Genomic DNA, 109981 nt, shown 5'->3' with positions numbered 1-109981 from the left:
TCGGTGCCGTAGGTCGAAGGCTGCACGATCACATGGCGCTGCAGGCCCAGGCGGCGCTGCAGCAGGCGGTAATCGGCCAGGCTGGCGTCGGCCGGCAGCAAGGTGGCGCTGGGGTGGGCCGGGTAGCGTCGGTCGTAGATGTGGTGGTGGCAGTCGCAAGCCCCGGCCGGCACCTCGAAGTTCGGGGTGTCCTGACCCGCCGAATGCGGCACGCTCAGGGCCTCGGGCCGGGGCGCGCCCGGGCGGGCCGCTGTCTGAGCGCAGGCACTCAGCAGGGCCCCGGCGCCCAGGGTCAGCCATTGGCGGCGGGAGGTTGGGGCCGGTGTAGTGGTGGTCATGGTGGCGGTGGGCTCAGTCATCGTTGATCTTCAGCAGGCGGGCCAACTGGCTCCAGTGGTTGGTCTCGGCGGCGATCTGGCGGTCGAACTCATCGCCGCAGGCCAGCATCGGGTCCATGCCCAACTGCTGCAGCCGGTCGGCCCCGGCGCTCGAGGTGGCAAAGCGGCTGACCTCGGTCTGCAGCTTGTGCAGTACCGGCTCGGGGGTCTGGGCCGGGGCCAGCACGCCGTACCAGGCGTCGGCCCGATAGCCCCTGATGCCGGACTCCTCGAAGGTGGGCACCTGGGGCAGGGCGCCCACGCGTTGGGGGGCGGCCACCGCCAGGGCCAGCAGCTTGCCCGACTTGATCGAGGGCAGCACCGAACCCAGCGAGGCGAAGGAGGCCATCACCTGGCCCGCCATCACATCGGCGATGGCCGGTGCTGCGCCCTTGTAGGGCACGTGAGTGAGCTTCACGCCTGCCCGCTGGGCAAAGTCTTCGCCGGCAAAGTGAACCGAACTGCCCAGGCCGGGCGAGGCGTAGGTGATCGCGCCGGGCTGGCTTCTGGCCTTGGCCAGAAAGTCGGCCAGTCGGCTCAGACCGGCTTGAGGGCCCACCACCAGCACGGTGGGCGAGGCCCCGATGCGGCACACGGCTTTGAAGGATTTCACCGGGTCGAACTGGATCTGGCGGCTGTACAGCGCGCTGATCATGGTGTGGTTGGTCGCCGCCATCAGCAGGGTATGGCCGTCCTTGGCCTGGGCCACCGCCTGGGCGGCGATGATGGTGTTGGCGCCGGGCCGGTTGTCCACGATCACGGGCTGGCCCAGGGCCTTGCCCAGGGGGTCGGCCAGGGCTCGTGCCACGATGTCGGTGGGCCCGCCGGCGGTGAAGCCGACCAGCAGCCTGACCGGCTGGGTGGGCCAGGGGGCGGGGCTCTGGGCCTGGGCCGAGGCGGCGGCCAGCAGGCCGATGCCCAGCACGGTGGCGGTGCACAGGGCCTTCATTGCTTTTCAAAAGCGGTGTTGGCCACCACCTTGCCCCACGAATCGGTGCTTTCCTTCAGCATCCTGGCCATGTCGGCACTCCCGATCTGGCGCGGTTCGGCGCCCATGTTGGCGGCAAAGGCCTGCAGGTCGGCGCTGGCCATGGCCCGGGCGATTTCGGCCTGCAGCTTTTGCAACACCGGGGCCGGGGTGCCCTTGGGGGCCCACAGGCCGGTCCAGTTGACCACGCCGCTCCAGCGGACGCCGGCCTCGGCAAACGTGGGGGCGTCGGGCAGGGCGGGCAGGCGCTTGTCACCGCTCACAGCCAGCACGCGCATCTTGCCCCCCTTGACATTGCCCATCACCCCGGCTGGTGAGGCGATCTGGAAGTCCACGGTGTTGGACAGCACCGCCTGGGTGGCTTCGCCCGCGCCCTTGAAGGGCACGTGCATGAAATTGACGCCCGCGGCAATGCCCAGGGCCTCGCTGGCAAAGTGGGGCGTGGTGCCGGGGCCACCGGTGCCATAGGTGATCTGGTTGGGCTCTTTGCGGGCCACTGCCAACAGCTCTTGCAGGCTGTGGAAGCGCGAACCGGCGTTGACGGCCAGGGCCATGGGCGCAAACACAAAGGCACTGACGGGCTGCAGGTCCTGCGCCGGATCGAAGGGCAGCTTCTTGAAGATGTGGGGCAGCAGCGAGAAGGTGGTGTCGTTGGCCATCAGGGTGTAGCCGTCGCCCTCGGCCTTGGCCACCTGGGTGGCGCCGATGGTGCCGGTGCCGCCGGCCTTGTTCTCGATGTAGAAGCTCTGGCCGGTCTGCTCGGTGAGCTTCTGGGCGATTTTGCGCGTGACCACGTCCACGGCGCCGCCTGGGCCGTAGGGCACCACGATCTTCACGGGCTTGGCGGGCCAGGGGGTTTGGGCCCAGGCCTGGCAGGCGGTGCCGGCCAGCAAGGCGGCGCCGAGAGCCAGCGCGCTGCGACGGGCGATCGGGGAGGGCCGTTCAAAGTGTTCTTGCATGGTGTGTCTCTTTTGAAATCGGAAGGGGGAGCTCAGTTCAGGGTGATGCCCGCGGTGCGGATCACCTGGGCCCATTGCCGCGATTCGGCTTGCAGAAAGCGGTTGAAATCAGCGTGGCTGCTGCCCACGGCCTGCGCCCCCTGGGCGGCGAGGCGTTGTTGCAGTTCGGGGCTGGCCATGGCGGCGCGCACTTCGGTCTCCAGGCGGGCCAGGATGTCGGGTGGGGTTTTGGCGGGTACCCACAGGCCATTCCATTCCTGGGCTACAAAGCCGGGGCTGCCGGATTCGGCCACCGTGGGCAGGGCCGGCAGGCTGGGCACGCGGGTACCGGCGGTCACGGCCAGGGCGCGCAGCTTGCCGCCCTTGACCAGGGGCCCGCTGGCGGACATGGCCGAGAACATCATGTCCACCTGGCCCGCCATCAGATCGTTCAGGGCCGGGGCACCGCCCCGGTAGGGGATGTGGGTGATGAACAGCTGCTGGCGCTGCTTGAACAGCTCGCCAGCGAGGTGCTGGGCACTGCCATTGCCGGCCGAGGCAAACGACAGGCTGCCCGGCTTGGCTCGGGCGGCCTGAATCAGCTCGTTCAGATTGCGCCAGGGCGCCTGGGTGGGCACCACCAACAACATGGGCACCTGCATCAGCAGTGAGACCGGCGCCAGGTCTTTCACAGGGTCAAACGGCAGGGTGATCAGGTGCGGGTTGACCGTGAAGCCCGTGGCGTCGAGCAGCAGGGTGTAGCCGTCGGCCGGCGCCTGGGCCACGGCGGCGGCGCCGATCGAGCCCCCGGCGCCAGGTCGGTTGTCGATGATGATGGGTGTCTTGAGGCGTTCGCCCAGCACCGTGGACAGGCCGCGTGCGGTCTGGTCGGCCGCGCCGCCGGCCGGGTAGGGCACGATCAGGCGGATGGGGCGTGTGGGCCAGTCGCTGTTGGCCGCGTGCGCAGGCGCGGCCGGGATCAGGCTGGCGAGGCCGGCGCCCAGCAGGGCGCGGCGGTGGTGATCGATGGGCATGGCTCTTGTCTCATTGTTTTGAATCGGGGCCGCGGGGGGCAGCGGGTTTACACCGGGGTCCGCACAGCGCTACACCGTCGCGATCGGGGTGGCTGGCGAGCCCACCGCCCCCGGCAGGCGCAGCGGCGGGGCCGTCAGCAGAAAGTGCTGCCGCCCGTGCTGGCGCAGCCAGGTGGCCAGCTCGGTGAAGTACCACAGCTCCCCCAGGTGGATGCCGTGCTTGAACAGGCAGTGCTCGTGCAGTGGCAGCCGGGGCTGGCGCAGCGGGCTGGGGCTGGTCAGCTTGGGCACCACCAGCTCCACCGCCGGGTTGTCGGCCAGCAGGCAAGCCAGGCGGCTGTCGGTGATCCAGTTCAGCAGGCGCTTGTCGTGCCCGTCCAGCCCGCTGCCGCTGGCGTGCAGGCGGTCCAGATCGGGCTGGCGGTTCATGGCCAGCAGGGTGTCGGCAAAGCCGGTGTGCAGGCACACCATGTCGCCGGCGTCGATCTCGATGCGGTCGGCCTCCAGCAGGCGCATCAGGGGGTCGTAGCCCACAGCGCGGCGTTCGCGACCCAGGTGGTGCGCGAGGTCGATCATCACACCCCGGCCCTGCACGCCGTGTTCGGCCAGGCGTTCGATGCCCAGCGCGGCGGCCTCGGGCGCCGGGTAGCGCGCCCAGTCGGCCACGGCCTGCGGGTCTTCAACACCTGGGCGGATGTCGGTGCCGGCGCGAAAGCCGTTGTAGAACACGGCCTCGGCTACGCCGTCGCCATCGGCATCGAAGCGGCTGCCCACATGGGCCAGGCTGTCCCACTGGGTGCTGTACTGCAGGCTCATCAGCAGCACGTCATCATTCACCACGTCGGTCAGGTCGGGGTCTTCACCCTGGTAAGACCAGCAAAAGCCCTGCTGCCCTTGGCTTTGGCCATCGCGCAGCACGCTGTAGCGGCGTGGTGGCATGCGGCGCGGGTTCATGCGCTGGCCGCCGGGCACGTCCAGCGGCAGCGACAGGCAGAAGGTGCGGCCTACCTTCACCTCGGCCACACCTTGCAAGACCTTGCGCGCGTCCACCAGGTTCATGCGGCCGCGCTGGTCGTCGGGGCCGAACTCGCCCCAGCTGCTGTCCGGCGGGGCCTGCTTCCATCGGCGGGGGCTTGGGTTCATGGCGGGCCTCCGGGCTCAGGCGGCCTGAGTGCTGGCCTGCAGCACGGCCAAGGTGTTGCGGGCGGCGGCCACCCCCATGTTGATGTAGGCGTCGCTGGTCACCCCGCCGATGTGCGGGCTCAGCGTGAAGCCAGGCTGGCCATGGAAGGGGTGGGGCGCCGTCATCGGCTCGACGGCAAAGCTGTCCAGCCCGGCCGAGGCCACCTGGCCCGACTGCACAGCGGCCAGCAGAGCCGGCTCGTCGATCAGGCCGCCGCGGGCCGTGTTCACCACCAGCACGCCGCGCTTGCAGCGTGCCAGGGTGTCGGCATTGAGCAGGTGGCGGTTCTCGGGTGTCAGAGGGCAGTGCAGAGAGATCACATCCGACTCGGCCCACAGGGTGTCCAGGGTGACCGGGGTGATGTCGTCAGGCAGGTCGCGGGCGAAGGGGTCGAAGCCGATGACACGCATGTCCATCGCCAGGCACATGCGGGCAAAGCGGCGCCCGATGGCCCCCAGGCCCACCAGGCCGACGGTACGGCCACCCAGCTCCAGGCTCTTGTGCGTGGCCTTGTCCCAGTGGCCAGCGTGCATGCGCTGGTTCAGGGTGACCACCGATTTGGCGCCGGCCAGCATCAGGGTCAGGGCCTGTTCGGCCACGGCGGCGGCATTGGCGCCCACGGCGGCGGTCACGGCAATGCCGCGTTCGGCCGCGGCGGCCTTGTCGATGGTGTCGGTGCCGCTGCCATGCTTGGAGATCACTTGGAGGGCCGGGGCCGCGTCCATGACGGCGGCGTTCACCCCGCTGTAGCGCACGATGATGCCCACCGGGTTGTGTTGGCGCGCCAATGCCTCGATGTCAGACAGTTGCGGGGTCTTGCCGGCGTAGACAATGTCGAAGTCGGTCAACAGGGCCAGGGCGGCCGGGGCGAGATCGGCGGCGGTGATGAGGATGACGGGGCGGCTCATCACAGCACCTCGCCTTCCTTGAGCACGCCGGCGGTCACCAGGGCGCTGGTCAGCCACTTGGCGGCGGTGTCGCCGGTCTTGATGGCGGCGATGCGCTTGGCCTCGGCCTGCACCTTGTGGGCGGCCAGCGGCAGCAGGGCTGGCAGTTGTTCGCGCTCGACCACCACCACGCCGTCTGCATCGCCAATGACCAGGTCGCCGGGGCACACGGTCACGCCGCCGCAGGAGATCGGGTGGCCGATGCGGCCCCCGTTGTTCTTGGTGGGGCCGTTGGGGTTGGTGCCCACCGAGAACACCGGGTAGTCCATCTCGTCGATCTCCAGGCTGTCGCGCACCGCGCCGTCCAGGATCACGCCGGCCAGGCCCAGCTGGCGGGCGGCGGTCATCATGATGGTGCCCATCAGGGCTGAGGTCTGGTCGCCCTTGCCATCCACCACCAGCACATCGCCGGGCTTGGCCAGCGACAGGGCGGCGTGGATCATCAGGTTGTCACCGGGGCGCACTTCCACGGTGAAGGCCGGCCCGGCCACCTTCATGCGCGGGCGCAGGGCCTGGATGCGGCCATGCAGGGCGCCGCGGCGGCCCGCGATGTCCGAGAAGATGGCCGGCTGGTACTGGCTGGCCTGGGCCACGTCCTCGGGGCTGACGCGGGGAAAGTCTTTGACGATGTCGGGGGTGCTCATGGTGGTTCCTTGGCGGTGTTGTCGGGGGGGGTGAAAACAGAAACGGAATGGGGTCGGGCTCAGTCGATGCGCGCGTCGGCCTCTTGCACGATGCGGCCCCAGCGCACCAGATCGGCCTTGAGCAAGGCCGCGAAGTCGGCCTGGCTGCCGCTGAGCACTTCGCCGCCTTCGCCCATCAGCCGGTTGCGCACCGTGGGCGATTGCAGGGCCTCGTTGATGGCGCTGTTCAGGGTGTTCAGCACAGGCGCGGGGGTGGCTGCCGGGGCCATGAAGCCGAACCAGGTGTTGGCCTCGAAGCCCTTGACGCCGGATTCGGCCACGGTGGGCACCTGGGGCAGTTGGGGCGAACGCTTGTCCGAGGTCACGGCGAGCGCTCTCATGCGCCCGCCCTTGAGGTGGCTGATGGCCGTGGGGATGGACGACACGTACAGGTCCATCTGCCCGCCCATCAGATCGGTCAGGGCTTGGGCCGAGCCCTTGTAGGGCACGTGCTGCAGGCGCACCCGGGCGGTTTTCTGCAGTTGCTCCATGGCCAGGTGTGCCACCGTGCCATTGCCCGGCGTGCCGAACACCAGGGCCCCCGGGGTCTGGCGGGCGGCCGCCAGCACTTCGGCCAGGCTTTTGTACTTGGACTGGTTGGGCACCACGATGACCAAGGGGGCTGTGGCGGCCAGGGCCACCGGCTTCAGGTCCTTGACCGGGTCGTAGGGCAGCTTGGCGTAGAGCGCCGGGTTGATGGCCAGGTTGCTGGTCTGGCCCAGCACCAGGGTGTAGCCGTCGGGTGCGGCCTTGGCCGCCGCGTCTACGCCCAGGTTGCCGCCGGCGCCGGGCTTGTTGTCGACCACCACGGTCCAGTGGCGGCTTTCGGTCAGTTGCTGGCCGATGGCTCGGGCAATGATGTCGGTGCCGCCGCCGGCCGGAAACGGTACCACCAGCCGGATCGGTTTGCTGGGGTAGGCCTCGGCGGCATGGGCCGGGGCGGTCACCAGGATCACGGCGCCCAACAGGGCGGCGCCCAGCCAGGGGCGGCGGGTGGCCTGATGCAGGCCTTGCAGGTTCACGTTCATGTTGTCTCCAGAGTGGACTTTGGGCAGCGGGGGCTGGTGTTGGCACCGCCCTCTTGTTGGGATCGGACTGTAGAAGAGCGTTTCAACAAGTACAATGGCGTTCCATCCAGTGAACCATGTGCCACCATGCGAAACTCATCAAAACCGGATTCAACCCCGCCAGAAGCCCCGGAAGCGGGCCCTGAAGCAGCCCCTGAAGAGAGTGCAGCCGCCCCTGGCGGCGTGGTGGCCGTGACCCGTGCCCTGCGCCTGCTGGAGGCCTTCGGCATGGACGAGGCCTACCTCAGCCTGGCCGAACTGAGCCGGCGCACCGGCATGCACAAGACCACGGCCCTGCGGCTGGCCCGCACCCTGGCGGCCGACCACTACCTGGTGCAACGCGAAGACGGCGCGTGGCGCCTGGGGCGTGCGGCGGGTTGGCTGGGCGCCTGCTACCAGGCCACCTTCGATGTGCACGACCTGGTCGAGCCCGTGCTGCGCGAGCTGACCGTGCAGACGGGCGAGAGCGCCTCGTTCTATGTGCGCGAAGGCAACCTGCGCACCTGCCTGGCCCGTGTCGATGGGCCGCGCACCATCCGCCACCACGTGCGCGTGGGCCTGGGCCTGCCGCTGGATCTGGGGGCCCCCGGGCGTGTCATCCTGGCGTTCTCGGGCGAGCCGGGCGAGCCCTATGAATCGATCCGCCAGCGCGGCTATCACCTGTCCCTGGGCGAGCGCGAGCCCGAGGTGTCCAGCGTGTCGGCACCGGTGTTCGGCATGCACTGGAAGCTGCTGGGTTCGGTCTGCATCTCGGGGCCCACCTCACGCCTCAGCGAAGCCCGCCTGCTGGAACTGGCCCAGACCATCATCCAGGCCGCCAATCAGCTCTCTTACGCGCTGGCCGGCAGCCGCCGGCCACCCTCGGTGCCCGGCGTGGCCAAGCCCAGTGCGTGGTTTCCGGGTTGAGCTGTGTCCTGATTCAGTGCTGACGCGCCATGCAACTCCCTCGCCGCCGCCGTGCCGACTTCGCCCCCACGACCGAGTTCGTCTACCCCGCCCACCTGAAGGCCGGCATCGCCGACCTGCCCGCCGCGCCCGGGGTGTATGTGTTCCATGGCGATGACCCGGCCATGCCGCTGTACATCGGCAAGAGCGTCAACTTGCGCCAGCGCGTGCTCTCGCACCTGCGCAACCCCGACGAGGACCGCTTGCTGCGCCAGACCCGGCGCATCAGCCACATCTGCACGGCGGGCGACATCGGGGCCCAGTTGCTGGAGGCGCAGATGATCAAGACGCTGCACCCGCTGCTCAACCAGAAGCTGCGGCGCAACCGGCAGTTGTGCGCCTGGCAGTGGCAGGGCGGCCAGTTGCAGCTGGTGTATTCCAAAGACGTGGACTTTGCTCAGGCCCGGGATCTGTTCGGCTTGTTTGGCAGCCGGCATGCCGCCATCGAGCGCCTGCGGCAGGTGGCCGATGAGCACCGACTGTGCTATGCCCACCTGGGCTTGGAGAAGTTGCCGCCAGGCCGGGCTTGCTTCAGGGCCGCGCTCAAGCAGTGCGCCGGCGTGTGCCGGGGTGACGAACCGGCCGAGGCGCACGATGCCCGCCTGCTGGACGCGCTGCGCCAGGTCCAGGTGGTCTGCTGGCCCTATCCGGGGCCGGTGGGCCTGGTTGAGCGCAGCGGGGATTTCACCCAGGTGCATGGGGTGAACAACTGGTGCTACCTGGGCAGTGCCGCCACGGCGGCCGAGGTGGCCCGCTTCACCCGGCAGGCCGCGGGCTTTGATGCCGATGGCTACCAGATCCTGGTGCGACCGCTGATGCAGGGCGGGGTCGAGATCGTGTCGCTGTCGCCTGGGCTTTGAAATTTTTTGGCTTTTTTTCACAGCCGGCTGCATCCAAGCTGCATCCCGCTGCGTACAGGCGTCTGACAAGCCCTGTCTCGGCCTGCGGCCGAGCCGGATCGAACGCCTTTGAAACCTGAAGCCTTGCCCCATGAAACTGCTCCGCTTTTCTCTGGTCGCCCTGTCGGCGGCCGCACTGCCCGCCTTGGTCTGCGCCGCCTCCTTGCAATTCAAAGTGACCGATCGCGACGGCCAGCCGGTGCCCGATGCGGTGGTCGAGGTGCAGACCGCAGCGGGCGCGGTGCCCCGTGTGGCGGCGCCGGGCCAGGTCACGATCCACCAGAGCAAGATGAAGTTTGTGCCCCGTGTCACGGTGGTTCAGCCCGGAACCCGGGTGGTGTTCACCAACCAGGACCGCTGGGACCACCACGTGCGGGGCACGCTGGGGGGCCTCGCCCAGATGCTCGATGCGGTGGGCTTTCAGTTTCGCCTGGCGGGCTGGGTGGACAACAAGCCTGTGGCCAGCAGCGAGGTGGTGTTTGACAAGCCCGGTGTGACCTTGCTTGGGTGCTTTCTGCACTCGTCCATGCGCGGCTACGTGGTGGTGGCCGAAACCCCTTGGGTGGCGGTGACTGGGGCGGATGGCGTGGCCGTGCTCGATGACCTGCCGGCCGGGCCGGCGGTGGTGAAGCTCTGGCAGGCCGACGAGGTGGCCGAACTGGCGCCGGCCTCCGTGGTGCTTGGCGCCCAGCCCTTGATGCTCTCGCGGCAACTCAGCGTGGTGGCCAAACGTCGCTGATGGCGCTGCCAATGGCGTCGGTGCGCGGCCCAGGCAGATCGTGCAATACCCGAGCGCGGATCCGGGACATGCATCCACTGGCTTCAGGGCCTGCGTACCCAGAGCAGAGGCCAACGATGTCTGTTGCCTCAGCCAACTCATTTCAACAGGACACCCCCATGAACCTCATCCGTCAAACCACTGCGCGCCGTCAATTCCTGGGCACGGGCGCCACCTTGTCCGCTGTGGCCGTGGCCCTGCTGGGCGGCCGCGAAGCCCTGGCCCAAGGCGCCATGGGCGATACCTCGAAGGACGTGCAGATCCTCAACGTGGCCCTGGGCCTGGAGCACGAGGCCATCAACGCCTACCAGCTGGGTGCCGGCAGCGGCCTGTTGCAAAAGCCGGTGCTCGATGTGGCCGTGCTGTTCCAGAGCCACCACAAGGCCCACCGCGATGCCCTGGCGGCCACCATCCAGAAGCTGGGTGGCAGCCCGGTGGCTGAAAAGAAGATGGACGACTACGCCATGGCCCTCAAGGCCAACACATTGAAGACCCAGGCCGACGTGCTGGAACTGGCCGCCCGCCTGGAGCTGGGCGCCACCAATGCCTACCTGGGCGTGCTGCCCTCGCTGGGCAACCGCGATCTGGCCAAGGTGGCGGCGCGCCTGGCCGCCGACGAAACCATGCACTACACCGTGCTGGTGCAGGCGCTGGGCAAGGCCTTGCCAACGCAGGCGCTGAGTTTCGGCGCCTGAGGGCATGCGGCTGCAGTCCCTGAACAAGCTGGGTGCCGTCACGCGGTGCGCGCTGGTGCTCGCGTGTGGGGCCGGGTGCGTCAGTTTGGCCTTGGGCCTGGCCACCGCCAGGGCCGACAGCGCTGCGGGCCCGCGGGCTGGCGAATCGCCCAGCGGGCCGCTGGCGGGCTCGGCCCTGCGGGGGCAGGCCCTGTACCAGGAGCGCTGTGCGGCTTGCCACACGGTCGATGCCAATGACGCCGGCCCGCTGCACCGCGGGGTGCTGGGCCGGCGTGCCGGTACGGTGCCCGGCTTTGAATACTCGCCCGCCTTGCGCGCCAGCGGCCTGGTGTGGACCCGCCAAACCCTGGACGCCTGGCTGCGCGACCCCGAAGCCCTGGTGCCGGGGCAGGCCATGGATGAGCAGGTGGCCGATCCGAAGGCCCGGCAAGACCTGATCGCCTACCTGGCCACCCTTCGCTAAGATGCCTGAGCCAGGCCGGCACAGATGGCCGTACCGGCCTTGATCCCAACCCACGACATGACGATCCCAGACGACAACCACCAAGCCTTGCTCACCGACCTGCTCGGCCGTGTGGCCCAGGGCGATGAGGCGGCGCTCAAGCAGCTGTACGACCTGACCTCAGGCCGCTTCTATGGCCTGGCCCTGCGCATCGTGCGGGCTGGCGAACTGGCTGAGGATGTGCTGCAGGAGAGCTACCTCAACATCTGGCGATCGGCCGTCGATTACCGGGCCAGCCTCAGCCCGCCGCTGGCCTGGATGGGGTTGATCGTGCGCAGCAGGGCCTTGGATCTTCTGCGTCGCCGAACCAGCGAGCGCGTGCCACTGACCGACCCGCTCGATGAACTGGCCGAGGACACGCTGGAGGGCGACTCACCCGATCCGGTGCAGTGTGCCGATGCCAGCCAACAGGCACAGGCGCTGCGCCGTTGCCTGGCGCAGCTCAAGGGCCCGCAGCGTGAGGTCTTGAGCCTGGCCTATCTGCGCGAGCTCAGCCACGGTGATCTGGCCGAGCAACTCAAGTTGCCGCTGGGCACCATCAAGAGCTGGATCCGCCGCGGCCTGGAGCAGTTGCGGCTGTGCATGGGGGCCTTCAATTGATGCGGGCCGCACCGACCACTGAAAGGGGCCTGGCATGAACCTTGTCCAGAACAAGATCCTGTTGCAGCGCCTGGCTGCCGACTACGGCCTGGGCACCATGCCCGCCGCGGCCCGGCGCCGCTTTGAGGCCCTGGCCCGCAAACAGGCGCCCGTGCGCCAGGCGATCCGTGACTGGCAGGAGCGCCTGGCGGGCCTCACTGAGTTGCAGCCCCCGGCGGCGGCGCCAGACGTCGTCTGGAAACGCATCGAGATCGCCCTGCACCTGGAGCGTGAGGCCAGCCGCCTGGTGGCGGCGCGCAGCCAGGCCACGGCGGGGCCGCGGCGTGATGGGCCTCAACTGCCTTGGTGGCGCCAGCTTTGGGTTTGGCAAGGCGCCAGCGCAGCGGCGCTGTCGCTGGCCTTGCTGGCCTGGTGGCAACCTTGGCAAGCGCTCACCGACGCCTCCACCCAGGCCCGGGCACCGGCGGGCACGGCAGGCCAGGCCCAAGAGACCCTGGCCCTGTTGCTGGATGCGGACAACCAGCCTGCCTGGCTGGCCTCGTGGCCCGGTGAGCGCTCGCAGGGCACGCTGCAGCTGCGCCTGCAGGATCTGGCGGGCCAGCCGGTGCCGGTCGGGCGCTCACTGCAACTCTGGGCCGTGCCGGCGCAGGGGGCACCGCGCTCGCTGGGCGTGCTGGGTACGGGTGACGCAGGCAAGGTGCTGACCGCGGCCGCCACCCAGGTGCAGGGGGCTGCTTTGCTGGCACTCAGCCTGGAGGTGGCTGGCGGCGTGCCTGAAGCCGGCGGCCCGCAAGGCCCGATCCTCTTCAAGGGGCCTTTGGTGCGCAAGCTGATCTGATCGGATCCGCTGGCCGTTTTTTTTGTTGGGGTTTGAATCCAATCCGCGATGCGGTCCGTACTAGGTGGGCAAGGGCGCATGGGGCATGCGCCGTGTTCAACCTGGATGGAGATCGCATCGATGAAAAAGCAAAGTGGATTGATCTGTTCCCTGACCCTGCTCGCTGTGAGCGCGCTGGGCACCGGGCAGGCCTGGGCCGATACCGGCAAGCTGTTGTTGACCGGCGGGGTGTCGACGGTCGAAGGGCCGGCAGGCGGCGGCATCACACCCTGGGCCGTGATTGGCAGCAATGCCACCGCGGGTGAGGTGGGGGGTACGGTCAGTGTCAGTCGCCTGAAAACCCAGGACTACGGGCTGACCAGCTATGGCGCCGCCCTCGGTTTTCACGAGCGCCTGGAGCTTTCGGTGGGCGAGCAGGACTTCAATGCCTCCCCGGCGGTGGCCCTCAACGGCCTGGGCTTCAGTGTGGCCAACGGCCAGCACATCAAGATGACCGTTGTGGGCGCCAAGGTGCGGGTGGCAGGCGATGCGGTGCTCGACAGCGATTCGCTGATGCCGCAGATCGCCGTGGGCATGGAATACAAAAGCACCAATGCCGGCACCATCCGCCCGGTGCTCGATTTTCTGCATGCCAAGACCACCGGCACCGACCTGTATGCCTCGGCCACCAAGCTGTTCCTGGCGCAAGGCATCTTGCTCAATGCCACGCTGCGTTACACCAATGCCAACCAGGGCGGCCTGCTGGGCTTTGGCTCGGCGGCGCCCGGTCGTGACAGCCGCAGCCTGCAGCCCGAGTTCTCGGCGGCCTACCTGCTGAGCAAGAACGTGGTGGTGGGGGCTGAGTACCGCTTCATGCCCAACAACCTGGAGGCGCTGGGACGGGCCGCAGGCCTGGGCAACGCCCTGCACCAGGACAACTGGAAAGACCTGTTCGTGGCCTGGGCCCCGAGCAAGAACGTCTCGATCACGGCGGCCTATGTCGATCTGGGGCAGGTGGTCCCGGGCGTGACCGCCAACCGCCGTCAAAGCGGCCTGTTCCTGTCCACCCAGATCGCGTTCTGAGGCGGGCTTTGCTGCCTGCCTGAACCCCAGCCAACCCAATCCCTGTGAGTATCACCATGAAAAAATGCATCGCCCTGACGGCCGCTGCCTTGTGCATCGCCGTTGCCGCGCCCCTGATGGCCCAGACAATGGCCTCCACCCCCGCCGCCGCCGGCACCTCGATGGCCAGCGACCCGGCCGCCCTGTACAAGGCCTTTGGCGAGAAAGCCGGGCTGACCCAGTTGATGGACGATTTTGTCAATCGGCTGGCGGCCGACCCGCGCATTGCCGACAAGTTCAAGAACACCAACCTCGACCACCTCAAGCACCAGCTCACCGAGCAGCTGTGCCAGGTGGCCGGGGGCCCCTGCCAGTACCAAGGGGCCGACATGGCTGCGGTTCATGCAGACATGGGCGTGAGCAAGGGCAACTTCAATGCCCTGGTCGAAGACCTGCAAAAGGCCATGGATGCGCGTGCCATCCCCTTCTCGGCGCAGAACCAGATGCTGGCGCGGCTCGCCCCCATGCACCGGGACATCATCACCCAATGAGCCCGGCCCTGAACCGGCTCAGGCGGCTGCATGCCGGCGCCGCCTGGGCCTTGCTGGGCGTGTGTGCGGCCAGCCATGCCGGGCCCGTGCCGGCCAATGAGCTGATCCAGGGGCGCACGTTGTACGAGGCCCGTTGCGGTGGCTGCCACGCTGTCGATGCCAACCGGGTGGGGCCCCTGCACCGCAACCTGATCGGCCGGCAGGCCGGCCAGGTGCCCGACTTCGGGTACTCGCCGGCGCTGCGCGCCAGCAGCGTGGTGTGGTCCGCCAAAACCCTGGACCAGTGGCTGAGCAACCCAGAGGCCTTGATCCCCGGTCAGCGCATGAACTACAGCGTGCGATCGGCCGAGGACCGGCGCCTGATCATCGAGTACCTGGGCTCGGAAGCGGTGAGTGCACGAACCGGCGCCACCCGCTCGCCCTGAGTCGTCTCCTTGTCCGGGGCGCGGTTTCGCCAGACCGTGTCCCATCCCTGGCGGGCCCACCACCGCCAGCCGTATCTCCGAGGATGGGCACAGCCCCCGTTGCCCCCAAGGCTGTTCTGCCTTGGGGGCTTTTTTGCTGCACGGTGGCGCCATCACCATCACGGCATCCCTCCAAGGGCTATCGCGACAAGCCCGGGTCGGGCGTCCTGGCGTGTCGCTGGCGGGCTCGCAGGCAGACGGCCTGCAAAGACCCCACCAGCGTCCCCGGCTTGGTGCATCCGCGTGGGGGTGTGGGGCGTAGGCAGATCAGTTCAACCCTGTTTTCTGATCTCCGGAGCCCTCACATGAAATCTGTCTTCTTTGCCGCCCTGATCCTGTCTGGCCTGGGTGCCGCCCACGCCGAGGAGCACCTGGCCGTGCAGCGTGGCCGGGCTTTTGCACCGACCGAACTCAAGATCCGCGTGGGCGACAGTGTGCGCTTCAGCAACGAAGACGCTTTCAGCCACAGCGTGTTGTCGTCGTCGGAGGCCAAGAGCTTTGACCTGGGCACCCTGCCCAAGGGGGCTCAGCGCAGCGTCTCCTTTGAGCAGGCCGGGGTGGTCGATGTCATCTGCGGCATTCACCCCAACATGAAGATGCGCATCGTGGTGGCTCCATGAACTCTGGGCCAGGCAGCACCGGCTTCTTTGCGCACCATGGCCTCTGGGCCCCTGGCGTGCGGGCTTTTCGGCGCCTGCGTTTCCGTGCCCGGGCGGTCTTGATCAGCCTGGCCTTTTTGCTGCCACTGGGCGTGTTGGCGGTGGCCTATCTCAGCGCGGTGGTTCAGGGCCTGGGGCATGTCCGGTCCGAGCGGCTTGGGCTCGATCAGGCGCGCCTCACGCTGACGCTGGTCCAGGCCGTGCAGGATCTGCGCCTGGGCATACTGCTGCCCGACCCCTCGCGCCAGGTGTCTGTGCAACAGGCCCCTCGCCGTTATGCCGACGCCCGAGCCGCGCTGGCAGGGCAGGCCTTGCCCGCGGTACTGTCGCCCTTGCTGGCGGAATTGCCGACCACCTTGCCTGGTGCAGGGCCTACCGTGGTGCAGGCTGAGGAGGCTGCAGACCGGCGCGCCCCCGCGCCCGAGCAAGCCGACCCGATGGATGCGTTTGAGCGACTGTCCCAGGTGGCGGCGGATGGGCTGCTGCTGTTGCAAGGGGCGCTGGATGCCTCCCGTCTGGCGCAGGATCCCAGCCTGGCGGGTCAGAGTCTGGTGCGTGGCACGCTGCAGGTGTTGCCCCCTTTGCAGGAAAAGGCCCAGCAAGTGCGCACGCTCGGTGGCTGGGTGTTGCGCACGGGGCAACTCCAGGCGCCACAACAACGCATCGTGGCGGATCAATTGCCTGTCATCGAGTACCTGGACCAGGCTCTGCTCAATGCCTTCACCCAGGCCCAGGAGGATGGGGCCCTCGCCCTGCCGGATGCGCCAGCCTGGCCTGCCGCTGCAGAACTGCGCGGAATGGCACGCCGCCAGTTCCTGGGGCCGGCCTTGTCGGGCGATGCAGCGGCGTTTGAGCGGGTGGCTCAGGCGCTGGACCAGGGGCAACAGCGCCTGTTGGTCAAGGGCCTGGATGCCCTGGAGGCCACGCTGGCGGCGCGCGAGCTGTCGCTGGCGATGCGGCGCGACGCCGTCTTGTGGTTGCTGGGCTTGAGCCTGGCCTTGGCGGCCTACCTGTTTGTTTCATTCAGCCGGGTCAGTGCCGGGGGCATGGGCTTGCTGGCTGCGCAGATGCAACGGCTGGCTGATGGCGACCTCACGCAGGCGCCCCAGGCCTGGGGCCGCGACGAGGTGGCCGATCTGGTCAAGCAGCTGGGGCAGATGCAGCAGGCGATCGCGACGATCGTGTGCGAGGTCCGGGGGGCCAGCGCAGAGGTGCTGGGGGCCACGGTGCAACTGAGCGGTGATGCCCAAGCCCTGCGGGCCCTGAATGAGAAGGCAGACCAGCAGATCGGCGAGGCCTCTGAATCCACGCACGCGCTCAGCGTGTCGGTGCAGCAGGCAGGGCGCGGGTTGGCGCAGGCCGCTGAGCTGACCCGCGAGAACGCCCAAGCCGCCCGGGCCGGGCTCGATTCGGTGCAGCAGTGGTTGGCTGTGATGGCCGAGCTGAGGGTGTCCTCCGGCACCATGCGCGACATCACTGACCTCATCAACGACATTGCGTTCCGCACCAACTTGTTGGCCCTCAATGCGGCCGTCGAGGCCGCGCGGGCCGGGACCAGCGGCCGGGGCTTTGCCGTGGTGGCGGGTGAGGTGCGGGAACTGGCGGTGCAATCTGCGGCGGCGGCGCACAACATCCAGCGATTGCTCTCAGGCAATCTGGCCCGGGTGGCCCAGAGTGTGGCCATCGGCGAGCAGACGGCCCTCAAGATGAACGCCCTGGCCGCCAATGCCCAGCGCATGCTGGAGACCTTGCAGGCCCTGACGATCCAGTCGTCCACCCAGGCCCAGGCCACCGCCGATGTGGATGCCAGGTTGCAGCAACTGACCGCGGCCACGGCGCAGGGTTCGGCTCAATCGATGGGGACGGCCACCGCGGCGGGGCGGTTGCAGTCGCTGGCCGAGCATTTGTCCCTGCGGGTGGCGGCGTTCCACCTTCCTTCGCGTTCGGGCACGCGGCGTCTGCTGTCTGAGCGAACAACCCCGGGGGCCAGCGCTGCGCTGGACCCCGTCGCCAAGCCCCTGTTGGTGCATCCTCTGAGCGCTTCCCAATGAGCCAAAAAGACAAAGATCCTGCACCGATGGACGATGGGCCGTTCGTGGCTGCGAGGGCCGATGGGCTGAGCCTGTCTTCGATCCGGTACGAGCGGGTCATGCAACGCCTGATGGGGCGGGTGCAGCGCAGCGTGGCCGCCCACAGCGATTACTTGACCGTGCGCCGCGGTGCCACGGCCTGGCACGCCGGTGACCTGGCGAGCGGGGTCAGTCTGCTTCGCGAAGACAGGCTTTTTCGTGTTGAGTTGTTGCGCCTGCGGCATGGCCAAGCCTTGGCATGGCCAGACGGGGTTCTGGCGCAGGAGGTCTTGCTGCTGCAAGGTGGCTGGGCCAGCGCATCGGGCAGCGGCGCTGGCACCGATTACAGCTATCGGGTCCGCCAGTGGCCTGGGGCAGCGCCAGCCGTGCCCTCCATGGCTGCCATGCCCTTGCTGGCCCAGGGGGACACGCTGGCCTATGTGCGGCATTTGCGTGTGCCGGTCGGGCAATTGCCGGCCCTGGAAGCCCGTTGGTGGCAGCGGGCGCTGGCGCCCCAGACTCAGGTGGAGCCCGGCTTGAGCGCCTGGATCAGCAGCGGCCCAGGGGTGACGGTCTGCCTGCTCAGCGGGGATGCCCAGGTGGTCTCGATGCTGGTTCGCTTTGAACCGGGTGCCGGCGTCCAGGACCATCTGCATGCGTTGGATGAGGACTGCCTGGTGCTGGAGGGCGAGATGTTCCTTGGGGACATCCTGTTGCGTGCGGGTGACTACCAACTGGCTCCGGCCGGCGGCGGTCATTTTGGTGAGCTCAGCGATGTTGGGGCCCTGTTCTTCTTCCATGGCGCGCTGGACCCTGTGTTGCGCCTGCCGCGCCCTTGAGCCCGCCGGCTGAGAAGGGGGGCTTCAGGCCGACAGGGTGCCGTGCACAAAGAAGAGGGCGCCCGTGTCACTGCTGATGCTGCAATGGGGTGCCTCGGTGGGGGCCAGTTGGTAGTCCAGGGCGCGCAGCAGGATGTCGCCCAGGAACAGCTCGCCTTCGATCATCATGCAGTCTTCGGGAATGGGGTGGTCGTGATCGGGGGCCACGCCGCCGGGGGCCAGGCGGATCAGCATCGACGCCACGTCCCCGCTCTGTGCCAGGGGGCGCACCTGCATGCCTTGGGCATGGCCCGTCCAGGCGCCCGCCAGGGCATCGTTGACGCGTTGGCCCATGGCTTGCTGCCACCAGCGCGATTCGGCATGAGCCAGCGCTGTGGGATCAACCCGCAATCGGCGCACATAGGCGTGGGCGCCGTCCGGTCCGGCCACGACTGGCGTGACGGACAGGCCTCGCACACCGTAGGCCATGGGGGCCATGGGCGAGCCTTGCCACAGCAGCTCGCCTTGGAGCAGCAGTATTTCCTGCCCGTGGTCATGGTCGTTCCAGGGCATCTCGGCGCCGCTGGCCAATTGCACGAACTCAACGCAGAACTGGGTGCTTTCATAGAGGGTGCGTGCTTTGGCGCCCGGGCCCCGCGCCTGCCAGCGACCCTCTTCGCGCCGCGTCACCTTGAATGCCTTGTGTGCCTGGGCACTGGCCAGGGCTCGGGCGCTCAGGCGCGCCGCGATGGCCTCCCTCAACGCTGGAGGGGGGGGCTGTTCGCGCAGTTGGGCGGCGAACTCACCGGGCCATGGCAAGGGCTTGGAGGGCATGGTTCTGTCGATGCGATGGTTCTCAGAGGCTGGATTGTCGCGCGGCTTCATCGCAGGGGCCTCCGTTTTGGTGTTGGGTCCAGCGCCACTCTCAGGATGGACAGGGTGCGTCTCATGTGGGATTTGACCGTGCCCAGGGGCATCTGGACATGGGCCGCGATCTGCTCCTGGGTCATGTCACGGAAATACGCGAGCGCGATCAACTGGCGTCGCATGGGGTCGAGTTGCAGCAGGGCTTCATGCAGGCGCGTGCCGTCCTGGGCCAGCTCCAGCAGGTCCAGTGGATCGTCCCGGGCGTCGCTGGCCAGGGCGCGAGACTCGTCCTGCGGGTCCTGATGTCCTTCATGGCCGGCTGTTCTGCGCAGGGCGCGCAAGGCATCCAGGGCGCGTGATCGGGTGATGTTGAGCACCCAGGCCGTCACAGTGCCGCGCGCGGGGTCGAAGCGCGGCGCCTGGCGCCAGACCTGCCAGAAAGCGGTTTCTGTCACCTCCTCGGCCAAGGCCGGGTTGCGCGTCAGGTGAAGCGCAGTGGAGTAGACGCGGCTCACCAGGCGCTTGTAAAGCTCGGCCAAGGCCGCTTCGTCCTGCCGCATGACCCGCGTCACCAGCGCGGCCATCAGGTTTGATTCATGGGCCTCATCGGTGCGGGCTGGGTCTGCCTGCGGTGCCCGCGTGGGGTTCACCGCCTCGTCCAGCACCTCCAGCACCGAATCGTCCTCTTCCGGATCGTTTTCAGGAAATTCCATTGCAGCTAAAGCTTCCCCCGCCCAGGGTCTTCATGGCGCGTTTTCTCTGACCCGTGTGCTGCCCATGCACACGAGGGTGCTTGCCCAGGTGCCTGAAATAGGACCATCCGGTCAAGCTTTATGTTGTCAAGCCGAGTCTTTGGCCTGCAGGCAGCACCAGGCTCCCACGCTGATACGCAAGCCCTTCCTTTTTGGATGCAGGCCAGCAAAAAAACAAGTTTTTGAGGGCACGGGGGCGCGTGCCGGCCTTTTCGGCCCCACTGGCCTGCCGATGGCGAGCCCCTTCGCCTCAGGCGGCCCTCACCACCCGGTCGCGCCCCTGGTGCTTGGCCTGGTACAGCGCCTTGTCGGCACGGTCCAGCCAGTCGCGCAGGTGGCGGTCGCTGGGCAGGCGGGTGGCCACGCCGATGCTGGCGGTCATGCCGCGCCGCGACGGGTCGCCGTCGCTCCAGAGCTGCCGGCGGCGCAATTGCTGAAGAATGCGTTGGGCGATGGCCTCGGCTTCGGCGCCCCGGGTGTCGGGCAGCAACACGGCAAATTCTTCGCCGCCCATGCGTCCGACGACATCGCTGCTGCGCAATTCGGCGCGCACCACCGCGGCAAATTCGATCAGTGCACGGTCGCCCTCCAGGTGGCCATGCCGGTCATTGATGGCCTTGAAGTGATCCAGATCGAGGATCAGCAAAGCGGGTGGCAGGGGGGCGCCTGGGCCGTCCTGCCTGGCGCTGGCCAGGAACAGCGATTCGGCGGCTTCCAGCAGCACCCGGCGGTTGCTCAGGCCGGTCAGCATGTCGGTGCTGGCCAGCCGGTGCAGTTCGCGCTCCAGGTTCTTGCGTTGGGTCACGTCGCGGTAGATGCCCTCGACGCCGGCAAAGGCCCCGTGCTGGTCGTAAAGGGCGTGGCTGCTGATCGAAATGTCGATCACCTGCCCATCACGGCGCACCATCTGGCCTGGAAAATCCGACACCTCGCCATGGGCCTGGATGGCGACCTTGAAGGCGTCCCGGTCCTTGCTCTGGGGGTAGTAGGACTCGGCGGTGCGGCCTTCGATCTCATGCGGTTCATAGCCCAGCACGCGGCGCACCCCCGGGCCCACGTGCTGTACCACCCCCAGGGCATCGGTGCGGTAGTACACGTCTTGCATTTTCTCGAACAACCGCCGGTAGTTGCGTTCGCTCTCCTGCATCTCGTGCTGCAGGCGGTCCAGGTGGGTCATGTCGATGCCGCTGACCAGCAGTGCCGGTTGGCCCTGCCACAGCACCTTGGCGCTGGCCAGCAACACCATGCGGGTGTTGCCGCAGCAGGTTTGCATGCGGTAGTGGGTGCTGAGGTTGCGCTGGCCCAGGGGTTGGCCCTGGCTCAAGGCCTGGACGCGGCGCCTTGCCCGTACCCGATCCACTGGGTGGGTGAAGTCGCTGTAGGTACGCCCCAGCACCTGATCGGCCTGTTCGGCCTCCAGCAAGGCCAGGCAGGCAGGGTTGGCATGAACAATCTGGCCTGATACCGCCACCACGGCGGGGGTGGGCAGGGCGTCCAGAGTGTCGGTGTGCAGTTCCGGGGAATGCGGCATGGAAGCTCTGGATGAGGGGCTTGGGATAGACCGGCAGTCGCTAATTTCGACGACCTTGTCTGCAATTTAGCACCACCTGAGTTCGTTTGGCCTGGGGTTTTCTATTTTCCAAGGGGCTCGACGCGTTCCGACCCACTTTCGGTGCGCCTTTACCCCGGCTGCGTGACGGCTGCGGGCGCGGTAGAGACCGGGGCATCTTCAGGGGCTCCTGCCGCCGCGACCCGGTACACCAGCACTTTCAGCGAGCGGTCTTCATTGCAGTCGGCAAACACGGCCGGGTTCGGCACCCGCTGTTCAAAGACCAGGCTGGGTGCCAGTTCGCGCATCGGGTCCTGCAGAAAACTCAAGCCCAGGGTGGGTGAGTTCAGGCACAGCAGGGCTCGGCCCTCGGGGGCCAGCAGATCGGGCAAGCGGCGCATCAAGCGGGCGTAATCCTTGGTGGCCACGAAGCTGCCCTTCTGGTGGGTGGGCGGGTCGACGATGATCAGGTCATACGGCCCCGCCCGGTTGATCTTGCCCCAGGTGCTGAAGATGTCGTGGGCCAAAAAACTGGCCCCGGTGTCCAGCCCGTTGAGGCGGTGGTTTTGCTGGCCGATGGCGATCGCCCCGGCACTCATGTCCACGTTCACCACCTGGCGCGCGCCTGCCTGCAGGGCCACCACCGAAAACGCGCAGGTGTAGGCAAACAGGTTCAACACCTTGGGCGCACGCAAGCCATTGGGGTGCGGGTGGGCCAGCAGGTGTTCGCGTACCCAGCGCCGACCTTCAGCCATGTCCAGAAACAGCCCGTGGTTTTGGCCCTTGAGCACATGCACCCGGTACTGCGCGCCGCTCTCGGTCACTACATGCGGTTCGGGCACGCTGCCCGCCATCAATCGGGTCTCGGCCCGGCCCTCCAGGCGTTGCTGAAACACCCAGTTCAGCGCTTGGCCAGGGGCAATCTGCTCCCAACGCGCCTGCAACGCGGCCTGCAAGGCGGCCAGCTCATCCTCTGACACCGGCAGAAAGCTGGTCACCACCCACACCGGCGGGTAGGCATCCAGCGTCCATTGCTCGCAGCCTGGGTAGCGGCCGCCCCGGCCATGGAACAGGCGTTGGGCGTCTGAGGGCATGTCCAGGGTGGCGATGGTGTCGAGCAGGGCTTGCATGGGATGGGGGTTGGCCGTGGCCAGGGAAAGACGGGGCCGGGGCATGGCCCGGAAGGGCGCCCATCTTAGCGGGCCAGGCGTCGGGGGCTCGGCACCAGAGGCAGACAGGGCAGAATCAGCGGCCATGAACCCCACGCCGACTTCGACTTCAACAGGTCCGGCAGCGCCGCTGCGGGCGCCCGACCCCTTCGACCTGCTGGCCACCCTGCAGGGGCCACGCATCCGCCTGCGGCCTTTGCAGGCTGACGATGCCCCAGCACTGCTGAAGGCCGCGGCCGATGGCGAGCTGTGGCAATTGCCCTTCACCGTGGTGCCTTCGGCCAGCACAGTGCACACCTACCTGGGCGAGGCCCTGGCCGGACGCGAGGCCGGCACCGTGATGCCGTTTGCCACCGAGTTGGTCGACACCGGCGAGCTGATCGGCACCACGCGCTTCTGGAAGATTCACCGACGCCACCGCAAGCTGGAGATCGGCGCCACCTGGCTGGCGGCACGCTGGCAGCGCAGCTTCGCCAACACCGAGGCCAAGTACCTGCTGCTGCGCCACGCCTTCGAGGTGATGCAATGCGTGCGTGTGCAACTGACCACCGACGAGATCAACCAGCGCTCGCGCGCCGCCATCCTGCGGCTGGGCGCGGTGCAGGAGGGCATCGTGCGGCACGAGCGCATCATGCCCGACGGGCGCAAGCGCAACTCGGTGCGCTTCAGCATCATCGATGACGAGTGGCCGCAGGTGCGGCAGGCCTTGCGCGAGCGCCTGGTGGCCGGTGGCGCTGCGCTTTGAGCTGGCGGACGTCGTTGTCAGCTTTGGGCGCCTGACAAGGTCCGGCACGGTGTTTTTTGACGCGTTTCATCGCTCATCGGACCTTTGGCGGCGTTGGATCCGCTTGACGATCGCTGCGCCATGGGTCAATCACCACCCGCTTGACCAGTGATTCCAATTCTTTGCTGTGGTACAGATCCAGGCATTTCAGCAGGTCGAATCGGACACCCTTGAGTTCCGATTCCGCCAGGGGGTTTTGATAATCCCGTGCCAAATAAGACTTGATAAGAGAACTGACTGCGGTTGGGCTTTTCCCCAAATCGTACGAGGTCCAGCCTCTCAATGCGCTGACAGTGCTACCGGCATCCATTGCCGCATTATTTTCGTTGGTGTAGGCGGTTGTTATGCAGTTTGCCAGCACCATGTCTTTGTAGTTTTGTTCATGGGTCCGTGTGCTGGCTTGAGGTGACATCATGACGCCAGCGTTCACATGACCGACTGAAGTGACAAGAACAAAAGTCATCATCAACAAATGCTTCACAGGCTTGTTTTTCAATTCAGGCTCCAGAAGTTGGGCTGCGCAGTGCGATGTGCTGCACCAGGCTTCATGAAATAAAAATGAACAAGGGCCACCACCGGTGTGGCCATCGAAGAGAATTTTCTGAGACGAACAAAGACGTTTGACTGTCTGCACCAGAACCGGTTTTTGGGGTTGGCGAGCCTGATTAAACCGCCTGATTCAGAATGTCAATCACCTATTGTTTGAATCATGTCCGTGGGGGCTCATTTGAATTCTTCCATGAGGTTTTGTGAAATTCGGCTGGAAAGGGGCCTGTGCCTGTGAAGGCAGGCATGTGAATATTGATGAGTCAATCTGGGTGTTCGGCGGTCATGCATGAACGATTTTCAAGGACGACCAAGCCTTGATTCTGAACACCTCGCTGAGCGGCGATTTTGTCTGCCGAGCGGATTTGCCGTGGCAGTCGGCGCGTGGCGGGGCCGGGGGCAAGCCGCTGTCGAAGGTGCCCCGCCAGCCCAGCCCGTCTCCGACCTGCGCCATCGGCGGGGCCAGGGTGTAGCTCGAAGACCTGCAATGAGTGCTGCAGCCCGACTTTCAGTGCGCCATGCAAGGGCGGTTGGATGCGACGGCGCCATGATCGGCGCAGGTCATTTGGGGCAGGGCGAGCGGTTGCACGACGCTGGGCGTGCTTTGCTGCCTGTTTTTTACTGGGGCGAACCCAGAAACTCAATGCCGGTGCGGCGCACCAGTTCAGCGTAGCTGATGGGGGCCGAAACGCGTTCGCCTGCCTGGTTGCGCTGCCAATGGGCCCAGGCCTTGCCGGTATGGGCGTCATACACCAGCTTGTACAGGTAGGTGGGGACCCGCACGCCATGTGGGCCGATGCGTTCACTGCCACGTTCGAACACGGGGCCGGTGATCACGAACACATCGCCTTGGGCACGCAAGGCGTAGCGGCGGGTGTCTTTCTCGATCTTGGCCCAGGGGCCGCTGTTGTTCTGGCTGTTCTGCGGCACCATGTTGGCCAGAGAAAAACTCTGTGCCATGGCGCTGGGGGTGGGCATGTCACCCGCCGGGGCCATGTGCCCGCGCGAATAGCCCGAGCCTTTGTAGTCTTCCAGTTCCGCACGCTCGCTGCGTGGCAGGCGGGCATCGGCAAAAAACTTGTCGGCCCGCTTTTCATCGGCATCTTCGATGCGCTTGCGGTTCAGGCGCTCGGCCACAAACACCGGGGTGCGGGATTCGCCGCTGTGCAGAACGGCAAACGCCTCGTAACAAAGCTCTCTCAAGCCTGGGGCAGCAGGAACCTGTGGCGGGTGGCCACCGGCAAAAAATTGGGGACACTCGGCAAAGCGAGTGGGCAGCGCCTGACCCGGAATGGCGCTCCAGGCGGGGCTATGAGGGGCAAGGAACGCGGTACTGACGGCGGCGCAAGCGACAAAGTGGCGCAGCCAAGGCGCCATCGGAGACATGAAATGCACGGAAACTACAAAGCCAAAGCGCTCGATTGAAGCATGGCTAAAGTGTCATTAAATGCAAATCAAGTGAATTTTTCCAGGTGCGGGCCGGGCCGCCCAGGGGCGCGGGCCAGCAAGCGGATCATCAGCAGGCCGGGCAGCAGAAAGCCCAGCGCCACCAGCGTGCCATGGCCGATGTGCGCCCAGGGCTCAGGCCACGCGGTCATCCATCGCATCGGGGACAGCCAGGGGTTCAAGCCCAGCCACAGCGCGGCCACCACGGCACAGGGCCAGCGCCAGTCGGCGCCGCGCCGGCGGGCTTGTTGCCAGGCCAGCCCCAGCAGGCCCAGCACCAGTGCGCCCTCAAGCCACCAGGCCCCGGTGCCCAGGCGTGCCCAAAGCGATGCCCCCACGTGCTGGGCCGAGAATGGGTACCAGGCCAGGTCATGGTTGTGCACGGGCCAGTCGGCCACCAGGTGCGACAGCGCCGCCAGCAGGCCCCAGGCGGCCAGGGCCCGGCTTTGGCGCCAACACAGCAAGCCCCAGCCCGCGGACCAGAGCCCGGCGGCCAGCAGCGAATGGTCCCAGTCGATGAAGCGCAGGTCAAAGTACAGGTAAGGGCCAGCGCCCGGGTTGGGGCTGACCCGATCCCAACCCAGCACGATGAACAGGCCGTTGAGCAGGTCCAGCAGGCCCACGCCCAGCACAATGGGCCAGGCGGGCTGGCGCGGGGCTTGGCTTTGCAGGGCCAGGCCGATGGCGAAGTGACCGGCGTACATGTTCTCAGCGGGTTTCAGGCGTGCCGGTTCAGCACCTCGATCAGTTGCGGGTAAACCTCGGTGGCGGCGTTCTTGCCGATGAACAGGTCCATGTGGGCGTAGTCCTTGAAGAGCTGGCGGCTGTAAAGGCCTGGGTCGTTGTGCTGCCTCAGCCAGGCCAGGGTGCGCAGGCTGGTCTCTGGCAGGAACAACTGGTTGCGCGCCCCTGCGATGAAGTGGATGGGCAGGGCGAGGTGGCGGGCCCGCTCGGGGCTCAGGTCGTGCTCGTGGCCCAGCGGGTCCACGACGTGGCCTTTTTGCATGATCAGGCTCAGTTGGTCAAAGGGCCGCAGCGACACCGGCCCCACCATGCGGGCCATGGCGGTGTGGGTGGCGTGGTTGAGCTGATCGTGCCGGTACGAAGGGCCCATGATGGCAAACAGACGGCGGCACACCGGGTTCTTGCAGGCCTCGCCTTCGGGCACGGGCACGCCCCAGAGCACGGCGTCCAGCTGCCGATCAAAGTCGCTGTCGCCCGGCACGAAGTCCACATGGCCGTTGAACTCGGGCATTTGCTGCAGCAGACGTGACACGCCGAGCTCGCTTTTCAGGTCGTTGAGCCAGTTGGTGATCGGGTGCAGCGTGAGCTGCGAGGCGATCACCGACCGAACCCCGGGCATGCCCTGCAGCAAGGCCATCAGCAAGGTCATCGAGCCCACGCAGTGCGCGATCACCTGCAGGTCGGGCTGCCCTGTCTGGGCCAATACATGGCGCACGGCGGCCGGCCAGTCATGGCGGGCGATGTCACTGATGGTGTAGGGCTTGAGCGGGCTGCCCGAGTCGATGCTGCCCCGGTAGTCGAGCAGCCACACGTCAAATCCGTCACGGCACAGGGCCTCGACCAGGTTCTCGTCCACCGTGTCGGTGGCAAACGACGAGGCCCGGATCGAGAAGCCCGGCGCCAGGATCACCGGGCCCTTGCGGCCGGGGTAACGGGTGAGCCGGATCGAAAAGCCGTCGTCCAGCGGCACGCTGTGGGTCACCGGGGCCGGTGCCTTGAGGGGCCGGCCGGCCCATTGAGGCAGGGCCTTGCCTGGAAAGTCGTTGAGGCAGGCCAGCAGGCCCCCATAGGCCTGGAACACGGTCATGCCGAAGAAGCCCGCGAACTGCTCCAGGTAGAGCAGGTGAATGGTGTCCAGCAGCCCCGGCTGGTGGGCCTGCATCTGTCGAGCCAGGGGCGTGACGGCCTCCAGTTTCAAGGTGGTGAGCTGTTTGAGCAGGTCGTCCAGCGCCAGCGTGGCGATGCCCTGGGCCAACAGGGGGCCACCCTGCTGGTCATGCACCTCCACATACAGCGTGGTCAGGTCTTGCCAGCTCGATGAGGTGGCGCTCTGGTGCAGTCGCTTGTGGCCGCGCAGGTGGAGTGGGCCGCGTCCTTGCGTGCGCTCCAGCGTCATGTCGTACACCATGAGCCAGGTCTCCACCTGCTGTGCATCGGTGCGAAGCAGTTCAAAGCGCCCCTGGCGGATCGCCATGGGCTCCGGGTCGAGGGCGGCGCAATGCACCAGGCCGTCCAGGTCGGCGGGGTGATCTGGGTGGCTGTTGAGCCGATGCAAGTCCTGTGTGTGCACCCGCAGATCCAGGCTCAGGGCCTGTCCGCGGCGGCGCCCCCAGGCGTGGGCATTTTCGAAGTCGTGACGCTGGCCCCCCGGGGCGCTTTGTGTCAGGGCTTCGGTGCTGACCCATCCGGCCATGCGTTCGGAGAACGAGAAGGCGGGGCTCAGCAGTTGCGGATAGCGCGCGATCGCGGTTTTCAACACGGCCGCGCCTTCGGCCTTGGCCCAGTCCAGCACCCCGTCTTCCAGCGGCTGGATCAGCTCGTGGATCAGGCTCTGGCCGGCTTGCTGCAGTGCGTGCTCGGCGGCTTGGAGCTCTTCTTCCCAGGCGGCTTTCAGGCGCCCCCAGAGGCTGTCGGGCGTCGCTGCCGTGTGGCTGGCCGTCGGGCTGGCTGGAGCAGAGGCGGCTGGGGGCTCTCCCCACTGGATGGTCCAGCCCCGCTGATCGGCCAGGCGTTGGCAGGCGCGTTCGGCCACGGCAGTGATGGTCAGCAGGGGGTTGACGCCCACGGCGGCCGGGATCACCGCGCCATCGCACACATACAGCCCCTCGTGCACGGCGTCACCGTGCGGCCCGGCAAAGACCTGGCATTGGTGGTTGACCACGCCGTGGGCTGCGTCGTCGCCCATGGCACAGCCGCCCAGGGGGTGCACCGTGACCAGCTTCTGGCCCATGCCCTCGGTCCACAAGGGGTTGGCGATGAATTGGCCCTGAATGCCTTCGCTGGCGCGGCGCAGCCACTGGTTGTCGCGCTCGATCACGGCCGAGCGCCCGGCATGGGGCCAGTCGATGCGAAGCCGGTCGTTGCTGAGCTGCAGCTGGCCTTGGGCATCGTCCAGGCTCATCACCAGAAAGGTCTGGGTACGGTCCACCGCGCCGCGGTAGGCCATGTCGGCGAGTTGGCCGGGGTCTTGCTGGACGGCATCGCCGATGGCCTTGGCATCGAGCAGCTTGCGTTGGCCATCCTCCGCCCCGTACTCAAACGCAGTGTTGAGTTGGGCCGAGGCAAAGAACAGTGCTGGCGCCAGCGCCAGGGCCAGGGCGCCGGGGATCACACCTTCTTCGATGACCAGCCGGTCTTTGGGATCGGGCTCCTGGCGCAGGTCGATCACGCCGGTGATGCAGGGGCCGGGCAGCGCGCCTTCGACCGGCTTGCGCAGGCCCAGGCCCACGCCGTGGAGGCCGGGCACATCGGCCACGGCAGGTTCAGGCGGGGTGTCCTCGTCGGTGCTCGGCTGGCCGGCTGCCAGGGCATTGGCCTGCGCCACCTCGGCGGCCTGGGGCGACCAGCCCGCGTCATAGGCCAGGCCCAGCACATCGCCGTTGCCTGAAAACGAGGCCCCCAACCGGCCCGACAGGGGCAGGCCCTGTTCGCGCGAGCGCAGCAGGATCTCGGTCGAGCCCAGGCTGCCGGCCCCCAGCACCACCACGTCGGCCAGCACGCTGGACAGCGGGCTCTCCGGCTGGGCGGTGGCGCGGTAGTGCACGCGCCACCGGGAGCCCTCGCGGCTGACATGGCTCACGCTCACACCGGTGAACAGGCTGGCGCCGTGGCGTTCGGCGTCGGGCAGGTAATTCATCTGCACCGTGTTCTTGGCCCCCACGTTGCAGCCGCTGGTGCAGTCGCCGCAATCGTTGCAGGCGGGCTGGGTCACGCCAAAGGGGTTGACCCGATCTTCGAACGTGACATTGATCGGCACCCGCTGGAAAGGCTTGTCCAGGTGGCTGGCCGACTGCCGCAGCGCCGCCAGCTTGGCCGGCGTGGGGCGGTTGAGCGGGTAGGTGCGAGGTTCCAGCGTGGCGCGGGCCCGCGCCAGGTAGGGGGCCAGCAGTTGCGGGTCATCCCGGAAGGGCTGCGGCCAGGGCGCACTGCGCAGCAACTCGGGGTCGGCCTCGAGTGACACGTTGGCATTGATCAGGGAGGTGCCGCCCAGGCCGTTGCCCACCATGGCCAGCATGTCGGCATGCACGTGCAGCTGGTAGAGCCCGGTGGGCGAGCCGAGGGTCTGGCCGGCGGTGTCCACCCGCATGGCCTCCCGGGCCTGGTTGAGCGAGGCTGGAAACTCGCCGGGCAGGTGTTCCAGCCCACGCTCCAGCAAGGCGACCTTGCGGCCAGCGCGTGCCAGCCGTGAGGCGGCCACGCCGGCACCATAGCCCGAGCCGACCACCACAACCTCGTACGACGACCGGAGCAGTGTCTGGCCCTGGCCCAGACACTGACCCATGTCCTGGGCGATTCTGCGCATCATGACCGGGCTCCTTTCTGGTAGGGGTGGGCCATGGAGCGGGCGTTCAGCGCCGCCGCTGCCAGGGCTTCGAGCTTGTCGCGCGCGCAACTTGAGAAGACCGCCCAGTCGGCCTCGGTGGCGGCCACCGCGGCCTGCAAGGCGCTCAGCAAGGGGTTGTGCCGGTCGCGAAAGTTCTGCAGGCCTTCGGCCCGCACGGGCGCCATGTGATCGGCCACGGGGTCGTTGAACAGGCGCAGCGCGGCCACGTCCATGGCCTCGTTGATGAACACTGCCGAGGCCCCCTGGGTGAAGGTCATGGTGGGTTGGTCCAGCACCCAGCCGCCGGTGTTGTAGACGGCCACCGGCTGGTTCAGGCCCTCGATCACCACTTCTTGCTGAAACGGCTTGTGGGTGTGGCCGTAGACGAATGACAGATCAAAGTCGGGCAATGCCTGGACCGCGGCCGGGTCGGAGCGCAGGGCCGCTTGCAGGTCATGAAGCGCCGGCCCGCTGATGAAGGCGCGCAGGTTCTTCAGGTCGTCGGGGGGCAATAGGTCGAGAAAGTTGTTGCGCTGGCCCTGGGCGTTGCGGGTCAGGGTGAGTTCGATCAGGGCCCCGACCAACTGGCGCAGCGTGATGCCCTGGTACAGCGGCATGCTGCCGCTGAAGCCGAGCTGGGTGGCCACCTGGTCCAGCAACCGCTCGCGGAACTGGTCGGCATAGGCGTGCGAGGCCCCGGCGTTGTTCATGATCTGGTACAGCGAGAAGGCTTCGCGCCCGGTATCGCCGGCGCTGCCCAGGTCGGACCACAGAAAATCGACCCAGGCGCCATTTTCCTGCTCCAGTGTCTCGGCGCTCAACTCGCCCATCGACTGGCCGGACATCAGGCCGTTGATGGTGCTCATCAGCCGGTAGGTCGGGTCGATGTAGTGGCCGTGGTGCAGCACCACGCCGCGCTTTCGGTCGGGCGTGATCAGGCAGAGGTTGGGGTAGGCGATGTGCACTCGGGCCAGGGGCTCGTCGGGCAGGTGCCGGCGCAGGATGGCGGTCAGCATGTCGCAGGGAATCTCGGAACCCGGTGGCCGGTCGCGGTACTCGGAGTGGTCGATCAGGTCGTCATGGGTCTGGCCTTGGCGCAGGGCGTCGACAAACAGGGTGTCCTGGGCCATTCGCCACAGGTGGTGATCGTGGTTGCCGGGCACCAACAGCACCGTGGGGGACAGCACGGGCGCCTGGCCCGGGGGGAACAAGGCCTCGACGAACTGGGCGAACACGCGCGCCACCTGGCCCATCGGCGAGATGCCCAGGTCCAGGATGTCGCCCAGCAGGACCAGGGTGGGCGGTGTTGGGCTTTGGCCCTGACCTTGGCCTTGGCCCGCCTGGGCCAGGTGGCGCAGGGTGCGCCTCAGCGACGAAGCGAAATGCAGCAGCGTGGGGCTGGGGTGCCCGGCATCGAATTCGCCGGCAGCATTGAGCTGCGTGAGGGTGCTGTCCGGGGCCCCGAGGTGGAGATCCGACAGGCAGACGTAGCGCACAGGGGTCATGGGCAAGTTCGCTCCTGAATCTGAAGGCCGCAATCGGTTTGATGGGGGCTGGCTGCGGTGGGGCTCAGAGCCCGGGCGGAATCACCGGCTCGTTCAGTTGCCGCCAGTCCCAGAACGCTTCCACAGGCATGGCCTTGGTGACATACCAGCCTTGCACGTACTCGCAGCCCAGGCGTTTCACGATGGCCCACTCTTCGGCGGTTTCCACCCCCTCGGCCACGATGCTCAGGCCCATGCGGTGGGCCAGCGTGCAGATCGAGTCGAGCAGCACCTCGGCCGAGCTGCCCACCTGCACGCCCTTGACGAAGGATCGGTCCACCTTGAGTTCCTGAACCGGCATCTTCTGCAGGTAGGCCAGTGACGAGTAGCCGGTGCCAAAGTCATCGATGGACAGGCTGAAACCTGCCTGGCGCAAGGCATGCAGGTGCTTGAGCGCGGTGTCCGGGTCGTCCATCACGCTGCTTTCCGTCACTTCAAAGCGGATGTCCTGCGGGTTGGCATTCAGGCGGGCCGCCAGTTCCTGGGCCTGGCGGCCAAGGCGGTCATCGCGCAGGTCGCTGGCACTGATGTTGACCGAGATCTGGATCGGCCGCCCCGAGGCGCGCTGCTGTGCGCAGACCAGCAGGGCCTTCTTGAGCATCCACTCGGTCAGCATGCGGATGCTGCCTGTCTGTTCGGCAAAGGGTATGAACTCGCTGGGCGGCACCAGCCCGCGTTCAGGGTGCCGCCAGCGGATCAGGGCCTCTGCCGACTCGATGCTGCCGTCGGCGATGCGCACCTTGGGTTGCAGGTGCATTTCGAGCTGGTTCTGGGTCACCGCGTCCTTGAGCTTGGACAGCAGGCTCAGGTCGGCGCGGGAGCTCAACTCCATGCTGTCCGAAAACGTCAGCCAGTCGGCGTTGACCCGTTGCGCTGCATGGGTGGCAATGGCCGCGGCCCGGATCAGGTGCTGCATGCTCTGCCCGTGCCTGGGCGCCACCGCCACGCCCACGGTGAAGCTGATGTCCACCGGCTCGCCGAGCACGTTCAGGGGGTCGGCAAACCGGGCGTGAACCTGCTCGATCAGTGAACTGGTCTCGGCATTGCTGGAGGTCAGCAGGCAGAACTGGGAGGCATGCAGCCGCCCCACCTTGACCCCGGGGATGCTGTGCAGACGCCGGGCTGCCTCGATCAACACGGCATCGCCAAATTCATAGCCCAGCGCGTCGTTGATGGCCTTGAAGCGGTCCAGGTCCAGCACCAGCACCAATTGGTCATTGCCCTGGCGCAGGTTGGCATCGCCATCGGCACGGATGCCTTCGCGGTTGGGCAACTGAGTCAGGCTGTCTGTGATGGCTTTCTGGTGCTCGAACTCAGACCGCTGCTGGCGCTCCATCATCCGGCACACGTTGAGCAGCAAGACACCGCCGAAGAACAGGCTGGCCCCCAGGGTCAGCAAGGCGTGGAGCTGAACATGCCCCTGCCACGCATACAGCACGGAACCCAGGCTCAGGATCAGAAAAACACCATAGATGCGCGGCCTGGCCGACAACACCGTGACCGAGACGGCCGCCCAACCCACCACCAGGGCCGACAGCAAGGCCAGGTCGACAATGCTCAGGGAGCCCGAGAACAAGGGCAGGCAAGACACCGCCAGGGTACCCGTGGCCGTGTTGATGGCTGCCATGGTGTTCAGCGTGTCTGGCGTGGGGCCCCGCCGGCGCAGGTGCATGTGGTAATACCACTGCCGCAACAGGTAACCACCGGCCACCACCGCATACCAGCTGCCGTAGGCAGCCCAGCCCACCTGCTCCACCAGGGTGAAGCCAAACAGGCCGCACAGGCACAACGCTGCCAAGGTACCCAAACGGGATTGAGAGACCAGGATTTCGACTCGTCTCACCGTCAGGTCGTCGGCAACATCGCGCAAAATCGGCATGGATCAGTCAGATTTCGTATTTGGCGCGTTCAGGCCTCGTCTTCGTCGGAGGACGGGCCTGAACTGCTGTTACTTAATGTAACCAAAATGCAGATCAGCGTGTGATTTTCCCGGTTTGCTTTCCTTCAGGCGAACACGGGGGCTTGCACGTGCAGCAAATCTGCCACAAGTGCGTGCCCAGGGCGCGTCCGGTTTCAGGCCTGTGGGGGCTGTGGCTGGCGTGCCTGCCAGGCCCGCAGAGCCTGACGGTAATCGTCCATGGCCAGATCGTGCAGGTCAAAAATGCAGGGGTCACAGCCATTGCCGCAGCAAGCCTCGAGTTCAGGCTGCACGGGCGGGGTGGGCATGGGATCGTTGCTGGGGGGCTGTGGGCTGGGCATGGTGCCATTTTCGCGCAGGCCTGCGGCCCTTGCCGGCGCAGGGTCAGCGCTGCGGCCGGCCCAGCGCATCCCGAAAACCCAACTGGCTGACCACGCTGGCCACGATCAGCACCGTGGCCATGGCCAGGGCGGGGTCGTGCCCCAACCCCACGGCTGCGGTGCACAAGGCACCCACCATCATCTGAATGGCGCCGTACAACCCGGCAGCCGAGCCCACCAGGTCAGGGTGCACGCTCAGAGTGCGGGTCAGCGCCGCAGGGCTGGTCATGCCGGCGCCTACGTTGAACATCAGCAACAGGGCCAGCACCAGCCACCATTGCAAAAGGCCGGCCAGCAGCACGGCCAACAGCAGCACGGCGCTGGCCAGGCTGAGCGCATTGGCGCGCAACATCAGGTGCTCCACACTCACGCGGCCGATCAGCCGGCTGGCCAGGGCGTTGCCCAGTGAGAGCCCGGCCACCAGCAGGCCCAGGTACAGAGCCACTTCGTGCGGTGGCCGGTGCATCTCTTGCACAAAGATGAAGGGCGCCGAGGCCAGAAACGCATAAATCGAAGTGGTGGCACAGCCGCCGCCGATGGCCAGGGCCATGTAGGGGCGTGAACTGAGCAGCCGCCCGTAGTCGCGCTGCAGCTTGGCTGGACGGAATTGCCCGCTGGGCTCGCCGGTCTCGGGCAGGATGCGCCAGGTCAGCGACAGGTTGAGCAGGCCCAGCCCGATCAGCAGCACAAAGATGAAGCGCCAGCCCAGCCAGTCGCTCACCGTCTGGCCCAGCAGCGGGGCCAGGCCGGGGCCGATCATGGTGATGAGGTTGATCATGGCCAGGCGCCGCACCGATTGCGTCATGCCTGAGCTGTCGCGCACGATCGCCCGGCCCAGCACCAGACCAGCGCAGCCGCCCAGGGCCTGCACAAAGCGTGCGGCCGCCAGCAGGCGGACATCCGGGGCCCAAAGCGACAGCAGCCCCCCCAGCGTGAACAGGGCCAGACCCACCATCAGCACCGGTCGGCGCCCGTAACTGTCGGACAGGGGCCCGTAGATGGGCTGACCCACGGCCAGGCCCAGGATGTACAGGCTGATCGTCAGCTGAATGGGGCCTGGTTCGGCGTTCAGGCTGAGGGCCGCCTGGGGTAGGGCGGGCACGAAGATGTGCATGGCCACCGTGCCGCTGAACGTGATCAGCACCAGCAGCCACAAGGGGGGCAGGGGGCGGTGCACGTCAGGCATCCTCGGCGGTGTCAGCGGCCTCGCCCCCATCGAGCGCGGCCAGGGTGCTCAACACCTGCTCCAGCACCTGCACGGCCGTGTTCAGGGCGCTGTCGTCAATGCCGGCCAGCAGGGTGGCGCGCACTTGTTCGGTCTGGCGCCCGACCTGAGCGACGATGGCCTGGCCTGCCGGTGTCACGTGCAGGATCTTGGCACGTCGGTCTTCGCCCTCGCGGCGCTCGATCAGGCCGGTGGCTTGTAGCTCGTCCAGCAGGCGCACCACGGACGAGGTGTCCAGTGAGAGCAGGGCAGCCAGGTCTTTTTGGCGCATGGGCTGGCTGGCACGCGCCACATGCCACAGCGGGAGCCAGGTGGCTTCGGTCAGGCCGAGGGGTTGCAATTGGCGATTGATGGCCCGGCGCCATTGGCGGGCCGTGGAAGACACCAAGGCACCGAACACGGCACGTGCCGGCTTGTCGGATGAAGGCATGAAGTGCTGCCATGGCAGCGCGATGGGCCCCGCGCCAACTTGGGCAGGCCGGTTCGCGCAGGCCGGGCATCTTACAAAATGATTGGGATGCCAATTATATGTTTGTCACTCAAAACTCGCCGGTGGGCAATGGCGTGACCCAGGGCGCAGCGTGGGAGGCCCCTGGCCTGCCGTTCAAGCCAGCGCGCTGTCGGCCAGCAGTGCCTGCTGGCAGGGCGATTCGGGCAGCAGGCTGAGCCCTTGTTTGGCCTGGTTCAGTGCCGTCTGCGCCCGCGCCAGGGCGGCGGCCAGGGCAGCTTGGGTCAGTCGGGCCGGGCGGCCGGGGGGCGCCAGATCAGGCCGGCTTTCGCGGTTCAGTTGCCACACCAGGCCCCAGCTTTGGCCATAGGCAGCCAGGGCGGCTTCAACCTCGGGCGGGGCACCGGCCAGAATGGCGGCGCAGCGTGCCCCGGCCTCGAACAGCGAGGCCGTCCGGGCCTGGGTGATGCGCTGGTGCCGGTCACCGGCGTCATCCGACTGAGCTGGGGGATCCGGGGTCTGGTAGGTCTGCTGGTACATCACCGAGCCCTCGGCCACCTGGTTGGTGGCATCTGCCAGCACGCGCAGTACGCGCATGTCGCCCAACTCCACAATGGCCCGGAAGGCCCCGGTGTAGAGCAGATCGCCCAGCAGCACGCTCGGTGCATTGCCCAGGCCGGCAGGGGCCTCTTCGGCGGGCAGGTCTACCTCATGGTGCAGGGCCAGTGCGGCGTGGATCAGTTCGACGGCTGCCGCCAGCACCTGCTGGCGTGCCCCTCGGTCTCCCAAGGCCTGGGCACAGACCAGCGCCAGGGCAGGGCGTACGCGCTGTTCGGGTGATTGGGCGATGTGCTGTGCCGCATAGGCAATCAAGGCCACATCGGTGTTGAGACGTTGCTGGATCAGCGTGCCGACCTGAGCCAGGTCGGCATCGATCAGGGCAAAAAATGAACTCGGGATGAGGGCGTGCATGGTGACGGGTTTGGCAGGGGGAAGGCGAGCTCAGCGGCCTTGGGATGGCTGTCAGCCGCCCTGCTCCGGCGCAGGGTTTGCCGGCGAGTGTAGGTGAACTCACCGGGCCCGCCGCGCAGACAGGTGCAATGACCCGTTACAACGGGCCAGAGGCGATGCCGAAAGCATGGGCGCGGCGCGGGGGCGCAGGGGTCTGGGCACAGCCCAGCCATAGAGCGGGGAATGGGCCCTTGATCAGCGACAAGGCTCGGGTGCTCGGGCGCAGTGCGTCTTTTGCGATTTCTCAAGCTTTCAAGATCTGGCCGGAATCACTTTTTCTTATCTGAAATGGGTCGAAGTTCGATGCAGGCGCGGCGCTAGATTCGGCTCGAACCGGGGGTAGGCAGCGCCTGCAAAGGCCCGCTGTGCTCCGGTGATCCATCCCTGTTGAACCATTTCCAGACCGAGCAAACACCATGAGCTTCTACCAAGACTTCAACGACAAGCAGGCCATCGAAGCCTGGCATGCATTGCCCCGCGCACCCTACAAGACCTTCAAGCTGACGCGCCTGGCACCCACGATCGGTGCCGAGATCCAGGGTGTGGACCTGTCACGCGACCTGCCTGACGAGCAGTTGGCCGAGATCCGCCGCGCGATCGGCGAGAACCTGGTGCTGGCCTTCCGCGGGCAGACCTTGGATTTGGCGTCGCACAAGCGCTTTGCACGCCGCTTTGGCACGTTGCACCGCCATTTGTTGGCCAAGAGTCGCGCCGTGGCCGGCGGCACCGACGACCCCGAGGTGCTGGCCTGGCGCACCGGGCCGCAGTCGCGCTTCACCGCCGGCGACGCCTGGCACCACGATGTGTCGTGCGATGCCAACCCCATCTGGGGTTCTTTTTTGCATGTCACGCGCCTGCCCGAGTCGGGGGGCGGCGACACGGCCTTTGCCAACCTGGTGCTGGCCTATGAGTCGCTGTCGGCGCCCTACAAGGCCTTTCTTGACGGCTTGACCGCGGTGCACGATGGCTCGACCGCCTGGACGGCCGGCTACGGCAGCCAACCCGAGCCCGGCAAGGCCTTTCCGGCCACCGAGCACCCCGTGGTGGCGCGCCATCCCTTCACCGGGCAGAAGTTCCTGTACGTGAACGAGGCCTTCACCTCACACATCGTGCAGCTCAGCCGCCACGAGAGCCAGTCTGTGTTGCAGCAACTGTACCGCCACATCGAGCGCAACCTGGCCTTCCAGGTGCGTGTGAAGTGGGAACCCGGCACCCTGCTGTTCTGGGACAACTGGGCCACCCAGCACCATGCCGTGTGGGATTACTTTCCGGAAGAGCGCTGGGGCGAGCGTGTGTCGGCCTATCTGGACCACGGCCCCGAGGCTTGAATGTCTCGGCTATACCATCGCCGTAGTTAAACGCTTCAATCATCTGCAATCAAACAGGAAATCCTGTTTGATTGATCTGGGTTGGGTTTACCTGCGACGCAAACGCAGCAATGCGACCGCGCTCATCAAACCAGTCAGCAACAACATGCCCCACTCTGACAACGTGGGAACCGAAGTTGCGGCGGGAGCAGCCGCTTGCGCAGTAGCGGGGTCAAAACAAACTGAGCCTAAATACCCACCGCCGCTAACGTTCCCTGACGTGATAGTGACAGAGGTGATGGTTGCGGGGGCGCTGGCGAATGTCACAGTGCCAGATTGGGCTCCGCTAGTGCTCGCAGTGGTACCTCCAGCACCGTAAGTGATGAAGTTGGCAGGCAATTCTCCGGCGACCAGTGTGTACGGTGTGCTATTGAAGCTGTAATTAACACTCTCGTTAGTCGGGGCACCGTTAACAGCAAATAAGCCCGAAGTGAAACTGGTGTTGGCGACGGCGGGTGAAAAGTTAAATGTGCATGCAGGGTTGCCGGCTCCTGCGAAGGTCGCGCCAAGAGGACCGGGCCCTGGTGTTGCCGTTGTGCAGTTGGCCGTGACCGTAACACCGCTGTAGGTACCAGACTGGCCTGTACAAACTGGAGCAGCGATTGAAAGAACGGGCAGTACCACCATCAGTACCGCAGATGCGACTTTTTTCATGATTTGTGCATTGGTTGTAACCGCGCGTTTCTATCATGAAAATCTTTTTCGACATCAAAACTTTGTTAAAAATAAATTTTAAAACAATAAAAATGATATTTAAATCAAATATGTTCTACTGTCGAAATTTAATTAATAGAAATGAAATTTCTTCAAGAGCTTAAAACAAGCCATTTTTCGTGATCAGCAGGGGTGACCTTGGGCAAGTCCGCCAAACATTGAGTCGCTTGATGTGATGCGCTTTCTGCTGGGGTGACAAAATCAAAGCGAGATGCCGAGTCCGAAGGAATTGTGCTGGATCAAAACGGCATCAGCGACCGGGCAAACTGGCGAACGTCATTGAGTAGGCCGAGGCAATGCCGCAGATGAACGTGTTCAAACCAGTGAAATCACACTTTCGCGTGGCCTCGTCGCAACGAGCACTTGGGTATTTTCGTACTTAGCGGTCTTGTTTTGATATTAATTTTGCCGTCTTTGTTCACGCAGCATGAACAGGTAAAGGCTTTCGACCTTTTCACGCGCCCAGGGCGTCTTGCGCAGAAAGGTCAGGCTCGACTTGATGCTGGGGTTGAGCGCAAAGCAGCGGATGGGCACCAGGTGGGCCAGTTCGTCCCAGCCATAGAAATCGACCAGCGCGGTGACGATGGCCTCCAGGGTCAGCCCATGCAAAGGGTTGTGGCGCTGGGCTGGTGGGGCAGGGGGCGTGGACATGGCGGCATCGGGGTGGGCTGCGGGGCTGCCGAGCTTAACCCAGGGCTGGGTGCTGCCCCAGCTTGCGGCTCTGGCCTGAGGTGCCCGCGCCGCTCATTTTGGGCCGGCATCTTCATAGAACTTCAGGATCGGCGGGTCAAAGCGCTGATGATCAAGCTGCCACAGGCCCAGGGGGCCGCGCAGCAGCGGCACCTGCACCTCGCTGCCGGCGGGCACCTGAGCCCAGTACTCCGGGGCCTTGGTGAAGCGCAAGGTGGGCAGGCCCTGGCGGGCATCCACTGGGCTCAGGTGAACCACCCGATCGACCACGCGGTAGGCATACCAGGTGGATGGCCCGCTCGCCAGCACCTGATCGACCCGCTTGAGCGCAGGCAGCGCCGCCATGGCCAAAGCGCCTGTCAGAAAAAAGGCCAGCGCTAGCGACTCTTGCACCGGCACCTTGCCAGCCAGCAGCCGGCGGTAACTGAACCAGCCCAGCCCGAGCCCCAAAGCCCCAACGGCCACCAGCAGGGCCGGGTTGCTGAGCAGCTGTGCCACCTGGGATTCGATCAGCTCGTAGTCGTTGAACACATAGGTGTCGAGCAGGGAGAGCAACAGCAGCGTCAGAAACACGATCACGGCCACCAGCGAAGACGGGTTCTTCTCCAGCGAAAAATCCGTGGCTGCGCCAGTTGGCAACGCAAAGCCTGGAAAGACCGAGCGCACCATGTCGGCCAAGGCTTCGCGCGAGGCTTTGGGGTTGGCCAGTGTCTCTGCACACACCAGCAGTGGGCCAGACGGGGCATCGATCTGCACCCAGGCCAGGTTGGCGGTGCGCAAAGGGTGTGGGGCCAGCCAGGTGAGCGTGGCCTGCTCTTTGCGCACGAGTTGTTCAAAGTCCTCCGGGGCCCCATGCCAACGGCCCCTGAGGCGGACCGAATCCCCCTCATCGATCAACACACCCAAGGCCTGGTGGGCGCTCAGCTTGGGCCACTTTCTCAGAAACTCGACCCGTGCCATGCCGACGCGCCAGAACCGGGAACCGTCCAGCCCATCGACCACCCGCTGCTGGTGCTTCTTCAGCCGCCGATGCCGCCTGTACTGGTGCAAGGCCAGCAGCAGTTGAAGAAAAATGATCAGTGCCAATGCGATGTTCAACAATTTCATGCTGATACCCTCCCTCTTTTCAGGTCGACGGCCGTCTTGGCGCTGTGGCCCACCATTCGGCTTCAGTTCTCGGTGAGCCGCACTTTACCCAATGAGCACCCTCCATGACCTTGGTACACCTTGGCACGCGGCCTCGGCCTCCGGTGGTGGGGGGCGAGAGGATTTCAGGATGGAAGAGAAGGTCACTGAGTTGATGCGGCAGGCGGCCCGGCAGGCCATCCTGCCCCGCTTCCGCTTCCGCTTCCGCTTCCGCTTCCGCTTCCGCTTCCGCTTCCGCTTGCTGCGGGCAGAGGACATCGAGGAGAAATCGCCCGGCGAAACCGTGACTGCGGCAGACCGCGAAGCCGAGGCCTTGTTGACAGCCGGGTTGCAGGAGCTCTTGCCCGGTGCGCTGGTGATGGGTGAAGAGGCCACTTCGATGCAGTCACAGCGCCGCATCGATGCGGCTGCGGCCTCTGAGCTGTGGGTGGTCGACCCCTTGGACGGTACCGCCAATTTTGTGGCGGGCAGCCCGATTTTTGCCGTCATGGTCGCCTTGATCCGTGACGGCGAAACGGTCATGAGCTGGATGCTCGACCCCTTGACCGACACCTTGGCCTTTGCCAAAAAAGGGGCCGGCGCCTACCTGGATGGCCAGCGTTTGCACGCGCCGCAGACCCCGCTGGCGCTGGAGCAGCTTCGCGGGGCGATCTTCACGCGCTTTCTCCCACCGGCCTTGAAAACCGACATCGAGGCCTGCCAAGGCCAACTGGCGCAGGTGCTGCCAGGCATGCGCTGCTCCGGCCATGAGTACCCGGCGATCGCCCAGGGGCGGCAGAACTTCGTGCTGTTCTGGCGTACGGAGCCTTGGGATCATGCCCCCGGCGCCCTGTTCATGGCCGAAGCCGGTGCCCATGTGGCACGGCCCGATGGGTCGTCGTACCGGCCTTTGGAGGATGGCCAAGGCCTGCTCGTGGTGGACAACCTGGGCAACTGGAACCTGCTGGCCCAGTTGCTGTCGGATCGGACCATCGGGTGATGGGCGCAAGGGGCCGGAGCTGATCTCAGTGCGAGGACGGCCCACCCAGCTGTATCAACGCTCGATCGTCTTGTTCCACCGGCTGTTCCAGCCCGGGCGCTGTTCGTTGATGGCGTCCCAGTCCACGGTGATGGCGTTTTTCATGTAGCCGTTGATCAGCTTGACCTGTTCCACCCCATTGCCCACCACCGGTGCCTTGGGGTTGGTGGGGATCTGGTCGCCAAACTGCAGCACGTTGGCCTGGGCCAGGGGCGACAGCAGGAACTCGGTCAGCTTCTGGGCCAGTTCGGGCTCGCTGTTCTTGGCGATCACGCACTGGGCCACCATCAGCACCACGGAGCCCTCTTTGGGCTGGGCGTATTCCACCGGAATGCCCTTGGCCTTGAGCCCGGCGACGGCGGTGGGGGTGAGGGGGAACAGCGCGGCCTCGCCGGTCTGCACCATTTCAGAGATCTTGGCCGAGCTGGGGATGTACTCGAGCACATTGGGGCCGATGGTGTTGGCCCAGGCCTTGAAGCCGGGTTCGACGTTTTTGTCGGTGCCGCCCTGGATGCGGTTGAACATCAAGAAGCCGTGCAGCCCGAAGGTGGAGGATGGCATCGACTGGAACACCACCTTGCCCTTGTACTTGGGGTCGGCCAGGTCCATCCATGAGGTGGGCGCAGCCCAGCCCTTTTCGGTGAACATCTTCTTGTTGTAGGCCAGGCCGGTCATGCCCAGGCTCACGCCGGTGGCCATGTCGTTCTTCAGGCGGGCGGCGGGGTAGATGTCTTTCAGCACCGGGGTGTCGCGCTGCTTCTCGCACAGGCCCATGTTGATGGCCCGCGCCATGATGCCGTCGTCCAAAAACATCACATGCATCTGGGGCTTGTCCTTGTTGGCCTGGGCCTTGGCCAGGATGTCGGACGAGGTGCCCGGCACCACCACCACCTTGGCGCCATAGGCCTTCTCGAAGGCCGGGAAGACGTACTGGGTGTAGGCCTTCTCCATCTGGCCCCCGTTCATGCCGATGTACAGGGTTTTGGTGTCGGCCATGGCGTGGCTGCCCAAGGTGGCGGCGCACAAGGCGGCGCTCGCCCAGGCCAGGCGGCTGAAACGGCTTGCTTGCACAGAGGGGGTGGTTTTCATGCTGTGGTCCTTGTTGGCTGGTTGGGGGAAGGTCGGTGAATGAAAAGGCAGGGGTGATCAGGCCAGGGCCGCCGTGGCGGGCTGGAAACGGGCGATGTCAAAGCCTTCGAGCGGGGTGCTGCTGTGGCCTTGGTGGACCAGCTCGGCCAGCACCTCGCCGGCCGCCGGGCCGATCTGGAAACCGGCGCCGGCAAAGCCGAAGCCATGCCACAGGCCGCTGCGCTGGTGGCTGGGACCCAGCACGGGCTGGCGGTCGGGCAGGTAGCCTTCGGTGCCGCTCCAGGTACGGATGATGTGGGCGCCGCGCAGTGCGGGCAGCAGTTCGATGGCCTGCTGGGTCAACTTGAGCAGGGCCTCACTGCTGCTGCGGGCGCGCTGGCCGTCCAGGGCCAGGCCCGAGCCGCCGCCCAACACAAAGTTGCCGCGCCGCACCTGGCGGCCATAGATGCCGCCGCCCTCCACGCCCAGGCTGACCGGGGCAAAAAAGGGCAGGGGCTCGGTCACAGCCATGGCTGGGTGGCCCGAAACCAGGGGCACAGGCTCGCCGAACTGGGCCGCCAACTGGCCTGCCCAGGCGCCGGCGCAGTTGATCAACTGGGGCGCGCGCAGACGCCAGTGGGCCTGCCCGTCGGGGCCGGCCTCGGCCACAAAGCGTTGGCCATCGTGGGCCAGTGCGATCAATGGGGTGCGCTCCAGCACGCGGGCACTGGCGCGCTCGGCCGCCCGGGCAAAAGCCGGCGACACCAGGCGCGGGTTGGCTTGCCCGTCTTCGGGGCACAGCGAGCCGCCCACCGCCACCTCGCCCAGCCAGGGCCAGCGGCGATGTACCTCTGACCGGCCCAACACCTGCAGGCCCAGGTCAAATGCGGCGCTTTGCTCGCGATAGCGTTCCAGCGCGGCCAGATCGGCCTCGCTGCGGGCCAGTTTGAGGTGGCCGCTGCGCTGGTATTCGCCGTCGCTGCCGATCAGTTCGGGCAGGCGACCCCAGATGCCGTGGGCCCGCTGGGCCAAGGGCAATTGATTCATGGGCCGGCCCTGCCGTCGCACACCGCCAAAGTTGACACCGCTGGAGCGCGAGCCACACAGATCGCGTTCGATCAGCACCACCTGGCTGCCCATGCGGGCCAGCGCCAGCGCCGCCGAGCTGCCCACAATGCCGCCCCCCACCACCAGCACATCGCAATCAAGGGTCTGCATCAGTCGGTCTCCGGGGCAGGGTCTGGCCCAAGCTGGCTGGCATGGGCCATCAGGGGCAGGGGTTTGATGGGGGCCTGGGCGCGCAGCCGGCCCACCTGTTCGATGGGCTGGCCGCTGGCGTGGGCCAGGATCTCGGCGGCGGCCACGCCACACATGCGGCCCTGGCAACGGCCCATGCCGACGCGGCTGAGCGCCTTGAGGCGGTTCAACTCGGGTGCGCCGGTGTCTTTGACCTGCTGGCGCAGTTCGCCTGCCGTGATGTTTTCGCAGCGGCACACCACCAGCTCATCGGGGGCCTGCGCCGCCCAATCGGTGGGGAAGGGGAAGGCGGTCTCCAGCCCCTGGCGGAAGCGTGCGATGCCGGCCAGCTTGGCGTCGAGCGCGCGGCTGCGCGGGCCCGGGGCCAAGCCCTGGCGGTCTTCCAACAGGGCCAGGGCGGCGCGTTCGCCGGCCCATTCGGCCGCATCAGCGCCCTGGATGCCGGCACCATCGCCGGCCAGGTACACGCCCGCCACGCTGCTGCGCCCGGCGGCGTCGCGCACCGGCAGGTGGGCCCGGTTCAGGGCGTTGAATTCAAAGCGGCAGTCCAGCAGATCGGCCAATTGGGTCTCCGAGCGCAGGGCATGGCCGAGGGCCAGACCGTCGGCTGCGGTGCTGTGCTCGCGGCCCAGGCGATCCTGCCAGCGCAGGCCTTCAACGCGCTCGCTGCCCAGTATCTGCAAAGGCCGCACGCCCCAGTGCACCGGCACCCCATGGGCCAGCAGCCAGGCCAGAAAGTACTGCCCCTTGGCCAGGGTGGCGGGCTGGTTCAGCAAGGCGGGCAGCGCGGCGATCTTGCCGGCCCAGCCGGCCGTGTCGAGCACCCCGGCCACCTGCACACCGTGGGCGCGGCCGGCCTTGGCGATCTGGTAGGCCACCAGGTAGAGCAGGGGGCCGGTACCGGTCAGCAGCACGCGCTGCCCGATGCTGCAGCCCTGGTATTTCAAGGCCACCTGGGCCCCGCCCAGGGTGTAGGCGCCGGGCAGCGTCCAGCCTGGCAGGGGCAGCACGCGGTCGGTGGCGCCGGTGGCCACCACCAGTTGCGACCAGGCCAGGCGCTGGCTGCGCTCGCCTTGCAGCACGTCGAGCCAGCCCGGGCCAGCGTTCCACACCAATTGTTCGGGGCGGTAGTCCACCCGGGGCAGCAGCGCTTGCCAGGCCGCATGCACGGCGCGGGCGCGGCCGGCCTCGAAGCCATACAGGGCTTCGGGCGGGCGAGAGAACCCTGCCGGGGGCTGCCGGTAGATCTGGCCGCCGCCTCGTGCGGCTTCATCGATCAGGATCGGCCTCAGGCCATGGGCGACCAGGGTCTGGGCGGCGCGGATGCCGGCGGGGCCGGCGCCCACGATCACCACGGGGGCCTTGAGGTCAGGCGGGGTGCGGGGGGCGCTCACAGCGGGCTCTCCTCGGCATGGGTCAGCACGCTCAGACCAGGGCTGACCAGGGTGGTGCAGGCGCGCAGGCGCCGGCCTTCTGGCGTGCGCACCCAGCAGTCCTGGCAGGCACCCATCTGGCAGAAACCGGCACGGGGCTGGCCGCTGAACTCGTTGTGGCGCAAGGAGGCCTGGTGCTGAAGGATGGCGGTCAGCACGGTGTCGCCGGCCAGGGCCTGCACGGGCTGGCCATCCACCTGCACGGTCAGCGGGGTGCGGCCGGTTTCGGCCACACGGTGCAACAGGCCGGGGCCGGTCTTCTTCAGGGCATGGGGGTTCATCGGTGACCTCCGACCAGCACTTTGTCGAGGCCGTAGAGCCGGTCCAGCACCAGCATGGCGACGGCGGTCAGCCCCACCATCAGGGCCGACACGGCCGCCATCAGCGGGTCGATGGATTCGGTGGCGTACATGTACATGCGCACCGGCAGCGTGACGGTGGACGGTGAGGTGACAAAGATCGACAGCGTGACCTCATCAAAACTGTTGATGAAGGCCAGCAGCCAGCCACCGCTCACCCCGGGCAGGATCATGGGCAGGGTGATGCGCACAAAGCTGCGCAAGGGCGAGGCCCCCAGCGACAGCGCGGCCTGCTCGATGCTGCGGTCAAAGCCCACCAGCGAGGCCAGCACCAGGCGCAACACATAGGGCGTCACCACCAGCGCATGCGCGAGCAGCAGAAAGCCGAAGCTGCCCGCGGCACCCACCAGGCTGGACAGGCGCAGCAGGGCCACACCCAGCACCAGGTGGGGAATGATCAGCGGCGACAGGAACAGCGCGTTGATCAGCTCCCGGCCTCGAAAGGTGTAGCGCGTGAGCGCCAGGCCAGCGGGCACGGCCAGCACGGTGGACAGCGTGGCCGAGCCCAGGGCCAGCCACAGGCTGTTCCAGAACGAGGCCACAAAGTCGGGGTGCTCGAACACGGCCTTGAACCAACGCAGCGACAGGCCGTGGCGCGGCAGGGTCAGGGTGTTCTCGGGCGTGAAGGCGACCACACAGACGATCAGCAGCGGGGCCAGCATGAAGCTGACCACGAGGGCGTTGAACAGCAGGGCCAGGGGGCCATTTTTGCCCGGGATGCGCCCGGAGGCATTGAGGTTTGCAGTGGTACTCATGGCGGATTCACCCCAAGGCTTTCTGGTAGCGGCGCTCCACCAGGCGGTTGTAGCTCAGCATCACGATCAGGTTGGCCACCAGCAGGGTCAGGGCCACCGCCGCGCCCTGGGGCCAGTTCAGTTCGTGCAGGTATTCGTCGTAGACGATGGTGGCCACCATCTTGAGCCGGCGCCCGCCCAGCAGGCCCGGGATGGCGAACGAGCTGGCCGACAGGCCGAACACGATCAGGCTGCCCGACAGGATGCCGGGCATCACCTGGGGCAGCACGATGCGGCGCACGATGGTGAAGGGACTGGCCTGCAACGAGGCGGCGGCATGCTCCACGCTGGGGTCGAGCTTTTGCAGCGAGGTCCAGACTGGGATCACCATGAAGGGCAGCATCACGTGCACCAGGGCGATCACCACGGCCGCCTCGGTGTACAGCAGCTTGACGCGGCCCAGGCCCAGGGCCATCAAGGCCTGGTTGACCAGGCCTTCAGGGCCCAGCAGCATCGACCAGCCAAAGGCCCGCACCACCACCGACACCAGCAGCGGCGCCAGCACCACCAGCAACAGGATCGAGCGCCAGGGGCTGCCCATGCGGCTCAGCACATAGGCCTGGGGCGCCCCCACGGCCATGCAGATCAGGGTGGTCAGCCCCGCCATCCAGAAGGTGCGCCAGAAAATGCCCAGGTAATAGCTGTCGCTGAACAGGTGGGCGTAATGGGCCAGGGTGTACTCACCCTCTTTCACGCCGGTGGCGTAGTCAAAGCCGTTGAACGAGAGCACGGCGGTCAGCAACAGCGGCGTGACCAGCAGCGTGGCGAACAGACACAGCGCGGGCCCGCTGAGCAGCCAGGGGACGGGCTTTTTCATGCCATGGCCTCAGTGGCTGTCAGCGCGGCGGCGGCGCCCGAGGCTTCCAGCACCCGGGTCACATGCAGTGGCCAGTCGATGCCTGCGTCAGCGCCCACGGCCAGGGGGCTGCCACCATCGTTGGGCGCCAGCAACAGCAACTCACCCAGGGCGCTGTTCAGTCGGTACATCCACTGGCTGCCCAGAAAGAAGCGCTCCAGCACCTTGGCGCCCAGCCGGCCCTGGCCGGGGGCGCACAGGCGCAGTTTCTCGGGGCGCAGGCCGACCAACACGCGGCTGCCCGGGGCATGGTGCAGGCCAGGCAGCGCCAGGCGCAAGGGCCCCAGGCTGATCTCAGGCCCGTGCTCGCCGGCCACCACCTGGGCCGGGATCAGATTGGCCTTGCCCACAAAGGTGGCAATGAAGCGGTTGCCCGGGTGCTCGTACACCGCCTCGGGGTGGTCGACCTGGGTGATGCGCCCAGCCTCCATCACCACCACCCGGTCGCTCACGGACAGGGCCTCTGACTGGTCGTGGGTGACCATCACCGTGGTGGTGCCCACCTGGCGCTGGATGCGGCGCAGCTCGAACTGCATCTCTTCGCGCAGCTTGGCGTCCAGATTGGACAGGGGCTCGTCGAGCAGCAGCACCGGCGGGCGGATCACCAGGGCACGTGCCAGCGCCACGCGCTGGCGCTGCCCGCCCGACAACTGGCGCGGGTAGCGTTGGCCATGCTGGTCCAGCCGCACCAGGGCCAGGGCTTCGGCGACGCGCTGATCGCGTTCGGCCTTGGGGCAGTGCCGCATCTCCAGGCCAAAGCCCACGTTCTCGGCCACAGTCATGTGCGGAAACAGGGCGTAGGTCTGGAACACGATGCCCAGGCCGCGGCTGCTGGTCTTGGTGTGGGTGATGTCCTGGCCATCCAGCACGATGCGGCCGCTGCTGACCGCCTCGATGCCGGCAATCATCTGCAAGGTGGTGGTCTTGCCGCAGCCCGAAGGGCCGAGCAGCGAAACGAATTCGCCTTGCTCCACCTGCAGGTTCAGGTCACTCACGGCCCGGGTGGCGCCGTAGTTTTTGCACAGGTCGTGCAGTTGCAAAAAGGACATCGTGAAAGCCTTTCAGCAGATGCCCGGGGGCATCGGCGTCGATGAAGAGTGGAAGCTGGAAAGTCGCTCGTTCTTTTTTCAATCTATTGCAATACCCGGGCCCGAAACAATGGGATATTCCATTAAACAGAAGATATTTATAAAATATTCCGTTAAATGAAATAACTGGGGTTGAATGCCTCGGGTCCATTCCAACGAGGTGAAGATGGCAGAAGCAGAAACTGGCACCGGTGGTGTGCAACGCGTGTTTGCGGTGATCCGGGCGCTGAGCCGCGTGCCCCCGGAAGGTGCGCGGGTCACCCATTTGGCGCAGGCCGTGGGCCTGACCCAGGCCACCACGCACCGCTTGCTGCAGGCCCTGGTGGCCGAAGGCATGGTGGAGCAGGACGGCCGCAGCAAGCTGTACCGGCTGAGCGTCGATTTCTTTGCCCTGGCCGCACAGGCCGGCAACACGGGCGGGCTGCGCGCCCTGTGCCGTCCGGCCCTGCTGCGCCTTTGCGCCAGCCTGGGCGACACACTTTTCCTGCTGGTGCGCAGCGGCTTTGACGCGGTGTGCCTGGACCGGGCCGAGGGCCCGTTTCCGATCCGCTCGTTCACGGGCGACATTGGTGGGCGGGTGGCCCTGGGGGTGGGCCAGGGGGCGCTGGCCATCCTGGCGTTTTTGCCCGAAGACGAACGCGAGGAGGTGATCCGCTTCAATTTGTCCCGGGTTCGCGAGTTCGGGGTGTATGACGAGGTCTACCTGCGCACCGAGGTCGAAAGGGTGCGCCAACTCGGCTATGCCGGGCGCAACACCGGCCTGCTCGATGGCATGGCCGGGGTGGCGGTGCCGGTGCTGGGGGCCGATGGCCGGGCCGTGGCTGCCCTCAGCGTGGGCACGATCGCCGACCGGCTCAACCCCGAGCGCTTGCCCACCGTGGTGGCCTTGCTGCAGCGTGAGGCGGCCCAGATCGGCCCGCGCATCAACCCTTTCGATCCGGTGTTGCGGCGCCCCTCACAAAGCCTGGCCGAGCCCTGGACACAGCCCGCAGAGCCCGATGCAGGGATCGCCTCATGATGCTGTCAGAGAATGATGAAACGCTAATCTGTGGGATGTTTGAGTAGACTTGATTCTGTTTGAACATCAAGTCTTTCGCAAACGTCGATAGGCAGGGGCGTTGGTTTGCGCGATAGTGCGGCCTTCCGAGCCTCACCCGAAAGACGTTCATGAGCAGCACCATCAGCCTGTCCTCCCCTTCCTCTCCGCTGTCCAGCGGATTTCCTCCGGCCCCCCAGGAACTGGACCGTTTGATGGGGGCCTTGGGCGTGGCACCCACCCAATACCGCCAGCCGGGCGGTTTGATCGTGCGCTCGCCGATCACGGGCGAGGTGATGGCCCAATTGCCGCTGCAACAGGCGGCTGAGGTGGCGGCTGTGATCGGGCAGGCCCAGCAGGCATTTCTGGCCTGGCGCGAAACCCCGGCCCCGCGCCGCGGCGAGCTGGTGCGGCTGATTGGCGAAGAGCTGCGCACCCACAAGGCCCTGCTGGGCCAATTGGTCACCCTGGAGGTGGGCAAGAGCCCGTCCGAAGGTGAGGGCGAAGTGCAGGAGATGATCGACATCTGTGATTTCGCGGTAGGTTTGTCGCGCCAATTGCACGGCCTGACCATCGCCACCGAGCGCCCCGGCCATCGCATGATGGAAACCTGGCACCCGCTGGGGGTGTGCGGGGTGATTTCGGCCTTCAATTTTCCGGTGGCGGTGTGGTCGTGGAATGCCGCGCTGGCCCTGGTCTGCGGCAACTCGGTGGTCTGGAAGCCCTCCGAGAAAACACCGCTCACGGCGCTGGCCACCCAGGCCATTGTTCAGCGCGCCCTGAGCCGCTTCGGCACGGCCCCTGAAGGGCTGCTGCCCCTGCTGCTCGGTGAACGTGATGTGGGTGCCGCCCTGGTGGACGACCCCCGGGTGGCCCTGGTGTCGGCCACCGGATCTACCGCGATGGGGCGCGCCGTGGGCCCCAAGCTGGCGGCCCGATTTGCCCGCGCCATCCTGGAGCTGGGCGGCAACAACGCCGCCATCGTGGCCCCCAGCGCCGACCTGGACCTGGCCCTGCGCGGCATCGCCTTTGCGGCCATGGGCACCGCAGGCCAGCGTTGCACCACCTTGCGCCGGTTGTTTGTGCACGACTCGGTGTACGACGCCCTGGTGCCGCGCCTGATCAAGGCCTATGCCAGCGTGCGGGTGGGCGACCCGCGTGAAGACGGCGTGCTGGTCGGCCCGTTGATCGACGCGGCCGCACTGGGCGCCATGCAGCAGGCGCTGCAGCAGGCTCGCGAACTGGGCGCCGTGGTGCACGGCGGCGAGCGGGTGTTGACCGAGGCTGGCGAGTCGGCCTGTTACGCCCGCCCCGCGCTGGTGGAAATGCCGGCCCAAAGCGGCCCCATGCTGCATGAAACCTTTGCCCCCATCCTGTACGTGCAGCGCTACACCGATCTGGACGAAGCGATTGCGCTGAACAACGCAGTGGGTGCGGGCCTGTCGTCGTCGATCTTCACGCTGGACCTGCGCGAGGCCGAGCGCTTCATGTCGGCCGTGGGCTCGGACTGTGGCATTGCCAACGTCAACATCGGCCCCAGCGGCGCCGAGATCGGTGGCGCTTTTGGCGGCGAGAAAGAAACCGGCGGTGGCCGCGAAGCCGGCTCGGACAGTTGGAAGGCCTACATGCGCCGGGCCACCAACACCATCAACTATTCGCGCGAGCTGCCGCTGGCCCAGGGTGTGAAGTTCGACGTGGAGGGTTGATCCAGGTCGGGCGGTCGAGCCTGGCCTGGGCTAGCGGGCCCGGTCGCCGTAGCGCACTTCCTTGAGGGCGCCGCTCTCGAAGCGCAACACGGTCATGAACTGCCCATAGCCCGGGTTGTAGAGCAGTTCTTCCACCTTTTCGCAGCTGCCGGCCGCACTCTGGGCCGGGGCGCGCGCCGGGTCGGTGGGCTTGCAAAAGCTGTCAGTGGCCAGGGGCTGGCCGCATTTCTGCAGCACATCGAGCTTGCTCATGCCGAGCTGGGTGAAGTCGTTGCCGCATTTCAGCGATTGAGCGGCTGCCAGCAAAGGCAAGGCAGCCAGCAATGAGCCTGCGAAAAGTGCTGTGGTTTTCATGGGCAGATCAATTGGACCGAGGGGGGCATGATGGCGACACCTACCCCGCGTATCGTCAATGACGGGTGTCAGGGCCGCACAATCGATTTATTCGATTTTTTGACGGCGTCACCCACCTTGAAGCCCGGGTCGTTCTGGAACTCATAACGCTGGGTGCTGTTGCCGTTGAATCGCACGGCAACCACCCAGATCTTGTGGCTCTTGACCTTTTTCTCGACTTCGCGGCCCGCATAGGCGCCCCCTGCAGCACCCGCCACGGTGGCCAGGTCTTTGCCAAAGCCGCCACCCACCTGATGGCCCAGCACCGCACCGGCCACGCCGCCCGCGATCAGGCCCAAGGCGCTGCCTTCGCCCTCACGCTCGACCTGACTGACTGAACTCACCGTGCCGCAATCGGCACAGCCCGCCGGGCCCGCGTGCTCGGGCGCCGTGACAGGCTGGCTGGCTTTGAGGGTGGCCAGGGCCTGGTCGTATTCGGTCTTGGCGTCGCGCTTGCATTGCATGCGGCTGTCGGCGCTGGTTTCGCTGGCGCAGATTTGCAAGTCTTGCTTGTAACGATTCTTGGCTTGTTGCGTGTCGGCGGGGGCCTGGGCCTGAGCCGCCGAGGCCCAGGCCATGGCGCTCAACATGAAAGGCAGCAAAAGGGATGGGCGCATGATGACCTCACAAAATGATTTTTATCTTACGCTTACATGATTGTTACTATCAATTTTGAATGTAACAGTGAGTAGGGCTGTTCACGGTTTGGCGCCCCCCCTGAAGGCTGCTGGCGTGGGATGCCTCCGGCCATGCTGGTGCGTCGGGATTTCAAGCCTCACCGATCGCGGCATGCGTCAAAGCAACCAGGGGTCCAGTTCTGGGTCACCAAACTCGGTCTGCAGAAACTCCAGCAAGGCCTGGACCTTGCGGGGCACGTGTTTCCGCCCGGCGTAGCCGGCCCATACCTGCCATCGGTCTCCTATCCATTGCGGCAACACGCGTACCAAGGCCCCGCTGCGGATGTAGGGCTGGGCATGAACCGACAGCATGCCGACCAGTCCCAGGCCCTGCAAGGCTGCGTGGTAGAGCGCTTCCGAGCTGTTGGAGTGAAACTTGGCCGGCCCGGGGCGGAATTCGTAATGCTGGGGGGCGGCCGGTTCGGACGAAGCCAGCAGAAAGGAATGGGGCAGGTCCTTGCCTGAGGGCAGCAAGCACTCGTGGTGCACCAGATCCGAGGGGTGTTCAGGTGCCGGATGGGTCTTCAGGTAGTGCGGCGAGGCGCACATCACACCGGTGGTGGTGCCCAGCTTGCGGGCCACGAAATCACCGTCCGGCAGGCCGTTGCGCGAGAACAGCACAGTCAGGTCTGACTCGAGGTCGGGCGACTCCAGCAACCGATCGCTGGTGTTGATCTCAACTTCGAGTTTGGGGTACAGGCGCTGCAGGCGAGAGACTCGCGGGATCAACTGGGCCGCGGCAAAGTCCAGAGACGAGCGCACCTTCAGCACCCCGCTGGGCAGGCGGCCGCTGGTGCTCACCTCGTCATTCGCGGCATCCAGTGCATCGATCACCGGGCGGATGCGGGCTGCGTAGAGTTCTTCGGCCTCGGTCAGTGACGAGGTCCGCGTGGTGCGCTGCAGCAGCCGGGTGTTGAGGGTCTTCTCCAGGTCCTGGATCAGTCGCGTGACCTTGGCGGGCGAGGTATCAAGTGCTCGCGCTGCGGCGGCAAAGCCGCCCAGGTCGATGACGGCCAGCAGGGCACGCAGAGAGTCGAGTTGGTTCATGGCGATCGTTGGGTGAGCGGCTTGGGCTCACCCAGGCTGCCTGGTCTATTGTGGCCCGTCAGAGGTGGCCGTGCCGAGCGTTTGCACCGGCTCGCGTTGCGGGTGCAGGCGCGAAGTCTCCGCGGCCCCATCTGAGGTCAGCCAACCAGTATGGCGCTGTGGTGCGGCCTGGGTTTGCAGGGGCCATGGCGTCGGGCATGCCTCAAGCCTCATTTCTGCTGGCCCAGCGCCTCCAGAAGGTGGTCCAGAAAGGCTTTGGCGGCACGCGGCAGGGTGCGACCCGCCAGGGTCTGCACTTCGAAATGGCGCTCGTTCATTTCGCGGTCGCGCAGCGGGATGCCCACCACCTCGCCGCGGCGCAGGCGCTCGCGCAGCGCCAGTTCGCCGTTCAAGGTGATGCCGCCGCGCGAGCGCACAAAGGACAGGCAGGGATCGAGCCGATCGCATTCAAACACCGCCTCGAAGTTCAGGCCCTGGCGGCTGCAGCTGATGTCAAACAGCTGACGCAAGGTGGAGTCCGGCCCCGGCAGGGCGACCGCATGGCCCACCAGTTGCGCCAGCGTGAGTTGGCTGCGGCCCGCCAGAGGGTGTTCGGGGTACAGCACCGCGATGATCGGGGAGGGATGCCGCAGCGCCACGCTGATGCCGCGCTCGGACACTGTGCTCACGGTGATGCCGATATCCACCTCTCCCTGGCGAACCTTTTCGGGCACCTGGGCCTGCAGGCTGACTTGCAGGCCGAAGCGGATGCCCTGGTACTGGCGCTGAAAATCTGCGATCAGGCCCGGCACGAATTCGGACGCAAAGCCTTCGGTGCAGGCCACCCGCACCACGCCGCTTTTCAGGCCTCGCAAGGCCTGGATTTCGTCGGCCACCCGTTCAATGTCTTGCCATGCGCGGCGGGCGTGGGTGGCCAGCAACTCGCCTGCGGCGTTGGGCACCATGCCGCGCGCGCGCCGCTCGAACAGCAAGGTATCCAGCTCGGCCTCCAGCCGGGCAATGTGCCGGCTGACAGCGGAGGGAGCCACCTGCAGGCGGGCTGCCGCTTCGGTCACCGAGCCGGTCTGCACCACCTCCAGGAAATAGCGCAAGGACGTGTCTTGCAAGGCTTGGTGATTCATGGCGGGGCGGTTCATCGGAAAACAAGGCGCTTTGCGGCGCAGGCAGGCGAGGCCGACATGTTAAGCAGGATGCTGCGCTCTCCAAAATTGCAACGCAATGTATCTGATCTCCTATCATCGGCCACCGGGGGTGGGGCCCGTGGGGCTGTGTACACACCGATTCGTCATTCGGGCCAACTGGGCCGAACAAATCACCATTGGAGGCAATGCGCATGAGGAAGTTGATTTTTTGGCTCGCGATCTCGATCGGCAGCCTGGGCCTGCTGGCCGGCTGTTCCACCATGAGTGTCGAGGAGTGCAAGGTGGCCCGCTGGAGCGATGTGGGCCTGCGTGACGGCATGGCGGGTGCGCCGCTGTCCAAGCTCAACGATCTGTCCAAGGACTGTGCCGAAGCCAGGGTCGTCGTGGACACCCGGGCCTATGTGGCCGGGCGCGATCAGGGGCTGCTCAGCTATTGCCAAATGCCCAATGCGGTGCGGCTGGGGCTGGACGGTAAGTACTACAACGGCGTTTGCCCCGCAGCCATCGATGGCGAGTTCCGCCGTCGGGTCAACGTGGGGCGCGAGGTGCGCGACTCAAGGGAGCAGGTGCGCAGCCTGGACAACCGGCGCATCGATCTTGAAAACAAGCTGCGCAACGCAGGCAATGACGATGCGCGCAAGAAGCTGCGCGACGACCTGTCGGACAACGACCGCAACCTGCGCCGTGCCCGTGACCGGGTACGCGATGCCGAGTACAACCTGGACCGCATGCGCTAGGGTGGGTGCCACGGCACCACATGAATTGCGCTGTTCGCAACGCAGGTTTGTTTGGATTGCCGTTGCTGGATGGCTCTAGGCTGCCTAACATGGCTTGAACCCACTCTTTCAAGTCGTCTGGAGCCTTTGCCATGAAGCTGTCTTTTTCTTCTGCTTTGAGTCGCCGTGCCACCCTGAACATCCTGGGCCTGGCGGGATGGGCGCTGTGCGCCGGCATGGCGGGTGCCGAGGCGGTCTACCCCGCCCACCCGATCACGCTGGTGGTGCCGTTCCCGCCGGGCGGCAGTACCGACGTGGTAGCGCGCGCCATTGCACCCAAGCTGGGTGAGCGCCTGGGCGCCCCCATCGTGGTGGACAACCGGCCCGGGGCGGGCACCGCCATTGGCGCGGCCTATGTGGCCAAGGCGGCCCCGGATGGCTACACCTTGTTCATGGGCCCGGGCTCCACGCTCACGCTGAACCCGGCGGTGCGCAAGAACCTGCCTTATGACTCCGTCAAGAGTTTCGAGCCCGTCGGCATGATCACCCGTGCTGGCTTGGTCTTGCTGGCCAATGCCCAGGTGCCGGTGCAGAACCTGGCCGATCTGAAAGCCGCGGTGAAGGCCGCGCCCGACAAGTATTCGTATGCCTCCTTTGGCGCCGGCACCAGCTCGCACTTTGTGGCTGAAATGGCCTTCTACGCCATGGGCCTCAAGGTCACGCACATTCCCTACAAGGGCAGTGCCCCTGCCATGACCGATCTGCTGGGCGGCCAGGTGCCGCTGGCTTTCGACACCGTCACTGCCACCTTGCCACAGCTCAAGACCGGCAAGATCAAGGCCCTGGCCGTGGCCTCGCCCAAGCGCCTGAGTGCCTTGCCGAATGTGCCCACCTTTGCCGAGTCAGGCTACCCCGACGTGAAACTCGAATCCTGGGTCATGCTGCTGACGCCGCGCGGCGCCCCGGCACCCGTCAAGGCCAAGCTGCAAAAAGCCCTGGGCGACACCCTGGCCGACCCGGGCGTGCGCAAGGCCTTGAGCGACCAGGGGCTGGAGCCCAGTTTCTCCACCGCGGCCGAAGCCTCGGCCCTGATCGAAAGTGAACTGCCACTGATGCGCGCCACCGCCGCGCGCGCCAACATCCAGGCCGATTGAGGCCATTTGAGGCCGTTTGAGCCCGATTGAGGCCTGTCTCTCCCTTCACGATCGTTCACCCCAGACCCTGCCCATGACTGCATCGACTTCCTCCGACCTGGTCACCCGCTCTGCCGTTGAGCTGCGCGAGCTGATCGCACAAGGCCAGATTTCACCCGTTGAATTGCTCGAAGCCTGCATCGAGCGCATCGAGACCGTCAACCCCAGCATCAATGCGGTCACCGCCAAATGCTATGACCGCGCCCGGGTCGAGGCCCGAGCGGCAGAGCAGGCGGTGCTGCGTGGCGAAGCCCTGGGCCTGCTGCACGGCCTGCCATTGGGGGTGAAAGACCTGGAGCCCACCGCCGGGCTGCTGAGCACGTTCGGCTCGCCGAATTACCGCAACAACATCCCGGCCCAGGACATCGAGTTGGTGGCCCGCCTGCGCCGCGCAGGCGCCATCGTGACCGGCAAGACCAATGTGCCTGAGATGGGGGCGGGTGCCAATTCACGCAACCCGGTGTGGGGGGCCACTGGCAACCCCTTCAACCCGAACCTCAATGCGGGGGGCTCCTCCGGGGGCTCTGCGGCGGCGCTGGCGACCGATATGCTGCCGGTGTGCACCGGCTCTGATACGGGTGGCTCGCTGCGCATCCCGGCCGCCAAATGCGGTGTGGTGGGCCTGCGCCCCTCGCCCGGTGTGGTGCCCAGCGTGCGCAAGTTGCTGGGCTGGACGCCAATCTCGGTGGTCGGCCCCATGGGGCGCACCGTCGGCGATGCCTGCCTGCAGATGGCCGCATCGGCCGGCATGCACCCGGGTGACCCACTGAGCTATCCGCTGGATCCGCTGAGTTTCCTGCGCCCTCCGATGGGCGATCTGGGCCGCTTGCGCGTGGCCTACAGCACTGATTTGGGATCTTGCGATGTGGACCCGGTCATCCGCGCCACCTTCCTGGCCAAGATGGAGGCCATGCGACACCTGTTTGCCCGCTGCGACGAGGTGAATCTTGAATTGGGCGATGTGCACCGCTGTTTTGATGTGTTGCGCGCCGAGGCCTTTGTGGCCGGTACCCGAGACGCCTATGAGCGCGACCCCGCCAGCCTGGGCCCCAACCCACGCGCCAACTATGAGATCGGCATGCGCATGAGCCTGCTCGACAGCGCCTGGGCGCAGGCCGAGCAGACCCGCATCCTCAACCGGTTCCAGGCGGTGTATGCCGACTACGATCTGCTGCTCACACCCACCACGCCGGTGTCTCCGTTTCCCTGGACGCTGCCGCACGCCGACACCATCGACGGCAAAGCCCAGGCCAACTACTACCGCTGGTTGGCGCTGACCTATGTGATCACCCTCACCACCCACCCGGCCATCAGTTTGCCTTGCGGTACCGACCCATTGGGCATGCCGTTCGGCCTGCAGGTGGTGGGGCGCTTCCGGGGCGACCTGGCGCTGCTCTCGGCTGCGCGCGCCATGGAGCAGGCCTTCGCGGCCTCACCTGTGCTGCGTCGACCGCTGCCCGACCTGGCGGCACTCAAACCACCGGTGCCGGCGCTGGACAGCATCGTCACCCACCCCCCTGAGGTTCCGCACACCGGCGTGGCCGGCCTGTCCGGCACTGGTCAATCTGTGGTTTGAGGCGGGCGACGGGAGGGCAACGGGCGGATGATGCGGGTTTTTCCTTCTTGATGAGGGTGGCATTCAATGGCCTGCGTGGTTTCTGGCTAGAATCTGATAGCGATGAGCGGGAGGGAATCCAATCCCCCCTCGCTTGTGTCTGTACCCCCAATCTTCTCGTACCGCTGAACTGCCACGTCATTTTCCTGTTGGGGATACTGGTGGCAAATTGGAAATGGGCGCTTGTTGCGCCCATTGCTGATTTCCACGCGGCATTTCATTCACTTGCTCATGCCTCCCACAGAACATCATCTGATTGCCACGATCTCTCAGTTGTCCAAAGCAACTGACTTGGAGTCGGTGCGTGGTCTGTTGGTGAAAATCGCTCAGATGCTCGATGTGGATCGATTGGATCTGATGGTTGAATACTGGGCGGTTTCTGGTGAAGCCCGTCGTTTGTGGTTTTCAAATATCGATGATGGCCGTTCCAGTGTGGTCAACGTGCCCGACAAAGACTTCATCTTTGGCGCGGCATCCCGGCAGGAATTGACGCAGGCGGATCCGTCGGAAGCCGCGCGACAGGGGCCCTCCACTGATTTTCAGACCTTTGATCTCCCGGAAGGGGTGCGCGTCAAGACGCGACAGGTCATGGAGTTTCCTGCGGGAGTCGGTCTGCCGCATCGGCTGGTCCTGTCGCTGACGCAAGAGGACGGTTCCGCGTCAACCGAAGGTGGCTTGATGAATGCGTCGCGCCTGATTCTGGCCGCCAATCGCATTTCCTTGATGCGCATTTTCAAGGCGGCGCTTGAGCACGTCAAAGATCAGACATTGACACCCCGTGAGCTTGAATGCCTGAAATGGGCGGCGCTTGGCAAAACCGGCGCCGACACCGCGAAAATATTAACGGTGTCCGAAGCGACGGTGGCATTTCACCTCAAAAATGCCATTTCCAAAATGCACGCTGCCTCCAAGGCCCATGCCGTGGCTTTGGCACTGTCCCGTGGATGGATTGATTTGCGTGGTTTTCATTGAAAATCTGGCTGAAAATCCACGGCTTATTCAAATCAGATGGAATTATTTCTTCATAAATGATGCAGGGGTGTTGAGGCTCGCCTTCATGATCCGATCGTCAGGCAAGGGTCTTGTTGGGTTTTGAGCCAAGTTGCCTTTTAGGGGGCCGTCACCAACGCAAGGTGCCGCAATCGGCGCCTTTCATCGTTCGAGCCCCCGCCTGATTGAGCGTCAGCGTGCATTGCAAGCCGTTCTGGGCACTTGCGGTCAGGGTGTAGGCGTGGGGGCTGGAATGCAGCGAAAAACGAAATGCCGGTCCAGGCGGCACGCCAACGCCGGAGATCCTGTCAGTGCTCAGGTCCGGAAAGTCGGCCATCACCTGGCTGGGGTAACGCTGGGTCTGTTGGTAACCACGCTCCAGCACCTGGCTGAGGGCCAGCAGGTACTGGGCAGACATCTCGGTGCGGCTGGGCGGAGTTTGGGCGTGCAGTGTGGGCAGGGCGATCACCAACATCAGGCCCGCCAAGGCCAGAGCCAACAACCCCTCAATCAAGACGAACATGTTCAACCCTTTCAGACCGGCTCAAAGGGTTTGTCAAACGCAGCGCCTGCATGGACTTTCTTGGTGACTGAAGTGGAAGCCGCTGGTAGCGTGATGCCGTCGGCCGAATGCTTTGTAACAAGCGAGTCGATTCTTTCCAAACTGGCGGTGGTCGCAACTATCACTTTCGATAGTGGATGTCTGGTGCAGAAGCGCTACAACAGAACAATGGCTCGCATCGCTTGATCCTGGGCATGAACACCGATGGCCTCGCGCCGGGTTCGGCGAGTGGTCTTGTAGACCCATAACCATCAATTTTGATAGTTGCGTACTGACGGTTCTGGCTGTGACACTTATTTGATAAGCGGTTCGAATGAGCGCCCAAGGGGGTGACATTGGAGCCGACTAAAAAAAGGGTAGGAATGTCATGAAATCAGTAGGTCTTGAAGTCAAGTTTCTGGACTCGGTGATGTCGGAGGAGGACGATGCCGATGTGATCAGTCGTCTGGACGACAGCTTTCACCGGGGCGATCGTCGCGCAGAGTCCTTCATCGCTGAGCACTTTGTGACCAGTGAAATCAATCAGTACGACTCTGATCTGATGACGGTCGAGCCTCAGCCCCTGGGCGGGTGGGAGATGGCGAAGCCACCCTCCGCAAGGGCTCACAACCAGCGGCGGGCCAGCCGCAAACGGGCTCGCGCGCCGGTGCCGGCGCCTCAGCCCTGGTGGCGGCGCCTGTTTGCATGGTGGCCAAGCCCGCGCTGAGCCCCGCTCTTGACTGAGCCCCGCTCTTGACTGAGGCTTGCCCGCGAAGCGGCTGGGCCTTCAGCTAAAATGCTGCCTCTTGCCGCCCCGGCCAAGGTTCATGTCGTTCACGCCCGGGGCCATGTAGAGGAACACCATGTTCAAAACCTCGTCGCTGCACGCTGTGCGGCTACCTGTCGTTTTCTGCCCCCAAGCCCCCGCCTTTCTTCTTGGTCAGATCTTGATCACGCCCATGTGCGCCCAGGAGGCGGCATGAGCTACGCGGTGAAGGAAATCTTTTACACCCTGCAAGGTGAAGGCCTGCGTGCGGGCCGCCCTGCGGTGTTTTGCCGCTTTGCCGGCTGCAATCTGTGGAGTGGGCGAGAAGCCGACCGTGCCACGGCCGTGTGCCGCTTCTGCGATACCGATTTTGTGGGCACCGACGGCACCTTGGGTGGCCGGTTCGCCGACGCTCAGGCCTTGGCCGCCTTGATCGCCGCCCAATGGCCCCAGGGCCAGGGCCACCGATACGTGGTGTTGACGGGCGGCGAGCCCCTGCTGCAGGTGGACCAGGCCCTGACGGAGGCCTTGCACGAACAAGGCTTTGAAGTGGCGGTGGAAACCAATGGCAGCCTGCCGGCCCCACCCGGCATTGACTGGATCTGTGTCAGCCCCAAGGCCGGAGCGCCTCTGGTGCAACGCAGGGGGCACGAGCTCAAGCTGGTCTACCCACAGGCCGGGCTGGATCCGGTCGAACTGCAGACCCTGGACTTCGAGCATTTTCTGCTGCAGCCCATGGACAACGCCAACCAACGCGCCAACACCCGCGCCTGCATCGCCTACTGCCAGGCCCAGCCGCGCTGGCGCCTGTCGGTGCAAACCCACAAAGTTCTGGACATCCGATGAGCCTCGCCCCAGCCAAGCCTTTTCCGCGCCAGGGCGCGGTGTTCGAACTGTCACAGCGCTTTTTCTTTGATGCCGCCCACACCTTGCAGCGCCAGATCGAGGCCGAAGGCAGCCGCCGAATCCATGGCCACACCTACCACGCCGAAGTGCATGTGAGCGGTGCACCCGACCCTGTCACCGGCATGGTGGTGGATCTGGGCTTTGTGCGGGCCGAAATCGCCCGCCTGCGTGAGCAGCTTGACCACCACTTCCTCGACGAAGTGCCCGATCTGGGTCCCGCCACATTGGAGAACCTGTGCCTGTTCATCGGCCGCCAACTGGCCCCGGTGCTGCCCCAGCTCAGCGCCATCACGGTAGAGCGGCAGGCGGTGGGTGACCGCTGTACCCTGCGTTGGTCGTAGCCCTGAGCCGCCGGCGCAGCACGGTGCTCAGGCTCCCGGGCGCCACACCGGCGAGTCGGCAATACGCACCTTGCGCGGAATGATGTTGGCCTGGCTGAAGGCGTCGGCAATGCGCTGCTGCTCGGCCAGGGCTTCGGCGTCGGGTGGCTGCACCTGGTAGCTGCGGCGCTGGTTGGCTACCTCGACGGTGGCCGCGTCCAGACCGATCACCGGGGCATGCCATTCGGCGGCCTGGTTGGGGTTGTGCTTGATCCAGTGGCCGGCGCGCTGCAGCTCGCCATACACCAGGCCCAGTACGTCGGGGCGGCGTTGGGCGTAGGGCGTGGCCGCCAGGTAGAAGCGCCGGTAGGCCGACAGCCTGCTGCCGTCGACCAGGATGCGGGCGCCTGACTGGCGTTGCACGGCCGCCAGGAAGGGGTCCCAGATCACCCAGGCCGCCACCTTGCCGGTCTCGAAGGCGGCGCGGGCGTCGGCCGGGCTGAGGTAGGCCGGCTCGAGGTCCTGGATGCTCAGGCCATCGCGCGCCAGCGCCTCCAGCAGCAGGTAATGCGCCCCGGCCCCTTTGGCAAAGGCCACCTTCTGCCCCTTCAACTGAGCCACGCTGGTCACGGGCGAGTCCTTGCGAACCACGATGGCCTGGGCCTGGGGCGAGGGGGTTTCGATCGCGTAGTAGGTCAACTGCGCGCCAGCGGCCAGCGCGAACGGGGGCACCGCATCGGCCACGTCGGCGCTCAGGTCGATGGCGCCCACGTTCAAGGCCTCCAGCAGGGGCAGGCCCGAGTTGAACTCGTGCCATTGCACGTTCACGTTCCAGGGCGCCAGTGCCTTCTCCAGCACGCCCTTGGACTTCAGGTAGATCATCAGGGTGGATGACTTCTGGTAGCCGATGCGCAGGCGGTCGGCGTCGGCCGCCTGCAGTGGGGTCAGGCACAAGGTGGCAGGCAAGGCCAAGCCGGCCTGCATGAGGCGGCGGCGGGTCGGGGTCTCGGTCATGGGCAAGAGGGGGTCGGGTTTTGTGGGCCCAAGCCTAGCCGCCAGGGCGCCTCTTGCATGCGCCCATTTCGCCCTTGCTAGTGCGCTGTGCGCATAAGCACAGCACGCCTGGGCAGGGTCACTGTTGGCCGAGGCCGGCGTGGGTCCAGCGCCCGATGAGGGTGCGGGCCAGGCTGTCCAGGGCAAAGCCCAGCGCACCGATCACCACGATGGCGGCGGTCAGCTCCTGGTAGGCCAGGCGATCACGGGCATCGAGGATGAAGTAGCCCAAACCCGAAGACACCCCCAGCATCTCGGCCGGCACCAACACGATCCAGGCCACGCCCAGAGCCAGGCGAAAGCCCGTGAGCACATGGGCCAGAATGCCCGGCAGCACCACCCGGCTGATCAGCTCCCAGCGGGTGGCCGACAGGCTGGCGGCCAGTTGCAACCAATGCCGGTCGAGGGCCGCCACGCCGGCTGCCGTGTTCAGCACGATGGGCCAGACCCCGGCGAAGACCAGCAGGAACACCACCGCGCCATTGCCCAGGCCCAACGCCATCACGGCCAGCGGCATCCAGGACAGCGGCGACACCATGCGCAGAAACTGGAACAACGTGCCTGTGATGCGCGCAAAGCGGGGCGACAGCCCCGTCAGCAGCCCCAGCGGCAGCCCGATCAGCAACGCACCTGCCAGGGCCATGCCGATGCGCTGCAGGCTGGTGCCGATGTGGCCCCAGAAGGTGGCCTCACCCAGCAGCGCCCACAGCGTGCTCAGCCCGGCCTGCGGCGAGAAGGCCTGGTTGATGGCCTCGACATCCGACAGATGCCCGGCCCCGAGCTGCCACAGCAGCCCCGCCCCGGCAAAGCCCAGCAGGGGCCAACCCAAACGCGCCAGCCAGGCCGTCATGGGTTCAGCGCCTCGCGTCGGGTGAAATCGGCACTCAGACCGAAGGCGGGCAGGCCGCCTACACTTTGCAGGGCCTGGCGCACAAAGCGGTCGTCCACCAGGTCGCGGGCCACAAAGGCAGGGTCCAGCGTTTGCAGGAAACGGTTGTCGCCCTCCATGGTGGTCTCGCGAAGCGAGCGCACCAACTGCTCGGTGTACGAGGGGTAAGGGTAGGGCTGGAAGTCGATGCGGCGCTGGTTCCAGCCTTTGTTTTTGATGATGCCGGCCTTTTCGTACTCGCTGTAGTCGGTGGCAGCCAGTACCTTGGACAGCACGGGCAGGGTGTGCGGCGTGTACTTGCCCTCGCCGGTGTTGGAAAGCAGTTTGGCGGTCTCCAACTGGTTGTTGCGGGTCCAGAGCTGGGCCTTGACCAGGCCCGTGGTCACCCGCTGGGCCCACTCGGGGCGTTCGACCAGGTCACGCTCGGCCAGAGTCACCAGGCAGCAGGCATGGTTCTTCCAGATGTCGCCCACAAAGCGAAGCACGCGGCCGACCTTGAGGCTCTCCGCGGCGGCGTTGTAGGGCTCGGCCACGATGAATCCTGCGATGGAGCGCGCGGCCAAGGCCGACACCATCTCGGGCGGAGACAGCACCGCCAGGTTCACCTGCCCGGGCTTTAGCGCCTCGCCGCGGGGGCGATTGACGACCGTCAGCCCGTGCTGGCGCAGCAGTTGCTGCAGCACGATGTTGTGGATCGAATACCAGAACGGGATGGCCACCGTCTTGCCCTCCAACTGGGCTACCGACTGGATGTCGTTGGCCACCGTCAGGGCCGATCCGTTGACGTGGTTCCAGGCCACCACGCGGGCCGGGAACTTGCTGCCATAGCGCACCCACAAGGTGGTGGGCGACAGCAGGTGCACCACATTCACCTGGCCCGCGATGAAGGCCTCGACCAATTGGGGCCACGACCGGAACAGACGCGGCGCCTCCGTGCGCAGGCCTTCGGCCTCGAAAAAGCGGCGCTGGTGGGCCACCAGCAGCGGGGTGGCATCGGTGATGGGCAGGTAGCCGATGCGCACCGGCTGGTCGTCGCCCTTGAAGGCCTGGGCCCGGGCGTCGCCGGCGGCCAGCAAGGGGGCGACCACGCTGGCGCTGGTCAGGGCGCCCAGGCGCAACAGGTCGCGCCGGCTCATGCCGCAGCCGCAGTCGGAGGTTGCACACAGGTGCTTGTAATTCGGGCGGGAGTCGAGGTTCATGGTCAATCAGTGTTGAATGGGGTGAACTGGGCGCATCAATCAGTGCGCGGCCCGCAGGTCTTGCAGGGCGGCCAGGATGTCCAGCCGCAGCCGGGTCAGCTCGGCCGGGTGTTCAAGGCGGGGGCGGCTCAGGCCCACGGCCCATTCGCGCATCAGGCGGGCCGGCTCGCCGGGGTGGCCGCCCATCAGCACGATGCGGTCGGCCACCAGCAGGGCTTCGTCAATGTCGTGGGTGACCAGCAAGGCGGCGCTGTGCCAGCGGTGCACCACCTCGACCAGCAGGTCTTGCAACTCGGTGCGGGTGATGGCGTCGACCGCCGAGAAGGGCTCATCAGCCAGCAGCAGGGCCGGCTCGCGCGCCAGGGCACGAGCCAGGGCCACGCGCTGGGCCATGCCGCCCGACAGCTGGCTCGGGTACAGGCCACCTTTGCCGGCCAGGCCGACGGCGGCCAGCGCGTCGCCGATGCGGTGCTCGCGTTCGGACCGGGTGCTGGCGGGCTGATGCTTGAAATCCAGCCCGAAGCCCACGTTGGCCTGCACATTCAACCAGGGCAGCAGGCTGGGCTGCTGGAACACCACCACCGCCCTCGGGTGCGGTTGAGTCAGTGCCTGCCCCATGAATTCCACACGGCCTTCGTGGGGGGCCTCCAGGCCTGCGAGGGCGCGCAACAGGGTGGATTTGCCGCAGCCGCTGCCGCCCAACAGGCAGACGATCTCCCGCGGGGCGATCTGCAGGTCCAGCGGGCCGAACACCGGCAAGGCCCTGCCGGGCCAGCGGCGGCTCAGGCCCCGGGCGCACAGAGCGGGTTCAGGGCTGTCGGCATTGGGTTGGAGCGGGGGGCTCATCTCGGTCGTCATGTTGTCGCCCCGGCGGAGGTTGCCGATGAAATGGGGGGGGTCTGTGCGCGTTGGCGCGCCAACTCGGCCTTCAACTGGGTCAGGCTGGGCGTGACCACGGGTACGAATGCGGCTTCGAGCCAGCGGCGTGCAAAGCCCTTGTCTTGGCCTTTCAGGTAGGCGCGGCCACCCGTGGCCTGAAGCTCCAGCTGTACAGCGGCCTGCACCAGACCGGCCAAGGCGATGCGCAGCTCGAACAAGGGGGCCACCTGGGTGACGTACTGGCCCGAGGCCACACCGGCCTGCAGCGCGGCAGTGGCCTGCTTCAAATCGCGCTCCAGCGCCTGCCAGGGGGCTTGCAGGCTGGGGCGCGAGTCACAGGCGACATGGCTGGCCGCCAGGGCCCCACGGGCCAGCCCGATCGACATCCCGCATTGCATGCCCAGGAAGTGAGGGCGCAGCCGGCGCAAAAAGTCAGGTCCATGGTGAGACAGGACCTGATTGGCTGGCAGTGCCAGGTCCTTCAGTTGAAGTTCAGCCGTGCGGCTTCCGTTCAGCGCCAGCAGATCGAGATCGGCCGAGCGGTGGAGGCCACAGCGTTCGCTCTCGATGGCCACCACGGCCAGGGCTTGGCCCGCGCCCATGTCCACGGCGGCGGCCACCACATAGCCCTGGGACTGCAGGTTGGTGACCCAGGGCAGGCGGCCGTCCAGGCGCAGGTCACCGGGCTGCTCGGGGTCGGGTCGGGCCTGGACCTGCAACTGTTCGATCTGCGACAGAAACTTCATCGCATTCGACAAACCGGTGGCGCCGGCCAACTCGCCTGTCAGCAACTGGGGCAGCCACCGCTCGCGTGGGGCCGGGCTCTCGCTGTTCACCACGTAATCGATGAAGGCGCGCTGGGCCCAGAGGACAAAAGCCGCCGTCAACGAGTGTTCAGCCACCTGGGCGATGGCCTCGATGGCGTCGCCGATGGCGCCATCGGCGCCCCCCAGGGCGCTGGGCACGCCGATACGCAGCAGGCCCGCCTGGCCCAGACGAGGCAGCAGCTCCTCGGTCGGACCCTGGCCCAGATCAATTGCATCAGCGTTTGCTCGCAGCCATGTCCGAAGCGTTTTGGTTAGCCAAGCTGGGGAGGGTGGGCGAAAGGTGCTCATGCGTTCAGGTTTGATGCGGTGAAACAGGCCTTGAAACCGATGGGCGCATCGGTTGGCACCTCCTTCAGCGTGGCCGGATCACTGTGCTGCTCCATGCCCGATCTCCAATGAGCGCGGCAGGCTTTGACAAGAGCTCGCAGCGCGCGCAGGGGTTGGCGGATCATGGCTTGAAGTGAGGGAGACGGAGCAAGGCCGGTGCGGCGGTGCTGAATTGTCTACCTTTTGTTACCGCTTTCGCCCTTCCGGCGTCCCAATCTGATCTTCTAGCGTCCTGCAGGCGGAAATCAGAAGAAACAGTGCTTGCTGGGCGGGGCGGTCCTTGGCGTGGGGGCGTTGGGCGGGCCCCCCACCGCCATCACAGCGAGTGGTTGTAGGCCAGCATGAAGCCTGCCGTGCCCAGCAGATTGATCTGGATCGCATCCTGGTCGCCCAGGCGGTAGCCCAGGGCTGGGATCAGGCCCGGCGAGAAGCCGTGGTAGTTCAGCGGCACCTTGTCGTTGTAGGGGGGCAGGTAGCCATAGATCACGCCGACGCTGAGCTTGGTGTACAGGTTGGGGTGTGCTGCCCAGGGGTGCCACTGCCAGCCCCGGTAGGCGTACGCGGCGGGCTGGCCGAAGGAATTGCGGAACAAGCTCACGCCCGTGAAGCTGCCCCCAGGCCCGGTGCGTTCCAGGCCGGCCAGGTAAACGTGGCGGTGGGCGGGATCGTCGTGCCAGTGCTGGGTGAAGGGCGAGAGGCTCAGCGTCCACTGGCCGGGCTGCACCGTGGCGCTGAAGGTCGGCGTGGGGGCGGGCTGGGAGACTTGTGCTGCGGCAGTACCTGCAAGGGTGAACGCCCAGGCTGCTGTGCAGGCGCAGATTTGAGCCCGCAGGCGGTGGGTTGTTGGAAGTGATACAGACATGACCGGGGCCCGCCAACGTGCGGGCAGCAAAGAAAAAAGCCCCTGAAAAGGGGCTGATCGAGTGTATCGTCGGCCTCAGCTGCTTCCTGCCCTGCAGGCGGTCACCCTGGCCATGCGGCGGTAAAGTTCTGTGAGAAATCAGTTAACTTGTAGCTTCAATCGAGGGTGACGTCGGCCTCTTTGACCACCTTGGCCCAGCGCGGCAGCTCTTTGCGGATCAGGGCAGCGAGTGGCTCGGGCCCGATCTTCAAGGGCTCGCAGCCGATACCGGCCAGCTTTTCGCGCACATCGGGCGCGTCCAGTACCTGGCCGATGGCGGTCTGCAACTGGGCCACGATGGCCTTGGGCGTGCCAGCCGGTGCAAACACCCCGTACCAGGGGGTGTAGCCCAGGTTTTTCACGGTCTCACCCACGGTCGGCACGTCGGGCAGGGCGGCGATGCGCTTTTCGTTGACCACCCCCAGCACCTTGAGCTTGCCGCCCTTGATGAAGGAGATGGACGAGGGCAGGCTTTGCACCGAGACCTGTACCGTGCCGCCCACCAGGTCGGTCACGGCGGCCGAGGCGCCCTTGTAGGGCACATGGGTCATGTCGATGCCAGCCGCCTTGCCCAGCATTTCGCCAAACAAATGGTTCACCGTGCCGTTCCCGGCCGAGGCGATGTTGATCTTGCCCGGCGTGGCCTTGGCGGCCGTGATCAGTTCGGCGATGTTGTTGGGCGCGAAATGAGGGTTGGCCACCACCACGTAGCCCGAAGAGGCCACGGTGCCCACAGGCTCGAAATCCTTCATAGGGTCGAAGCCGGTGGACTTGTAAAGCGCCGGATTGATCACATAGGCGCTGTCGGCCGTCAGCAGCAAGGTGTAGCCATCGGGCTTGGCCCGGGCGGTGGTGGCGGTGCCGATGTTGCCACCCGCGCCGGGACGGTTGTCGACGATGAACTGCTGGCCCAGCGTCTCTGACAGCTTCTGGGCCACGATGCGCGCGATCGCATCGTTGGCGCCCCCTGCCACCTGGGGGACCACCAAGGTCACGGGTTTGCTGGGGTACTTGCTGTCTTGGGCCAGGACGGGGGCGGTGGCCATGGCCGCGGTCAGGGCCAGCAGGCTCAGGGCGGTTCTTCGGCGGGCTTGCATGGGGTGTCTCCTCGGTGGTGGGCTTTTGCAACAATTCTAGCCAGCGCCGTTTGACGGTCATGGTGGCCGGCACAGCGGCACCCCCAAAAAAGAGGCCGCCAGAAAGAGACTTCTGGCGGCCATCAGAAAGGTCCGGTCTGTGGGCCGGACACAGCTCACCCCCGCGAGCCATTCGGTGCTGCTGTGGTCAAGCCCTTTGGGGGGCCAGGGGCTTCACCTCAGCGTCTGCATGCTTGCAATGTCGCATCAAGCCCGGGTCACGTGAACGAAGGAGCTTGCATATCGATAGTCAGAGATCACGCCCAGGGCACGCCCGGCATGATCAGAAAGCCCATGATCAGGAACAAGGCACTGACGAGCAGCACGGCGATGCCCAGGGCCTGGGTCAGATCGAGCCAGAAGCGGGTCCTGTTGAGGCCTGGGTTGGCCACTTCCTCCAGCAGCAGGTGAGGGGAAGAACGGGGGTTGACGGTCTGGGGCATGGTCTTGTTCCAGGGGGCTGGCGGTTTAGGGGCGGGGCTTCAGACCCAGTCGGTCGAGGGTTTTTCCCACAGGTTGATGCCCCCTTCGACGGCGTGCTGGTCAATCTCGGCCAGTTCGGCCGGGCTCAGCGGGGCCTGGGTCAGGGCGGCCACGTTTTCACGCAGTTGCGCGACGGTGCTGGCGCCGATCAGGGCCGAGGTGACCCGCGGGTCGCGCAACGTCCAGGTCAGTGCCAGTTGCGCCAGGCTCTGGCCGCGGCGGCGGGCGATCTCATTCAGGGCGCGGGCGCGCGCCAGATTGGCTTCCGAGAGGTGGGCTGGCTTGAGCGACTGGCCGCCGGGGCGGTTGATGCGGGCATCGGCCGGTGGGCCGGCCAGGTATTTGTCGGTGAGCAGACCTTGCGCCAGGGGCGTGAAGGCGATCACACCGGCACCGAGTTCGTCGGTGGCGTCGAGCAGGTCCTTTTCGATCCAGCGGTTGAACAGGTTGTACGCCGGCTGGTGGATCAGCAGCGGCACCTTCCAGCTTTGCAGCAGGGCCGCGATTTCGCGCGTCTTGGTGGCCGAGTAAGAAGACACTCCGACATAGAGGGCCTTGCCCTGTTGCACGGCTTGCGCCAGGGCTGAGGCAGTCTCTTCCAGCGGGGTGTGCTGGTCAAAGCGGTGCGAGTAGAAGATGTCCACATAGTCCAGGCCCAGGCGCTGCAGGCTCTGGTCCAGGCTGGCCAGCACATGCTTGCGGCCGCCGCCGCCCTGCCCGTAGGGGCCGGGCCACATGTCCCAGCCGGCCTTGCTGGAGATGATCAGCTCATCGCGGTAGGGCTTGAAATCCTCACGCAGCAAGCGGCCAAAGTTGGTTTCGGCGCTGCCATAGGGGGGACCGTAGTTGTTGGCGAGGTCAAAGTGGTTGATGCCCAGGTCAAAGGCGGAGCGCAACAGCTCGCGCTGGGTGCTCAATGGGGTGGTGTCACCAAAGTTGTGCCACAGGCCCAGCGAGAGCGCCGGCAATTGAAGGCCGCTGCGGCCGGTGCGGCGGTAAGGGAGTCGGGTGTAGCGATCAGGCGAGGCAGTGAAGCAGGTCATGGGGGCGAGGTGAATGGCGGGCAAGCCGCGTGAGCGCTCAATATAAAAAGTCTGCTTCGGAAGAGGGCGAATATTTGGGCGCATGGATAGTTGCTCCGTGCATGAGACCCGCCGCAGGACGGGCCTGCCTGGGCGGTCGAACCGGCGCAGTGGCCGGGCACACCGATAACCGCCAGGTATCGCGCCTTGATGCCCGACATCTTTTCGGCTGGGGCCGGCTTGTCGAGAATCCGGCGCTCAACACGGGCTGCCTTGGCGGGCGGCCTTCCCCAGGACCGCATTCCGAAAGCAAACCATGGCACAGATCATCGGCGCCATCGCCACCTCGCACACCCCCACCATCGGCTTTGCCTTTGACCGCGACAAGCAGCATGACCCGGTGTGGGCGCCCATCTTTGAGGCTTTCAAACCGGTGCAGCAGTGGATCGCCGAGCGCCAGCCCGACGTGCTGTTTGTGATCTACAACGACCACGTCACCTCGTTTTTCTTCGACCATTACTCGGCCTTTGCCTTGGGTGTCGGCGAGCGCTACGAGGTGGCCGACGAGGGCGGCGGTGCGCGCGACCTGCCGCCGGTGGGCGGGCACTCGGCCCTGGCCCGGCACGTGGGGCAGTCGTTGGTGGCCGATGAGTTTGACATGTCGTTTTTTCAGGACAAGCCGCTTGACCATGGCTGCTTTTCGCCCTTGTCGATGCTGTGCCCACATGAGCCGGCCTGGCCGGTGCAGATCGTGCCCCTGCAGGTGGGGGTGCTGCAGTTCCCGGTGCCCTCGGCGCGCCGTTGTTACAAGCTGGGCCAGGCGCTGCGCCGGGCCATCGAGAGCTACCCCGAACACCTGAAGGTGGCGGTGGTGGCCACGGGCGGCCTGTCGCACCAGGTGCACGGTGAACGCGCCGGCTTCAACAACCCGGCCTGGGATCAGCGCTTTCTGGACCTGATCGAGCAAGACCCCGAGCGCCTGGCCGGCATGACCCAGGCCGAGTTCGCCAGCCTGGGCGGGCTGGAAGGGGCCGAGGTCATCATGTGGCTGATCATGCGCGGGGCTTTGTCGGCCAATGTGCGCAAGGTGCATCAGAGCTACTACCTGCCTTCGATGACCGGCATTGCCACCGCCATCTACGAGAACCAGGCCTCGGTGGGCCCGGTGGCGGGCGAGATCGAGCGCCATCGTGCCCACATGGCCAAGGAGTTGGCCGGTGCCGGCGGCCTGAGCGGCACCTACCCCTTCGACCTGGCCCGCAGCGTCAAGGCCTACCGGCTGAACCGCTTTTTGCACGCGCTGATCGTGCCGGCGCACCGCCAGGCCTTCATGGCCGACCCCGAGGCGGCCTTCGAGCAGGCCGGCCTCACGCCCGAGGAGCGGGATCTGGTGCGCGAGCGCAACTGGCTCGGCCTGATCCATTACGGCGTGATCTTTTTCATGCTCGAAAAGCTGGGCGCCGTGATTGGGGTGTCCAACCTGCACATCTATGCCGCCATGCGGGGGGAGTCGCTGGAGGATTTCCAGAAGACCCGCAATGCCCCCGGGGCCCTGTACTCGGTGGCGGGCCAGGACAGCAAGACCCTGAGCTGGAACACCTGAGCCCCTTCGATTCGGACCGGAACAACAACACGGAGACTTCATGAGCCATGCAACAACGACCCTGAACGTCAGGGAGTTCATCAACGCACGAGCGCTTTCCCCCAATCAGTGGGTGTTGGTCCTGCTGTGCTTTTTCATCGTGGCCGTGGACGGCATGGACGTGGCCATCATGGGCTTTGTCGCGCCCTCCATCCTGGCCGAGTGGGGCATCTCGCGGCCGGCCTTCGGCATGGTGATGGGGGCGGCTCCGATCGGGCTGGCCGTGGGGGCCGTGCTGGCCGGCTCCTCGTCGGACTGGTGGGGGCGGCGCCGCGTGCTGATGGGCTCGGTGCTGGGCTTTGGCCTGTGTACCCTGCTCACGCCCTTGGCCCACGACACGGCCCAGATGGCGGCGCTGCGCTTTCTGACCGGCCTGGGCCTGGGCGCCGCCATGCCCAACACCACCACCTTGTTGTCCGAGTACGTGCCTGAGCGGCGCCGCGCCTTTCTGGTGGCAGCCATGTTCACCGGCTTCAACCTGGGCTCGGCCCTGGTGGGCTTTGCCGCCGCGGCCCTGATTCCGCACGCCGGCTGGCGCTCGGTGCTGCTGCTGGGGGGCGCCTTGCCCTTGCTTCTGCTGCCGGTGCTGTATGTGTACCTGCCCGAATCGGCCCGCTTCATGGTGGCCCGCAACATGTCGGCCGAGCGCATCACGGCGGTGCTGAGCCGGGTCTGCCGTGCCCCGCTGGCGGGCGTGACGGCCTATGTTTCGGGCGAGGCCGAGGTGCCGGCACGCCAGCCCCTGGCGGTGTTGTTCGAACGCGGCTTCAGGCTGCGCACAGCCACCCTGTGGGTGACCTACTTCATGGGCCTACTGGTGATCTACCTGACCACCAGCTGGCTGCCCACCATGATGAAAGACGCGGGCATGAGCATTGACCGCGCCGCCAACGTGACCGCGATGTTCCAACTGGGCGGTACCGTGGGCGCCCTGCTGGTGGGTTGGCTGATGGGCCGCATGAACCCCAACCGGGTGATGGCAGGCGCCTATGGGCTGGGCGCTGTGGCCCTGGTGGTGATGGGCTTCAATGGCTTGATGTCCGAATCCATCGTGTGGCTGGTCATGGCCGTGGGCTTTTGCCTCAGTGGTGCGCAAACCGGTTTGAACGGCTTCGCGCCGGGCTGCTACCCCACGGTCGCCCGTGCCACGGGGGTGAGTTGGATGCTGGGCGTGGGCCGCCTGGGCAGCATCCTGGGTTCGTCCATCGGCGGCGTGTTGCTGAGCCAGGGCTGGGGCTTTGACGGGATCTTCATGGCGTTGGCGGCCCCGGCCGTGCTGGCTGCGCTGGCGATTTTGTGGAATCGGCGCAGCCTGTGAGGCTTAGCCACCTAGTTCAGCGCGGAGCGACAGGCCGGGGGCCTGGCCCCCCGCGTCAGACTTGTTGTCGCCTCCTTAAAACAGAAGAAACTAGGGGGTGAGGACAATGAGAGAACGACGTGGCCCGATACGGACAAGACTTCAAGAACAAAGCATTGGCAAAGCTGTTGCCGCCAGAAAGTGCCCCACTGGACCAAGTGGCAGCCGAGGTTGGCGTGAGCGCCTCAACCTTGGAGCGGTGGCGCAGTGATGCTTTGAGCCAGCCCCGCAGTGACAGCAAGGTCTGGAGCGCCGCGGCCCGCTTTGATGCCCTACTGACCACAGCCGCCATGGATGAGACCGCCAAAAGCGCCTGGTGCCGTGCCAATGGGGTGCTGCTGCACGACCTGCAACTGTGGCGGCAAACAGCAGCCCAGTCGCTGGCCGACCCTCAAGATCAACGGGCCAGCCCTTCACAAACCGCCCAGGACCGGCGCCGCATCAAAGAGCTCGAGCGCGACCTGCGTCGCAAAGAGAAGGCCTTGGCAGAAACCGCAGCCTTGCTGGTGCTGTCAAAAAAGTTAGAGACGATCTTCCAAAAGGACAGAGACGAGGACGAATGACCTCGCTCGAAGATCGTCAACAGATGTCTGAACTCATCACCCAGGCCTGCAACGCCGGGGCCCGACTGGCTCTGGCCTGCGAGCTGTGTGGCCTGAGCGAGCGCACCCTGCAGCGCTGGCGAAGCCGGGCAACAGGTGCCACGCTGGGGGGCGACCAACGCCCCCATGCCCATCGCCCAAGCCCCTCACACGCTTTGAGTGAGGCCGAACGCGCCGAACTGCTGCGCGTGGCCAATGAGCCGCGTTTTGCAGATCTGCCGCCTGCACGCATCGTGCCCCTGCTGGCCGACGAAGGCCGTTACCTGGCCAGCGAATCGAGCTTTGTGCGGGTGCTGCGCCAGGCTGGGCAAAACGCCCACCGCAGCCGATCCCGAGCGCCCAGAGCGCAACGGCCACCGACCACGCACATCGCAACTGCACCGGGCCAAGTGTGGTGCTGGGACATGACCTACCTGCCAGCCACCGTGGCAGGGCGTTGGTTTTACCTGTACCTGATCGTGGACCTGTACAGCCGCAAGGTGGTGGGCTGGGAGGTGCACGCCGAAGATGATTCAGACCACGCGGCTCGCTTGGTGCAACGCACGGCCTTGGCTGAAGGGATTGCGGCCAAAGACAGCAAGCCCGTGCTGCATGGCGACAACGGCGCTACGCTGAAAGCCACGACGGTGCTGGCCATGCTGCACTGGCTGGGGGTCAAACCCTCTTACTCCAGGCCCCGGGTGAGCGACGACAACGCGTTTGTCGAGGCGCTGTTCCGAACGGCCAAATACCGCCCTGAATACCCCAAGAGCGGGTTTGCGGACCTGAATGACGCAAGGGCCTGGGCTGCGAGATTCGTGCATTGGTACAACTTGGAACACCGCCACAGCGGGATTCGATACGTGACACCAGCGCAGCGCCACACTGGGCAGGACGTGGAGATATTGAAGTGCCGCGATGAGTTGTACCGGCAGGCCCGCCAATGCCATCCGGCCAGGTGGGCCAGACACACCCGAAACTGGGATCACATCGCGGTGGTCAAGCTCAACCCGGAGCGGGATTCGAAGCCCATCGAAACGCCGACATCAGCACTGGATAAAGCGCCTCGGCGCGCATGAATCAGGCGACAACATTCTTGACACGCACCGCTGGCTCTGCAGCAGGTCTTTGATCCAACAGTCCGGTACCGCAAAACGCCTTTGTAAAGGGTGGCTTGGCCAGGCTGGGTTTAGAACACCTGATGTCGCAGAGGCTCAGTCTGCTAATTCGAACGCAATGAAAATGATGCCGGCATAGTAGGCCGCCAAACAGTTAAACACCTGCTCGAAAAGGTTGGGCGCCTTTTCATTTTCTAAATCTTGCTCGGTGGCTAAATCGGGGAGAGCATTCTTTTTGACATAGTGGTATGTCTTCCCATTTTTGATGATCTCGCTGGTGTCTTTTTCGATGCCGACGCGGTACTCCTTCTTGCTTGCGTCTGTGAAGGTGTAGTAACAGTTGAAGTACCCGTAACTGTGCATTTGAACAGAAAACAAGGGGCGAACTTCGCGCCAATAGCGATTGAATTCGTCCTCGCTCATCGAGGCGCGTTTGCAATGTTCCAGTTCATCGGCGTTGGTGACCTCCGGAGGGACTATTTTTTCTATCTTCTGGGCACTTACCCAGACTGGGAAGTGCCACCATATTTGAAATGGCAAGATGGCTGCAGCAAGAGCCAGCAGTGAAGAAAAGATGAATTTAACGACTATTCTTATGGCATTGATCATCGGTTGTGAGGCGAGTAGTTGAATAATCCAGCTTCTGTTTGATTTTTGTGCGGGGAAAGGAGGCCATGTGCATAGATTCGATCAACTTGCAAATGAAAGGTATCGAGCAACTCGCTAAGGACAGTCTGCAAAACCCACCCGCCCCGAACTGAATTTGGGCCTGAACATCACGCAAGATAACGCCCATGAACCAGATCACGTTTGGCCTTGACCCGCTGCGCAAGAAGACCCGCAAAGAAGTGTTCCTCGATGAGATGAATCAGGTGATGCCCTGGTCGGTGCTTGTGACGTTGCTCACCTGATAACGCCGCCTGCGAGGGGTTCTTCGGTCGCCTCAAGAACGAGCTGTTCTATCCTCGGGACTGGAAGGGCACGACCATAGAGCAATTCATTGAGGTGGTCGACTCCTACATCCGTTGGTACAACGAAAAGCGAATCAAGATCTCCCTTGGCTCTCTCAGCCCCATTGAATACCGGGTGAGCCTTGGACTTGCGACATAAACCAGTCCAAATTTTTATCCGCACCCCCACTAACCCCCAGGAGGGGGGTCGGATTGCATGGAAATCAACAATCCCTGAGTTCTCCGGGAGTTTTCCATGCTATTTTGGGGTCGTTTTACGTGTGGATCGACTCGATGAAACAGCGGTGCTTCATGTATTGGTTGTGTACAGCTACATGCCTGAGTATGTGGAAGACAAGAGACGTAGCGTATCTCGCTCAACTTAGAAGATTTACGAAAGATTGAAAGATGAAAGATCCAATCAAGCAGCGCCCCGGGGAGCTTAGTCTCATTGATGCGCTTACTATCTATCGGTATCCGGTTACAGCAATCGTATCGATCCTTCACCGGATCAGCGGTGTTTTGCTATTTGTGCTACTGCCGTTTATCATCTGGATGTTCGACGCCAGCCTTTCATCGGAAGCCTCCTTTGAGAGATTGCGTTCTTTGTTTGTGAGTGGTGTTGGGTTCGTTCCGGCCTGGGTGGTGAAGGCGGTCTGTCTAGTACTGATTTGGGGCTTCGTCTACCATTCAATAGCGGGTTTACGGTATCTGTGGATGGATGCTACCCTGGCCGTCTCAAAGGAGCAGGGCAGGCGTTCATCCAAGATTGTCATAGTGTTGAGCACACTCGTATCGATCGCTTGCGCAGCGAAATTCTTCCACCTGTTCTGACTCTTGCTCAATTATGTTGATGTCTGCGGGGACCTTGCGGAAAGCAATGATGGCTGCGGCAAGCTGATTGAGCGTCACAAAGCTACGCTCGAGCTTCTCGTAGCCCTGCTTTACCAAGGTGTCGGTCCAGCGCCGCGCCAATTGCGGCTCGGAGCGAGGGTTTACCAGACTATTTAAGGATAATGTCAATGTCACCCTCCGCTTTGATTGGTAACCGAAGCTTCAAATGGATGATCGCTGGCGGTGCAATCTCCATGCTTGGCGACCAATTTACACTCGTTGCTCTCCCGTGGTTGATTCTAAAGCAGACAGGGGATCCAATTGCTGTCGGGAATGCCCTCGCAATCTTGGGAATTCCGCGTGCAGTATTCCTGCTGATCGGCGGGGTGGTGGTCGACCGGCATTTGCCCAAAAATGTTCTACTCTTACGAAAATCGCCAACGGGATATTGATCGGCGCAATCGCCGCGATGTTAATAGGTGGTGGGTTGATACCAATCAGCTTAATCTACCTCTTTTGCTTTGGTATTGGCTTGGCGACCGCGTTCAGCATTCCCGCTACTAACTCGCTGCTGCCAACTTTTATCGCGCCCGAGTCGCTTGCTGCGGCGAACGGCATCACACTCGGTGTGCGACAGGTAACGTTCTTCATCGGCCCCCTACTTGCAGGCTGGTTGATTGCATCGTTTGGTAGCAGTCGTGATCAGATGACTGACGCACGTGGATTGGGCATCGCGTTTGGCGTTGACGCCTTTAGCTACATTCTGTCTGCTTAGACTCTCGGAAAGGTTCAGGTCCAGAGCAATAATTCGACTATCGCCCAGCTGCGAGACTTCTGGAACATGCTCGCGGCTGTCCGTGAGGGACTGTCCACATGCTGGCAGGATTGTGCCCTGCGGACCTGCTTCTTATATTGGGGCATTGCCTCAGTGATCACCGCTGGACCGCCCGAGTTCGACACGAAGTGCGGCAAGTGTTTGATTTCATTAGAAACCGCTTGAATATTTCCACTACAACAGGGGCAATTGCGTGTCTGGTACGGGCTTTCTGAGGTTCAGCGCCGAGAACAGTTCGGCCTGCTCGCGGTTGATGTTGGAGATGCCGCTGATGGGCGCCCCCTGGTTGATGGAGACGCTTTGGCGTTGAATCCTTCGCAATTGCGCCAAGGCCGTCTCCGGTGAGACTCCCTGGCCTGCTGCCTTCAAGCGCTGACGCATCACCCGGTACAGGATCAGGGCCATGAAGCAGATGCTGGCATGGGCTCGAATTCTCTCTGGCAGCCGGTGATGCACCGGTGCAATTTCAATTTCCGACTTCAGCACCTTGAAGCCACGCTCAATATCGGCCAGGCTTTTGTAGCGCTGCACGATTTGCTCGGGGCTCAGATCGGCCACATTGGTGACCAGCAACAGCTTGCCGTCCATCATTTGTGCGCGGGCCAAAGCCTTGGCGTCAATGTCGTAAGTGAACAGGTCCGACTTCAGATCGTCCTTGATGATCTTGGACAGATGCGCTTCGGCCACCTCATGGAAGAAGCGCGCCTTGGCACCCGAATCGCTGAGCTTGCGGCCCCGGTGAACTTCTCCCGCGTCTTGTCCATCGAGTTTGCTGGCCAGTTGTTCTGCCCGTGTCAGCAAGCTTGCCATGCGCTTGGCGCGCAGCGCCGTTTGCTCCTGCGCTCGCGCGGGGTCGTGTGCCACGATCAAGCGATGGCCTTGCCAAGAGGCTTGTGCGATGGTCTCGCCAGTCTCTTCTGCTGCGGCTTCGTGCAAAGGCTGGAGCAGCTCAACGAACTCGTTGTATCGCCGCCCCGGCACAGCCAGGATGAACTCCAGCGGCTTGCCGCTGGGCAAGGTGATGGAGGCCAGTTCGTCAAGATTGTCGATGGACAACAAGCCCCTGTCGGCCACCATCACCAGCCGCTGAATGTGGGGATAGCGGGCCAACACCTTGCGCACAGTGGGCATCATGGTGGGGGCCTCAGCCGTGTTGCCGTCGAACACCTCGTGGTAGATCGGCATCCCATCGGCCGTTTGAACCACGCCCAGCATGAACTGGCGAGCCACGGTGCCCTCTTTGGACATGCCGAAGTGGCGCACGTCACCGTCTTGAACGCTGTGGCCTTCACAACGCACGGTGGTCAAGTCATAGAACACCACTGACAGTTCATCATCAATCAGGGGCCGCAGCAGATGGGCGACACAATCATCGACCGCGCCTTGATGATCCATGAGCGCATCCATGCTGCGAAGCAGGTGTTGATGGGTGATCTTGGAGGGTTCCACACCCGGCATTGAGACCGTCTGGAGCCAGCGCAGTGTGCCCAGCTTGGAGTCGGCGTCACACAGGCGGTTGAAGACCATCACGCGAATGGCATGCTCAACCGGGGAGGTGTAGCGGGCCTGGCGAAAGACGCCAGCCAGGCAATCAAAGCCGATCTCGCGCCAGAGTTGATCAAGCACCCACACATCGCCCAGCGCCAGGGCGGATTCGAACTGCAATTGCGGGGTGGCCGTGTCGGTGGGGCCATGTCCACGGGCCTTGAGCAGGGCCTGCAGAACCTTGTCCACCTGGCCATCGTTCTCGTCGACGCGTCCCAGGGTGAGCAGGTTGCGCTGACGTGGTTGCCCATTGGCGTCGCGGAAGGATTCCACGATCTGGGCGTAGGTGTGACCACGGCTGCGGGCAAGCTTGACGAACATGTTTGGAGTGTAGCGGAAGACGACGCATCGGTTGCTACCCAGGAAATGAAATGTTTACACTACAAAGAAATTCAAAAAACAGCAGCTAAGCCGTTGATTCATATAGGCCAGGGTGCTCAAAACAGGCCAAATGAGGCAAAACGTGTCGAACTCCGGGGCCCCGGCCGTGCTGGCTGCGCTGGCGATTTTTGGAACCGGCGCAGCCTTTGAAGGGGCCGGCCGGGCTGCTCTTCACGTTGAGCGATGGCCCGTGTCGAGCAGATCAATCGATCGGAACACGCGCTGCAGCATGCCGTCGGACGAGCTCTGGCATTGGCGCAACTGGTCCATCAGGTGGTGCAGAAAGCGCTCGGCCGGGGCGCTGAGCGGGGCCTGGCGGCGCCGCAGCACGCCGATCTCGCGCGGGGCGAATCGGGTGTCCAGGTTCAGCGGCACGAGTAGACCGTGGGCGCCTTCGCATTCGATCAAGGGCCAGGGCAGCAGGGTGAGCATGTCGGTGCTGGCCACCAGCTTGAGCATCAGGGCGGCTGATTGGGCCAGGTGGATGCGCCCATGGGGGATCGGCAGGCCATGCTGCTCGAACAAAGTATGGAACATCGCGGCCTCCTCCTGAGGTGCGTAGTTCAGCAGCCAGCGGGCCTCGCGCAGGGCTTGCATCGAGCGGGCCTGGGCCAGTGGGTGGCCGGCGCGGGCGCCCACGGTGACTTCGTACCTGAACAAGGGGGTGACATGCAGGTCGTGGGCCGCGCCGGGTTCGGGCAGGCGGCCCAACAGCAGGTCCAAGGCGCCTTCGCGCAAGCGAGGCAGCGACACGGCTGAAAGACCATCGAACAGCTCCAGCCGCACCTGGGGCTGGTCTTGGGTGAAGGCCTGCACCACGCTGGGCAGAATGCTCTGGGCGATCCAGGGGGTGACGCCAACGCTCAGGCGTTCCACACGCCCGGCTTGGCGCAGGCTGGCCATTTCGGCCTCGGCATGGTCCAGTTGATCGGCGATCAGGCGGGCGTGGCGTAGCAGGGCCGCACCGGCTTCGGTCAGGGACAGGCCTGAGCTCTGGCGCACGAACAAGGGCATCTGCTGGCCCTCTTCGAGTTCGCGCAGGGCCTGGGTGAGGGTGGCTTGGGTCAGGCTCAGAGAGCGCGCTGCGGCGCGGATGCTGCCTTGGCTGGCGACGGCGATCAGGTAGCGGATTTGGTGCAGTTTCATGGCAAAGCCTTCAGCCCTGGGCAGCAGGGATTGTGCCTGGGCCGAGCGTTCGTCTGACAGGTACTGCCTTTTGGGGCAGGTTGTCCCTGTCTTATGGGGGCACGGGTGGCTTTCTAGACTGCGGTCTTTCCCATCCCGGCCTTGGCCCGATCAGATTCCCCATGAGCACTGTCCCAACACTTCCAGCGTCGGCTGCGGCCGATCCTGTGGCCCCCGGCATTCGCGCCATCGAATCCGAGATGGTGGCGCTGCGCCGTCACCTGCACGCCTACCCCGAGCTGGCTTTCGAGGAGCTGGCGACCAGCGACCTGGTGGCCCAGCGTCTGAGCGAGTGGGGTTATGAGGTGCACCGTGGCCTGGGCGGCACCGGGGTGGTGGGCACCTTGCGCAAAGGCACCGGCGGACGCCGGCTGGGCTTGCGGGCCGACATGGACGCCTTGCCGATCACCGAGAACACGGGCCTGCCCTACGCCAGCCGACACGCCGGCAAGATGCACGCCTGTGGCCATGATGGCCATACCGCCACACTGCTGGCCGCAGCCCGCCATCTGGCCACACAGGGGGTGTTTGAGGGCACGCTGAACCTGATCTTCCAACCGGCCGAAGAGGGCCTGGGGGGCGGCCGCCGGATGATCGAAGACGGATTGTTCAAGCGGTTCCCCTGCGATGCAATCTTTGCGCTGCACAACATGCCGGGTTTTCCGGTGGGCCAGTTCGGCTTCAAGGCGGGGTCGTTCATGGCCTCGTCTGACACGGTACTGATCACCGTGAAAGGGCAGGGTGGTCATGGTTCGGCACCGCACCAGTCGCGTGACCCGGTGGTGGCCGCTGCCACCTTGATCCTGGCGCTGCAGACCGTGGTGGCGCGCAATGTGGACCCGCGTGACATGGCCGTGGTCAGCGTGGGCGCCATCCATGCCGGCGATGCCCCGAATGTGATCCCCGAATCGGTGGCGCTCAAGCTGTCGGTGCGGGCCTACCGGCCCGAGGTGCGGGCACAGTTGCGCGAGCGCATCACCGAACTGGCTCAGGCCCAGGCCGTGGCCCTGGGCTGTGTCGCCGAAGTGGACTACCAATGGCGCTACCCGGCTTTGGTGAACGATCCGGCCAGCACTGAATTTGCACGCCAGGTGGCGCTGGATTGGCTGGGCCCGCAGGGCGTGATGGAGAACGTGCAGCCGCTCACGGGCAGCGAAGACTTTTCGTTCATGCTGGAGCAATGTCCCGGCAGCTATTTCATCGTGGGCAATGGCGTGGGGGATCAGCACGGCAGCGGGGGCTGCATGGTGCACAACCCGGGCTACGACTTCAACGACGCCATCCTGCCGCTGGCCGCGACCTACTGGGTGCGCCTGGCCGAACGCTTTTTGTCCAAGGCAGCCTGAGTCTGCTCCGCATCGGAACCCTCACCATGAGCATGAATTCGCCGTTTTCACTGAATCGCCGCACACTGGGCGGCCTGCTGGCAGGCAGCCTGCTGTCCCCCGGACTGTCGGCGCTGGCCCAGCCGGCCTACCCTGACAAACCCATCAAGATCGTGATCGGCTACCCGCCCGGGGGCTCGGTCGACTATGTGGGGCGCCTGGTGGGCGATGCCTTGGGCCAGCGCCTGAAAACCCCGGTCGTGATCGACAACCAGGGCGGCGCGGCCGGTGCCATCGCGGCCCAGCGCGTGGTCAGCAGCCCGGCTGACGGGTACACCTTGCTGGTGGGTTCGAGCAATGAACTGGTGGCCACCCGCCTGGTCAACCCGGCCCAGCGCTACGACGCCCAGAAGGACATGACGCCGCTGGGCCTGATCGCCACGGCGCCGGTGTTGCTGGTGGCGGGGCCCCGAGCGGCGGTCAAGACCTTGCCTGAACTGATCGAGCTGGCGCGGCGCAAACCCGGGCAGCTCAGCTATGGCAGCTCGGGTGTGGGCTCGACCTTGCATTTTGCTGGCGAGTTGCTCAAGCAGCGTGCGGGCATTTTCATGACCCACATCCCCTACCGGGGCGTGGCTTCATTGACCAGCGATCTGGCGGGCGGCAACCTGGACCTGGCCATGCTGTCGGTGCCAGCGGCGCTGCCCTTCTTGCAGAGTGGGCGCATCACGGCGCTGGGCTGCACCGGCGCTCAGCGTCTGTCGGCCCTGCCCAAAGTGCCCACGATCGGTGAGGTGCCGGGCATGAAGGGCTACGAGCTCAGCGGCTGGTTTGCCCTGATGGGCCCGGCCCACCTGCCACCCACCATCACCCAACGCCTGAGCCAGGCGCTGCAGGAGGTGCTGCAAGACCCGGGCGTGCGCCGCAAGCTGGAGGAAGGTGGCAATGTGCTGGGCAACGGGCACGAAGACCTGTCGGTGCTGATGGCCCGCGAAAGCCGGCAGTACGCTGGTTTGGTGGAATACGCCCACATGCGTGACTGAGCGAGCTGTGGCCGCTGGTGCCCCAGCAACCTGGGCTTTGGGCATGGGGGGCGATCAATCGGCGCTGATGTGGCGCTCGGCCGCAATCTTTTTGTAGACCGCGTTTTCGAGTGCGATCTCCTGGGCGAACTCCTCAGGGCGATTGCCGATGACCTGCGAACCGGTGTCCTCGATCTGTCGGCGCACCTCAGGCGCCGACAGCGCCTTTTGCACGGCGGCGTGTACCCGTTTGACGATCTCGGGTGGCAGGCCCTTGGGGCCGACCAGGCCATAGAAGGCCGTGCGGTTCACCTCCTCCAGCTTGAGTTCGGCAAAAGTGGGCACCTGGGGCAACTGGGCCAGGCGCCTGGGGGCGGCCACCGCCAGCGCGGTCAGGCGGCCGCTTTTGATGAAAGGCAGAGCCGAAGGCAGGTTGTCGAACACGATGGGGATCTGCCCTGCAATCGCATCATTCAGGGCCGGTCCCGATCCGCGGTAGGGCACGTGGGTCAGCGTCAGGCCGCTCTTGCTGGCCATCAGTTCCATCAACAGGTGGCCGATCGAGCCGGTGCCCGCGGTGCCGTAGCTGTAGCGGTTGGGGTTCTTGCGGACTTCGTCCACAAAGCTGGCAAAGCTTTGCGCCTTGAAGCTGGGGCTGACCACCAGCACGTTGGGGGTGGCCGCGATGTTGCTGATGGGCGTGAAATCGGTCAGTGGGTTGTAGGGCAGGCGCGGATTGATGGCTGGGTTGGTGGCGGTGGTGGACACCGTGCCCACCCCCAGGGTGTAGCCGTCGGGCAGTGCACGGGCGGCTTCATGGGCACCAATCGAGCCGCCACCGCCGCCCTTGTTGTCAATCACCAGGGGCTGGCCCAGCGCTTCGCCGGCGCGCTGGGAAATGGCCCGCGCCACCAGGTCGGTGGTGCCACCGGGCGCAAAGGGCACGATCAGGCGCACAGGCTTGCTGGGGTAGGGCTCCGCAGCCATGGCAGGCGCGGCCAGCAGCAGGGCGGCCAGAAGACCGGTGCGCCGGGTCAGGGTTCTTGAAGTCGCGCAATCGAGGGGGTTAACGAGGGTCATGGTGCAGTCTCCGTGTTGATTGAATGGGGCAGTCGTTGGCGTGTTCAGCGCTTGCGGATCAGGGTGTCCGGGCCGAGCTCGCTCAGCTGGTTCACCCCCAGCATGGCCAGATTGCGATCCACCTCATCGCGCAGCAGGCCGATCGCGTGGCGCACGCCTGCCTCGCCTGCCACGGCGGCGGCATAGTTGAAGGGCCGGCCCACCAGCACCATGCGTGCACCCAGCGCCAAGGCCTTGAGCACATCCGAGCCGCGGCGAAAGCCGCCGTCGATCAGTACCGGGTAGTTGGGGCCCAGGGCCTGGACCACATCCCCGAGCACCCGCATTGGTGAGGTCGCGCCGTCCAACTGGCGCCCGCCGTGGTTGGACAGGATCACGCCATCGGCACCCGCCTGCTGTGCCGCCAGGGCATCGGCCACGCTGAGCACCCCCTTGACCACCAGGCGGCCCCGCCAACGTTGACGAATGCGCTGCAGGTGTTGCCAGTTCAGGTGATCGCGGGCCGAGAAATCTCGCAGCACCGTGGAGGACACGATGGGGGCGCCCCGGGTGGCAAACGAGTTCTCGAAATGGGGCATGCCATGGCGCAGCAGCGTGCGGGCGAAGGTGCCGATCACCCAGCCCGGACGCAGCACGCCATCGATGGCCAGGCGCAGGCTGGGGCGCAACGGGGTCGAAAAGCCGGTGCGGATGTTGTTTTCGCGGTTGGCCGAGATGGGGATGTCGACCGTGATCACCAGGGTGTCAAAGCCGGCACGCTCGACCCGGTCGATCAGCGCATCGATCCGGTCCTGATCTCCCGGCAGGTAGGCCTGGAACCAGGTGCCAGGGCAGGTCTGAGCCACGGTTTCCATCGGGATCAACGAGGTACCGCTCATGATCGATGCAATGCCTTCGACTTGTGCCGCCTGGGCCAGCACCACGTCGCCACGGTAGGTGGACAGGGCGTTGATGCCCATGGGGGCGATGGCAAACGGGGAGCGGTAGCGTCGACCCCACAGTTCAACGCCCTGGCTGCGCTGCGACACGTCGCGCAGCACCCGGGTGACGAAGGCGTACTCATCGAACACGGCACGGTTGTCCTGCAGAGAGCGGTTGTCCTCGGCAGCGCCAGCGATGTAGCCAAAGATCGGTCGAGGCAGGCGCCTGCGAGCGGCGGCCTCGAAATCCTGCAGGGACAGCATGCGGCGCAACACCCTGGAAGCCGGGGTCGATGAGGCCGTGCTGGCCGCTTGGGCTGGGTTGGGGTGGGTGGGCGTGGCGTGCATGAGGGCTTCTGTGCAAAGGAATGAGCTGCACTGTAGAAGCCGATGTAGGCGAAAGAAAGCGATATATTCAGAAGAAATATGTTCTCCAAATGGAAAATAGATGGCCACACCCTCGGTCAAGCAACTGGAGGCTTTCTGGTGGGCCGCCACCTGCAGCAACTTCAGCACCGCCGCCGAGCGCCTTCACCTGTCGGTGTCGTCTCTGTCCAAACGCATCAGCGAGCTGGAGGGTGCGCTGGGTCAGGCGCTGTTTGACCGAACGGGTCACAAAGCGATGCTGACCGAGTCGGGGCGGCGCCTGTTGCCGGCGGCGTTGAGGGTGCTCAACGCCGTGGCTGACCTGGGACGCAGCTTGGCAGAGACCGGGGCCTTGTCAGGTCACTGCCGTTTTGGGGTGGGTGATCTGTCGGCATTGACCTGGTTGCCCGCCCTGGTGGCTGGGACAAGGCGTTTGCACCCAGGCCTCACCCTGGAGGCCTGTGTGGATGTGGGCGGGGTGCTGGAACGGCGCCTGGCCGAGGGCGAGTTGGATTTTGCGGTGATCGCCGGTCGCTCGTCGCGCAGCGCCCTGGTGTCGCAATCGGTGGGCGCAGCGCGCTTTGCCTGGGCGGCGTCGCCTCATCTGGCCGTTTCGTCTGCGGCCTCGGTGGCAGGTCTGCTTGAGCGCTGCCCATTGATCACGTTGCCACCCCAGGCCGGCACCACGCGCTTGCTGGACGACTGGTTGCTGGCCCAAGGCCTGGCCGAGCCGCGGGAGCGCATCCAGTGCAACAGCTGGGCCGCTGTGGCGGGCATGTTGCGCGAGGGGGTGGGAGTGGGTTTTCTGCCCGAGGGCTGGATTGACGGGCTGGGCTTGTGCCGCCTTGAGGTTGAGCCCGAATTGGGGGCGCTGCAGTATGCGTTTCAGTGGCGCCGGGGCGATGCGCGAAGCCTGGTGCCGGTCATGCAGGGGATGGTCAGCTCGGTGCTGGACTTTTCGCTGTTGCCTTGCCTTGCGGGCGCGGCCCCCTTGGCCGGCTGAGCCGGTTCGGTCAGCGCAGGGCCAGGTTCAGTTGGTCGACCAGTTCAGCCCAGTCGGCATCCTGCAAGCGCTGCTCACGCAGGAAGGTGGCCTGGGAGGGGGTCCAGAACGGGGCGTCGGCCAGTTCCAGGTCGTCGGCCAGCGGGGCATGGTGACCGATGAAGGTCGCGATGGAATGGGGGTCGGAAGCCAAGCCGAGTTGCGCAAACAGGTCGGTGAAGCGGTGAAACAGTTCGTTGTGGATGGGGCTGTTCATGGTGCGGATCCTGGGGAGCCTTCAGGGGCCATGGCCCGGGTGTCGGGCGGGCTGGCGTTGCTGGATGGGGTGGGGCCTGATGCGCTGCGGCGCGATGCGTTGTCTTGGCGCCGGATCATCTCACGGATGAAGGCGTTGAAATTGTCGGCGGTTTGCCGTTTCAGGGCCGAGTTGCCGAGAAACGAAGGCAGGGGCCGGGTCGGCTCGAAAGCGACGTGGTAGCGCAGTTGCACCCCCCCTTCGCGGGGCCTCAGTTCGGTGCTGCTGTCGAGCCGTTTCACATCGCCGGACACACCGTGGGTGGTGATCAGGCGTTGGGGCGTGAGGCTGACATCACGCACGTTTTCGTAATCAAAGTGAAGGATGCCGGCGCGCGTGCTGCCGCGCTGATGCACGCGCAAGGTGTTGCCCTGGCGGTTGGCCACTTCGCTGAGCTCCAGCCCCGGCAGGAACTGGCTCATGTGCTCGTAATCGGTCAGCACCGCCCAGGCTTGGGCGGCGGGAACGGGGGCCTGGGTGTCCAGGCTGATTTCGATCTGTTCGTTCCCAAACACCACGGTGACATCGTCGGGTTTGATGTCCTTGAACTCGGTCTGGGCCGTTGCGCCACCGCTGGCCAGCAGACCGGCGACCAGGCAGGCCGTGGGCAGCCAGCCGGAAACGCTCTGGCGCTGGGGCCGGGGGCCAGAAAAAGGGTGAAGCATGGTGTTTTGACGGCGGTGTTCTGGGCTCCAAGTGCTGCGGTGGCGGCGCCTCGGAAAGCATGTATCCACAAAATTGTAGGCCGTATTGCTTTGGTGCGCGGATTGAAAAGGCGCGTGCAGGAGGCTGGAATTTGCGACAAGTCTGACCGCTCAGCCAAGTCTGCCGACCGGCTCGGTGTATAACCTTCCCCCTTCAGGGCTTGTGTGCAGTTCGCAAAAAGCACAGGCTTGACCCCCAATGGGCACCGCGGTGTGCCCGACAACACAAGGAATTTCAGACATGGGCGCGCAGTGGAAAGCAAAAGGCAAGGCACAGGTTGCAGATGCCAAAGGCAAGCTGTTCGGCAAGCTGGCCAAGGAAATCATGGTGGCCGCTCGCGGCGGTGCTGATCCGGCCGCCAATTCGCGCCTGCGCCTGGTGGTGGAGCAGGCACGCAAGGTGTCCATGCCCAAGGACACGCTGGAGCGGGCCATCAAGAAGGGCGCTGGTCTGACGGGTGAAAACGTCAGCTTCGAGCATGTGATGTACGAGGGTTACGGTCCGCAGCGCGTTCCGGTGATGGTGGAGTGCCTGACCGACAACGTGAACCGTACCGCGCCGGAAATGCGCGTGTTGTTCCGAAAAGGGCAATTGGGCACCTCGGGCTCGGTGTCCTGGGATTTCAACCACCTGGGCCTGATCGAGGCCGAACCCGCTGCGGCGGGTGCAGATGCTGAACTGGCTGCCATTGAAGCCGGCGCCCAGGATTTCGAGCCGGCTGACGAGGATGGCGTGACCGTGTTCATGACCGATCCAACCGATCTGGACCTGGTGAGCCGTGCCCTGCCTGCACATGGTTTCACGGTGCTGAGCGCCAAGCTGGGTTACAAGCCCAAAAACCCGGTGAAGGCCTCGGACCTGAGCGCAGAGCAACTGGAGGAGGTGGAATCCTTCCTGTCCGCCATTGATGCCAACGATGACGTGCAAAACGTCTACGTGGGCTTGGTGGACTGATCGCCCCCGCCAGCCAGGGCCTGCCGAGGCCCGGCTCTGCACTTTGACGCCAGATCGGGCGTGTCCGTATCAGGCCGCCGAGGCAGTTTTCAGTGCATACCAGTTGACGCCATCGCGCAAGGTGCGGGTGGCTTCCCCACGGCCGATCAGGTAGTTGAGGCAGGCCAGGGTTTCACCGGTGGCCATGCCCAGCAGGCCGGTGTCGGTTTCGGCGATGGGGCGCGAGAACAGTGCACCAAACACGTCCACCACCCGGCGCGGCTCGCTGCCCAAGGCTTCACGCAGGCGGTTGAACGCTTTGTGCTGGCCTTCGGCAAGGCGGTCCAGGCGCAAGTGCAGGCCCCGAAAGGGCTCGTTGTGCGAGGGCAGCACCAGCACATCATCGGGCACTTCGCGGCGCAGTTTCTCGATCGAGGCCATCCATTCGCTCATGGGGTCGGCGTCGGGTTCGGTCGGGTGGACCGAGACGTTGGAGGAAATGCGCGGCAGCACCTGGTCGCCTGAAATCAACACCTTCAGGTCGGCGCAATACAGGCAGGCGTGTTCAGGTGAGTGGCCCGTGCCGACGATGATGCGCCAGTCGTGCTGACCGATGCGCAGCGTCTCGCCGTCGCGCAGGCGCCTGAAGCTTTCGGGCAGCGCGTGGATGTGCTTGCCGAAGTTGCCAAAGCGCAGGCGGTAGCGTTCGATGGCGGCCTCGCCCCAGCCAGCCTGGCGGAAGAACTCGATGGCCTCGGGCGGGGCCTCTCGCCCGGTGTCGGACACCATCACGCGGCAGCTCATGTATTCGAGCCGGGTCATCCAGAGGCGGGCGTTGAACTTGCGTGTCAGCCAGCCGGCCATGCCCACGTGGTCGGGGTGCATGTGGGTGACAAAGATGCGGGTGATGCCGCGCTGGTCTGGTGCATGGGCAAAGAGCTCGCGCCAGACCTGGGCGTTTTCGTCGGTGCGGGTGCCGGTGTCGACAATCGCCCATCCGGCGTCGTCGTCGAGCGCCCAAAGGTTGATGTGATCCAGTGCATAGGGCAGTGGCATGCGGATCCAGTGCACGCCGGGGGCAAGCTCCAGCGTGGTGCCGCGCGGCGGTACCGTCTCAAAGGGGTAATCGAGAGGGTCTTTGGGTTTGGGGGCGTGTTGTTCTTGCAAGCGGTCCTCGCGTCTTGAATGCGGTGGGGATCGGCATCAGGTGGCCTTTCCATCCCGCCAAGTATGTCGCGGCTCGAAGGTGCTTGCAGATCGGCGGAGGCTCGCCCCTGTCACCACCGTGCCAAATGGGAGGTATCTGCTGCCGTTAGGGTCAGTGGGTGGGGCTCTGGAGCAGGTCCCTCACGCCTCGGCAGGCGGGAAAAGCGGTGCAGCCCCAGAAGGATTGTTCGTCTGACGTGTCCAGGCGTGCTGCCTGGCGTTGCATGGCCTTGCCACAGCGCGGGCAGGAGGGGATCACGGCTTCACGGGCTTGCGCCAGAGCCAGCAGCGCGGCGGCATCCAGCGGGGGTTGAACCTCTCCGTGGCGCACGGCAAGCAGGCCCGATTTCGAGCGGACCGGCGCGGCCTGCTGGGTGCTCTTTGACTGGGTGACCGGGTTTGAGCGCACATGGGCAATCCAATGGCGCAGGGCCTGTCCATCCAGAAGCCTGACCGGGCGGCCCGCCGCGAATTGACGGGCCGCACGGGTGAAGTTGCCTGAGGTCACCAGAAAAGCCGAATCGGCCCCCACCGCGTGCATGATGCCGGTCAGCTCTCGGACCACTTCAACCCCCACACGGTACGACCTCCACGGTTTGCACTGGACCAGGGATTTCTGGCCGTCTTTCCAGAGCACCAGATCCATGCCATCGTCCGGCGCGTGGACGTTCATGTCATCGACCTCGTAGCCCTGAAGGCGAAATGCCTCGGCGACCAGTTGTTCGAAGTCCCGCCGATTGAGTTGGTTCAACACGTCGGCCGCCGGGTTGACGGCGGCCTGTTGCAAAAGACGTTGGCGTTGGTTTCGGCGCCAGAACGAAGCGGCGGCCATGATCAGGAACACGGCAGGCACGGCATAACGGCCGTAAAGCACCATGTCTGTCAAGACCTCATGGGAGGTCGAGTGAGGCAGGGGTTGATGGGCGTTCTGGCTCAGCGTCTGGAGCAAGGCAAACAACAGAACGGCCACGACGCAATCCAGCCACCACGGCAGGGTGGCGCTCCAGTCCAGCAGGCGATCACTGAGAGCGAACTCTCGCGCGCGAATCATTTCGATGACACTCCCATTTCCGGTTGTTTGCCTTTGCAGGCAGGGCACACCGGCTACTTTTAGATATTGATACAAGCATACCAAGATGTATCCGATGGTCTATATCTGAGTTTGGAGGAGGGGCAGAGAAAATGAGGGCTGATGTGTTCAATTTGGCGGATTGAGACCCGCTGTATGGCGTTGATGCGCTGACCGGGGGCCAAAATGAGGCGATCAATGGGTTCCGAGCGCTGAGTCGAGGGGCGAGTTGCTTTTGGATCGCTGGCTTGTAGGCCTGTTCAACTAGGAGGTGTGATGTCTGAATGTTTCAAATTTGCCAAGGGGGCCTGTGTGGTGTTGGGGGTGGCCTTGCTGAGTGCCTGTGGCAACAAGGTCAGCCTTGAGAACTACAACCGCATCAAGGTTGGGCAGACCTACGACGAGGTTCGGCAAATTGTGGGTGACCCGGCCCATTGTGATGAGACCTTGGGGATTCGATCCTGCCAATGGGGTGACTCAACACGCAGCATCCGGGTGAACTTTGCGGTCGACAAAGTGGTGTTGATGTCTGCAGAGAACCTGAAATAGGCGCGAGGCCGATTTCTATCGGCGGAGGCCCTGTGAAAGGGCGAGGCAGACGCGAGCATGGGGTTCGGTTTGCTGGGCTGTCCGGGCGCCTTGCGCCACGGGCAGTGCAAGGCGTGGGTTTGGCTTCTATGTTTTAAATGTAATGTGCATGGGTTTTATAGCAGGTACAAAAATCAACCGACCAACCCAAGGCATCCCGTGGCATGCCTCCGTGATTCATGCACTTCCCAATGCAAGACCAGGTGGTTTTATCCCTGCCACTTCAAGGCGGTGGGTGCTAACCTGTCATACCAAGGCAGATCAAGCGAAAATCTACAAATGGTCAACCTAAAACCGCCGGGAGCAAACAATCCAGAGATGACAGGCCCCCGTTCTTGGTTCGGGTCCTTCTGGATGCAGCTGTCCCTGATTTTTGGAGCGCTCTACTTTGTGGTTGTGGGCCTCGGTGAGTTCTACATGGGCCAGTACCTGACAGAACGCATCACCAAGGACCAGGGTGAAGCCCTTCATCAACGATCACAGGCCGTCGCCAACGCCCTGGCAGAAAGCCTACACGAGCGTGACCGAGAGATTGCGATGCTTTCGCGCCTGCCCAATTTCCAGACCGGTCCTTTGAGTGCAGATTGGATTGAGCCTTACCTGAACGAAATCCGACGCTCGTTTCCGAACTATTCGTGGATCGGCGTGGCGGATGCTCAAGGACAGGTGCAAGCAGCGACAGCGGGACTTTTGCGCGGAGCCGATGTGCGCCAACGTCCCTGGTTCAGCGGCGGTCAGCAGGGGCGTTACGTAGGCGATGCCCACCAAGCCGTCATGCTGGAGCGCCTGCTTCCGCCGCAGGACAGTTCCGAACCTCTGCGTTTTCTTGATTTTGCTGCGCCGCTGCGGGCCAGTGATGGCCAGGTGCGCGGTGTGATAGCCGCCCACGTGACACTGAGCTGGATCAACGAGGTGATCCGCTCCGCCCAAGGTGGGGCTGCTCAATTGAATGGCAGCGAGGTGTTCATTCTGGATGGCCGCGGCGAAATCTTGCATCCCTACAGTGCCATTGGCGCACCATTGGCACCATTTTCGTTGCTGGTGGACGAACAACCGTATGCGGTCACCCAGTGGGGCGGTACCGACCAAAACTACCTGACCAGCGCGCTGCGCGTGCGCAGCCGCACCGAAACCGACCTTGGCTGGCGGGTGGTCTTGCGCCAACCCCTGGCCATTGCGCTCGCCCCGGTCGAAGAGGCGCGCCAACGGATGCTGTTGGGGGCTGCTGCATTGCTGTTGTTGGTGATGGGGCTAGTCTACGTGCTGGCCCGCCGTTTCAGCCACCCGATCGAGGTGCTGGCAGAGGCGGCTCAACGGATCGAGGCGGGTGACGAAGACGTCAACCTGGAAATGAATACGCCTAGCGCCGAACTGCAACGCCTGAGCTGGTCCTTGCGCAGCATGACACGCACCTTGATTGAGCGTCGCCGTCAATTGCAGCAAGCCAATGCCACGCTGGAGCAGAAGATTGCAGAGCGTACCGAGCAGCTGTACCTGAGTGAACAGCACTACCGGTCCATCCTGGAAGATCAGACGGAACTCATCTGCCGCTACAGCCATGACCATCGCCTGACTTATGTGAATCAGGCATTTTGCAGGCTGTTTGGTGTCGACGCGGACGCGGTGCTGAACACTGCATGGGCTCCGATGGTGCTCCCTGAAGATCTGCCGCTGGTGACCGCTGAACTGAGCAAGCTGAAGCCTGATTATCCGGTGGTCACGGTCGAGAACCGCATCCTGGATGGGCAGGGGACGATCCGTTGGGCGCAGTTCAACAACCGGGCCACCTTTGACAGCCAGGGACAGTTGATTGAGGTGTTGACGGTCGGGCGCGACGTCACGCCACAGAAATTGCTGGAGCAGGAGTTGAGCGCCACGGCCGAGCGCCTGCAGGATTTATATGACCATGCGCCATGTGGCTATTGCTCCTTGGATGAACACGGCCGCTTCATTGCACTCAATCAGGTGACCTTGTCCTGGCTGGCCTGCACGGCTGAGGAGGTGCTGCATCGCCTGGGACCGACGGACTTCTTCAATGAAGAGGACCGAAGCAAATTCAATCATCACTATGAGCGCTTCAAGCATGAAGAGCAGAGTCGCGCCATCGAGTGTGACCTGATCAGCGCAACCGGGGTGAGACGCCGGGTCAGCGTTTCGTCCACCGCCCTGCGGGACGACCAGGGACGGTTTTTGATGAGCCGCTCAGTGATGCACGACATCACCGAACTCTATGGTGTCCGCACCCAGATGCGTGCATTGGTCCATGAACAGAAGGCCATGCTCGACAACGACTTGGTGGGCCTGGCCAAATTCAAGGACCGTCGACTGATCTGGAAAAACAAGGCCTTGGAACGCATCTTTGGCTATGGCCCGGACGAGTTGCTGGACCAGCCTGCCCGTTGCCTGTACCTGGACGATGCCTCTTACGAGGAGATAGGGCGCGAGGCCTACCCGCTGATCCGCAGCGGCGCCCATTTCCGCAAACAGGTCCAGTTGGCTCGCAAGAATGGGGACCCCATCTGGATCGACATGAACAGCCTTCAGCTTTCCGAGGCTGACGGGGTGTCCCTGTGGCTGATGCAGGACATCTCGGAAATGAAGCAATACCAGCAGCAGGTCGAACACATCGCCTTTCACGACCCGCTGACCGGGCTGCCGAATCGCCTGCTTTTGTCTGATCGCATGCGGCAGGCCTTTGCGCTCGACGATCGAGTGGGTGGCATGGGGGTGGTCTGCTACCTTGATCTGGATGGCTTCAAGCCGGTGAATGACACCCATGGGCACGGCGCGGGTGATTTTCTGCTCAAGGAGGTGGCACGCCGGCTGCAGTCCGCCGTCAGGGCCAACGACACGGTGGCGCGCCTGGGGGGCGATGAGTTTGTGATGTTGATCACCCCCATCATGAACCTCACGGAATGCGAGCCGATTTTGCGGCGGGCACTGGCCAGTGTGCGTGAACCGATCGAGCTGCCCTCGGGTGAGGTGGTTCAGGTCAGCACCAGCATGGGCGTGGTGCTGTATCCCAAGCATGGCAGGCAGCCCTCGCAACTGCTGGCCCTGGCCGACGCGGCCATGTACGAGGCCAAGAATTCGGGCGGTCAAGGCCTTTACATCTGCCCTTGAACCAGGAGCAACGCCAGCCCTTGAGCAAGGGCGGCCATCATGGCTGACAGCGTATGCCGGTGCACAACAGTACGCGGACAGGTCAGGAAAAAGAACGCCTGATAAGGCGCAATGAAGTTACATTGAGCGCAGATACAAATCGATTTGTACAGGGGGTATGCATGCGCTGGAACGATTGGAAACTGGGTGCTCGACTGACCTTTGCCTTCGGGCTGCTGCTGATGATGGCCTTGTTGATCACGGTGCTTGGAATGACCCGGATCCAGGCACTGCGACAAGCCAATCAAGCCCTTTCCACCGTCGAAATGGAGCGTCAAGCCCTGGTGCAGGAATGGTTCAATGACCTGCAGATGAACTGGTTGCGCACAGAAGCCAGCTTCAAGGCAGACAACCCGGCGTACCTTGACAAGACCCGACGTGACATGGCGTCGGTCGTCAATGCGCAAAGCCAGCGCATTGAGCGCACCCGATCCTTGATGCTGCCTGGCCCCGAACAGGCGTCTTTCGCCCACGCGCTGCAGGCCCGAGAGGCCTACCGCGTGACCCGCGCAGAACTCCAGAAGCAACAAGACGGCGGCCAGAACGTAGCCGACCAGGTTGACCAGCGTCTGCAACCGCTTTTCAAGGCCTATGAGCAGCGGCTGACCCAGCTCAAACAGGCCGTCACCCAACGGGTCGAGGCAGAAACCCAAGACAGCCTGGCCTTGGCTGAGCGCAGCCTTTACTGGCTGGGTGGCAGTGCCTTGGCCGCCGTGCTCGTGGGCTTGTGGCTGGCCTGGCGCATCACCCGTTCGGTCACCCTGCCAGTCGGTCAGGCGGTGCAGGTGGCGCAGGCCATCGCCAAAGGCGATCTGGCCCAGGCCATTGAAAGCAGCGCCAAGGACGAATCGGGCCTTTTGCTGCGCTCGCTGGCTGACATGCAAGCCCATCTGGCCGGGATTGTGCGCGAGGTACGCCACAACGCCGACGGCGTGGCCAACACCAGTGCCGAAATCGCCCAGGGCAACAACGACCTGTCCTCCAGAACCGAACAGCAGGCCTCTGCGCTGCAACAGACCGCGGCGTCGATGGAGCAACTGGGATCCACCGTGAAGCAAAACGCCGAGACGGCCCGCAACGCCAATGAGCGAGCCAGGACCGCCTCTCAAGTGGCCGAGCGGGGGGGCGTGGTGGTCCACGAGGTGGTGCAGACCATGAAGGGCATCAACGAAAGCTCACAAAAAATCAGTGACATCATCGCGGTCATCGACAGCATTGCCTTCCAGACCAACATCCTTGCGCTCAATGCGGCGGTCGAGGCGGCCCGCGCCGGAGAGCAGGGCAGGGGCTTTGCCGTGGTGGCGGGCGAGGTGCGAAGCCTGGCCAGCCGCAGCGCCGAGGCGGCTCGCGAAATCAAGAGCCTGATCAGCGCCAGCGTCGAGCGGGTGGAGCAGGGCAGTGCCCTGGTGGATCGAGCGGGCCATACCATGGACGAAGTGGTCGCCGCCATTCGGGAACTGGCTCGGCTGATGGGTGAAATCAGTTCGGCCAGTACCGAGCAGAGTGCGGGCCTGGGCCAGGTCGGCGAGGCGGTGGCGCAGATGGACCACGCCACCCAACAGAACGCGGCGCTGGTTGAAGAGTCGGCCGCCGCCGCCATCAGCCTGCGCACCCAGGCCGAACGCCTGGTGCAATCGGTCGCGGTCTTCAAGCTGGCCCAAGGGCCTCAAGGCGGGTCCAGGCCCGCCGTTAGCGTGACCACGCCCAGGGCCACCCGTTCACCACTGCCCCCCAACATGCCCTACCAGGGCCCTGAGCGGCGCGCCACAACCCGCCCCGATCCGCGGCCGGATCCAGGCACTGCCGCCGCGCCCCCGACAGGGGACGCAGGCTGGGCCTCATTCTGAGACTGCGAGTGCTGTAGCCCGTGTAAAGTACCCCAAAAATGGGGAACCGGCCTTTGCAAGGCTTGCGCCATTGCGGCAGGCCGTGACAGCTGGCCAGACGGCTCCCCGTGACGACCCCGACCCCGTTCAATTCACCCGTTATTCCCCATGGCGTCCCTGCACTTCGAACAGGAAGAACAGCTTTTCACCGCGTTCTATGTGGCCCAGTCCTCACGGCTCAGCACCATTTGCCTGGGGTTGCAAAAGCAGATTGGCGAGTTGTTGAGTCGAGGCAACGGCATCGCGGGTGTGAAGGTGGAAGGCCGGGTGAAAGACCAGGACGAGTGCCTGCGCAAATTCACCAGCAAATACCGCTATGCGCTGGAAGAAGCCAATCAGCCCTATTCAATAAGCGATCACCTGACTGATCTGATCGGGCTGCGGGTGGTTTGCCTGTATGAAGATGAAATCTGGAAGGTGGCCGAGCTCATCAGGCCTTGCTTCAATGTCATCGAGATCACTGACAAGATCGCCAAGGTTGAAGGCACTGATGACTCCTTTGGCTACAAGGGGTTGCACCTTGACCTGGCCTATCGAGCCGAGGATGTCGGGCTGCAGGCTGGATTTGAGCTGCCTGTCGCGCAGTTCGAACTGCAGGTGCGCACCATCATCCAGGACTCCTGGAGCGTGCTGGACCACCAGATCAAGTACAAGAAATCAATCCCCAGCCCGCTCAAACGCCGCATCAATGTGTTGGCGGCCCTGTTTGAATTGGCAGATCGGGAGTTTCGACAGATCCGCGATGAAACCGAGGCAGGATTGCAGTCGGCCCCCGATGAGTTTGCCTTGCAGGATGCCCCACCCGACGGTCGGATCGCCGCGCGTGATGCTCATGCCTCCAGCGAGCTCAATGCCTTCACCTTCTTGAAGATCGTGAACCATTTCTTCAAGGACTTTGTCTTCGAACCCGCCAAGGTTGATGGATTTGTTGACAGCATCAAATCCTGGTCGGTCACCATCAGCCGCAGTGAATTCAATTCGATGGTGCGCCACCAGATCGGAACCGTGAAGCGCTACAAACAGTACTTTGAAGAGCGCAATGACGGCCTCAAATTCAACCCCTACACCGTGATCCGTCATTGCCTGTACCTGAGCGACAAAGAGACCTTCAAGCCGGCACTGCGGCGCAATGCCAAGGAAGCCTTTGATGTCTGGCTGTCGCAGAACCCGCCACAGAGCAAACCAGGTAGCGAGGCCTGAGCGCCCCCAGCGTTGAGCGCACCCTGCCGGTTCAGTTCAGCGTGCGGGGGGGCCTGAGCGGTGAGCAGGGTCGCCCAGCAGGGCCTCCAATGCGGGCAGCGGAAGAGGGCGGCTGAAGTAGTAACCCTGGAAATAGCGGCAACCACTGCGCTCCAGAAAATCACGTTGCTCAACCGTTTCAACGCCCTCAGCGATCACCTGCAACGCCAGGCTGTCAGCCAGACTCACGATGGTACGCGCCAGGGTGGCGGCGTTTGCATCGACCAGCACGTCCCGCACAAAAGACTGATCGATCTTCAACTGGTCCAGCGGCAGTTGCTTGAGGTAAGCCAGCGATGAGTAACCCGTGCCGAAATCGTCCAACGAGAAACGAACTCCCAGAGCCTGCAGCTGACTCATCTTGTGCACCACATCGGGCAGGTCTTGCACCAACAGGCTCTCGGTCAGTTCCAGCTTCAGTCGCCTCGGGTCGGCGCCCGTTCGCTCCAGGCTTCCTTGCACACGCTGCACAAAGTCCCGCTGGTGAAACTGCTGCGCACTGACGTTGACGGCAATGCTCAACTCACAGCGTGCGGGTAGAGGGCCCCAGGCAGCCAATTGGCAACAGGCCGTTTCCAGCACCCATTCGCCCAGTTCAAGGATGAGCCGGGTTTCCTCGGCCAGACCGATGAAGGCCCCTGGAAAGACCAGGCCACGGTTGGGATGCTGCCAGCGAACCAGGGCCTCCACACCCACGATCTGCCCCTGCAAATCGACCTGGGGCTGGTAGTGCAGCAGCATCTGGTGTTCACGCAAGCCCTGGCGCAACTCGGCCTCCAGGCGGGCCCGTTCACTGACCTGGGCCTGCATCTGCGGATCAAAAAAGCGCAGGGTATTGCGTCCGGCGGCTTTGGCTTCGTACATGGCCAGATCACCCCGTTTCAGCAGTTCATCGCTGGAGAACTGGTGTCCGCTGAACATGGCCGCCCCGATGCTGGGGCTGCTGTGGTGACTGTGGCCTCCAAGCATGTACGGGCGGCCCAGCTCACGGCGAATCTCTTCTCCCACCTGCTCGGCCAGACTGGCCGCGTCCAGGGCGTTGGCAGGCAGGCCTTCCAGAATGACCACGAATTCGTCCCCACCGATGCGCGACACCGTGTCGCCTTCGCGCACACAGGTGCGCAGCCGCTGCGCCACCTGTTGCAGCAACATGTCCCCTACGTCGTGCCCACGGGTGTCGTTGAGGGTTTTGAAATTGTCCAGGTCGATGAACAACAGGGCGCATGACTGGCCGCTCCTGGAGCTGGCAGCCATGGCATGGTGCAGGCGATCCAGCAGCAGGCGTCGATTCGGCAACTGAGTCAACGGATCGTAGAAGGCAAGTGTCTTGATTTCCTCTTCAGCCTGCTTGCGCACCGTGATGTCAGTCAGGGTGCCCACGTAGTTCATCACCTGGTCATCGCGCCCCTTGACCGCCGTGATCGTCAGCCACTCGGGATAGATGCTGTTGTTCTTGCGGCGGTTCCAGATCTCGCCCTCCCAGTAGCCATGCTTTTTGAGCTTGCGCCACAAGTCAATGTAGAACGCCGCATCGTGGCGGCCAGACTTGAGCATGTGGCTGGTCTGCCCCACCACCTCATCGGCGCCGTAGCCAGTGATGGCGCAAAACGCCTTGTTGACCCGCAGGATCGTGCCCTGGGCGTCGGTGACCAGCATGCCCTCTTGGGATTCAAACACCGTGGCATCGATGCGCAGTTGTTGCTCAAGCCGCTTCAGTTCGGTGATGTCACGGATCAGCAGGCTGGTCATTTCGCTGCCATCACTGCTGCGAAAGACCGACGATGACAATTCGGCCGGAAACCGGCGACCATCGTTGGCAATCATGGTCAACTCCCCCCGGAACCAGCCTTCCTTGGCACGTTGGGCCAAGGCCGCAGGCAGCCGAGGGTCACTGGCGTCCACCAAGCCCTCCCGACCCAAATGCCTGAAATCCTCTTCGTTGTAGCCAAACATGCGCTGGGCTTCGAGGTTCGCGGACACGATGGTGCCGTTGGGTCTCGTCAGCAAGGCCGCATCCAGGTTGTGATTGAAGATCAACCTGAACAAAGCCTCACTCTCCACCAACGCCGATTCAACCTGTTTCCGCTTGGTGATGTCCGTGATGAAGCCATGCCAGGTGACCGTGCCATCCAAGCCTCGCTCAGGCTTGGCGTTGCCAAGCAACCAACGTTCAGTGCCATCGGCGTAACGCACGCGATATTCGTGCTGCCACAGCGTGAGTTCGTCTGCAGACCGCATGAATGAACTGCGAATCGACTCGACATCATCAGGGTGAAACACCTCGAAGACAGCGTTCGCGTCGTGACGAACGGCCTTCGGATCCTGGCGGTAGATGTCCCGGATGGCATCACTCGCGTAGGGAAAACTGAAGGCCCCGTCGGGGGTCATCTGAAACTCAAACACCATGCCAGGCAAGCGACTCGCGATCTTGAGCAGACGGTTGAGCGCGGCCTCGTGCGCCAACTCCAGGGCCTTGCCCCGCTGGATCATGCGCAGCAAGAAGTAGGCAAACAGAATGGACAGCGTCAGGAAACTCAGCACAACAGCTGCTGCCTTGAACAACTCTCGATGCCATGATGCAAGGTAATCCTGGGTGGCGAGCCCGGCAATGACGATCATCGGTGCCTTGGCCAAGCGATGGAAAGTGATGGTGCGCTGAACGCCATCGCCCCCTCCCGAGTTGAGGATGGTGTCCGCCTGAACGCCAGAAGCCACGCCCGATCGCAACTCCGGCGAGACCTGTTGATTGCCGATCTGTCCTGCGGGGTCTTCCGCAATGGCTGGTGCGCGCGCGATCAAGCCCAGATCTTGATCGCGCAGGATCACGCTGCCATGCGGCCCCATCTGGAAACGGGACAACAGATGCCTGAAATGCTCCACACTGATGATGCCGTAGGCCAGGCCGGCGAAGCGGCCCGCCGGGTCTTTGAAGGCCCGGGCAAACACAATCATCGGGATCTTGATGATCTTGCCTGCCAAGGGCTTGGACACATAAAGGCCCATGTCAGGCTGTTGACTCAAAACCTTGAAGTAATCGCGATCCGCCGCGCTGACCTTCTCATGCTTGTTGACCTGGTTGCCAACCACCACGAAGCCGTCCCGGTCTGTGATGCGAAAGTACTCAACTTCGGGCATGCGCTGCTCGTAGCGGGTCATGCTGGCTCGCAGCGCGTCTTCATCCAGACTGCCCCGTTGTAGTTGGGCTTGCGCATCATCCACAAAACCGCGCAGCACCAGATCGATCTTGTCGATGCTGTCCGACACACTCTGATCGATCGCGTTGGCCACGTTCTGCGTCTGGACGGCCACCCGAATTTGCGTCTGTTGCCAAGTCTGCTGCAAGGCGTAGCCTGACACGAGCACCACCAACACATTGCTGAGCGCAAGTCCTGTGATCAACAGGAGTCGGAGTCGTTTGAAAGGTGTCATTTATGGCATTTACGAGATCTGCCGTACTTGCAATTTGGCAAAACCTGAATATAGCCCCATCAAATGCCCCCTCAACCTCAGGTATGCCAACGATTGGGGAAATCCTGAATCAACTGGAATGCCCAAATTTGACGCAATTGGCGAACGACCGTGCGCTGAATGGTCGATCGGTGATAGCTAACGGTGCGTTGAGAAGCCCGCCATCTACCGATGCACATTACACATAAGCGTCAAATTGATATCTTCGACACGCACCCGGAAAGTCTTCAAAACCGTTCAAGGTAAAGGGGGCCAAACCCCATGCCCACAGAGGGAGGAGGGTATAAAAATATAAATAGAATACGATTCGTATATAAATCATATAGGGTGCCTCCATGGGCCTGGTCAAGATCTCAGAGACGCTTCATGAGGAGTTGCGCATTGCCAGCGACGCCCTCAGTCGTTCCATCAACGCCCAGGCCGAGCATTGGATCCGCATCGGCATGCTGTCCGAACTCCACCCTGACCTTCGCTACGGCGACATCTGTCAAGCATTGCTTCGCGCCGCCCAGACCGGTGAGCAGGGGCTGACCTGGCTGATGCGCCCTGAAGCACTCCCCCCCAGAACCCCCAGCACGGTGGCACCATGAATCGCAAAGTCCCTCTCCGCACAGCCTCCGAATTGGCTCAGGCCCGCATCGCGGCCGCGCTGGCAGCCGATCTGCTGCACGTGATCACGCCCCACGTGCAAGCCGGTGTCAGCACCGAAACCCTGGACCGCCTCTGCCATGACCACATCGTGAATGTGCAAAACGCCGTGCCCGCCAATGTGGGGTACCACGGTTTTCCCAAAACGATCTGCGCCTCAATCAACCACGTGGTGTGCCATGGCATCCCATCAGAGCAGCAGGTGCTCAAAGACGGCGACATCGTCAACATCGACGTCGCCGTGATCAAGGATGGCTGGTTTGGCGACTGCAGCCGCATGTATTGCGTGGGCAAGCCCAGCCCTTTGGCGCGCCGGCTGGTCGACACCACTTATGAGGCCATGCGAGCCGGCATCCTTCAGGTGCGCCCCGGGGCCACGCTGGGCGACGTGGGCCATGCCATCCAGACCGTGGCCCACCGAGAACGTTTCAGTGTGGTGCGCGAGTACTGCGGGCACGGTATCGGGCAGGTCTACCACGACGAGCCCCAGGTGCTGCACTACGGCCAACGCGGTCAAGGTCTGCGCCTGGAGCCCGGCATGATTTTCACCATCGAGCCCATGTTGAATGCTGGCAAACGCGAAACCCGCGAGTTGGCCGATGGCTGGACCGTCATCACCCGCGACCGCTCCCTGTCTGCTCAGTGGGAGCACATGGTCGCGGTGACCGAAACCGGGTTCGAAGTGCTGACCCCCTGGCCCGAAGGCACGGGCGCCTATCCGGGCTTCGACTGAATGGCGCGTTGCTGCTCGCAAACGAGCCTGAGCCAACATTTGCGCCCCCAGGCGGGACAGACCTAGGCATCAGGCCTGGTTGGCACGCAGCTTGACTGCGTTCTGAAGACAAGCGCAGCGCGTTTGTCTTCACGAGCTCCGTCCCGCCGGTAAAGATCTGTACCTGCCGGGACGGACCCCGACCCAAGAGTGACGCTCAGTGGCTTGGGTAGCCCAGGTCGACGCGGCGGTTCTCGGCCCAGGCCGCTTCGGTGTGGCCTTCGGCACGGGGCTTTTCCTTGCCCCAGCTCACAGCTTCCAGCTGGCTGTCTTTCACACCGTACACACGCAAGGCACGGACAGTGGCATCGGCACGCTTTTGGCCCAGCGCCAGGTTGTATTCAGCGCTGCCGCGTTCGTCGGCATTGCCTTCGACGCGAATCTGCACGCTGGCATGTTGAGCCAGATACTTGCCATGGCGTTCAACCACGGGCTGGTACTTGGTGGCGACACTGAAATCGTCATAGCCAAAGTACACGCTGCGGTCTTTGGACAAGGGGTTGTTCGGGTCCAGGTAATCAGGCACCACCACCTGGGCCACCGCAGACTGGGCTTGGGCCGCCGGGGCTGCCGGAGCAGGGGCCTGGGTCGCCACAGGGGACGACTCGGGAGCAGTCGCCTTGGGCGCACTGCTGCAGGCAGATAACAGGACCACCACCGCGCTCAGCGCAGCGAGGGAGGAAATAGATTTCATGGCATGACTCCGTCAAAAGCTTGGATCCGGATAGCAGCGACAGATCCAACTCAAAATCATAACATTTGCACAAATACATTTACATCTCAACACGATGTAAAGTTGCCTTGATCCTCAAGCAAAACGACCTGAGACCGGCACCCTCTGAATTCGCCGCTACGAAATCAGCGTTTGCACGAACTAGAGATTAGAGATGGGCCAATGGCGTCTGTTCGGCCGTCTCGTCGGCATGCAGAACCGCAATCAGGGCCCGCAGATCCTGTTCAAGGCGGTCCACCGTCTCGGCTGGCAATTGAGCCAAGGCCGTGGGCAACACCCCTTCAAAAGGGCCTGACACCCGGCCCAGCACTTCAAGGCCTGCCGGAAGAATGGACAGTTCGATGCTGCGCCGATCCGTCAGGCCTTTCACGGCCTGGATCAGTGATCGCTTGAGCATCGCACGAACCAGATTGCTGGCGGTGGATTGATGGATGTCCATGGCAGCCGCCAGGCCTGATACCCCGATGCCCGGGCGATCACGTACCACGCTCAACGCCCAGATCTGGGCGCCACCCAAACCGGCCTGGTTCTCGACCTGTTGAAAGTGGCTGCGCACCGCGTTGAAGACCACCCGAAAGCGGCGCAAGACCAGCGTGGTCTTCTCCAGGTCGACGGGCTGTGGCGTGAGGTTTGGCGCAGTGGCGGATTGCTCGGTCTTGGGCATCCGGCGATGATACCGGCGCAGCCTGCTGACCAGGGGGAGGGCGGCCGTCAGCCGAAGCTGAACGCCGACAAAGTGGTTTCCATCACCCGATCGGAGAACACACGTCGTCCCAGATCCTGCCCGGCCGCGCCAGCCACCACCATCAAGGGCAACAAATGCTCCTCGGCCCGTGGCGGATGGCACAGGCGAGCCGCCGGGGCCTGGGCCCAACCGGCCAGGGCCTGATGGCGCTGAGCGGGTGCCGCCTCGACGGCCTGTCCCAACCAGGCGTCAAACGTGTCCGACACCGGGCCAAAGCGCGGGTCGCCATAGCCCCGCATGTTGTGAAAACTCATGCCGCTGCCCACAATCAAGACACCCTCATCCCGCAGCGGGGCCAGCGCCTGACCGGCACGCAGGTGGGCCTCGGGATTCAGATCGCTGGTCAGTGACAGTTGCACCACCGGGATGCTGGCCTGCGGAAACATCAGCATCAGCGGAATGAACATGCCATGATCAAAGCCGCGGCCGGGGTGGCCCTGAGCCGGCACCCCCGCTTGGCCGAGCAACTCGGTCACCCGGTCGGCCAAGGCGGGGTCGCCCGGTGCCGGGTATGTCAACTCGTAAGTGTGTGGAGGGAAGCCGTAGTAGTCATAAATCAACTCGGGCTGAGCCGCCGAAGTCACACCGAACTGCGGCTCCAGCCAATGGGCGGACACCAACAGGATGGCCTTTGGCGCCGCTGGCAACGTGGCCGACTGCCCCTTCAGGAAGGCTGCCATCTTGTCCCAGGCATCGGGTGGGTTCCAGTCCATGAAGAAGCAAGGGCCACCACCATGCGGAATGAACCACGTGGGCATGCGTGTCGCAGCATTTGCGTTGGAAACAGGGTTTTCATCAGACATCAGGTTCTCCAGAAATCAAGGGGTGACGTTGCCAGCCAAGGCCTTGCGCACGGCCGGCATGACTTCGGTGGCCAGCAGTTCAATCGACCGGGCCACTTTGGCAAAAGGCAGGCCGCCAATGTCGATCTGGGCCAGAAAGCGCTGGTGCCCGAACAACTCATGCTCATACAGGATCTTGTCCACGATCTGCTGCGGGCTGCCGACAAACAAGGAGCCATGCGGGCTGGCCAGTTGTTCATAGGCTGAGCGTGACACCTGCCAGCCATGATCGCGTTGGGGCAGGTTGTGCCGCATGTAGTGGCTGTAATGCCCATAAAACTCGTCGCGGGCCTGCTGGGCATCACGCTGCACATGCAGGTGCCCCGACACAGCCACCTTCAAGTCGCCCAGGGCATGACCGGCCCGCAGTCCGGTCTCCCGGTACAGGTCGATGAAGGGCTTGAACTGCGCCGGTTGCCCGCCGATGTTGGCCAGGTTCAAGGGCAGACCCGCCTGGCCAGCCCGCACAGCGCTGGCGGGAGTCCCGCCCGCGGCCACCCACACCGGCAGCAGAGGCTGCAGAGGGCGCGGCGCCACTTCGGCATCGTGCAGGGCCGGGCGATGCCGCCCGCGCCAACTCACCCGGGCCTGGCGCCGCAATTGCAACAACAACGCCAGTTTTTCTTCATACAAGGTGTCGTAGTCGCTCAGCTCGCAACCGAACAGGGGAAACGACTCTACAAAGGCCCCCCGCCCCGCCATCAACTCCGCGCGCCCACCCGACAACAAGTCCAGCGTGGCAAATTCCTCGAACACCCGCACCGGGTCAGCCGAACTGAGGATGGTGACCGCGCTGGTCAGCCGGATCTGTCGTGTCACACTCGCCACGGCACCCAACACCACCGCGTGGGCCGAGATGGCGTAGTCGCTGCGGTGGTGCTCGCCCACCCCGAACACCTGCAGCCCAGCCTCATCGGCCAGGCGGGCGGCGGCCAGCACTTCGTCAAGTCGTTGTTTTGCAGCCAGTTGCCCCTGAGATCCCGAGAGCCCGCCCGGCAGATCACCAAAGGTGTAAATGCCAATTTCCAAACCCATACCTCCGTTTGTTGGCCGGCCCGCTTGGCTTGGGCACGATGGGGCACTTTACTGGCTTGAAATCACGCGATAAACCCAGATCTGCGGTTTTGACTGTCTTCAAAATTGGAACAATTCCGCGGTCACGCGCGCAGTGGGTCGAGTGGGCCAAGACAACCAACCTCATGGTGCCTGGAAGGCGTCCCAAGCACGTAGGGTGCGTGGCCTGAGCTTGCACGGAATCATCAGGCCAACAGGCAACACCGTGAGGGCATCATGCGCTGCGCCTTCATGTGGTCGAAGGCGCAATTCGCTAGACTCCCATCCCGATGCAAGTGTCCTCGCCTCAAACACCCCACCGATTCAGGACTCCATTGGGCAAAGTCCTGACCACACTCACGCTGTTGCTTGGCGCCGCGTCAGCGCCATGGCACGCCGCCCAGGCCGAGGACAGGGCATGGCCCATCGCCCCCATGGCGCAATGGCTCGGCCTGAGCGAAGCCGCCTTGCCCACCGCAGTCCCCGAGATCCAGCGCCTGCGCCACCCACAGACCGGGCCCCGGGGTCTGAAAGCCTGGTGGGCCTTGCCCAGCGTCACCCTGGACCAGGGCCGATTGGAGACCTTGTTCTTTGCGCGCAACCAAGCCGTGGTGCACATCGAAGAGCGTTGGCGCGCGGATCCGGCCCGCTGCCAGGCGGCCAGCCAATATCAAACCCTGGTGGCCAGAATCAACCAGCGCCTGGGCCACGCCGGTGCAGCCAATGGCGATGCACAGACAGCTCAGGCCTCCACGGCCTGGGCTGCCGGCGCCTATGACGTGCGGCTGTATCTGAATCAGATGCCCGGCACCTGCCAGTTGCTTCTGGTGCACGAAGTGCACGCAGATCGCGATTCGACCGAACTCTGACCCATCGCCCCCCCGCGGCCAGCACTGATGCAACTCAGCGGCTCAGGTGCTGAGCGATGCCGGGGCTCAGCGTGGCCATGAACGCTTCGACCGCGTGGGTGTACTCGTTGTCCTGGCCCAATGTGGCATTGATGTCGCCATGGCTCAGGTCTTGGCCCAGCCATTGGGCGCGAACACCCAACTGCAAGGCTCGCGCCACAAACGCCTGGGCCTGCGCACAGGCGTCTTCACGCCGCGTCGAGCAGACCGCCAACACCGGGGCGGCCCCTGGGTGCAATTGATGCACGGGCGACATGGCCCGCCAATAGCCTGGGTCCGCGCCGAACGGCCGGTCGTACAGCCGCAGGTGAGGATGTGTCATGACGCGCTCCACATCCATGGCGGCACTGTCGAGAGCCACCGTCCCCAGCACGGGTGGCCCGCCCAGACCGGGGCGGGTGGGCCTCGCGCTCGCCAGCAAGGCCACCAGGTGGGCGCCTGCCGAGTGCCCCATGAGCACGAACTGCCCTGGATCGCCGCCCCAATCACCCGCCTGCGCCTGGGCATGCGCCAGCGCCAATGCCACGTCGTGCAACTGACCATCGGGCGGCACATCGGGCAGCATCCGATAATTGACCGACACCAGCACAAAGCCCCGAGCCCCCCAGCGCGCCACCTTGGCGTCAACCACACGGCTCATGGCTTTGTCGCCCACCGCCCAGGCACCGCCATGCACCATGAAAATGACCGGCGCCCCCGGGGTACGGGCTCCGCCACTGGGCAAATAGACGTCATACACCTGAGCCGGATCGGGTCCATACGACACGTTGGCCAGACGGGGGCTTTGGTTTGAAACAGCACTTGGCGCCTGGGCCTGGCCGGCGGCCATGCGCCGCTCACGAAGCCGGTCCAGCAGCGGGCCAGCCGAAGCCCCTTCAGCCAACGCATACCCCAATGCACCAACCAACGCCGTCGTCATCAACCGTCTCCGTCGGGCCATCGAAAGACGCATCGCTGGGGGCAAAGTACGGTCATCCATCTGTTCACTCCGTCGGGCCACATTCGGGCCTGCGGGTATTCTAGGCAACCCGTTCCACCCACCCACACCCTAAAGCGATGCTTGCTCCAGACGCTCGATTGCACAGCCCCGCCGCGGATCGCAATGCCGCCCCCATCCTGACCCAGTTGCAGGCCTCATTGCCAGCCCAGGGTCTGATGCTGGAAATCGCCAGCGGCACCGGGCAACACGCCGCGGCCTTCAGCACGGGCTTGCCAGGCTGGGAGTGGCAACCCACCGATTTCGAGGCCCGGTCCCTCGACTCCATCCGAGCCTGGTGCGAAGGCCTGGACAGAGTTCGCCCCCCCGTGCAACTGGATGTGCTGAGCAAGCCCTGGCCAAAAACCTTGCCCGACAGCGTGGACGCCGTTTTCTGCGCCAACATGATCCACATCGCCCCGTGGGCCTGCACCGCCGCATTGATGCAAGGGGCCGCGCGCCATCTTGCGGGGCAGGGGGTTTTGATCACCTACGGCCCCTACCTGGAAGAGAACACACCCACCGCCCCGGCCAACCTGGCCTTTGATAGCGACCTGCGCAGTCGAAACCCGGCCTGGGGCTTGCGTCAACTCAAAGATGTGGCCTCGGCGGCGGAGGAGGCCGGCCTGCGCCTGCGTGAACGCATTGCCCTGCCCGCCAACAACCTGCTGCTGGTCTGGGCACGGGCCTGAGGCGCGCGCCGCGACCGGCTCATGGGCCGGGCACCAGCCGCTTGATCTTCAGCAAGGTATCGGCCAAAGCCTTGGCCATCGGCGCCTTGCGCTCGGTGAACAGGTGGGACAAGGCCTCGTAGTACCAGACAGCGCCATCGAGCTTGGCATTGAAACGGTCAAACACCGACGGACCGATGGTGACCAAATCGTCCAGGATGGCTCGGGCATTGTTCAGCTTGTCACAACCGGACACCAGCAAGGCATCGTCGCTGGCGTTCTTGAGGTGTAGCAGATAAGCGCGTTTGCGCTCGGTCCAAGGCGCCTTGTGACCCTGAGCATCGGGTACGCCGTCGGTACACGCCTGCACCATGGCCAGCACCCGCGGACCAAAACGCTCGCCGATCTGAGCCGCATATTGCTGCCCGCCATCCTCCAGCGCGTCGTGCAGCAACGCAGCAATTTGCTGATCCTCATCCCCCCCGTACTGAGCCACCAAGCCCGCCACGGCCACCGGGTGAGTGATGTACGGGATCGCAGTGCCTTTGCGCAACTGGCCTTCGTGGGCCGTGGCGGCAAGGGTGATGGCTTGTGTGAATCGCGGGGTCATGGGCACAGTTTACGGGCTGACAGAAGCAGGCAGGGTTTTTTGATCACGCAGGCCAGTGGTTCATGCGACTTCGTCCACTCAATATCGATCGCCAAAGCGCTGATCTTGCATTATTCTCAAACAAGTTGCGCGCGCACTCTTCAGTTCAGCCATTTATTCTTGATGTCCGTCAATAATTCGCCTTTCATGGATTCAGGTTTTCCACTTGAAGGTCGGGATAAGGGCTCAGGCTTTCCCTATGCCATCCTGGATTCAATCGAGCAAGAGATTGCCGTCATTCAAAAAAACGGGCAGATTGTTTATGTGAATGAGGCCTGGATTCGATTCGGCGCCAAAAATGGACTTCCCCAGGAAGACTGGCTTAAGGCCAACTACCTGGACATCTGCGCCAAGGCCGCCTTGAGCCATGAAACCGATGCCCAACGGATCCAGCGTGGACTGGTCGCTGTCATTGACGGCCATCAGCCCGGCTTTTCGCATGAGTACCCATGCCACAGCGCCGACGAAAAACGCTGGTTTTTGATGAATGTGGTTGGCTTGACGGGGTGCTCAGGCGAGCTCTTTGTCATCATCCACAGCAATATCACCCAACGCAAGCTGGCAGAACAACAAGTTGAGAAATTGTCGTTGCTCGACCCACTCACGGGCCTGGCCAATCGACGGCACTTGATGCAGTTTCTGCCCTCGGAATGGCAACGCAACCGCCGCGAACAAACGCCCATCAGTCTGATATTGCTGGATATCGATGATTTCAAAAAGGTCAATGATCAACATGGCCACGTCGCCGGTGATGAATGCCTGAAACAAATCGCCGGACTGGTCGCACGCAGTGCTCGCCGGCCAGGCGACCTGGCCGTGCGCTGGGGAGGCGAAGAATTCATCCTGGTCCTGGGCAACACCGTCGCCGATACCGCGTTGACCCTGGCGCACGAGCTGTTGGTTGCGGCCCGCCACACCGAGTCACCCCACCATGTCCGATGCACCATCAGCCTGGGTGTCAGTACCGCGACGCCGCTTGACGACGATTGCGAAAGCCTGATTCAGCAGGCCGATGCGGCACTCTATCAAGCCAAGACAGCCGGGAAGAATCAGGTGTTGCGCTATGCGCCTGCGGCCTGTTGATGGCGATACTGAAAACCCGTTTCTTGTGCGATCTCAGCAACATTTGACCCAGACCATCGCCGGCGAGGCCTCCGTGACATATAAACAAATTGTAAAATCATATTTTTCATCTATATCATCCTGCAATCATCCCAAAGTGGGCCACTCAGGCCAAGGAGACAGTCATGCAAATCAATAACATCAGTGTCAAGACGCGTCTGTGGGTCACGTTCTCGGTCCTCATCGTGCTGATGATGGTGCTGTCAGGCTGGTCACAATACCGATCCAATGCAAGCCTGAACGCAGCCCTCGAAGAGGTCGTCAGCACCGATGTCAAGGTGGTAGCCGCCACACGCTGGAACGACGGTACCTCGGCCGCCCTGGCCATCAC

General features: G+C 64.6%; 105 protein-coding genes and 3 pseudogenes (2 of these 108 cut by a window edge). 45 read left to right on the top strand and 63 right to left on the bottom strand.

Annotated features, from left to right (window positions below):
- From AC07VS_RS16385 to AC07VS_RS16350, 8 genes are all read right to left on the bottom strand, one after another.
- Positions 1-359: the beginning of an amidohydrolase family protein gene (locus AC07VS_RS16385; protein WP_494751484.1), read on the bottom strand. It extends 637 nt beyond the left edge of the window; only the first 359 of its 996 coding nucleotides appear in the window; its start codon is at positions 357-359; its stop codon lies beyond the left edge, outside the window.
- Positions 352-1326, bottom strand: coding sequence for a tripartite tricarboxylate transporter substrate-binding protein (locus AC07VS_RS16380; RefSeq protein ID WP_494657673.1), 975 nt, complete (start codon positions 1324-1326; stop codon positions 352-354). Before AC07VS_RS16380 ends, AC07VS_RS16385 begins: the two co-directional genes overlap by 8 nt.
- Positions 1323-2324, bottom strand: coding sequence for a Bug family tripartite tricarboxylate transporter substrate binding protein (locus tag AC07VS_RS16375; RefSeq protein ID WP_492345819.1), 1002 nt, complete (start codon positions 2322-2324; stop codon positions 1323-1325). The genes AC07VS_RS16380 and AC07VS_RS16375 overlap by 4 nt, the downstream gene beginning before the upstream one ends.
- 32 nt (positions 2325-2356) lie before the next feature.
- Positions 2357-3337 carry a Bug family tripartite tricarboxylate transporter substrate binding protein gene (locus AC07VS_RS16370; protein WP_494751483.1) on the bottom strand — a complete coding sequence of 327 codons (981 nt, stop codon included), beginning with the start codon at positions 3335-3337 and terminating at the stop codon, positions 2357-2359.
- Positions 3338-3406: 69 nt separating this feature from the next.
- Positions 3407-4480, bottom strand: coding sequence for a cyclase family protein (locus tag AC07VS_RS16365; protein WP_492345817.1), 1074 nt, complete (start codon positions 4478-4480; stop codon positions 3407-3409).
- Between the two features lie 15 nt (positions 4481-4495).
- Positions 4496-5428: an NAD(P)-dependent oxidoreductase gene (locus tag AC07VS_RS16360; RefSeq protein ID WP_494657670.1), complete on the bottom strand. Its 933-nt coding sequence runs from the start codon at positions 5426-5428 to the stop codon at positions 4496-4498.
- Positions 5428-6111, bottom strand: a complete 684-nt coding sequence (locus AC07VS_RS16355) for an RraA family protein (protein WP_492345815.1) — start codon at positions 6109-6111, stop codon at positions 5428-5430. Before AC07VS_RS16355 ends, AC07VS_RS16360 begins: the two co-directional genes overlap by 1 nt.
- A gap of 59 nt (positions 6112-6170) precedes the next feature.
- Positions 6171-7178 carry a Bug family tripartite tricarboxylate transporter substrate binding protein gene (locus AC07VS_RS16350; RefSeq protein ID WP_494657669.1) on the bottom strand — a complete coding sequence of 336 codons (1008 nt, stop codon included), beginning with the start codon at positions 7176-7178 and terminating at the stop codon, positions 6171-6173.
- A gap of 126 nt (positions 7179-7304) precedes the next feature.
- Between AC07VS_RS16350 and AC07VS_RS16345 the strand changes: the two genes are divergently transcribed.
- The 13 genes from AC07VS_RS16345 (at position 7305) to AC07VS_RS16285 (ending at position 18097) form a co-directional block, all read left to right on the top strand.
- Positions 7305-8123: an IclR family transcriptional regulator gene (locus AC07VS_RS16345; protein ID WP_492345813.1), complete on the top strand. Its 819-nt coding sequence runs from the start codon at positions 7305-7307 to the stop codon at positions 8121-8123.
- A 29-nt stretch (positions 8124-8152) separates the two neighbouring features.
- Entirely contained in the window at positions 8153-9022 is an 870-nt protein-coding gene (gene cho, locus AC07VS_RS16340) for an excinuclease Cho (protein ID WP_492345812.1), read from the top strand.
- Positions 9023-9152: 130 nt separating this feature from the next.
- Positions 9153-9800 (top strand): cupredoxin domain-containing protein, encoded by a 648-nt coding sequence (locus tag AC07VS_RS16335; RefSeq protein WP_492345811.1) that lies wholly within the window; start codon positions 9153-9155, stop codon positions 9798-9800.
- Positions 9801-9958: 158 nt separating this feature from the next.
- Positions 9959-10534 carry a ferritin-like domain-containing protein gene (locus AC07VS_RS16330; protein WP_492345810.1) on the top strand — a complete coding sequence of 192 codons (576 nt, stop codon included), beginning with the start codon at positions 9959-9961 and terminating at the stop codon, positions 10532-10534.
- Between the two features lie 4 nt (positions 10535-10538).
- Positions 10539-10997, top strand: a complete 459-nt coding sequence (locus AC07VS_RS16325) for a c-type cytochrome (protein ID WP_492345809.1) — start codon at positions 10539-10541, stop codon at positions 10995-10997.
- Between the two features lie 57 nt (positions 10998-11054).
- Entirely contained in the window at positions 11055-11636 is a 582-nt protein-coding gene (locus AC07VS_RS16320) for an RNA polymerase sigma factor (RefSeq protein WP_494751482.1), read from the top strand.
- Positions 11637-11670: 34 nt separating this feature from the next.
- Positions 11671-12474 carry an anti-sigma factor gene (locus AC07VS_RS16315; protein ID WP_492345807.1) on the top strand — a complete coding sequence of 268 codons (804 nt, stop codon included), beginning with the start codon at positions 11671-11673 and terminating at the stop codon, positions 12472-12474.
- A gap of 120 nt (positions 12475-12594) precedes the next feature.
- Entirely contained in the window at positions 12595-13536 is a 942-nt protein-coding gene (locus AC07VS_RS16310) for a DUF3034 family protein (RefSeq protein WP_492345806.1), read from the top strand.
- Between the two features lie 56 nt (positions 13537-13592).
- Positions 13593-14066, top strand: coding sequence for a group I truncated hemoglobin (locus AC07VS_RS16305; RefSeq protein ID WP_492345805.1), 474 nt, complete (start codon positions 13593-13595; stop codon positions 14064-14066).
- A complete protein-coding gene (locus AC07VS_RS16300) occupies positions 14063-14491 on the top strand; it encodes a c-type cytochrome (RefSeq protein WP_492345804.1) in 429 nt (142 codons plus the stop codon). The genes AC07VS_RS16305 and AC07VS_RS16300 overlap by 4 nt, the downstream gene beginning before the upstream one ends.
- A gap of 344 nt (positions 14492-14835) precedes the next feature.
- Positions 14836-15150 (top strand): cupredoxin domain-containing protein, encoded by a 315-nt coding sequence (locus tag AC07VS_RS16295; protein ID WP_492345803.1) that lies wholly within the window; start codon positions 14836-14838, stop codon positions 15148-15150.
- Positions 15147-17240 carry a methyl-accepting chemotaxis protein gene (locus AC07VS_RS16290; protein WP_494751481.1) on the top strand — a complete coding sequence of 698 codons (2094 nt, stop codon included), beginning with the start codon at positions 15147-15149 and terminating at the stop codon, positions 17238-17240. The genes AC07VS_RS16295 and AC07VS_RS16290 overlap by 4 nt, the downstream gene beginning before the upstream one ends.
- Positions 17237-18097, top strand: a complete 861-nt coding sequence (locus AC07VS_RS16285) for a cupin domain-containing protein (RefSeq protein ID WP_494751480.1) — start codon at positions 17237-17239, stop codon at positions 18095-18097. The genes AC07VS_RS16290 and AC07VS_RS16285 overlap by 4 nt, the downstream gene beginning before the upstream one ends.
- Before the next feature lie 24 nt (positions 18098-18121).
- On the opposite strand, the gene AC07VS_RS16280 is transcribed toward AC07VS_RS16285, so the two are convergent.
- The 4 genes from AC07VS_RS16280 to AC07VS_RS16265 all read right to left on the bottom strand — a co-directional run bounded on the left by AC07VS_RS16280 (position 18122) and on the right by AC07VS_RS16265 (position 22374).
- Positions 18122-18910 carry a cupin domain-containing protein gene (locus tag AC07VS_RS16280; protein WP_494751479.1) on the bottom strand — a complete coding sequence of 263 codons (789 nt, stop codon included), beginning with the start codon at positions 18908-18910 and terminating at the stop codon, positions 18122-18124.
- Between the two features lie 47 nt (positions 18911-18957).
- Complete coding sequence (locus AC07VS_RS16275; RefSeq protein WP_494751478.1) at positions 18958-19656, bottom strand: RNA polymerase sigma factor; 699 nt, start codon at positions 19654-19656, stop codon at positions 18958-18960.
- A 289-nt stretch (positions 19657-19945) separates the two neighbouring features.
- A complete protein-coding gene (locus AC07VS_RS16270; RefSeq protein WP_492345798.1) occupies positions 19946-21226 on the bottom strand; it encodes a diguanylate cyclase in 1281 nt (426 codons plus the stop codon).
- A 149-nt stretch (positions 21227-21375) separates the two neighbouring features.
- A complete protein-coding gene (locus tag AC07VS_RS16265; protein ID WP_494751534.1) occupies positions 21376-22374 on the bottom strand; it encodes a class I SAM-dependent methyltransferase in 999 nt (332 codons plus the stop codon).
- Positions 22375-22498: 124 nt separating this feature from the next.
- Here AC07VS_RS16265 and AC07VS_RS16260 point away from each other — a divergent pair, with 124 nt between their 5' ends.
- The gene (locus tag AC07VS_RS16260; RefSeq protein WP_492345797.1) at positions 22499-23158 is read left to right on the top strand and encodes a GNAT family N-acetyltransferase; all 660 of its coding nucleotides are present in this window, start codon (positions 22499-22501) and stop codon (positions 23156-23158) included.
- Between the two features lie 73 nt (positions 23159-23231).
- Here the strand turns inward: AC07VS_RS16260 and AC07VS_RS16255 are convergent, their stop codons facing one another.
- From AC07VS_RS16255 to AC07VS_RS16210, 10 genes are all read right to left on the bottom strand, one after another.
- The gene (locus AC07VS_RS16255; protein WP_494751477.1) at positions 23232-23693 is read right to left on the bottom strand and encodes a type VI secretion system amidase immunity protein Tai4; all 462 of its coding nucleotides are present in this window, start codon (positions 23691-23693) and stop codon (positions 23232-23234) included.
- Positions 23694-24361: 668 nt separating this feature from the next.
- Positions 24362-25120: a DNA/RNA non-specific endonuclease gene (locus AC07VS_RS16250; protein ID WP_494751533.1), complete on the bottom strand. Its 759-nt coding sequence runs from the start codon at positions 25118-25120 to the stop codon at positions 24362-24364.
- Positions 25121-25197: 77 nt separating this feature from the next.
- Entirely contained in the window at positions 25198-25893 is a 696-nt protein-coding gene (locus AC07VS_RS16245; RefSeq protein WP_494751476.1) for a hypothetical protein, read from the bottom strand.
- A 14-nt stretch (positions 25894-25907) separates the two neighbouring features.
- On the bottom strand, positions 25908-29738 hold the full coding sequence (locus AC07VS_RS16240) for an alpha/beta fold hydrolase (protein ID WP_494751475.1): 3831 nt from the start codon (positions 29736-29738) through the stop codon (positions 25908-25910).
- The gene (locus AC07VS_RS16235; protein ID WP_494751474.1) at positions 29735-31261 is read right to left on the bottom strand and encodes a metallophosphoesterase; all 1527 of its coding nucleotides are present in this window, start codon (positions 31259-31261) and stop codon (positions 29735-29737) included. The genes AC07VS_RS16240 and AC07VS_RS16235 overlap by 4 nt, the downstream gene beginning before the upstream one ends.
- 64 nt (positions 31262-31325) lie before the next feature.
- Positions 31326-33179: a putative bifunctional diguanylate cyclase/phosphodiesterase gene (locus AC07VS_RS16230; protein WP_494751473.1), complete on the bottom strand. Its 1854-nt coding sequence runs from the start codon at positions 33177-33179 to the stop codon at positions 31326-31328.
- A 194-nt stretch (positions 33180-33373) separates the two neighbouring features.
- On the bottom strand, positions 33374-33559 hold the full coding sequence (locus tag AC07VS_RS16225) for an oxidoreductase-like domain-containing protein (protein ID WP_492345790.1): 186 nt from the start codon (positions 33557-33559) through the stop codon (positions 33374-33376).
- A 43-nt stretch (positions 33560-33602) separates the two neighbouring features.
- Positions 33603-34784 carry a multidrug effflux MFS transporter gene (locus AC07VS_RS16220; RefSeq protein WP_494751472.1) on the bottom strand — a complete coding sequence of 394 codons (1182 nt, stop codon included), beginning with the start codon at positions 34782-34784 and terminating at the stop codon, positions 33603-33605.
- On the bottom strand, positions 34777-35253 hold the full coding sequence (locus tag AC07VS_RS16215) for a MarR family winged helix-turn-helix transcriptional regulator (protein WP_494751471.1): 477 nt from the start codon (positions 35251-35253) through the stop codon (positions 34777-34779). The genes AC07VS_RS16220 and AC07VS_RS16215 overlap by 8 nt, the downstream gene beginning before the upstream one ends.
- 174 nt (positions 35254-35427) lie before the next feature.
- Positions 35428-36243: a polyprenyl synthetase family protein gene (locus AC07VS_RS16210; RefSeq protein WP_494751470.1), complete on the bottom strand. Its 816-nt coding sequence runs from the start codon at positions 36241-36243 to the stop codon at positions 35428-35430.
- A 455-nt stretch (positions 36244-36698) separates the two neighbouring features.
- Between AC07VS_RS16210 and AC07VS_RS16205 the strand changes: the two genes are divergently transcribed.
- Positions 36699-37610, top strand: a complete 912-nt coding sequence (locus AC07VS_RS16205; protein ID WP_494657652.1) for a TauD/TfdA dioxygenase family protein — start codon at positions 36699-36701, stop codon at positions 37608-37610.
- Between the two features lie 87 nt (positions 37611-37697).
- Here the strand turns inward: AC07VS_RS16205 and AC07VS_RS16200 are convergent, their stop codons facing one another.
- The 3 genes from AC07VS_RS16200 to AC07VS_RS16190 all read right to left on the bottom strand — a co-directional run bounded on the left by AC07VS_RS16200 (position 37698) and on the right by AC07VS_RS16190 (position 40160).
- Entirely contained in the window at positions 37698-38276 is a 579-nt protein-coding gene (locus tag AC07VS_RS16200; protein ID WP_494751532.1) for an IPTL-CTERM sorting domain-containing protein, read from the bottom strand.
- A gap of 486 nt (positions 38277-38762) precedes the next feature.
- A complete protein-coding gene (locus AC07VS_RS16195) occupies positions 38763-39014 on the bottom strand; it encodes a VF530 family protein (protein WP_494751469.1) in 252 nt (83 codons plus the stop codon).
- A gap of 93 nt (positions 39015-39107) precedes the next feature.
- Positions 39108-40160 carry a hypothetical protein gene (locus tag AC07VS_RS16190; RefSeq protein WP_494751468.1) on the bottom strand — a complete coding sequence of 351 codons (1053 nt, stop codon included), beginning with the start codon at positions 40158-40160 and terminating at the stop codon, positions 39108-39110.
- A gap of 169 nt (positions 40161-40329) precedes the next feature.
- Between AC07VS_RS16190 and AC07VS_RS16185 the strand changes: the two genes are divergently transcribed.
- Positions 40330-41178 (top strand): inositol monophosphatase family protein, encoded by an 849-nt coding sequence (locus tag AC07VS_RS16185; protein WP_494751467.1) that lies wholly within the window; start codon positions 40330-40332, stop codon positions 41176-41178.
- A 54-nt stretch (positions 41179-41232) separates the two neighbouring features.
- Here AC07VS_RS16185 and AC07VS_RS16180 read toward each other — a convergent pair whose 3' ends face one another.
- Genes AC07VS_RS16180 through AC07VS_RS16150 form a run of 7 tightly spaced genes read right to left on the bottom strand, consistent with a single transcriptional unit; the run spans position 41233 to position 48033 of the window.
- Positions 41233-42306 carry an ABC transporter substrate-binding protein gene (locus AC07VS_RS16180; protein WP_494657649.1) on the bottom strand — a complete coding sequence of 358 codons (1074 nt, stop codon included), beginning with the start codon at positions 42304-42306 and terminating at the stop codon, positions 41233-41235.
- A gap of 57 nt (positions 42307-42363) precedes the next feature.
- The gene (locus AC07VS_RS16175; protein WP_494751466.1) at positions 42364-43503 is read right to left on the bottom strand and encodes an NAD(P)/FAD-dependent oxidoreductase; all 1140 of its coding nucleotides are present in this window, start codon (positions 43501-43503) and stop codon (positions 42364-42366) included.
- On the bottom strand, positions 43503-44936 hold the full coding sequence (locus AC07VS_RS16170; RefSeq protein WP_494751465.1) for an FAD/NAD(P)-dependent oxidoreductase: 1434 nt from the start codon (positions 44934-44936) through the stop codon (positions 43503-43505). The genes AC07VS_RS16175 and AC07VS_RS16170 overlap by 1 nt, the downstream gene beginning before the upstream one ends.
- Positions 44933-45256: a (2Fe-2S)-binding protein gene (locus AC07VS_RS16165; RefSeq protein ID WP_492345780.1), complete on the bottom strand. Its 324-nt coding sequence runs from the start codon at positions 45254-45256 to the stop codon at positions 44933-44935. The genes AC07VS_RS16170 and AC07VS_RS16165 overlap by 4 nt, the downstream gene beginning before the upstream one ends.
- Positions 45253-46089: an ABC transporter permease gene (locus AC07VS_RS16160; protein ID WP_494751464.1), complete on the bottom strand. Its 837-nt coding sequence runs from the start codon at positions 46087-46089 to the stop codon at positions 45253-45255. Before AC07VS_RS16160 ends, AC07VS_RS16165 begins: the two co-directional genes overlap by 4 nt.
- 7 nt (positions 46090-46096) lie before the next feature.
- A complete protein-coding gene (locus AC07VS_RS16155; RefSeq protein ID WP_492345778.1) occupies positions 46097-46945 on the bottom strand; it encodes an ABC transporter permease in 849 nt (282 codons plus the stop codon).
- Complete coding sequence (locus tag AC07VS_RS16150) at positions 46942-48033, bottom strand: ABC transporter ATP-binding protein (protein ID WP_492345777.1); 1092 nt, start codon at positions 48031-48033, stop codon at positions 46942-46944. The genes AC07VS_RS16155 and AC07VS_RS16150 overlap by 4 nt, the downstream gene beginning before the upstream one ends.
- A 205-nt stretch (positions 48034-48238) precedes the next feature.
- Here AC07VS_RS16150 and AC07VS_RS16145 point away from each other — a divergent pair, with 205 nt between their 5' ends.
- Together AC07VS_RS16145 and amaB are read left to right on the top strand one after the other, a co-directional pair.
- Positions 48239-49090 (top strand): IclR family transcriptional regulator, encoded by an 852-nt coding sequence (locus AC07VS_RS16145; RefSeq protein ID WP_492345776.1) that lies wholly within the window; start codon positions 48239-48241, stop codon positions 49088-49090.
- Positions 49091-49323: 233 nt separating this feature from the next.
- Positions 49324-50814 (top strand): L-piperidine-6-carboxylate dehydrogenase, encoded by a 1491-nt coding sequence (gene amaB / locus AC07VS_RS16140; RefSeq protein ID WP_492346158.1) that lies wholly within the window; start codon positions 49324-49326, stop codon positions 50812-50814.
- Between the two features lie 30 nt (positions 50815-50844).
- Here the strand turns inward: amaB and AC07VS_RS16135 are convergent, their stop codons facing one another.
- From AC07VS_RS16135 to AC07VS_RS16120, 4 genes are all read right to left on the bottom strand, one after another.
- Complete coding sequence (locus AC07VS_RS16135) at positions 50845-51168, bottom strand: DUF2845 domain-containing protein (RefSeq protein ID WP_494657643.1); 324 nt, start codon at positions 51166-51168, stop codon at positions 50845-50847.
- Between the two features lie 68 nt (positions 51169-51236).
- Positions 51237-51824, bottom strand: coding sequence for an outer membrane lipoprotein (locus tag AC07VS_RS16130; protein ID WP_492345774.1), 588 nt, complete (start codon positions 51822-51824; stop codon positions 51237-51239).
- Between the two features lie 177 nt (positions 51825-52001).
- Complete coding sequence (locus AC07VS_RS16125) at positions 52002-52931, bottom strand: LysR family transcriptional regulator (RefSeq protein WP_494751463.1); 930 nt, start codon at positions 52929-52931, stop codon at positions 52002-52004.
- Positions 52932-53140: 209 nt separating this feature from the next.
- A complete protein-coding gene (locus tag AC07VS_RS16120) occupies positions 53141-54052 on the bottom strand; it encodes a LysR family transcriptional regulator (RefSeq protein WP_494657640.1) in 912 nt (303 codons plus the stop codon).
- A gap of 212 nt (positions 54053-54264) precedes the next feature.
- Here AC07VS_RS16120 and AC07VS_RS16115 point away from each other — a divergent pair, with 212 nt between their 5' ends.
- The 4 genes from AC07VS_RS16115 (at position 54265) to AC07VS_RS16100 (ending at position 58569) form a co-directional block, all read left to right on the top strand.
- Complete coding sequence (locus AC07VS_RS16115; protein WP_494657639.1) at positions 54265-54810, top strand: DUF2799 domain-containing protein; 546 nt, start codon at positions 54265-54267, stop codon at positions 54808-54810.
- A gap of 131 nt (positions 54811-54941) precedes the next feature.
- A complete protein-coding gene (locus AC07VS_RS16110; RefSeq protein WP_494657638.1) occupies positions 54942-55943 on the top strand; it encodes a Bug family tripartite tricarboxylate transporter substrate binding protein in 1002 nt (333 codons plus the stop codon).
- Between the two features lie 73 nt (positions 55944-56016).
- Positions 56017-57558, top strand: coding sequence for an amidase (locus tag AC07VS_RS16105; RefSeq protein WP_494751462.1), 1542 nt, complete (start codon positions 56017-56019; stop codon positions 57556-57558).
- A 222-nt stretch (positions 57559-57780) separates the two neighbouring features.
- Positions 57781-58569, top strand: coding sequence for a response regulator transcription factor (locus tag AC07VS_RS16100; protein ID WP_494657636.1), 789 nt, complete (start codon positions 57781-57783; stop codon positions 58567-58569).
- A gap of 148 nt (positions 58570-58717) precedes the next feature.
- Here AC07VS_RS16100 and AC07VS_RS16095 read toward each other — a convergent pair whose 3' ends face one another.
- Positions 58718-59110: a type IV pilin protein gene (locus tag AC07VS_RS16095; protein ID WP_494751461.1), complete on the bottom strand. Its 393-nt coding sequence runs from the start codon at positions 59108-59110 to the stop codon at positions 58718-58720.
- Between the two features lie 406 nt (positions 59111-59516).
- Here AC07VS_RS16095 and AC07VS_RS16090 point away from each other — a divergent pair, with 406 nt between their 5' ends.
- The 3 genes from AC07VS_RS16090 to AC07VS_RS16080 all read left to right on the top strand — a co-directional run bounded on the left by AC07VS_RS16090 (position 59517) and on the right by AC07VS_RS16080 (position 61141).
- On the top strand, positions 59517-59855 hold the full coding sequence (locus AC07VS_RS16090; RefSeq protein ID WP_492345766.1) for a hypothetical protein: 339 nt from the start codon (positions 59517-59519) through the stop codon (positions 59853-59855).
- Positions 59856-60107: 252 nt separating this feature from the next.
- The gene (gene queE / locus AC07VS_RS16085; RefSeq protein WP_494657633.1) at positions 60108-60740 is read left to right on the top strand and encodes a 7-carboxy-7-deazaguanine synthase; all 633 of its coding nucleotides are present in this window, start codon (positions 60108-60110) and stop codon (positions 60738-60740) included.
- Positions 60737-61141: a 6-pyruvoyl trahydropterin synthase family protein gene (locus AC07VS_RS16080; protein WP_492345764.1), complete on the top strand. Its 405-nt coding sequence runs from the start codon at positions 60737-60739 to the stop codon at positions 61139-61141. The genes queE and AC07VS_RS16080 overlap by 4 nt, the downstream gene beginning before the upstream one ends.
- A gap of 27 nt (positions 61142-61168) precedes the next feature.
- On the opposite strand, the gene AC07VS_RS16075 is transcribed toward AC07VS_RS16080, so the two are convergent.
- The 9 genes from AC07VS_RS16075 to mgrA all read right to left on the bottom strand — a co-directional run bounded on the left by AC07VS_RS16075 (position 61169) and on the right by mgrA (position 69857).
- The gene (locus AC07VS_RS16075; protein WP_494751460.1) at positions 61169-62134 is read right to left on the bottom strand and encodes an aliphatic sulfonate ABC transporter substrate-binding protein; all 966 of its coding nucleotides are present in this window, start codon (positions 62132-62134) and stop codon (positions 61169-61171) included.
- A 118-nt stretch (positions 62135-62252) separates the two neighbouring features.
- Positions 62253-63023 (bottom strand): ABC transporter permease, encoded by a 771-nt coding sequence (locus tag AC07VS_RS16070; RefSeq protein ID WP_494751459.1) that lies wholly within the window; start codon positions 63021-63023, stop codon positions 62253-62255.
- Positions 63020-64261: an ABC transporter substrate-binding protein gene (locus AC07VS_RS16065; protein WP_494751458.1), complete on the bottom strand. Its 1242-nt coding sequence runs from the start codon at positions 64259-64261 to the stop codon at positions 63020-63022. Before AC07VS_RS16065 ends, AC07VS_RS16070 begins: the two co-directional genes overlap by 4 nt.
- Before the next feature lie 39 nt (positions 64262-64300).
- Entirely contained in the window at positions 64301-65107 is an 807-nt protein-coding gene (locus AC07VS_RS16060) for an ABC transporter ATP-binding protein (RefSeq protein WP_494751457.1), read from the bottom strand.
- Between the two features lie 8 nt (positions 65108-65115).
- The gene (locus AC07VS_RS16055; protein WP_494751456.1) at positions 65116-66255 is read right to left on the bottom strand and encodes an acyl-CoA dehydrogenase family protein; all 1140 of its coding nucleotides are present in this window, start codon (positions 66253-66255) and stop codon (positions 65116-65118) included.
- A gap of 355 nt (positions 66256-66610) precedes the next feature.
- Complete coding sequence (locus AC07VS_RS16050; RefSeq protein ID WP_494751455.1) at positions 66611-67156, bottom strand: ABC transporter ATP-binding protein; 546 nt, start codon at positions 67154-67156, stop codon at positions 66611-66613.
- 155 nt (positions 67157-67311) lie between these two features.
- Complete coding sequence (locus AC07VS_RS16045; protein ID WP_494751454.1) at positions 67312-68292, bottom strand: Bug family tripartite tricarboxylate transporter substrate binding protein; 981 nt, start codon at positions 68290-68292, stop codon at positions 67312-67314.
- A 296-nt stretch (positions 68293-68588) separates the two neighbouring features.
- Complete coding sequence (locus tag AC07VS_RS16040; RefSeq protein WP_494751453.1) at positions 68589-68774, bottom strand: hypothetical protein; 186 nt, start codon at positions 68772-68774, stop codon at positions 68589-68591.
- 39 nt (positions 68775-68813) lie between these two features.
- Positions 68814-69857, bottom strand: a complete 1044-nt coding sequence (mgrA, locus tag AC07VS_RS16035) for an L-glyceraldehyde 3-phosphate reductase (protein WP_494751452.1) — start codon at positions 69855-69857, stop codon at positions 68814-68816.
- Between the two features lie 295 nt (positions 69858-70152).
- Between mgrA and AC07VS_RS16030 the strand changes: the two genes are divergently transcribed.
- The 3 genes from AC07VS_RS16030 to AC07VS_RS16020 all read left to right on the top strand — a co-directional run bounded on the left by AC07VS_RS16030 (position 70153) and on the right by AC07VS_RS16020 (position 74495).
- Complete coding sequence (locus AC07VS_RS16030) at positions 70153-71439, top strand: gallate dioxygenase (RefSeq protein ID WP_494751451.1); 1287 nt, start codon at positions 70153-70155, stop codon at positions 71437-71439.
- A gap of 40 nt (positions 71440-71479) precedes the next feature.
- A complete protein-coding gene (locus AC07VS_RS16025; protein ID WP_494657622.1) occupies positions 71480-72796 on the top strand; it encodes an MFS transporter in 1317 nt (438 codons plus the stop codon).
- 119 nt (positions 72797-72915) lie between these two features.
- Positions 72916-74495 (top strand): IS3 family transposase gene (locus tag AC07VS_RS16020; RefSeq protein ID WP_494751450.1). Its coding sequence is split into 2 segments (ribosomal slippage): positions 72916-73357 and positions 73357-74495, totalling 1581 coding nucleotides; the frame shifts between segments, so codons are not numbered across the junction.
- A 135-nt stretch (positions 74496-74630) separates the two neighbouring features.
- Here the strand turns inward: AC07VS_RS16020 and AC07VS_RS16015 are convergent.
- Entirely contained in the window at positions 74631-75143 is a 513-nt protein-coding gene (locus AC07VS_RS16015) for a hypothetical protein (RefSeq protein ID WP_494751449.1), read from the bottom strand.
- A gap of 291 nt (positions 75144-75434) precedes the next feature.
- Between AC07VS_RS16015 and AC07VS_RS16010 the strand changes: the two are divergent.
- Together AC07VS_RS16010 and sdhC are read left to right on the top strand one after the other, a co-directional pair.
- A pseudogene (locus tag AC07VS_RS16010) lies at positions 75435-75644 on the top strand (IS3 family transposase); the annotation flags it as partial.
- Positions 75645-75892: 248 nt separating this feature from the next.
- Entirely contained in the window at positions 75893-76318 is a 426-nt protein-coding gene (gene sdhC, locus AC07VS_RS16005; RefSeq protein WP_494751448.1) for a succinate dehydrogenase, cytochrome b556 subunit, read from the top strand.
- A 9-nt stretch (positions 76319-76327) separates the two neighbouring features.
- Here sdhC and AC07VS_RS16000 read toward each other — a convergent pair.
- Positions 76328-76420: pseudogene (locus tag AC07VS_RS16000) on the bottom strand (IS5/IS1182 family transposase); the annotation flags it as partial.
- An 86-nt stretch (positions 76421-76506) separates the two neighbouring features.
- On the opposite strand from AC07VS_RS16000, the gene AC07VS_RS15995 reads away from it, so the two are divergent.
- Entirely contained in the window at positions 76507-76770 is a 264-nt protein-coding gene (locus AC07VS_RS15995; RefSeq protein WP_494751447.1) for a hypothetical protein, read from the top strand.
- A 557-nt stretch (positions 76771-77327) separates the two neighbouring features.
- On the opposite strand, the gene AC07VS_RS15990 is transcribed toward AC07VS_RS15995, so the two are convergent.
- Both AC07VS_RS15990 and AC07VS_RS15985 read right to left on the bottom strand, forming a co-directional pair.
- A complete protein-coding gene (locus AC07VS_RS15990) occupies positions 77328-79019 on the bottom strand; it encodes an IS1634 family transposase (RefSeq protein ID WP_494751446.1) in 1692 nt (563 codons plus the stop codon).
- Positions 79020-79250: 231 nt separating this feature from the next.
- Positions 79251-80225, bottom strand: a complete 975-nt coding sequence (locus AC07VS_RS15985) for a LysR family transcriptional regulator (protein ID WP_494751445.1) — start codon at positions 80223-80225, stop codon at positions 79251-79253.
- Positions 80226-80386: 161 nt separating this feature from the next.
- Here AC07VS_RS15985 and AC07VS_RS15980 point away from each other — a divergent pair, with 161 nt between their 5' ends.
- Together AC07VS_RS15980 and AC07VS_RS15975 are read left to right on the top strand one after the other, a co-directional pair.
- A complete protein-coding gene (locus AC07VS_RS15980; RefSeq protein ID WP_494751444.1) occupies positions 80387-81610 on the top strand; it encodes a M20 aminoacylase family protein in 1224 nt (407 codons plus the stop codon).
- Positions 81611-81636: 26 nt separating this feature from the next.
- Complete coding sequence (locus AC07VS_RS15975) at positions 81637-82632, top strand: tripartite tricarboxylate transporter substrate-binding protein (protein ID WP_494751443.1); 996 nt, start codon at positions 81637-81639, stop codon at positions 82630-82632.
- 54 nt (positions 82633-82686) lie between these two features.
- On the opposite strand, the gene AC07VS_RS15970 is transcribed toward AC07VS_RS15975, so the two are convergent.
- Together AC07VS_RS15970 and AC07VS_RS15965 are read right to left on the bottom strand one after the other, a co-directional pair.
- On the bottom strand, positions 82687-83691 hold the full coding sequence (locus AC07VS_RS15970; protein WP_494751442.1) for a tripartite tricarboxylate transporter substrate binding protein BugE: 1005 nt from the start codon (positions 83689-83691) through the stop codon (positions 82687-82689).
- Positions 83692-83735: 44 nt separating this feature from the next.
- The gene (locus tag AC07VS_RS15965) at positions 83736-84875 is read right to left on the bottom strand and encodes an alpha-hydroxy acid oxidase (RefSeq protein WP_494657699.1); all 1140 of its coding nucleotides are present in this window, start codon (positions 84873-84875) and stop codon (positions 83736-83738) included.
- Between the two features lie 184 nt (positions 84876-85059).
- Between AC07VS_RS15965 and AC07VS_RS15960 the strand changes: the two genes are divergently transcribed.
- Entirely contained in the window at positions 85060-85980 is a 921-nt protein-coding gene (locus tag AC07VS_RS15960; protein WP_494657615.1) for a LysR family transcriptional regulator, read from the top strand.
- 10 nt (positions 85981-85990) lie between these two features.
- Here the strand turns inward: AC07VS_RS15960 and AC07VS_RS15955 are convergent, their stop codons facing one another.
- Complete coding sequence (locus AC07VS_RS15955) at positions 85991-86236, bottom strand: DUF2789 domain-containing protein (protein ID WP_492345739.1); 246 nt, start codon at positions 86234-86236, stop codon at positions 85991-85993.
- On the bottom strand, positions 86233-86940 hold the full coding sequence (locus tag AC07VS_RS15950; protein ID WP_494657614.1) for an SRPBCC family protein: 708 nt from the start codon (positions 86938-86940) through the stop codon (positions 86233-86235). The genes AC07VS_RS15955 and AC07VS_RS15950 overlap by 4 nt, the downstream gene beginning before the upstream one ends.
- Positions 86941-87220: 280 nt before the next feature.
- On the opposite strand from AC07VS_RS15950, the gene AC07VS_RS15945 reads away from it, so the two are divergent.
- Positions 87221-87934 (top strand): YebC/PmpR family DNA-binding transcriptional regulator, encoded by a 714-nt coding sequence (locus AC07VS_RS15945; protein WP_492345737.1) that lies wholly within the window; start codon positions 87221-87223, stop codon positions 87932-87934.
- Between the two features lie 69 nt (positions 87935-88003).
- On the opposite strand, the gene AC07VS_RS15940 is transcribed toward AC07VS_RS15945, so the two are convergent.
- Together AC07VS_RS15940 and AC07VS_RS15935 are read right to left on the bottom strand one after the other, a co-directional pair.
- Complete coding sequence (locus tag AC07VS_RS15940; protein ID WP_494657612.1) at positions 88004-89080, bottom strand: MBL fold metallo-hydrolase; 1077 nt, start codon at positions 89078-89080, stop codon at positions 88004-88006.
- Between the two features lie 151 nt (positions 89081-89231).
- Positions 89232-90170, bottom strand: coding sequence for a restriction endonuclease (locus AC07VS_RS15935; protein ID WP_494751441.1), 939 nt, complete (start codon positions 90168-90170; stop codon positions 89232-89234).
- Positions 90171-90464: 294 nt separating this feature from the next.
- Between AC07VS_RS15935 and AC07VS_RS15930 the strand changes: the two genes are divergently transcribed.
- From AC07VS_RS15930 to AC07VS_RS15915, 4 genes are all read left to right on the top strand, one after another.
- Positions 90465-90737: a hypothetical protein gene (locus AC07VS_RS15930; protein ID WP_492345734.1), complete on the top strand. Its 273-nt coding sequence runs from the start codon at positions 90465-90467 to the stop codon at positions 90735-90737.
- A gap of 57 nt (positions 90738-90794) precedes the next feature.
- Positions 90795-93899 (top strand): diguanylate cyclase domain-containing protein, encoded by a 3105-nt coding sequence (locus tag AC07VS_RS15925; RefSeq protein WP_494751440.1) that lies wholly within the window; start codon positions 90795-90797, stop codon positions 93897-93899.
- Positions 93900-94060: 161 nt separating this feature from the next.
- The gene (locus AC07VS_RS15920; protein WP_494751439.1) at positions 94061-95785 is read left to right on the top strand and encodes a methyl-accepting chemotaxis protein; all 1725 of its coding nucleotides are present in this window, start codon (positions 94061-94063) and stop codon (positions 95783-95785) included.
- A 147-nt stretch (positions 95786-95932) separates the two neighbouring features.
- Positions 95933-97024: a GTP pyrophosphokinase gene (locus AC07VS_RS15915; RefSeq protein ID WP_494751438.1), complete on the top strand. Its 1092-nt coding sequence runs from the start codon at positions 95933-95935 to the stop codon at positions 97022-97024.
- A 36-nt stretch (positions 97025-97060) separates the two neighbouring features.
- Here AC07VS_RS15915 and AC07VS_RS15910 read toward each other — a convergent pair whose 3' ends face one another.
- Positions 97061-100462 carry a bifunctional diguanylate cyclase/phosphodiesterase gene (locus tag AC07VS_RS15910; protein WP_494751437.1) on the bottom strand — a complete coding sequence of 1134 codons (3402 nt, stop codon included), beginning with the start codon at positions 100460-100462 and terminating at the stop codon, positions 97061-97063.
- Positions 100463-100866: 404 nt separating this feature from the next.
- Between AC07VS_RS15910 and AC07VS_RS15905 the strand changes: the two genes are divergently transcribed.
- Complete coding sequence (locus tag AC07VS_RS15905; RefSeq protein WP_494751436.1) at positions 100867-101121, top strand: ParD-like family protein; 255 nt, start codon at positions 100867-100869, stop codon at positions 101119-101121.
- On the top strand, positions 101118-101912 hold the full coding sequence (gene map, locus AC07VS_RS15900) for a type I methionyl aminopeptidase (RefSeq protein ID WP_492345728.1): 795 nt from the start codon (positions 101118-101120) through the stop codon (positions 101910-101912). Before AC07VS_RS15905 ends, map begins: the two co-directional genes overlap by 4 nt.
- 196 nt (positions 101913-102108) lie before the next feature.
- Here the strand turns inward: map and pal are convergent, their stop codons facing one another.
- From pal to AC07VS_RS15880, 4 genes are all read right to left on the bottom strand, one after another.
- A complete protein-coding gene (pal, locus tag AC07VS_RS15895; protein ID WP_492345725.1) occupies positions 102109-102645 on the bottom strand; it encodes a peptidoglycan-associated lipoprotein Pal in 537 nt (178 codons plus the stop codon).
- A 187-nt stretch (positions 102646-102832) separates the two neighbouring features.
- On the bottom strand, positions 102833-103348 hold the full coding sequence (locus tag AC07VS_RS15890) for a MarR family winged helix-turn-helix transcriptional regulator (RefSeq protein ID WP_492345724.1): 516 nt from the start codon (positions 103346-103348) through the stop codon (positions 102833-102835).
- A 47-nt stretch (positions 103349-103395) separates the two neighbouring features.
- Complete coding sequence (locus AC07VS_RS15885; RefSeq protein ID WP_494751435.1) at positions 103396-104187, bottom strand: DODA-type extradiol aromatic ring-opening family dioxygenase; 792 nt, start codon at positions 104185-104187, stop codon at positions 103396-103398.
- Positions 104188-104247: 60 nt separating this feature from the next.
- Positions 104248-105306 carry an LLM class flavin-dependent oxidoreductase gene (locus tag AC07VS_RS15880; protein ID WP_494657602.1) on the bottom strand — a complete coding sequence of 353 codons (1059 nt, stop codon included), beginning with the start codon at positions 105304-105306 and terminating at the stop codon, positions 104248-104250.
- Between the two features lie 452 nt (positions 105307-105758).
- Between AC07VS_RS15880 and AC07VS_RS15875 the strand changes: the two genes are divergently transcribed.
- Positions 105759-106193: a hypothetical protein gene (locus AC07VS_RS15875; RefSeq protein ID WP_494751434.1), complete on the top strand. Its 435-nt coding sequence runs from the start codon at positions 105759-105761 to the stop codon at positions 106191-106193.
- A 34-nt stretch (positions 106194-106227) separates the two neighbouring features.
- On the opposite strand, the gene AC07VS_RS15870 is transcribed toward AC07VS_RS15875, so the two are convergent.
- Positions 106228-107151 (bottom strand): alpha/beta hydrolase, encoded by a 924-nt coding sequence (locus AC07VS_RS15870; RefSeq protein WP_494657599.1) that lies wholly within the window; start codon positions 107149-107151, stop codon positions 106228-106230.
- Between the two features lie 137 nt (positions 107152-107288).
- Between AC07VS_RS15870 and AC07VS_RS15865 the strand changes: the two genes are divergently transcribed.
- A complete protein-coding gene (locus tag AC07VS_RS15865; RefSeq protein WP_494751433.1) occupies positions 107289-107900 on the top strand; it encodes a DUF938 domain-containing protein in 612 nt (203 codons plus the stop codon).
- Between the two features lie 19 nt (positions 107901-107919).
- Here AC07VS_RS15865 and AC07VS_RS15860 read toward each other — a convergent pair whose 3' ends face one another.
- Entirely contained in the window at positions 107920-108489 is a 570-nt protein-coding gene (locus AC07VS_RS15860; protein WP_492345718.1) for an HD domain-containing protein, read from the bottom strand.
- Between the two features lie 39 nt (positions 108490-108528).
- On the opposite strand from AC07VS_RS15860, the gene AC07VS_RS15855 reads away from it, so the two are divergent.
- Together AC07VS_RS15855 and AC07VS_RS15850 are read left to right on the top strand one after the other, a co-directional pair.
- Entirely contained in the window at positions 108529-109611 is a 1083-nt protein-coding gene (locus AC07VS_RS15855; RefSeq protein WP_494751432.1) for a GGDEF domain-containing protein, read from the top strand.
- 164 nt (positions 109612-109775) lie between these two features.
- A pseudogene (locus tag AC07VS_RS15850) lies at positions 109776-109981 on the top strand (MCP four helix bundle domain-containing protein) (its annotated part continues 514 nt past the right edge of the window); the annotation flags it as partial.

The organism is Curvibacter sp. GW821-FHT01G03, assembly GCF_059422285.1.
The sequence above is the reverse complement of the archived record's forward strand: the minus strand, read 5'-3'. Positions and strand labels throughout refer to the sequence as shown.

What these genes read in the sequence shown, in the direction of transcription:
- AC07VS_RS16120 (WP_494657640.1), bottom strand. Translation starts at nt 54,052, where the DNA reads ATGAATCACCAAGCCTTGCAAGACACGTCCTTGCGCTATTTCCTGGAG.
- AC07VS_RS16360 (WP_494657670.1), bottom strand. Translation starts at nt 5,428, where the DNA reads ATGAGCCGCCCCGTCATCCTCATCACCGCCGCCGATCTCGCCCCGGCC.
- AC07VS_RS16365 (WP_492345817.1), bottom strand. Translation starts at nt 4,480, where the DNA reads ATGAACCCAAGCCCCCGCCGATGGAAGCAGGCCCCGCCGGACAGCAGC.
- AC07VS_RS15905 (WP_494751436.1), top strand. Translation starts at nt 100,867, where the DNA reads ATGGGCCTGGTCAAGATCTCAGAGACGCTTCATGAGGAGTTGCGCATT.
- AC07VS_RS16080 (WP_492345764.1), top strand. Translation starts at nt 60,737, where the DNA reads ATGAGCCTCGCCCCAGCCAAGCCTTTTCCGCGCCAGGGCGCGGTGTTC.
- AC07VS_RS15885 (WP_494751435.1), bottom strand. Translation starts at nt 104,187, where the DNA reads ATGCCCACGTGGTTCATTCCGCATGGTGGTGGCCCTTGCTTCTTCATG.
- AC07VS_RS16290 (WP_494751481.1), top strand. Translation starts at nt 15,147, where the DNA reads ATGAACTCTGGGCCAGGCAGCACCGGCTTCTTTGCGCACCATGGCCTC.
- AC07VS_RS16235 (WP_494751474.1), bottom strand. Translation starts at nt 31,261, where the DNA reads ATGACCCCTGTGCGCTACGTCTGCCTGTCGGATCTCCACCTCGGGGCC.
- AC07VS_RS16070 (WP_494751459.1), bottom strand. Translation starts at nt 63,023, where the DNA reads ATGACGGCCTGGCTGGCGCGTTTGGGTTGGCCCCTGCTGGGCTTTGCC.
- AC07VS_RS16060 (WP_494751457.1), bottom strand. Translation starts at nt 65,107, where the DNA reads ATGAGCCCCCCGCTCCAACCCAATGCCGACAGCCCTGAACCCGCTCTG.
- cho (WP_492345812.1), top strand. Translation starts at nt 8,153, where the DNA reads ATGCAACTCCCTCGCCGCCGCCGTGCCGACTTCGCCCCCACGACCGAG.
- AC07VS_RS16095 (WP_494751461.1), bottom strand. Translation starts at nt 59,110, where the DNA reads ATGTTCGTCTTGATTGAGGGGTTGTTGGCTCTGGCCTTGGCGGGCCTG.
- AC07VS_RS16015 (WP_494751449.1), bottom strand. Translation starts at nt 75,143, where the DNA reads ATGATCAATGCCATAAGAATAGTCGTTAAATTCATCTTTTCTTCACTG.
- AC07VS_RS16165 (WP_492345780.1), bottom strand. Translation starts at nt 45,256, where the DNA reads ATGAACCCCCATGCCCTGAAGAAGACCGGCCCCGGCCTGTTGCACCGT.
- AC07VS_RS16185 (WP_494751467.1), top strand. Translation starts at nt 40,330, where the DNA reads ATGGAAGAGAAGGTCACTGAGTTGATGCGGCAGGCGGCCCGGCAGGCC.
- AC07VS_RS15970 (WP_494751442.1), bottom strand. Translation starts at nt 83,691, where the DNA reads ATGACCCTCGTTAACCCCCTCGATTGCGCGACTTCAAGAACCCTGACC.
- AC07VS_RS16190 (WP_494751468.1), bottom strand. Translation starts at nt 40,160, where the DNA reads ATGAAATTGTTGAACATCGCATTGGCACTGATCATTTTTCTTCAACTG.
- map (WP_492345728.1), top strand. Translation starts at nt 101,118, where the DNA reads ATGAATCGCAAAGTCCCTCTCCGCACAGCCTCCGAATTGGCTCAGGCC.
- queE (WP_494657633.1), top strand. Translation starts at nt 60,108, where the DNA reads ATGAGCTACGCGGTGAAGGAAATCTTTTACACCCTGCAAGGTGAAGGC.
- AC07VS_RS16345 (WP_492345813.1), top strand. Translation starts at nt 7,305, where the DNA reads ATGCGAAACTCATCAAAACCGGATTCAACCCCGCCAGAAGCCCCGGAA.
- AC07VS_RS16220 (WP_494751472.1), bottom strand. Translation starts at nt 34,784, where the DNA reads ATGCCTGACGTGCACCGCCCCCTGCCCCCCTTGTGGCTGCTGGTGCTG.
- AC07VS_RS16230 (WP_494751473.1), bottom strand. Translation starts at nt 33,179, where the DNA reads ATGCCGATTTTGCGCGATGTTGCCGACGACCTGACGGTGAGACGAGTC.
- AC07VS_RS15925 (WP_494751440.1), top strand. Translation starts at nt 90,795, where the DNA reads ATGGGGTTCGGTTTGCTGGGCTGTCCGGGCGCCTTGCGCCACGGGCAG.
- AC07VS_RS16125 (WP_494751463.1), bottom strand. Translation starts at nt 52,931, where the DNA reads ATGAACCAACTCGACTCTCTGCGTGCCCTGCTGGCCGTCATCGACCTG.
- AC07VS_RS15950 (WP_494657614.1), bottom strand. Translation starts at nt 86,940, where the DNA reads ATGCTTCACCCTTTTTCTGGCCCCCGGCCCCAGCGCCAGAGCGTTTCC.
- AC07VS_RS16025 (WP_494657622.1), top strand. Translation starts at nt 71,480, where the DNA reads ATGAGCCATGCAACAACGACCCTGAACGTCAGGGAGTTCATCAACGCA.
- AC07VS_RS16065 (WP_494751458.1), bottom strand. Translation starts at nt 64,261, where the DNA reads ATGAACCTCGACTCCCGCCCGAATTACAAGCACCTGTGTGCAACCTCC.
- AC07VS_RS16150 (WP_492345777.1), bottom strand. Translation starts at nt 48,033, where the DNA reads ATGTCCTTTTTGCAACTGCACGACCTGTGCAAAAACTACGGCGCCACC.
- AC07VS_RS16105 (WP_494751462.1), top strand. Translation starts at nt 56,017, where the DNA reads ATGACTGCATCGACTTCCTCCGACCTGGTCACCCGCTCTGCCGTTGAG.
- AC07VS_RS16295 (WP_492345803.1), top strand. Translation starts at nt 14,836, where the DNA reads ATGAAATCTGTCTTCTTTGCCGCCCTGATCCTGTCTGGCCTGGGTGCC.
- AC07VS_RS15980 (WP_494751444.1), top strand. Translation starts at nt 80,387, where the DNA reads ATGAGCACTGTCCCAACACTTCCAGCGTCGGCTGCGGCCGATCCTGTG.
- pal (WP_492345725.1), bottom strand. Translation starts at nt 102,645, where the DNA reads ATGAAATCTATTTCCTCCCTCGCTGCGCTGAGCGCGGTGGTGGTCCTG.
- AC07VS_RS15880 (WP_494657602.1), bottom strand. Translation starts at nt 105,306, where the DNA reads ATGGGTTTGGAAATTGGCATTTACACCTTTGGTGATCTGCCGGGCGGG.
- AC07VS_RS16225 (WP_492345790.1), bottom strand. Translation starts at nt 33,559, where the DNA reads ATGCCCAGCCCACAGCCCCCCAGCAACGATCCCATGCCCACCCCGCCC.
- AC07VS_RS16045 (WP_494751454.1), bottom strand. Translation starts at nt 68,292, where the DNA reads ATGCAAGCCCGCCGAAGAACCGCCCTGAGCCTGCTGGCCCTGACCGCG.
- AC07VS_RS15965 (WP_494657699.1), bottom strand. Translation starts at nt 84,875, where the DNA reads ATGCTGTCCCTGCAGGATTTCGAGGCCGCCGCTCGCAGGCGCCTGCCT.
- AC07VS_RS16330 (WP_492345810.1), top strand. Translation starts at nt 9,959, where the DNA reads ATGAACCTCATCCGTCAAACCACTGCGCGCCGTCAATTCCTGGGCACG.
- AC07VS_RS16040 (WP_494751453.1), bottom strand. Translation starts at nt 68,774, where the DNA reads ATGCCCCAGACCGTCAACCCCCGTTCTTCCCCTCACCTGCTGCTGGAG.
- AC07VS_RS15930 (WP_492345734.1), top strand. Translation starts at nt 90,465, where the DNA reads ATGTCTGAATGTTTCAAATTTGCCAAGGGGGCCTGTGTGGTGTTGGGG.
- AC07VS_RS16250 (WP_494751533.1), bottom strand. Translation starts at nt 25,120, where the DNA reads ATGGCGCCTTGGCTGCGCCACTTTGTCGCTTGCGCCGCCGTCAGTACC.
- AC07VS_RS16130 (WP_492345774.1), bottom strand. Translation starts at nt 51,824, where the DNA reads ATGCGCCCATCCCTTTTGCTGCCTTTCATGTTGAGCGCCATGGCCTGG.
- AC07VS_RS16305 (WP_492345805.1), top strand. Translation starts at nt 13,593, where the DNA reads ATGAAAAAATGCATCGCCCTGACGGCCGCTGCCTTGTGCATCGCCGTT.
- AC07VS_RS15860 (WP_492345718.1), bottom strand. Translation starts at nt 108,489, where the DNA reads ATGACCCCGCGATTCACACAAGCCATCACCCTTGCCGCCACGGCCCAC.
- AC07VS_RS16145 (WP_492345776.1), top strand. Translation starts at nt 48,239, where the DNA reads ATGGCAGAAGCAGAAACTGGCACCGGTGGTGTGCAACGCGTGTTTGCG.
- AC07VS_RS16030 (WP_494751451.1), top strand. Translation starts at nt 70,153, where the DNA reads ATGGCACAGATCATCGGCGCCATCGCCACCTCGCACACCCCCACCATC.
- AC07VS_RS16280 (WP_494751479.1), bottom strand. Translation starts at nt 18,910, where the DNA reads ATGCCCTCCAAGCCCTTGCCATGGCCCGGTGAGTTCGCCGCCCAACTG.
- AC07VS_RS16160 (WP_494751464.1), bottom strand. Translation starts at nt 46,089, where the DNA reads ATGAGTACCACTGCAAACCTCAATGCCTCCGGGCGCATCCCGGGCAAA.
- AC07VS_RS15960 (WP_494657615.1), top strand. Translation starts at nt 85,060, where the DNA reads ATGGCCACACCCTCGGTCAAGCAACTGGAGGCTTTCTGGTGGGCCGCC.
- AC07VS_RS16380 (WP_494657673.1), bottom strand. Translation starts at nt 1,326, where the DNA reads ATGAAGGCCCTGTGCACCGCCACCGTGCTGGGCATCGGCCTGCTGGCC.
- AC07VS_RS16270 (WP_492345798.1), bottom strand. Translation starts at nt 21,226, where the DNA reads ATGCCGCATTCCCCGGAACTGCACACCGACACTCTGGACGCCCTGCCC.
- AC07VS_RS15865 (WP_494751433.1), top strand. Translation starts at nt 107,289, where the DNA reads ATGCTTGCTCCAGACGCTCGATTGCACAGCCCCGCCGCGGATCGCAAT.
- AC07VS_RS16285 (WP_494751480.1), top strand. Translation starts at nt 17,237, where the DNA reads ATGAGCCAAAAAGACAAAGATCCTGCACCGATGGACGATGGGCCGTTC.
- AC07VS_RS15955 (WP_492345739.1), bottom strand. Translation starts at nt 86,236, where the DNA reads ATGAACAGCCCCATCCACAACGAACTGTTTCACCGCTTCACCGACCTG.
- AC07VS_RS16315 (WP_492345807.1), top strand. Translation starts at nt 11,671, where the DNA reads ATGAACCTTGTCCAGAACAAGATCCTGTTGCAGCGCCTGGCTGCCGAC.
- mgrA (WP_494751452.1), bottom strand. Translation starts at nt 69,857, where the DNA reads ATGACCTGCTTCACTGCCTCGCCTGATCGCTACACCCGACTCCCTTAC.
- AC07VS_RS15995 (WP_494751447.1), top strand. Translation starts at nt 76,507, where the DNA reads ATGTCACCCTCCGCTTTGATTGGTAACCGAAGCTTCAAATGGATGATC.
- AC07VS_RS16175 (WP_494751466.1), bottom strand. Translation starts at nt 43,503, where the DNA reads ATGCAGACCCTTGATTGCGATGTGCTGGTGGTGGGGGGCGGCATTGTG.
- AC07VS_RS15890 (WP_492345724.1), bottom strand. Translation starts at nt 103,348, where the DNA reads ATGCCCAAGACCGAGCAATCCGCCACTGCGCCAAACCTCACGCCACAG.
- AC07VS_RS16135 (WP_494657643.1), bottom strand. Translation starts at nt 51,168, where the DNA reads ATGAAAACCACAGCACTTTTCGCAGGCTCATTGCTGGCTGCCTTGCCT.
- AC07VS_RS16215 (WP_494751471.1), bottom strand. Translation starts at nt 35,253, where the DNA reads ATGCCTTCATCCGACAAGCCGGCACGTGCCGTGTTCGGTGCCTTGGTG.
- amaB (WP_492346158.1), top strand. Translation starts at nt 49,324, where the DNA reads ATGGGGGCCTTGGGCGTGGCACCCACCCAATACCGCCAGCCGGGCGGT.
- AC07VS_RS16075 (WP_494751460.1), bottom strand. Translation starts at nt 62,134, where the DNA reads ATGACCGAGACCCCGACCCGCCGCCGCCTCATGCAGGCCGGCTTGGCC.
- AC07VS_RS16090 (WP_492345766.1), top strand. Translation starts at nt 59,517, where the DNA reads ATGAAATCAGTAGGTCTTGAAGTCAAGTTTCTGGACTCGGTGATGTCG.
- AC07VS_RS15920 (WP_494751439.1), top strand. Translation starts at nt 94,061, where the DNA reads ATGCGCTGGAACGATTGGAAACTGGGTGCTCGACTGACCTTTGCCTTC.
- AC07VS_RS15975 (WP_494751443.1), top strand. Translation starts at nt 81,637, where the DNA reads ATGAGCATGAATTCGCCGTTTTCACTGAATCGCCGCACACTGGGCGGC.
- AC07VS_RS16370 (WP_494751483.1), bottom strand. Translation starts at nt 3,337, where the DNA reads ATGCCCATCGATCACCACCGCCGCGCCCTGCTGGGCGCCGGCCTCGCC.
- AC07VS_RS15915 (WP_494751438.1), top strand. Translation starts at nt 95,933, where the DNA reads ATGGCGTCCCTGCACTTCGAACAGGAAGAACAGCTTTTCACCGCGTTC.
- AC07VS_RS15990 (WP_494751446.1), bottom strand. Translation starts at nt 79,019, where the DNA reads ATGTTCGTCAAGCTTGCCCGCAGCCGTGGTCACACCTACGCCCAGATC.
- AC07VS_RS16180 (WP_494657649.1), bottom strand. Translation starts at nt 42,306, where the DNA reads ATGAAAACCACCCCCTCTGTGCAAGCAAGCCGTTTCAGCCGCCTGGCC.
- AC07VS_RS16375 (WP_492345819.1), bottom strand. Translation starts at nt 2,324, where the DNA reads ATGCAAGAACACTTTGAACGGCCCTCCCCGATCGCCCGTCGCAGCGCG.
- AC07VS_RS16260 (WP_492345797.1), top strand. Translation starts at nt 22,499, where the DNA reads ATGAACCCCACGCCGACTTCGACTTCAACAGGTCCGGCAGCGCCGCTG.
- AC07VS_RS15985 (WP_494751445.1), bottom strand. Translation starts at nt 80,225, where the DNA reads ATGAAACTGCACCAAATCCGCTACCTGATCGCCGTCGCCAGCCAAGGC.
- AC07VS_RS16275 (WP_494751478.1), bottom strand. Translation starts at nt 19,656, where the DNA reads ATGGAATTTCCTGAAAACGATCCGGAAGAGGACGATTCGGTGCTGGAG.
- AC07VS_RS15935 (WP_494751441.1), bottom strand. Translation starts at nt 90,170, where the DNA reads ATGATTCGCGCGCGAGAGTTCGCTCTCAGTGATCGCCTGCTGGACTGG.
- AC07VS_RS16050 (WP_494751455.1), bottom strand. Translation starts at nt 67,156, where the DNA reads ATGTCTGTATCACTTCCAACAACCCACCGCCTGCGGGCTCAAATCTGC.
- AC07VS_RS16335 (WP_492345811.1), top strand. Translation starts at nt 9,153, where the DNA reads ATGAAACTGCTCCGCTTTTCTCTGGTCGCCCTGTCGGCGGCCGCACTG.
- AC07VS_RS16265 (WP_494751534.1), bottom strand. Translation starts at nt 22,374, where the DNA reads ATGCAAGCCCTGCTCGACACCATCGCCACCCTGGACATGCCCTCAGAC.
- AC07VS_RS16200 (WP_494751532.1), bottom strand. Translation starts at nt 38,276, where the DNA reads ATGGTGGTACTGCCCGTTCTTTCAATCGCTGCTCCAGTTTGTACAGGC.
- AC07VS_RS15870 (WP_494657599.1), bottom strand. Translation starts at nt 107,151, where the DNA reads ATGACGACGGCGTTGGTTGGTGCATTGGGGTATGCGTTGGCTGAAGGG.
- sdhC (WP_494751448.1), top strand. Translation starts at nt 75,893, where the DNA reads ATGAAAGATCCAATCAAGCAGCGCCCCGGGGAGCTTAGTCTCATTGAT.
- AC07VS_RS16245 (WP_494751476.1), bottom strand. Translation starts at nt 25,893, where the DNA reads ATGTACGCCGGTCACTTCGCCATCGGCCTGGCCCTGCAAAGCCAAGCC.
- AC07VS_RS16205 (WP_494657652.1), top strand. Translation starts at nt 36,699, where the DNA reads ATGAGCTTCTACCAAGACTTCAACGACAAGCAGGCCATCGAAGCCTGG.
- AC07VS_RS16155 (WP_492345778.1), bottom strand. Translation starts at nt 46,945, where the DNA reads ATGAAAAAGCCCGTCCCCTGGCTGCTCAGCGGGCCCGCGCTGTGTCTG.
- AC07VS_RS16325 (WP_492345809.1), top strand. Translation starts at nt 10,539, where the DNA reads ATGCGGCTGCAGTCCCTGAACAAGCTGGGTGCCGTCACGCGGTGCGCG.
- AC07VS_RS15875 (WP_494751434.1), top strand. Translation starts at nt 105,759, where the DNA reads ATGGCGCAATGGCTCGGCCTGAGCGAAGCCGCCTTGCCCACCGCAGTC.
- AC07VS_RS16110 (WP_494657638.1), top strand. Translation starts at nt 54,942, where the DNA reads ATGAAGCTGTCTTTTTCTTCTGCTTTGAGTCGCCGTGCCACCCTGAAC.
- AC07VS_RS16300 (WP_492345804.1), top strand. Translation starts at nt 14,063, where the DNA reads ATGAGCCCGGCCCTGAACCGGCTCAGGCGGCTGCATGCCGGCGCCGCC.
- AC07VS_RS16240 (WP_494751475.1), bottom strand. Translation starts at nt 29,738, where the DNA reads ATGATGCGCAGAATCGCCCAGGACATGGGTCAGTGTCTGGGCCAGGGC.
- AC07VS_RS16355 (WP_492345815.1), bottom strand. Translation starts at nt 6,111, where the DNA reads ATGAGCACCCCCGACATCGTCAAAGACTTTCCCCGCGTCAGCCCCGAG.
- AC07VS_RS16195 (WP_494751469.1), bottom strand. Translation starts at nt 39,014, where the DNA reads ATGTCCACGCCCCCTGCCCCACCAGCCCAGCGCCACAACCCTTTGCAT.
- AC07VS_RS16350 (WP_494657669.1), bottom strand. Translation starts at nt 7,178, where the DNA reads ATGAACGTGAACCTGCAAGGCCTGCATCAGGCCACCCGCCGCCCCTGG.
- AC07VS_RS16210 (WP_494751470.1), bottom strand. Translation starts at nt 36,243, where the DNA reads ATGCACGCCCTCATCCCGAGTTCATTTTTTGCCCTGATCGATGCCGAC.
- AC07VS_RS15945 (WP_492345737.1), top strand. Translation starts at nt 87,221, where the DNA reads ATGGGCGCGCAGTGGAAAGCAAAAGGCAAGGCACAGGTTGCAGATGCC.
- AC07VS_RS16310 (WP_492345806.1), top strand. Translation starts at nt 12,595, where the DNA reads ATGAAAAAGCAAAGTGGATTGATCTGTTCCCTGACCCTGCTCGCTGTG.
- AC07VS_RS16055 (WP_494751456.1), bottom strand. Translation starts at nt 66,255, where the DNA reads ATGAGCACCTTTCGCCCACCCTCCCCAGCTTGGCTAACCAAAACGCTT.
- AC07VS_RS16320 (WP_494751482.1), top strand. Translation starts at nt 11,055, where the DNA reads ATGACGATCCCAGACGACAACCACCAAGCCTTGCTCACCGACCTGCTC.
- AC07VS_RS16115 (WP_494657639.1), top strand. Translation starts at nt 54,265, where the DNA reads ATGAGGAAGTTGATTTTTTGGCTCGCGATCTCGATCGGCAGCCTGGGC.